This window comes from Serratia sp. NCCP-200 (genome assembly GCF_059697885.1).
Genome location: NZ_BAAKUJ010000002.1, coordinates 171916 through 287258, shown reverse-complemented (window position 1 = coordinate 287258; position 115343 = coordinate 171916). Strand labels below are relative to the sequence as shown.

The 115343-nt window shown below is 55.1% G+C and carries 102 protein-coding genes, 1 other RNA gene, 2 pseudogenes and 1 other annotated feature (1 of these 106 running past the window's edge); of the genes and pseudogenes, 62 read left to right on the top strand and 43 right to left on the bottom strand.

The window, feature by feature from the left end:
• From AC6HVW_RS06595 to ybaK, 4 genes are all read left to right on the top strand, one after another.
• Positions 1-355: the 3' portion of a YagU family protein gene (locus tag AC6HVW_RS06595; RefSeq protein ID WP_071682993.1), read on the top strand. The gene continues 209 nt to the left of window position 1, outside the view; only the last 355 of its 564 coding nucleotides appear in the window; the start codon falls outside the window, past its left edge; its stop codon occupies positions 353-355.
• A gap of 235 nt (positions 356-590) precedes the next feature.
• Positions 591-3302: a copper-exporting P-type ATPase CopA gene (gene copA, locus AC6HVW_RS06590; RefSeq protein WP_186486956.1), complete on the top strand. Its 2712-nt coding sequence runs from the start codon at positions 591-593 to the stop codon at positions 3300-3302.
• Between the two features lie 148 nt (positions 3303-3450).
• Positions 3451-4254 (top strand): TraB/GumN family protein, encoded by an 804-nt coding sequence (locus AC6HVW_RS06585; RefSeq protein WP_071682995.1) that lies wholly within the window; start codon positions 3451-3453, stop codon positions 4252-4254.
• Positions 4255-4475: 221 nt separating this feature from the next.
• Positions 4476-4955 carry a Cys-tRNA(Pro)/Cys-tRNA(Cys) deacylase YbaK gene (gene ybaK, locus AC6HVW_RS06580; RefSeq protein ID WP_021805445.1) on the top strand — a complete coding sequence of 160 codons (480 nt, stop codon included), beginning with the start codon at positions 4476-4478 and terminating at the stop codon, positions 4953-4955.
• A gap of 41 nt (positions 4956-4996) precedes the next feature.
• Here the strand turns inward: ybaK and ushA are convergent, their stop codons facing one another.
• Entirely contained in the window at positions 4997-6649 is a 1653-nt protein-coding gene (ushA, locus tag AC6HVW_RS06575) for a bifunctional UDP-sugar hydrolase/5'-nucleotidase UshA (protein ID WP_071682996.1), read from the bottom strand.
• Between the two features lie 252 nt (positions 6650-6901).
• Between ushA and AC6HVW_RS06570 the strand changes: the two genes are divergently transcribed.
• Together AC6HVW_RS06570 and ybaL are read left to right on the top strand one after the other, a co-directional pair.
• Entirely contained in the window at positions 6902-8122 is a 1221-nt protein-coding gene (locus tag AC6HVW_RS06570) for an MFS transporter (RefSeq protein ID WP_071682997.1), read from the top strand.
• Positions 8123-8347: 225 nt separating this feature from the next.
• The gene (ybaL, locus tag AC6HVW_RS06565; protein WP_024484415.1) at positions 8348-10039 is read left to right on the top strand and encodes a YbaL family putative K(+) efflux transporter; all 1692 of its coding nucleotides are present in this window, start codon (positions 8348-8350) and stop codon (positions 10037-10039) included.
• A gap of 50 nt (positions 10040-10089) precedes the next feature.
• Here ybaL and AC6HVW_RS06560 read toward each other — a convergent pair whose 3' ends face one another.
• From AC6HVW_RS06560 to AC6HVW_RS06505, 12 genes and pseudogenes are all read right to left on the bottom strand, one after another.
• Positions 10090-11394, bottom strand: a complete 1305-nt coding sequence (locus tag AC6HVW_RS06560; RefSeq protein ID WP_059200036.1) for an inosine/guanosine kinase — start codon at positions 11392-11394, stop codon at positions 10090-10092.
• A 111-nt stretch (positions 11395-11505) separates the two neighbouring features.
• On the bottom strand, positions 11506-12468 hold the full coding sequence (gene hemH / locus AC6HVW_RS06555) for a ferrochelatase (protein WP_021805449.1): 963 nt from the start codon (positions 12466-12468) through the stop codon (positions 11506-11508).
• A 127-nt stretch (positions 12469-12595) separates the two neighbouring features.
• A complete protein-coding gene (locus AC6HVW_RS06550) occupies positions 12596-13744 on the bottom strand; it encodes a glycerate kinase (RefSeq protein WP_071682998.1) in 1149 nt (382 codons plus the stop codon).
• A gap of 135 nt (positions 13745-13879) precedes the next feature.
• On the bottom strand, positions 13880-15013 hold the full coding sequence (locus tag AC6HVW_RS06545) for a sugar diacid recognition domain-containing protein (protein ID WP_024484411.1): 1134 nt from the start codon (positions 15011-15013) through the stop codon (positions 13880-13882).
• Between the two features lie 112 nt (positions 15014-15125).
• Positions 15126-15770, bottom strand: a complete 645-nt coding sequence (gene adk / locus AC6HVW_RS06540) for an adenylate kinase (RefSeq protein WP_021805452.1) — start codon at positions 15768-15770, stop codon at positions 15126-15128.
• Between the two features lie 247 nt (positions 15771-16017).
• Entirely contained in the window at positions 16018-17883 is a 1866-nt protein-coding gene (htpG, locus tag AC6HVW_RS06535; RefSeq protein WP_037375256.1) for a molecular chaperone HtpG, read from the bottom strand.
• A gap of 142 nt (positions 17884-18025) precedes the next feature.
• Positions 18026-18631 carry a recombination mediator RecR gene (gene recR, locus AC6HVW_RS06530; protein WP_024484410.1) on the bottom strand — a complete coding sequence of 202 codons (606 nt, stop codon included), beginning with the start codon at positions 18629-18631 and terminating at the stop codon, positions 18026-18028.
• On the bottom strand, positions 18631-18960 hold the full coding sequence (locus AC6HVW_RS06525; RefSeq protein WP_021180123.1) for a YbaB/EbfC family nucleoid-associated protein: 330 nt from the start codon (positions 18958-18960) through the stop codon (positions 18631-18633). The genes recR and AC6HVW_RS06525 overlap by 1 nt, the downstream gene beginning before the upstream one ends.
• A gap of 40 nt (positions 18961-19000) precedes the next feature.
• Positions 19001-20953 carry a DNA polymerase III subunit gamma/tau gene (dnaX, locus tag AC6HVW_RS06520; RefSeq protein ID WP_071682999.1) on the bottom strand — a complete coding sequence of 651 codons (1953 nt, stop codon included), beginning with the start codon at positions 20951-20953 and terminating at the stop codon, positions 19001-19003.
• Positions 19604-19668: a sequence feature (DnaX frameshifting element), on the bottom strand. (Overlaps the previous gene by 65 nt.)
• Before the next feature lie 325 nt (positions 20954-21278).
• Positions 21279-21623, bottom strand: a pseudogene (locus AC6HVW_RS06515) (Rpn family recombination-promoting nuclease/putative transposase); the annotation flags it as partial.
• Positions 21624-21665: 42 nt separating this feature from the next.
• The gene (gene apt / locus AC6HVW_RS06510; protein ID WP_021180126.1) at positions 21666-22217 is read right to left on the bottom strand and encodes an adenine phosphoribosyltransferase; all 552 of its coding nucleotides are present in this window, start codon (positions 22215-22217) and stop codon (positions 21666-21668) included.
• 147 nt (positions 22218-22364) lie between these two features.
• Positions 22365-22745 (bottom strand): DUF454 family protein, encoded by a 381-nt coding sequence (locus AC6HVW_RS06505; RefSeq protein ID WP_021805456.1) that lies wholly within the window; start codon positions 22743-22745, stop codon positions 22365-22367.
• Positions 22746-22891: 146 nt separating this feature from the next.
• Between AC6HVW_RS06505 and priC the strand changes: the two genes are divergently transcribed.
• Together priC and rsmS are read left to right on the top strand one after the other, a co-directional pair.
• Positions 22892-23428, top strand: coding sequence for a primosomal replication protein PriC (priC, locus tag AC6HVW_RS06500; protein ID WP_021805457.1), 537 nt, complete (start codon positions 22892-22894; stop codon positions 23426-23428).
• 132 nt (positions 23429-23560) lie between these two features.
• Positions 23561-23740, top strand: a complete 180-nt coding sequence (gene rsmS / locus AC6HVW_RS06495) for a pleiotropic regulatory protein RsmS (RefSeq protein ID WP_021180129.1) — start codon at positions 23561-23563, stop codon at positions 23738-23740.
• A gap of 30 nt (positions 23741-23770) precedes the next feature.
• Here rsmS and mscK read toward each other — a convergent pair whose 3' ends face one another.
• The 3 genes from mscK to acrR form a co-directional block, all read right to left on the bottom strand.
• The gene (mscK, locus tag AC6HVW_RS06490) at positions 23771-27163 is read right to left on the bottom strand and encodes a mechanosensitive channel MscK (protein WP_186486958.1); all 3393 of its coding nucleotides are present in this window, start codon (positions 27161-27163) and stop codon (positions 23771-23773) included.
• Positions 27164-27260: 97 nt separating this feature from the next.
• Positions 27261-27614, bottom strand: a complete 354-nt coding sequence (locus AC6HVW_RS06485) for a DsrE/DsrF/TusD sulfur relay family protein (RefSeq protein WP_071683001.1) — start codon at positions 27612-27614, stop codon at positions 27261-27263.
• 21 nt (positions 27615-27635) lie between these two features.
• A complete protein-coding gene (gene acrR, locus AC6HVW_RS06480; protein ID WP_021180132.1) occupies positions 27636-28283 on the bottom strand; it encodes a multidrug efflux transporter transcriptional repressor AcrR in 648 nt (215 codons plus the stop codon).
• Between the two features lie 142 nt (positions 28284-28425).
• Between acrR and sdeX the strand changes: the two genes are divergently transcribed.
• The 4 genes from sdeX to ykgO all read left to right on the top strand — a co-directional run bounded on the left by sdeX (position 28426) and on the right by ykgO (position 33341).
• Positions 28426-29607, top strand: a complete 1182-nt coding sequence (gene sdeX / locus AC6HVW_RS06475) for a multidrug efflux RND transporter periplasmic adaptor subunit SdeX (RefSeq protein ID WP_021180133.1) — start codon at positions 28426-28428, stop codon at positions 29605-29607.
• Between the two features lie 17 nt (positions 29608-29624).
• The gene (gene acrB, locus AC6HVW_RS06470; protein WP_071683002.1) at positions 29625-32771 is read left to right on the top strand and encodes a multidrug efflux RND transporter permease subunit AcrB; all 3147 of its coding nucleotides are present in this window, start codon (positions 29625-29627) and stop codon (positions 32769-32771) included.
• Between the two features lie 159 nt (positions 32772-32930).
• Complete coding sequence (locus tag AC6HVW_RS06465; RefSeq protein ID WP_071683003.1) at positions 32931-33188, top strand: type B 50S ribosomal protein L31; 258 nt, start codon at positions 32931-32933, stop codon at positions 33186-33188.
• 12 nt (positions 33189-33200) lie between these two features.
• Positions 33201-33341 (top strand): type B 50S ribosomal protein L36, encoded by a 141-nt coding sequence (gene ykgO / locus AC6HVW_RS06460; protein ID WP_021805462.1) that lies wholly within the window; start codon positions 33201-33203, stop codon positions 33339-33341.
• A 107-nt stretch (positions 33342-33448) separates the two neighbouring features.
• On the opposite strand, the gene AC6HVW_RS06455 is transcribed toward ykgO, so the two are convergent.
• From AC6HVW_RS06455 to AC6HVW_RS06445, 3 genes are read right to left on the bottom strand one after another with little or no spacing between them, the layout of a single operon-like run.
• A complete protein-coding gene (locus tag AC6HVW_RS06455) occupies positions 33449-34327 on the bottom strand; it encodes a metal ABC transporter solute-binding protein, Zn/Mn family (protein WP_071683004.1) in 879 nt (292 codons plus the stop codon).
• 25 nt (positions 34328-34352) lie between these two features.
• Positions 34353-35210 carry a metal ABC transporter permease gene (locus AC6HVW_RS06450; protein ID WP_497569306.1) on the bottom strand — a complete coding sequence of 286 codons (858 nt, stop codon included), beginning with the start codon at positions 35208-35210 and terminating at the stop codon, positions 34353-34355.
• A complete protein-coding gene (locus AC6HVW_RS06445) occupies positions 35210-35902 on the bottom strand; it encodes a metal ABC transporter ATP-binding protein (RefSeq protein ID WP_071683065.1) in 693 nt (230 codons plus the stop codon). The genes AC6HVW_RS06450 and AC6HVW_RS06445 overlap by 1 nt, the downstream gene beginning before the upstream one ends.
• Positions 35903-36281: 379 nt before the next feature.
• On the opposite strand from AC6HVW_RS06445, the gene AC6HVW_RS06440 reads away from it, so the two are divergent.
• The 3 genes from AC6HVW_RS06440 to AC6HVW_RS06430 all read left to right on the top strand — a co-directional run bounded on the left by AC6HVW_RS06440 (position 36282) and on the right by AC6HVW_RS06430 (position 37415).
• Positions 36282-36635, top strand: a complete 354-nt coding sequence (locus AC6HVW_RS06440) for a hypothetical protein (protein WP_071683066.1) — start codon at positions 36282-36284, stop codon at positions 36633-36635.
• 157 nt (positions 36636-36792) lie between these two features.
• Complete coding sequence (tomB, locus tag AC6HVW_RS06435) at positions 36793-37161, top strand: Hha toxicity modulator TomB (RefSeq protein ID WP_021180141.1); 369 nt, start codon at positions 36793-36795, stop codon at positions 37159-37161.
• A gap of 50 nt (positions 37162-37211) precedes the next feature.
• A complete protein-coding gene (locus tag AC6HVW_RS06430) occupies positions 37212-37415 on the top strand; it encodes an HHA domain-containing protein (protein WP_021180142.1) in 204 nt (67 codons plus the stop codon).
• An 81-nt stretch (positions 37416-37496) separates the two neighbouring features.
• Here the strand turns inward: AC6HVW_RS06430 and AC6HVW_RS06425 are convergent, their stop codons facing one another.
• Positions 37497-38423 carry a LysR family transcriptional regulator gene (locus tag AC6HVW_RS06425; RefSeq protein WP_024484393.1) on the bottom strand — a complete coding sequence of 309 codons (927 nt, stop codon included), beginning with the start codon at positions 38421-38423 and terminating at the stop codon, positions 37497-37499.
• A 136-nt stretch (positions 38424-38559) separates the two neighbouring features.
• On the opposite strand from AC6HVW_RS06425, the gene AC6HVW_RS06420 reads away from it, so the two are divergent.
• Positions 38560-40347 (top strand): adenine deaminase, encoded by a 1788-nt coding sequence (locus AC6HVW_RS06420; protein WP_071683005.1) that lies wholly within the window; start codon positions 38560-38562, stop codon positions 40345-40347.
• Between the two features lie 76 nt (positions 40348-40423).
• Here the strand turns inward: AC6HVW_RS06420 and ffs are convergent.
• Positions 40424-40520: signal recognition particle sRNA small type (ffs, locus tag AC6HVW_RS06415), an RNA gene on the bottom strand.
• 228 nt (positions 40521-40748) lie between these two features.
• On the opposite strand from ffs, the gene AC6HVW_RS06410 reads away from it, so the two are divergent.
• The gene (locus AC6HVW_RS06410; protein WP_021180150.1) at positions 40749-41063 is read left to right on the top strand and encodes an MGMT family protein; all 315 of its coding nucleotides are present in this window, start codon (positions 40749-40751) and stop codon (positions 41061-41063) included.
• A gap of 54 nt (positions 41064-41117) precedes the next feature.
• On the opposite strand, the gene AC6HVW_RS06405 is transcribed toward AC6HVW_RS06410, so the two are convergent.
• A complete protein-coding gene (locus AC6HVW_RS06405; protein WP_115158622.1) occupies positions 41118-41606 on the bottom strand; it encodes a YbaY family lipoprotein in 489 nt (162 codons plus the stop codon).
• A gap of 235 nt (positions 41607-41841) precedes the next feature.
• On the opposite strand from AC6HVW_RS06405, the gene tesB reads away from it, so the two are divergent.
• Complete coding sequence (gene tesB, locus AC6HVW_RS06400) at positions 41842-42705, top strand: acyl-CoA thioesterase II (protein ID WP_021805471.1); 864 nt, start codon at positions 41842-41844, stop codon at positions 42703-42705.
• 53 nt (positions 42706-42758) lie between these two features.
• Here the strand turns inward: tesB and amtB are convergent, their stop codons facing one another.
• The 5 genes from amtB to AC6HVW_RS06375 all read right to left on the bottom strand — a co-directional run bounded on the left by amtB (position 42759) and on the right by AC6HVW_RS06375 (position 48783).
• Positions 42759-44045 (bottom strand): ammonium transporter AmtB, encoded by a 1287-nt coding sequence (amtB, locus tag AC6HVW_RS06395; RefSeq protein ID WP_059200022.1) that lies wholly within the window; start codon positions 44043-44045, stop codon positions 42759-42761.
• A 37-nt stretch (positions 44046-44082) separates the two neighbouring features.
• Positions 44083-44421 (bottom strand): P-II family nitrogen regulator, encoded by a 339-nt coding sequence (gene glnK, locus AC6HVW_RS06390; protein WP_004949337.1) that lies wholly within the window; start codon positions 44419-44421, stop codon positions 44083-44085.
• A 273-nt stretch (positions 44422-44694) separates the two neighbouring features.
• Positions 44695-46473 carry a SmdB family multidrug efflux ABC transporter permease/ATP-binding protein gene (locus AC6HVW_RS06385; RefSeq protein WP_071683007.1) on the bottom strand — a complete coding sequence of 593 codons (1779 nt, stop codon included), beginning with the start codon at positions 46471-46473 and terminating at the stop codon, positions 44695-44697.
• On the bottom strand, positions 46466-48241 hold the full coding sequence (locus tag AC6HVW_RS06380) for a SmdA family multidrug ABC transporter permease/ATP-binding protein (RefSeq protein WP_071683008.1): 1776 nt from the start codon (positions 48239-48241) through the stop codon (positions 46466-46468). The genes AC6HVW_RS06385 and AC6HVW_RS06380 overlap by 8 nt, the downstream gene beginning before the upstream one ends.
• 80 nt (positions 48242-48321) lie before the next feature.
• A complete protein-coding gene (locus AC6HVW_RS06375) occupies positions 48322-48783 on the bottom strand; it encodes an Lrp/AsnC family transcriptional regulator (protein ID WP_021180156.1) in 462 nt (153 codons plus the stop codon).
• A gap of 122 nt (positions 48784-48905) precedes the next feature.
• Here AC6HVW_RS06375 and AC6HVW_RS06370 point away from each other — a divergent pair, with 122 nt between their 5' ends.
• The gene (locus AC6HVW_RS06370; RefSeq protein ID WP_024528386.1) at positions 48906-49955 is read left to right on the top strand and encodes a PLP-dependent cysteine synthase family protein; all 1050 of its coding nucleotides are present in this window, start codon (positions 48906-48908) and stop codon (positions 49953-49955) included.
• An 86-nt stretch (positions 49956-50041) separates the two neighbouring features.
• On the opposite strand, the gene cof is transcribed toward AC6HVW_RS06370, so the two are convergent.
• On the bottom strand, positions 50042-50863 hold the full coding sequence (gene cof, locus AC6HVW_RS06365) for an HMP-PP phosphatase (protein WP_021805476.1): 822 nt from the start codon (positions 50861-50863) through the stop codon (positions 50042-50044).
• Positions 50864-50994: 131 nt separating this feature from the next.
• Here cof and AC6HVW_RS06360 point away from each other — a divergent pair, with 131 nt between their 5' ends.
• The 4 genes from AC6HVW_RS06360 (at position 50995) to AC6HVW_RS06345 (ending at position 56467) form a co-directional block, all read left to right on the top strand.
• Positions 50995-52701, top strand: a complete 1707-nt coding sequence (locus tag AC6HVW_RS06360; RefSeq protein WP_071683010.1) for an SgrR family transcriptional regulator — start codon at positions 50995-50997, stop codon at positions 52699-52701.
• 163 nt (positions 52702-52864) lie between these two features.
• Positions 52865-53563: a 7-cyano-7-deazaguanine synthase QueC gene (gene queC / locus AC6HVW_RS06355; protein WP_024528383.1), complete on the top strand. Its 699-nt coding sequence runs from the start codon at positions 52865-52867 to the stop codon at positions 53561-53563.
• 169 nt (positions 53564-53732) lie between these two features.
• Positions 53733-54875, top strand: coding sequence for an IS481 family transposase (locus AC6HVW_RS06350; protein ID WP_137751106.1), 1143 nt, complete (start codon positions 53733-53735; stop codon positions 54873-54875).
• A gap of 299 nt (positions 54876-55174) precedes the next feature.
• Complete coding sequence (locus AC6HVW_RS06345) at positions 55175-56467, top strand: polysaccharide deacetylase family protein (RefSeq protein WP_071681990.1); 1293 nt, start codon at positions 55175-55177, stop codon at positions 56465-56467.
• Positions 56468-56499: 32 nt separating this feature from the next.
• On the opposite strand, the gene panD is transcribed toward AC6HVW_RS06345, so the two are convergent.
• The 3 genes from panD to panB form a co-directional block, all read right to left on the bottom strand.
• The gene (gene panD / locus AC6HVW_RS06340; RefSeq protein ID WP_024484346.1) at positions 56500-56880 is read right to left on the bottom strand and encodes an aspartate 1-decarboxylase; all 381 of its coding nucleotides are present in this window, start codon (positions 56878-56880) and stop codon (positions 56500-56502) included.
• Between the two features lie 136 nt (positions 56881-57016).
• Positions 57017-57871: a pantoate--beta-alanine ligase gene (gene panC / locus AC6HVW_RS06335; protein ID WP_024484347.1), complete on the bottom strand. Its 855-nt coding sequence runs from the start codon at positions 57869-57871 to the stop codon at positions 57017-57019.
• Positions 57872-57947: 76 nt separating this feature from the next.
• The gene (gene panB / locus AC6HVW_RS06330) at positions 57948-58742 is read right to left on the bottom strand and encodes a 3-methyl-2-oxobutanoate hydroxymethyltransferase (protein WP_497569305.1); all 795 of its coding nucleotides are present in this window, start codon (positions 58740-58742) and stop codon (positions 57948-57950) included.
• Positions 58743-58904: 162 nt separating this feature from the next.
• On the opposite strand from panB, the gene qseB reads away from it, so the two are divergent.
• On the top strand, positions 58905-59567 hold the full coding sequence (gene qseB / locus AC6HVW_RS06325; protein WP_021806251.1) for a quorum sensing response regulator transcription factor QseB: 663 nt from the start codon (positions 58905-58907) through the stop codon (positions 59565-59567).
• Positions 59564-60949 carry a quorum sensing histidine kinase QseC gene (gene qseC, locus AC6HVW_RS06320; protein ID WP_071681987.1) on the top strand — a complete coding sequence of 462 codons (1386 nt, stop codon included), beginning with the start codon at positions 59564-59566 and terminating at the stop codon, positions 60947-60949. Before qseB ends, qseC begins: the two co-directional genes overlap by 4 nt.
• On the opposite strand, the gene folK is transcribed toward qseC, so the two are convergent.
• From folK to thpR, 6 genes are all read right to left on the bottom strand, one after another.
• A complete protein-coding gene (gene folK / locus AC6HVW_RS06315) occupies positions 60934-61428 on the bottom strand; it encodes a 2-amino-4-hydroxy-6-hydroxymethyldihydropteridine diphosphokinase (protein WP_021179739.1) in 495 nt (164 codons plus the stop codon). The two genes, qseC and folK, sit on opposite strands and share 16 nt — an antisense overlap.
• Positions 61428-62744: a polynucleotide adenylyltransferase PcnB gene (pcnB, locus tag AC6HVW_RS06310; RefSeq protein ID WP_024484352.1), complete on the bottom strand. Its 1317-nt coding sequence runs from the start codon at positions 62742-62744 to the stop codon at positions 61428-61430. The genes folK and pcnB overlap by 1 nt, the downstream gene beginning before the upstream one ends.
• Before the next feature lie 293 nt (positions 62745-63037).
• Positions 63038-63949: a tRNA glutamyl-Q(34) synthetase GluQRS gene (gluQRS, locus tag AC6HVW_RS06305; RefSeq protein WP_071681983.1), complete on the bottom strand. Its 912-nt coding sequence runs from the start codon at positions 63947-63949 to the stop codon at positions 63038-63040.
• A 73-nt stretch (positions 63950-64022) separates the two neighbouring features.
• Positions 64023-64478, bottom strand: coding sequence for an RNA polymerase-binding protein DksA (gene dksA, locus AC6HVW_RS06300; RefSeq protein ID WP_021179742.1), 456 nt, complete (start codon positions 64476-64478; stop codon positions 64023-64025).
• Positions 64479-64685: 207 nt separating this feature from the next.
• Positions 64686-65393 carry a DNA/RNA nuclease SfsA gene (sfsA, locus tag AC6HVW_RS06295; RefSeq protein WP_021806247.1) on the bottom strand — a complete coding sequence of 236 codons (708 nt, stop codon included), beginning with the start codon at positions 65391-65393 and terminating at the stop codon, positions 64686-64688.
• Positions 65383-65931: an RNA 2',3'-cyclic phosphodiesterase gene (gene thpR, locus AC6HVW_RS06290; protein ID WP_186485936.1), complete on the bottom strand. Its 549-nt coding sequence runs from the start codon at positions 65929-65931 to the stop codon at positions 65383-65385. Before thpR ends, sfsA begins: the two co-directional genes overlap by 11 nt.
• 67 nt (positions 65932-65998) lie before the next feature.
• On the opposite strand from thpR, the gene hrpB reads away from it, so the two are divergent.
• The 7 genes from hrpB (at position 65999) to AC6HVW_RS06255 (ending at position 77823) form a co-directional block, all read left to right on the top strand.
• Positions 65999-68449, top strand: coding sequence for an ATP-dependent helicase HrpB (hrpB, locus tag AC6HVW_RS06285; protein ID WP_222436255.1), 2451 nt, complete (start codon positions 65999-66001; stop codon positions 68447-68449).
• A 220-nt stretch (positions 68450-68669) separates the two neighbouring features.
• Complete coding sequence (mrcB, locus tag AC6HVW_RS06280) at positions 68670-71171, top strand: bifunctional glycosyl transferase/transpeptidase (protein ID WP_071681979.1); 2502 nt, start codon at positions 68670-68672, stop codon at positions 71169-71171.
• A gap of 256 nt (positions 71172-71427) precedes the next feature.
• On the top strand, positions 71428-73629 hold the full coding sequence (gene fhuA, locus AC6HVW_RS06275) for a ferrichrome porin FhuA (protein WP_071681977.1): 2202 nt from the start codon (positions 71428-71430) through the stop codon (positions 73627-73629).
• A gap of 47 nt (positions 73630-73676) precedes the next feature.
• Positions 73677-74474 (top strand): Fe3+-hydroxamate ABC transporter ATP-binding protein FhuC, encoded by a 798-nt coding sequence (gene fhuC / locus AC6HVW_RS06270; RefSeq protein ID WP_071681975.1) that lies wholly within the window; start codon positions 73677-73679, stop codon positions 74472-74474.
• On the top strand, positions 74474-75379 hold the full coding sequence (fhuD, locus tag AC6HVW_RS06265; RefSeq protein ID WP_186485934.1) for a Fe(3+)-hydroxamate ABC transporter substrate-binding protein FhuD: 906 nt from the start codon (positions 74474-74476) through the stop codon (positions 75377-75379). Before fhuC ends, fhuD begins: the two co-directional genes overlap by 1 nt.
• Positions 75376-77364, top strand: coding sequence for a Fe(3+)-hydroxamate ABC transporter permease FhuB (fhuB, locus tag AC6HVW_RS06260; RefSeq protein WP_186485933.1), 1989 nt, complete (start codon positions 75376-75378; stop codon positions 77362-77364). Before fhuD ends, fhuB begins: the two co-directional genes overlap by 4 nt.
• Before the next feature lie 306 nt (positions 77365-77670).
• Positions 77671-77823, top strand: coding sequence for a Hok/Gef family protein (locus AC6HVW_RS06255; RefSeq protein WP_024484362.1), 153 nt, complete (start codon positions 77671-77673; stop codon positions 77821-77823).
• A gap of 302 nt (positions 77824-78125) precedes the next feature.
• On the opposite strand, the gene metK is transcribed toward AC6HVW_RS06255, so the two are convergent.
• Complete coding sequence (gene metK, locus AC6HVW_RS06250) at positions 78126-79280, bottom strand: methionine adenosyltransferase (protein WP_021806239.1); 1155 nt, start codon at positions 79278-79280, stop codon at positions 78126-78128.
• On the opposite strand from metK, the gene AC6HVW_RS06245 reads away from it, so the two are divergent.
• The 23 genes from AC6HVW_RS06245 to AC6HVW_RS06135 all read left to right on the top strand — a co-directional run bounded on the left by AC6HVW_RS06245 (position 79279) and on the right by AC6HVW_RS06135 (position 102933).
• Positions 79279-79425 (top strand): hypothetical protein, encoded by a 147-nt coding sequence (locus AC6HVW_RS06245; protein WP_021179752.1) that lies wholly within the window; start codon positions 79279-79281, stop codon positions 79423-79425. The genes metK and AC6HVW_RS06245 overlap by 2 nt on opposite strands.
• A gap of 368 nt (positions 79426-79793) precedes the next feature.
• The gene (yqgG, locus tag AC6HVW_RS06240) at positions 79794-79937 is read left to right on the top strand and encodes a small protein YqgG (RefSeq protein WP_418337646.1); all 144 of its coding nucleotides are present in this window, start codon (positions 79794-79796) and stop codon (positions 79935-79937) included.
• A 236-nt stretch (positions 79938-80173) separates the two neighbouring features.
• Entirely contained in the window at positions 80174-82150 is a 1977-nt protein-coding gene (gene speA / locus AC6HVW_RS06235; protein WP_021806238.1) for a biosynthetic arginine decarboxylase, read from the top strand.
• A 227-nt stretch (positions 82151-82377) separates the two neighbouring features.
• Positions 82378-82878 carry a peptide-methionine (R)-S-oxide reductase MsrB gene (gene msrB, locus AC6HVW_RS06230; RefSeq protein ID WP_226906451.1) on the top strand — a complete coding sequence of 167 codons (501 nt, stop codon included), beginning with the start codon at positions 82378-82380 and terminating at the stop codon, positions 82876-82878.
• A gap of 20 nt (positions 82879-82898) precedes the next feature.
• Positions 82899-83621 (top strand): peptide-methionine (S)-S-oxide reductase MsrA, encoded by a 723-nt coding sequence (gene msrA, locus AC6HVW_RS06225; RefSeq protein ID WP_071681970.1) that lies wholly within the window; start codon positions 82899-82901, stop codon positions 83619-83621.
• 357 nt (positions 83622-83978) lie between these two features.
• Positions 83979-85235 carry an HlyD family secretion protein gene (locus AC6HVW_RS06220; RefSeq protein ID WP_071681968.1) on the top strand — a complete coding sequence of 419 codons (1257 nt, stop codon included), beginning with the start codon at positions 83979-83981 and terminating at the stop codon, positions 85233-85235.
• A gap of 2 nt (positions 85236-85237) precedes the next feature.
• Positions 85238-87400, top strand: a complete 2163-nt coding sequence (locus AC6HVW_RS06215) for a peptidase domain-containing ABC transporter (protein ID WP_071681966.1) — start codon at positions 85238-85240, stop codon at positions 87398-87400.
• A 142-nt stretch (positions 87401-87542) separates the two neighbouring features.
• Positions 87543-88463: an agmatinase gene (gene speB, locus AC6HVW_RS06210; RefSeq protein WP_021179757.1), complete on the top strand. Its 921-nt coding sequence runs from the start codon at positions 87543-87545 to the stop codon at positions 88461-88463.
• Between the two features lie 111 nt (positions 88464-88574).
• Entirely contained in the window at positions 88575-89447 is an 873-nt protein-coding gene (gene rluF, locus AC6HVW_RS06205) for a 23S rRNA pseudouridine(2604) synthase RluF (RefSeq protein WP_071681964.1), read from the top strand.
• A 246-nt stretch (positions 89448-89693) separates the two neighbouring features.
• Positions 89694-90011 (top strand): Rieske (2Fe-2S) protein, encoded by a 318-nt coding sequence (locus AC6HVW_RS06200; RefSeq protein ID WP_021179759.1) that lies wholly within the window; start codon positions 89694-89696, stop codon positions 90009-90011.
• 2 nt (positions 90012-90013) lie between these two features.
• Positions 90014-90322, top strand: coding sequence for a recombinase-like helix-turn-helix domain-containing protein (locus AC6HVW_RS06195; protein ID WP_024484370.1), 309 nt, complete (start codon positions 90014-90016; stop codon positions 90320-90322).
• Positions 90323-90342: 20 nt separating this feature from the next.
• Complete coding sequence (locus AC6HVW_RS06190) at positions 90343-91386, top strand: Rieske 2Fe-2S domain-containing protein (protein WP_071681962.1); 1044 nt, start codon at positions 90343-90345, stop codon at positions 91384-91386.
• On the top strand, positions 91383-92138 hold the full coding sequence (locus AC6HVW_RS06185) for an SDR family oxidoreductase (RefSeq protein WP_059201723.1): 756 nt from the start codon (positions 91383-91385) through the stop codon (positions 92136-92138). The genes AC6HVW_RS06190 and AC6HVW_RS06185 overlap by 4 nt, the downstream gene beginning before the upstream one ends.
• 36 nt (positions 92139-92174) lie before the next feature.
• Positions 92175-92969 (top strand): IclR family transcriptional regulator, encoded by a 795-nt coding sequence (locus AC6HVW_RS06180; protein WP_021806232.1) that lies wholly within the window; start codon positions 92175-92177, stop codon positions 92967-92969.
• Positions 92970-93374: 405 nt separating this feature from the next.
• Positions 93375-94316, top strand: a complete 942-nt coding sequence (locus AC6HVW_RS06175) for a VOC family protein (protein WP_071681961.1) — start codon at positions 93375-93377, stop codon at positions 94314-94316.
• Positions 94313-95524 carry an NAD(P)/FAD-dependent oxidoreductase gene (locus tag AC6HVW_RS06170; protein ID WP_071681959.1) on the top strand — a complete coding sequence of 404 codons (1212 nt, stop codon included), beginning with the start codon at positions 94313-94315 and terminating at the stop codon, positions 95522-95524. The genes AC6HVW_RS06175 and AC6HVW_RS06170 overlap by 4 nt, the downstream gene beginning before the upstream one ends.
• Positions 95525-95548: 24 nt before the next feature.
• A complete protein-coding gene (locus tag AC6HVW_RS06165; protein WP_021806229.1) occupies positions 95549-96811 on the top strand; it encodes an MFS transporter in 1263 nt (420 codons plus the stop codon).
• A gap of 20 nt (positions 96812-96831) precedes the next feature.
• A complete protein-coding gene (locus AC6HVW_RS06160) occupies positions 96832-97356 on the top strand; it encodes a cupin domain-containing protein (RefSeq protein WP_021806228.1) in 525 nt (174 codons plus the stop codon).
• Entirely contained in the window at positions 97356-98174 is an 819-nt protein-coding gene (locus tag AC6HVW_RS06155) for an alpha/beta fold hydrolase (RefSeq protein WP_071681957.1), read from the top strand. Before AC6HVW_RS06160 ends, AC6HVW_RS06155 begins: the two co-directional genes overlap by 1 nt.
• A complete protein-coding gene (locus AC6HVW_RS06150) occupies positions 98171-98965 on the top strand; it encodes an SDR family oxidoreductase (protein WP_021806226.1) in 795 nt (264 codons plus the stop codon). Before AC6HVW_RS06155 ends, AC6HVW_RS06150 begins: the two co-directional genes overlap by 4 nt.
• 13 nt (positions 98966-98978) lie before the next feature.
• Complete coding sequence (locus AC6HVW_RS06145) at positions 98979-99773, top strand: aspartate dehydrogenase (RefSeq protein WP_071681955.1); 795 nt, start codon at positions 98979-98981, stop codon at positions 99771-99773.
• A 16-nt stretch (positions 99774-99789) separates the two neighbouring features.
• Entirely contained in the window at positions 99790-101259 is a 1470-nt protein-coding gene (locus tag AC6HVW_RS06140) for an aldehyde dehydrogenase (RefSeq protein WP_071681954.1), read from the top strand.
• 36 nt (positions 101260-101295) lie between these two features.
• A complete protein-coding gene (locus AC6HVW_RS06135) occupies positions 101296-102933 on the top strand; it encodes a thiamine pyrophosphate-binding protein (protein WP_021806223.1) in 1638 nt (545 codons plus the stop codon).
• A gap of 56 nt (positions 102934-102989) precedes the next feature.
• Here the strand turns inward: AC6HVW_RS06135 and loiP are convergent, their stop codons facing one another.
• Positions 102990-103742, bottom strand: coding sequence for a metalloprotease LoiP (gene loiP, locus AC6HVW_RS06130; RefSeq protein WP_021179773.1), 753 nt, complete (start codon positions 103740-103742; stop codon positions 102990-102992).
• 225 nt (positions 103743-103967) lie between these two features.
• Here loiP and tkt point away from each other — a divergent pair, with 225 nt between their 5' ends.
• Together tkt and AC6HVW_RS06120 are read left to right on the top strand one after the other, a co-directional pair.
• Positions 103968-105962 (top strand): transketolase, encoded by a 1995-nt coding sequence (tkt, locus tag AC6HVW_RS06125; RefSeq protein ID WP_037375718.1) that lies wholly within the window; start codon positions 103968-103970, stop codon positions 105960-105962.
• A 96-nt stretch (positions 105963-106058) separates the two neighbouring features.
• Positions 106059-106360 (top strand): annotated as a pseudogene (locus AC6HVW_RS06120) (ABC transporter substrate-binding protein); the annotation flags it as partial.
• 114 nt (positions 106361-106474) lie between these two features.
• On the opposite strand, the gene AC6HVW_RS06115 reads toward AC6HVW_RS06120, so the two are convergent.
• The 3 genes from AC6HVW_RS06115 to AC6HVW_RS06105 all read right to left on the bottom strand — a co-directional run bounded on the left by AC6HVW_RS06115 (position 106475) and on the right by AC6HVW_RS06105 (position 108672).
• On the bottom strand, positions 106475-107080 hold the full coding sequence (locus AC6HVW_RS06115) for a helix-turn-helix transcriptional regulator (RefSeq protein ID WP_071681953.1): 606 nt from the start codon (positions 107078-107080) through the stop codon (positions 106475-106477).
• A 305-nt stretch (positions 107081-107385) separates the two neighbouring features.
• Positions 107386-107865 (bottom strand): FidL-like protein, encoded by a 480-nt coding sequence (locus AC6HVW_RS06110; RefSeq protein WP_071681952.1) that lies wholly within the window; start codon positions 107863-107865, stop codon positions 107386-107388.
• A gap of 6 nt (positions 107866-107871) precedes the next feature.
• Positions 107872-108672 carry a winged helix-turn-helix domain-containing protein gene (locus AC6HVW_RS06105; protein ID WP_071681951.1) on the bottom strand — a complete coding sequence of 267 codons (801 nt, stop codon included), beginning with the start codon at positions 108670-108672 and terminating at the stop codon, positions 107872-107874.
• A gap of 419 nt (positions 108673-109091) precedes the next feature.
• Between AC6HVW_RS06105 and AC6HVW_RS06100 the strand changes: the two genes are divergently transcribed.
• The 5 genes from AC6HVW_RS06100 to AC6HVW_RS06080 all read left to right on the top strand — a co-directional run bounded on the left by AC6HVW_RS06100 (position 109092) and on the right by AC6HVW_RS06080 (position 114836).
• Positions 109092-109649, top strand: a complete 558-nt coding sequence (locus AC6HVW_RS06100) for a fimbrial protein (protein ID WP_059201705.1) — start codon at positions 109092-109094, stop codon at positions 109647-109649.
• A 134-nt stretch (positions 109650-109783) separates the two neighbouring features.
• Positions 109784-112315 carry a fimbria/pilus outer membrane usher protein gene (locus AC6HVW_RS06095; RefSeq protein WP_071681950.1) on the top strand — a complete coding sequence of 844 codons (2532 nt, stop codon included), beginning with the start codon at positions 109784-109786 and terminating at the stop codon, positions 112313-112315.
• Entirely contained in the window at positions 112312-113037 is a 726-nt protein-coding gene (locus AC6HVW_RS06090) for a fimbrial biogenesis chaperone (protein ID WP_071681948.1), read from the top strand. The genes AC6HVW_RS06095 and AC6HVW_RS06090 overlap by 4 nt, the downstream gene beginning before the upstream one ends.
• Positions 113034-114287, top strand: a complete 1254-nt coding sequence (locus AC6HVW_RS06085) for a fimbrial protein (RefSeq protein WP_137751190.1) — start codon at positions 113034-113036, stop codon at positions 114285-114287. Before AC6HVW_RS06090 ends, AC6HVW_RS06085 begins: the two co-directional genes overlap by 4 nt.
• Before the next feature lie 45 nt (positions 114288-114332).
• The gene (locus tag AC6HVW_RS06080) at positions 114333-114836 is read left to right on the top strand and encodes a fimbrial protein (protein WP_059201701.1); all 504 of its coding nucleotides are present in this window, start codon (positions 114333-114335) and stop codon (positions 114834-114836) included.
• Positions 114837-114890: 54 nt separating this feature from the next.
• Here the strand turns inward: AC6HVW_RS06080 and AC6HVW_RS06075 are convergent, their stop codons facing one another.
• Positions 114891-115178 carry a putative quinol monooxygenase gene (locus AC6HVW_RS06075; protein ID WP_021806219.1) on the bottom strand — a complete coding sequence of 96 codons (288 nt, stop codon included), beginning with the start codon at positions 115176-115178 and terminating at the stop codon, positions 114891-114893.
• Positions 115179-115343: the final 165 nt, after the last annotated feature.

The following is a 115343-nucleotide window of genomic DNA, read 5'->3' as shown; positions in this document are numbered from 1 at the left end:
AACGATCCCCGGCGCAGTGATGCTTTATCACTGGATGTTCAGCTTCATCTTTGCGGGCCTTTACATTCTGGTTTCGGCTTATACGCCCAAAATCAGGCTCTGGTATGGTGCGGCTTACGGTATTGTGATCACGCTGGTCATGCACGGTTTCCTTATCCCGGCGCTAGGATTCAGGCATCCGGCCTATCTCTCAGGTGAAACTGGCTGGCTCTGGAACCTGAATGGGTATGAGTTCTGGAGTGAACTGATCGGTCACATTTGCTGGTCAATCTCCATTGAAGTGAGCCTTATCGCTGTGCTGGCGTTGTTTGCCCGACCAATCACGGGGATGTGGTCAGCGAACAACATGAAGTAAAATATTGCTAAAACGCTTAAACCAGCCTTCGGGCTGGTTTTTTTATACCCAAAGAAAACCCCGTAAAATTCGGGGCTTATGTCGAAGCGTCGCTTCGTTGTGGACAGCGTTAATAAAAATCCTTTTCTATCAATGTAATATTCTATTGACCTTACCCTTGCTGGAAGGTTTAAGATCATTCTTAATCAAAAGAACCTAGGCGGTCAACCGCCATTATTTTGCGAGGAAAACCATCATGTCACAAACTACCGTGCTGGCGTTGCAGGGGCTCTCCTGCATGAACTGCGCGCAAAAGGTGAAAAAAGCCTTGGAAAGTCGCGCGGATGTCGAACAGGCCAACGTCAACGTTCACTACGCTAAAATCACCGGTGCAGCCCCGGCTGCCGAGCTGATTGACAGCGTCGTTGCCGCTGGCTACCAGGCAGAAATCGCCCATCAGGCAGACACCGAGTTACAACTTTCCGGCCTCTCCTGCATGCATTGCGTGGGCAGCACCCGTAAAGCACTGGAAGCGGTGCCGGGCGTGATCGCCGCCGACGTGACTATTGAGGGAGCCAAAGTCTATGGCGATGCCACACCAGAGCAGCTCATCGCTGCGGTCGAGGATGCGGGCTATCACGCCAGCCAGGCGGGAGCCAATAGCCACCCAAAAACTGAGCCGCTGACTGAATCTGCCCCAACCTTGCCGGAAACCCAGGCAGCGGCCCCCTCTTCACTTCCGGCAAACGAGACTGACGATAGCATCCAACTGTTGCTCAACGGCATGACCTGTGCCAGCTGCGTCAATAAAGTCCAGACTGCGTTACAGAACGTCCCGGGCGTTGAGTTGGCCCGGGTAAACCTGGCGGAACGCAGCGCACTGATCACCGGTAAAGCCACACCACAGGCGTTGGTCGCGGCGGTAGAAAAAGCCGGTTATGGCGCCGAGATGATCCAGGACGAAACCAAGCGCCGTGAACGCCAACAGCAAACCGCACAGGCTAATATGAAACGCTTTCGCTGGCAGGCCGCATTAGGCTTGGCGGTGGGCGTGCCGTTGATGGCCTGGGGCGTGTTTGGCGGCAGTATGTCGCTGACGCCAGAAACCCAGCGGCCGTGGCTGATGGTTGGTATCATTACCCTGGCGGTGATGGTGTTTGCCGGTGGCCACTTCTACCGCAATGCCTGGCGATCGTTGATGAACGGCAGCGCCACTATGGATACGCTGGTCGCCTTGGGGACCGGTGCCGCATGGCTGTACTCCATCAGCGTCAACCTGTGGCCAGACTTCTTCCCGATGGAGGCACGGCATCTGTATTACGAAGCCAGTGCGATGATCATCGGCCTGATCAACCTTGGTCATGCCATGGAGCAGCGCGCGCGGCAGCGTTCTTCCCAGGCACTGGAGCGGCTACTGGATCTCACTCCGCCAACCGCCAGGCTGGTCACAGAACAGGGGGAGCAAAGTATCCCGCTGGCAGAGGTGCAATTGGGCATGACCTTGCGTTTGACGACTGGCGATCGCATCCCGGTTGACGGCGAGATCGTGCAGGGCGAAGTATGGATCGATGAAGCCATGCTGACCGGCGAAGCGTTGCCGCAGCAAAAAGGCGTCGGCGATACGGTGCATGCTGGTACGGTGGTAGACGACGGCAGCGTGCTGTTTCGCGCAGCGGCCATTGGCACCCAAACCACGCTGGCACGTATTATCAAGCTGGTGCGTCAGGCGCAAAGCAGCAAACCGGAAATCGGTAAGCTGGCAGACCGCATCTCGGCGGTATTTGTGCCCACCGTGGTCGCCATCGCCCTGTTCAGCGCCGCCATCTGGTATTTCTTTGGCCCACAACCGCAGTTGGTCTACACCCTGGTGATCGCTACCACGGTGCTAATCATCGCCTGCCCTTGCGCCTTGGGGCTGGCAACGCCGATGTCAATTATCTCTGGCGTTGGCCGAGCCGCGGAGTTTGGCGTGCTGGTGCGTGACGCCGATGCGCTGCAGCAGGCCAGCAATCTCGATACGCTGGTGTTCGATAAAACCGGTACGCTGACGGAAGGCCAGCCGCGCGTGGTGGAAATCATCACCTTTAACCAAGTGGATGAACAGCAGGCCTTACGTTGGGCCGCAGCGCTGGAACAAGGGGCTAACCACCCGCTGGCCCGTGCCATCGTCGAACAGGCTAAAGGGCAGACACTGCCTACGGTAGAGCAGTTCCGTACTTTACGCGGCTCCGGCGTCAGCGGTGAGGTTGAGGGCGTACAGCTGTTGCTGGGTAACGCCAAGCTGTTGCAAGAGAATCAGATCGCGACCGATGAGCTCACTCAGCAGATACAGCAACAGGCTGAACGCGGTATCACGCCGGTGCTGCTGGCCGCCAACGGCAAACCTGCCGCGCTGATCGCCATCCGCGATCCGTTACGCAGTGACAGCGTGAGCGCACTACAGCGCCTGCATCAGCAAGGTTATCAACTGGTGATGTTAACAGGCGATAACCCGGTGACCGCTAACGCGATTGCCAAAGAGGCCGGTATTGACCGTGTGATCGCTGGCGTATTACCCGATGGTAAGGCCGAGGCGATCAAGCAGTTGCAGGTTCAGGGCCACCGGGTAGCGATGGTCGGTGACGGCATCAATGACGCCCCTGCTCTGGCTCAGGCCGATGTCGGGATCGCCATGGGCGGCGGCAGTGATATCGCCATTGAAACTGCGGCGATCACTCTGATGCGTCATAGCCTGAACGGCGTGGCGGACGCGCTGGCCTTGTCGAAGGCGACGCTGCGTAATATGAAGCAGAACCTGCTCGGGGCATTTATCTACAACGCACTTGGCATTCCGATTGCTGCCGGTGTGCTGTACCCGCTGACGGGCACTCTGCTCAGCCCAGTGGTCGCTGGCGCGGCAATGGCACTCTCCTCCATTACCGTGGTCAGCAACGCCAACCGATTGCTGCGTTTTAAACCCAAGCAGTAACCCTTAACCGGGGCGCAACCCATCGCGCTCCGGCCTTTTGAGATAATTCCTCTGCTCTCGGGCTTTATTGTCAGCCACTTAGCGTTTAGCATGGGGAAAAGCCAGCAGCCATCCTGCACGCTGGTGGAAAGGATCAGGAGCCAGCTGTATGGGTCAACTGTTACGCCGCATTGCTACCTTTCTCGGTATTATTTCCCCGCAGAGCTACACCTACCCAGCCTTGGACATCAAGCTAACGGGAAATCGCCAACTACATTTGGTCGGCAGCATTCATATGGGCACCGTCGATATGTCGCCCCTGCCTGCTCGGCTGTCAGCACGCCTGCGCCAGGCCGATGCGTTGATCGTTGAGGCCGATATAACCGGCTCCTCCTCGCCATTTGGCCACGCTGAACCCCAACTCGAACTTGAAGAGCGTCTTGGCGATGAAGAATTCCAACGGTTGCAGGTGCTATGCCAGGAGCTGGGGGCGGATGTAGAGAGCTTCTCTGCTCTTCCCGGCTGGCAGGTAGCGCTGATGATGCAAGCACGGCAGGCACAGCGGCTGGGTTTACGCGCCGAATACGGAATTGATTATCAGCTATTGCAAGCCGCTAAAGTACAGCAGATGCCAGTGATCGAACTGGAAGGGGCCGAAGAACAGCTAAGCATGCTGGAACAACTGCCAGAAGGCGGTATGGCCCTGCTGCACGATACGTTAGAGCACTGGCACACCAACGCCCGTTTGCTGCAAACCATGGTGAGCTGGTGGCTGGACGCCAAACCGAACGCCACGTTGGAAACGCTACCCTCCACCTTCAGTGCCGAGTTGTACGACGTCTTGATGCACCGCCGCAATCGCCACTGGCAGCAAAAGCTGGAAGCGTTACCGCCGGGCAACTATGTGGTGGCAGTCGGCGCTTTGCATCTGTATGGCGAAGACAATTTACCGGCCATGCTGCAGGCACGATAAAAAAGTGGCCAATATCGCTATTGGCCAGTCAAAGAGGAATTTTTCATATTTTAGTTATACGCATTGTAACCGTGTTAACGATTACAATAGACAGGGTAGCAACCTGACGAACCTATTGGCAACTGCCTTTCATCCTCCTTGGCACAGGTTGCTCATTCGGCTCCATTTTTATCGTTTCGTTGCCACCGATGACAACTTCCCACAGTTTTGGAAAAGAAATTATGACACCCGCAGTGGTTCTGCTTGAAAAACAAAAGGTGGCCTTCACCCTCCACGCCTATCACCACGATAGCGAAGAAACCAACTTTGGCGACGAGGTGGTAAAAAAGCTGGGGTTGAACGCCGAACAGGTCTACAAAACGCTGTTGGTGGCCCTCAATGGTGACGCGAAAAACCTGGCCGTCGCGGTAACGCCGGTAGCGACCCAGTTGGATTTGAAGAAGGTGGCGAAAGCGCTAGGTGCCAAGAAAGCCGAAATGGCCGATCCGACAGTCGCTCAACGGGTGACGGGTTATCTTGTCGGCGGGATCAGCCCACTCGGGCAAAAGAAACGCTTGCCCACGGTGATCGACAGCCCAGCGCAACAGTTTGCCACCATTTTCGTTTCCGGCGGCAAACGCGGGTTGGATATTGAATTGGCGGCTAGCGATCTCTGCCGCTTACTGTCCGGCACCTTCGCCGAAATCGCCAAACGGGACTGAACACAGTAGGCCGTTACCTAACTCAGCAACGGCCTAGTACCTTACTTGTAAACGATCTCGCCTTTAGGCTCGTACGCCGCAGCATCCAGCGGTGAGTGCTTTTCGATATACTGCTTGAGCACTTCCGCATCAATAAAGCCGGTGTTGACGTAGCTTGGCAGGGTATCAATCTTTGGATAACCATCGCCGCCAAGTGCGTTGAAGTTCAGCGTCGCCATACGATAGGTCTTGTCTGCCTGTAAAGGTTCGCCCTTGATCTTGACGTCGCTAACGCCTTTGCCGTCTGCCACCAGGCTGACGTTGGCGAATTGCGCATAGGCCCCAGAATCCACCTTCATATTGGCCACCGCTGCCAGATACGGCTCAACCTCGCTGCCTTTCATATCGACATACACCAGCGTGTTGCCAAACGGCTGCACCTTGAGCACGTGTTTATAGGTGATATCACCGGCCTCGATCGAGTCACGCACGCCACCACCGCTCATCACGGCGAAGTCTGCGTTGGCGCGCTCCATCTGCGCAGCTAACAGCACGCGCGAAAGGTTGGTCTGCACGAAGCGGACTTTACTGCGATCCCCTTCCAGTTTGCCGTTGACGCTGCCCACCTTCACTTCCAACTGAGCCTTGCCCTTGTCCTGGAACGGCGTCAGTAACTTCATCATCGACGGATCTTCCTGGATCTGCTGGGTGTAATACACCCGCTCGCTGGTGCCGTCGGCTTTCTCTACCTTTTTCTTCAGGTTGATCGGGATCAGCTGATAATGCATCAGTTTCAGTTCGCCGTTGCGGAACTGGAAGTCGGCACGGCCGACGTATTTACCCCATTCGTGAGCCTGGACGATCCAGGTACCGTTTTGGCGATCTGGCGCGCAAGGCGTGCCCGGTACGTAATCCACCTGTTTGTGGTTTTCACTCGCCATACAGACCGGATCTTGCGAATGCCCACCGACAATCATATCCAGGTAGCCCGCAGGCAGGCTACGTGCCATCTCCACGTCCCCCGGCGCGTTGGAGCCATGATTACCATCGTCGTAGTGGCCCATGTGGGTAGCGGCGATAATCACGTCCGGCTTTTCATCTTTGCGCAGCTGTTCCACCACCTGCTTGGCTTCTTGCGCCGGAACACGGAATTCGATATCGGTAAAGTATTCCGGGTTGCCGATTTTTGCAGTGTCATCGGTGGTCAGGCCGATCACCGCAATCTTCACCCCTTGCTTTTCAAACAGGGCATAAGGCTTGAACAGACGTTGCTGAGTGCTTTTTTGATAAATGTTGGCGGACAACAGCGGGAAAGAAGCCCACTTCTCCTGCTGGCGCAACACGCTGAGCGGGTTGTCGAATTCGTGGTTGCCGATCGCCATCGCGTCGTAGCCGATCAGCGTCATGCCACGGAAATCGGGTTCTGCATCCTGTAAATCCGATTCTGGCACGCCGGTATTGATGTCACCACCGGACAGCAGCAGCACGCTACCGCCTTTCGCCGCCACTTCCTGACGGATGCTGTCCACCAGCGTCTTTTGCGCCCCCAGGCCGTACTCACCATGATCGTTCTGCCAGAAATGGCCGTGGTGATCGTTGGTGTGCAGGATGGTGATATCGTAGGTTTTATCCTTTTCCCAGGCACTGACCGTTCCTGAAAACAACGTCAGGGAAACAGCCAACGCACATGCGGTGGTGTGAAGCGAAAAGCGCATGGCAGATCTCCATTGTTAATAATGGGTATTTTTTGATGAGGACGAAATTGTAACGCGAATCGGCTGCAACTAATTTCAAATTTTTGCGACATACGTCAAATTATGTCGGAAAGACACGGCCGGTCCGAATTTTATCGGCGCCACCAATAGCACATAATGATCGAGAGAGAATCAGCTACCCCGTTGTCGGACGAAAGATGAACGTTATAAGATGTCGGCTCTCCCTCTCTCACTTACCAGGCTAATAATAATATGACTGACCGTAGTGAAACGGACATTCCACCGGTAACCCGCAGCGCGGCCAAAGGCACTGCGTTCTCTATTCTCGGTGCTATCAGCGTTTCCCACCTGCTCAACGATATGATGCAATCGCTGATCGTGGCGATTTACCCGATTTTGCAAGCCGATTTTAGCCTCAGCTTTGTGCAGATCGGGATGATCACCCTGACCTATCAGCTCACCGCATCGCTGCTACAACCGCTGATTGGTTATTACACCGATAAATACCCGCAGCCTTATTCGCTACCCATCGGCATGGGATTCACCCTGTCGGGATTGCTGCTGCTTTCGGTGGCCAACACTTTCCCTCTGGTGCTGCTGGCGGCCGCTTTGGTGGGCACCGGTTCCTCCGTATTCCATCCTGAGTCATCCCGCGTCGCGCGCATGGCATCCGGTGGACGGCACGGTTTGGCCCAGTCGCTGTTCCAGGTGGGCGGCAACTTCGGCAGTTCCCTCGGCCCGCTGTTGGCCGCGCTGATTATCGCCCCCTACGGCAAGGGCAATATCGCCTGGTTCTCACTGGCTGCGCTGCTGGCCATTGTGGTCTTGTTGCAGGTCAGTAAATGGTATAAGCAGCAACATCGGGCAGCTCAAGGCAAGCCAAAAGCCGCTTCTCTGGTCAAACCGCTGCCAAAACGTACCGTGGTGTTCTCCTTAAGCATCCTGCTGGTGCTGATCTTCTCCAAATACTTCTACTTGGCGAGCATTAGCAGCTATTACACCTTTTATCTCATACATAAGTTCGGCGTTTCGGTACAGAATGCCCAATTCCATCTGTTTGCCTTCCTGTTTGCCGTAGCGGCAGGAACCATCATTGGCGGGCCTTTGGGTGATAAGTTTGGACGTAAATATGTCATTTGGGGCTCCATCCTGGGTGCTGCTCCCTTTACCTTGGCTTTACCTCATGCTTCTCTCTACTGGACCGGGGTTTTGACGGTGATCATCGGGGTTATTCTGGCCTCGGCCTTCTCGGCCATTCTGGTGTATGCGCAGGAGCTGATCCCCGGCAAAGTGGGGATGGTTTCCGGGCTATTCTTCGGTTTTGCTTTCGGTATGGGCGGGTTAGGTGCGGCAGTTCTTGGTTATGTCGCCGATTTGACCAGCATCGAGCTGGTTTATCAAATCTGTGCATTCCTGCCGCTTATCGGCATTATCACCGCATTGCTACCAAATATGGAGCATAACCAGCAATAACCCTGATACAACCCCGGTTTAGCGCAGAAGTTAAACCGGGTTATCCACTCCGAAACCCCATTTAATCCGGTCAATTACGCCATAATTCCCCTTCCTTCTGCCAAAATAGACGAATAGTCTGGTTTTTTACACAAAACCCTAAATTAGCTAAGCAATGAAAGCGCAAATGCAATAAACTAAATGTATCCTTTCGTAACACCCGTGAGCACAACCAGAGGAGTATGGATGCATAATTCAACACCCTTGATCACCACTATTGTTGGAGGGTTAGTACTCGCCTTCCTCTTCGGAATGCTGGCAAACCGCCTGCGCATCTCCCCGTTGGTAGGGTATCTGGCCGCAGGCGTTCTTGCCGGCCCGTTTACCCCCGGTTTCGTCGCTGATACCTCGTTAGCGCCGGAACTCGCGGAGATTGGGGTGATCCTGCTGATGTTCGGTGTTGGTCTCCATTTCTCGCTTAAAGATCTCCTCGCTGTAAAAAATATCGCTATCCCTGGGGCCATTGCCCAAATCGCCGTCGCGACGGTGTTGGGGATGGGGTTGTCCAAACTGATGGGCTGGGATTTGGTTTCCGGCCTGGTGTTCGGCCTGTGTCTGTCCACCGCCAGTACCGTGGTACTGCTGCGCGCCCTGGAAGAACGGCAACTGATCGACAGCCAACGCGGGCAGATCGCCATCGGCTGGCTGATTGTCGAAGATTTGGCCATGGTGTTGGCCCTGGTGCTGCTGCCTGCATTTGCCAATATGCTCAACAGCGATACCGCCAGCACCACACAGCTGCTCACCGAGTTGGCCATCACCATTGGCAAGGTTATCGCCTTTATCGCGCTGATGATTATCGTCGGCCGCCGTGTGGTGCCATGGATCCTGGCAAAAACCGCCAGTACCGGCTCGCGCGAGCTGTTTACGCTGGCGGTGTTGGCACTGGCGCTGGGTATTGCCTACGGCGCTGTCGGCCTGTTTGACGTCTCATTTGCCCTGGGTGCCTTCTTTGCCGGTATGGTGCTGAACGAATCGGAACTGAGCCACCGCGCAGCGCACGATACGCTGCCGCTGCGTGACGCCTTTGCGGTGCTGTTCTTTGTCTCGGTCGGTATGCTGTTCGATCCGATGATCCTGATCAACCAACCGCTGGCGGTGTTGGCAACGCTGGCGATTATCCTGTTTGGTAAATCGGTGGCGGCCTTCGCGCTGGTCAAAATGTTCGGTCACTCCAAGCGTACCGCGCTGACCATTTCCGCCAGCCTGGCACAGATTGGTGAATTCGCCTTTATCCTGGCCGGATTGGGGGTCACGCTAGGCATGATGGATCAGCATGGCCGCAATCTGGTGCTGGCCGGGGCGATCCTGTCAATCATGCTCAACCCGCTGCTGTTTACCTTGCTGGAGCGCTATCTGGCCAAGACGGAAACCATCGAGGATCAGATCCTGGAAGAAGCGGTGGAGGAAGAGAAGCAGATCCCGGTCGATATCTGCAATCATGCCGTCGTAGTCGGTTATGGTCGTGTTGGCAGCCTGTTAGGGGCCAAGCTGACCGAAGAGGGCGTGTCGATGGTGGTGATAGAAAACTCTCGCCCACGGGTTGAAGCGCTGCGCGCTCAAGGGATCAAAGCGGTGTTAGGCAACGCGGCAAATCCTGAGATCATGGAACTGGCAAGGCTAGACTGCGCACGCTGGTTGCTGCTGACCATTCCCAACGGCTATGAAGCCGGTGAGATCGTGGCCTCGGCCCGCACCAAGCGCCCTACTCTGGAGATTATCGCCCGCGCTCATTACGACGACGAGGTTTCGTATATTTCCGACCGGGGTGCCGATCAGGTGGTGATGGGTGAACGCGAGATCGCCAACAGCATGTTGAATATCCTCAAGCTGGATTCGCTGTCGGACGAAGAGAAACTGGCCGCCTGCCCAATCTGACGCCATTAAGCCGGTAAGAGCGCTAAAACAGCGCTCTTACCGGTTGTTGGTTACCGTTCCCAGTAAGACTCTTCCAGGCTGTCTTCCCGCTCCGGCAACCCACGGGTCAAACGTGGAGAGTGCTGGTTAAGGACCTGATAGCTAACGCGGTTAGCATATTTGCAGACCTGCGCCAATGAAGAATAGGTCAGGTAGCTACGCACATGCTTGCTGGAGTTTGGCACGTTGTTACGGTGATAGCCGTTAGCGGCGATATCATGCAGCAGCGCAGACAGCGCACCGTCGCCCGCACCGTTGGTATTCATGATCTTTTCCGGGCCGCCCATATACGGGGCGATATGCGAATAGACCTTGAGCGCGTTTTCGCAGCTTGCACGGCGCATCGCACGGCTGAATTCAAAGCGGTTAAACTCGGCGATATGGCCCGGCAACAGCGGATGCTGGGTTTCACGCTTGTTGGCCTCTTCGGTGTAACCTGCCATATACAGACCGTTTGGCCCAGCGGTACACAGCACCAAATCTACCCAGTCCAATGCCATCTCTGAGGCCATCAGCGGATCGCTCAACCCAGTGAGTTCCAACGCCTCATCTTCGTTCATCGCCAGAATGGAGACATGCTCTCTGAGAAAATCACGCCACCACACCGGATTATCCGCAATGACGTACTTGGTGCCCAGCGTCAGCACCACCGGTACATCATGCTTTTTGGCAAACTTTATCGCCTGCATGGTGGCTTCCGGCATGGGTTCACCGGGTTTGCAACGCACCAGATAGGAGGTCAGTACCAACGCGGCAGCCCCTGCGATCACCTCTTCAGGAATGCTTTCCGGGCGTAGCTGGTTCATCTGGCCTGGGCTGATGGCAAAGGTGCGCTCGCCGCTCTCGCTAATCAGCGTAAAGCAGCGGCCAATGGCTCCATCCACCGCTTGCAGGTAGTTGAGATCGGTACGGCTGGAGGTGTTGCACAGATAGCGATAGGCATAGCTGCCAATTTTGACGTTGCTGCACATCACGCCGAGCAGCACGGAACGATCGTCCGCCAGTACCGAGTAGTTGTGCAGGGTGTTACCGATGGTGCCACCGGCAAATTGATGGGTGATCAGGTTATTGTCGCTCAGTTCCTGATACAGCGCCTCGGCAACGTCGTCTTCAATGACCAGCGAATGGCCCAGGCTAAGTCCGTAGCGTTCGACAAACGCGTCATCCACTTTGGCTTCGATATCCACCAGCGTCTGATCGATACCGACGACATAAGAGGTACTGACTTCATTTTCAGGCTGTGTCTGCTGCAATAACGGATCGCGAGCGTTGACCGGAAAATAATGTTTGGATTTACGTTTACCAGGAAATTTCATGTGATTGGCGGTGAGTTGCGGTGAACAGGCAGGAATGTTAGCACATTCCTGCCTGATTGCTGCGTTTTCACGTGAGCATTTTGCCAACCGAGCGGTGAAAAACCGGCTTGATTACAGCCGTTGCCCCACCAGCTGTTGCATCATATCAATATGGGCGGCGTCATCATTGAGTGCCGGAATGTATTCAAACTTCTCGCCACCCGCCTCCAGGAAAATTTCGCGGTTCTGCTCTTTGATCTCCTCCAGCGTTTCCAGGCAATCCGCAGAAAAGCCGGGGCAGATCAGTTGGATATGCTTCACGCCTTGCGCTGGCAGACTCTTCAGGGTTTCGTCGGTGTACGGCGTCAGCCAGGGCTCCCGACCGAAGCGCGATTGGTAGGTCATCATCACCCGATCTGGGGCCAGCGGTATGGCTGCCGCCAACGCGCGGTAGGTATCTTCGCAGCGTTGCGGGTAATCATCACCCAGCGTGGCGTAGCGTTTGGGAATACCGTGGAACGACATCACCAGGCGGTCAGGCTTACCGTGTTCGGCGAACGCCCGCTCAACGCTTTGCTGCAAGGCCAGGATATACGCTGGGTGCTCGGCATAGTCACGGATAAAGCCAATCGATGGCAGGCGGCGATAGCCTTTCAGCACCCGCGCAACACCATCCCAGACTGCGGCGCTGGTCGAGCACGAGTATTGCGGATACAGCGGCAACACCACCAAATTGGTCACGCCCTGTGCCAATAGGTTATCGATCGCCTGTGCCAGACTGGGTGATCCGTAGCTCATGCCAAGTTCCACCGGGGTATTCGGCATACGCGCCGCCAGCTCCCGCTGTTGGCGGCGGCTGTAGACCAGTAACGGTGAACCTTCGTCCATCCAGACAGATTGATAAAGCTTTGCCACACGCGGTGAACGGATCGGCAGAATGATGCCGTTAAGAATTGGCCACCAGATCAGCGGCGCAGTGTCGACCACCCGGTTGTCACTGAGAAATTCTTTCAGATAGCGTTTTACCGCCTGCGGGGTAGGTGCCTCTGGCGTCCCCAGATTCACCAGCAATACCCCGTGTTTCTCTTGCTTCATTCCGATCCCCTTGTCCTTCCCGGCAAATACCCTGTTATTTCTCAGCGTATTAACAGCCACTCATGCGGTCTATTGTAACGGAAAAGCGCCGGACCGGAACCTATATCAGCAACAGGTAAAACGGGGGTTATTTTTGCGCCAGCTGCCAGACGGCAGCTACGTTGCGCGCCGTGACTTCCAGGTTATGTGCCGCGTCCACCAGCGCTTCTGGCAGCGTCACGATGCGATCGATCACCGAGAAAGCGGCGTCGATGCCGTGTTGATGCACCACCTGATAGTCTTTTGACAGGCTACCGGCAATGGCAATCACCGGTAATTGGTGGCGCTTGGCTACCCGCGCAACGCCGATCGGGGTTTTGCCGTGGATCGACTGGCTGTCGAGCCGCCCTTCACCAGTGATCACCAGGTCTGCATCACGTACCGCATCTTCCAGATGCAGCGTTTCGATCACGATTTCGATGCCTGGTCGCAGTTCTGCCGCCAGAAAACCGATCAATGCCGCTCCCATGCCCCCGGCAGCACCTGAGCCTGGCACCTGCATGACCTTGCGCCCGGTGGTCTGCTCCAGGAGCGTACCGTAATGATGCAATGCCTTGTCCAGTTGCTGCACCTTCTCCGGCGTGGCCCCTTTTTGTGGGCCGAAGATCGCTGAAGCCCCGTGATCGCCACACAGCGGGTTATCCACGTCACAGGCTACCGTGATCTTCACCTGCTGCAAGCGGGGATCCAACTGACTGAGGTCGATATGCGCCAGTTGCGCCAACGCCGCGCCACCGGGCCGTAATTCTTGATTGTGCTGGTCGAGTAGCTTAGCGCCCAGCGCCTGCATCATGCCCGCCCCGCCATCGTTGGTTGCGCTGCCGCCGATCCCCAAAATGATCGAGTCTACACCGCGTTGCAGTGCCGCCAGGATCAGCTCGCCGGTACCAAAGCTGCTGGTCACTAACGGATCGCGTTCGTCCCCCGCCACCAGATGCAGCCCGGATGCGGCTGCCATTTCGATCACTGCGGTTTTCCCTTCCCCCAGCAGACCATAAAATGCTGCAGTAGGTTTGCCCTGCGGCCCGCTTACCTGCACATTGATGATTTCCCCACCGGTAGCGGCCACCATCGCATCAACGGTGCCTTCGCCTCCGTCCGCCATAGGCAGCAAAACGTAGTGAGCTTGCGGGTAGATTTGCCGGAAACCACGCTCGATCGCTTCTGCGACACCCTGAGCACTCAGGCTCTCTTTAAAGGAGTCGGGGGCAATTACCACTTTCTGTAGGGTGTTCATCGACAGTGCCTTAATCTTCAGAGGATGCCACTGCATCGGTTAGTGAATACCATACCCTGCCGACAACGGAAATTCTTTAGAGATAGACACAAACAAAAGAGTAAAAAACAACGCTATTTTGTGCATTCACACAATTCAATCCTGCATCAACATCCCGATATACAGTTGCAAGACGTCCGCCAATTGATTGATCTTCAGGCCAGTCGTTTTTTCTACGCGCTGCAGGCGGTAACGCAGGGTGTTAACGTGAATATGCAACTGTGCCGCAGTCTTGGTTTGGTCACAATTCTGATTGAAATAGTGGCGCAGCGTGTTTCTCAGCATCCCTTTTTCATCCTGAGCGCTCAATTGCCGCCAGGGCCGTGAAAGCTCCTGGGCTCGCCAATCTTCCCCCAAATCGCACAGCAGCGAGGGCAGCGGATAGTCATCATAAAATAGCGTGTGCTGGACCAGTTTGAGACGGTGCGCCATGGTTTGCACTGCTCTTGCGGTCTGGATGGAGCGATAGACGCCCTCCTCACCACTGTAAAAGCCCCCGACGATCAACCGCAGGCCAAAGCGTTGCTGGATCTCATGCTGGAGCTGCTGGGCCAGCTTACGCTCCTGCTGCACGTCCCACACACCCTGTTTCATACAGGCCGGGCGCAAGAGCACCAGTTCATTAAAGCTGGTCATGGTGATCAGCGCCTCACGCTGGGTGATCTCCAGCTCTGCCAGCAAGCCTCTCAGTACCTGCGGCTGCGGTTCATACAGCTCTAGCAGCCAGACAATGCGTGGCTGTTGCAGATCCAGCTCTAAATAGGCCGCCATCGCCTCGCGCGAACCGGGTTCACTGTGCCCTTGCAGCAGTTGGTTGGCCAGTTCTTCCCGGTAACGCTTTTCCCACTGATGTTGATCGAGCATCGCAGCCTGTTCCACCATCAGCTCCGCCGCCATTTTTACCAGTTCGCCATAAGCTCGCACCTGGGCCGGATCGCCGGAAACCCCAATCGCGCCCACCAGTTGATTACGAAAGCTGAACGGCAGATTGATGCCGGGTTGCACGCCCTTCAGATGTTGTGCCGTGGCCTCATCTATCTCCACCACTCGGTTTTCGGTCAGGGCCAATACCGCCCCTTCGTGGCGCTGATACAGGCGCGAGGCGTTGCCGGAAGCAATGATGACACCGTTGCTGTCCATCACGTTGACCGAATGGTGAATGATGCTCATCGCACGTTGCACGATCTGGCGCGCGGTCGCTTCTTGCAAAAAATTTGTCTGCCTGGGCATGCGGCTCTTCCTGTCGAACGAAACGGTGGCACCTTTAAGCTATCATGAAGCGGCAAAAAAAAACGCCGGGCAGCAACAGCAAGCCCAGCGTTTTCTACAGCCTTGACACCGATTAGCCCAGAATGGCCGCCAGCTCAGCGCTCACTTCCGTCACCTTACGGGTGCCATCGATCTTGTGGTAAGACGTATTACCCGCCTCGGCTTCTTTATGATAGTAAGACACCAGCGGCGCGGTCATCTGATGGTATTCCACCAGGCGCTTACGCACGGTCTCTTCCTGATCGTCTTTACGGGTGGTCAGCTCTTCGCCGGTGGCGTCGTCTTTCCCTTCTACCTTCGGCGGATTGAATTTGATGTGGTACACGCGGCCAGATGGCGCATGCACGCGGCGGCCAACGATACGATCGACGATCAGTTCGTCCGGCACGTCGAACTCCAGCACGTAATCCACTTTAATGCCAGCTTCTTTCATCGCATCGGCCTGTGGAATGGTGCGTGGGAAACCGTCCAGCAGGAAACCGTTACGGCAGTCTTCCTGGGTAATACGCTCTTTGACCAGCGCAATAACCAGCTCATCGGTCACCAGCTTGCCGGCGTCCATGATTTCTTTCGCCTTTTTGCCCAGCTCAGAACCGGCCTTAACGGCTGCGCGCAACATATCGCCCGTGGAGATTTGCGGAATGCCGTATTTCTCCATGATGAATTGAGCCTGAGTGCCTTTACCAGCGCCTGGAGCGCCCAGCAGAATGATACGCATTGCGTAAATCCCCTTGCTATGTATTTCCCTTCATTCTTCGGGCCGCGGCCGGAAGTCTATCGGGTTTGAGTTTTTATTAAATTTCGAAAACACTCAACCTTACCATTTCTGAGGGGGGTGGCTCAAGGTAGCGAGAGGAAATCGGTTGCGGAAAGATCGGGCTGAAACGAGGCAAGCAGGAGAAAAATTTGACGGGAATAGAAGATATTACGCCCCAAACCCTAAGGTCTGGGGCGTATTTTGCTGATTAAGCGGACAACAGCTTATTCATGCGGCGGATAAACTGGTTTGGATCTTCCAGCGTACCACGCTCTGCCAGCAGGGCCTGATCCAACAGCAGATCGATCCATTCAGCAAATTGTTCGTTATCGCCCACATCGGATGCGCGTTTGACCAACGCATGCTCAGGGTTCAGCTCGAAGATATACTTCACTTCCGGCGCAGCCTGCCCCGCAGCGGCAAACAGTTTGGCCATCTGGGTGCTCATCTCGTCGGCATCGGTGGTGACGATGGCCGGGGTATCCGTCAGGCGGTGCGTCAGACGCACGTCCTTCACGCGCTCACCCAGCAGCGTCTTGACCCGCTCGATAAACGGCTCCAGCTGCTTTTCGGCTTCTTTTTGCTCTTCGGTTTCATCCGCCAGTTTATCCAGCGCTTCATCCGCTTTGCTGACCGACTGGAACACCTTACCGTCAAACTCGGTCAGGTAGCTCATCATCCACTCATCGATGCGGTCAGACAGCAGCAGGACTTCGATGCCTTTCTTGCGGAACAGCTCCAAGTGCGGGCTGCTCTTGGCAGCGGCATAACTGTCGGCGGTGATGTAGTAAATCTTGTCCTGACCTTCGGTCATGCGGCCAACGTACTCTTCCAGCGAGACGGTTTGCGCCGAGCTGTCATTGTGCGTAGAAGCAAAGCGCAGCAGTTTGGCGATGGCCTCTTTGTTGCCGCCGTCCTCCGCTGGCCCTTCTTTCAGTACCATACCGAACTGCTGCCAGAACTTCTGGTAGGCTTCCGCGTCGTCTTTGGCCAGCTTGTCCAACATCTGCAACACGCGTTTGGTCAGCGCGCCACGCAGGTTTTGGGTAACACGACTGTCCTGCAGGATTTCACGCGAAACGTTCAACGGCAGATCGTTGGAATCGATCAGGCCACGCACAAAGCGCAGGTAGTTCGGCATGAACTGCTCGGCGTCATCCATGATAAACACGCGCTGAACGTACAGCTTCAGGCCGTGTTTATGATCGCGATTCCACATATCCCACGGCGCCTGGGCCGGGATGTACAGCAGGCTGGTGTACTCCTGCTTACCTTCCACCCGGTTGTGGCTCCAGCTCAGCGGATCGGTAAAGTCATGGGCAATGTGCTTGTAGAACTCTTTGTACTCTTCTTCGGTCACGTCGGCTTTGCTGCGAGTCCACAACGCTTGCGCCTTGTTGATTTTCTCCCAGGTGACGGTGCCGTCTTCTTCATTCTTGGTTTCGATCTCTACCGGCAGTGCAATGTGATCGGAATATTTGCCAATCACCGAGCGCAGACGCCAGCCGTCGAGGTATTCGTCTTCGCCTTCACGCAGGTGCAGGGTAATTTCGCTGCCGCGATCGGCCTTGCTGATATCGGCGATGGTGTAATCACCTTCACCGGCAGACTCCCAGTACACCCCTTGATCTTCCGCAGCACCGGCCGCGCGGGTACGTACGGTGACTTTGTCCGCCACGATGAACGCCGAGTAGAAGCCCACGCCGAACTGACCGATCAGTTGGCTGTCTTTCGCCTGGTCGGAGCCGATAGACTCCAGGAAGGCCTTGGTACCCGATTTGGCAATCGTCCCCAGGTTTTCGATCACTTCTTCGCGGCTCATGCCGATGCCGTTATCGGCAATCGTCAGGGTGCGCTTCTCTTTGTCGAAGGACAGACGCACACGCAGCTCGCCATCACCTTCATACAGTTCCGGCTTGGAAAGCGCGCGGAAACGCAGTTTGTCCGCCGCATCGGAGGCGTTGGAGATCAGCTCACGCAGGAAGATTTCTTTATTGGAGTACAGCGAATGGATCATCAAATGAAGCAGTTGTTTGACTTCAGACTGGAACCCACGGGTTTCTTGACCTTTCATACTCATTGATTACCTCAAAGACAGTAATGACCAAATCATGCAATGAGGATCAAATGGGGTTAACTCTGTGGTTTTTCAAGCGACTGGCGGGGAATTTTTTGTCAACGGATTACGGGACAGAGGACTGCCCCGTACAGAATCATCAGAATTTGATCGCGTGGCGTCCGGCCAGGGAGTGCGACAGCGTGGTGCCATCCACCATTTCCAGTTCACCACCCACCGGAACCCCGTGGGCAATGCGGCTGGCAAGTACGCCATATTGGCCACACATCTCGGCGATGTAGTTAGCCGTGGCGTCTCCTTCCACCGTTGGGTTGGTGGCCAGGATCACTTCAGTGATGGTTTCCTTCTCCAGCCGTTGCTCCAGCCGATCCAGGCCGATATCGCCTGGGCCAATGCCGTCTAACGGTGACAGATGGCCCATCAGCACAAAGTAGCGCCCGGCAAACTGGCCGGTCTGCTCGATGGCGTGAATATCCGCCGGGCTCTCCACTACGCAAATCTGGCCGTTTTGCTGGCGGCGTACATTATTGCAGATGGTGCAGGTATCCTGCTCGGTGAAGGTACGGCAATCGGCACAGTGTCCGATCTCCGACATGGCACGGGTCAGCGCCTGTGCCAGCCGCATACCACCGCTGCGATCGCGCTGCAGCAGTTGGAACGCCATACGCTGCGCCGACTTCGGGCCAACGCCCGGCAGGCAGCGCAGTGCCTCCATCAATGATTCAAGGAGCGGGCTGGTTTGCATCAGAACGGCATCTTAAAGCCTGGCGGCAACTGCATCCCGCTGGAAACCGACGCCATCTTCTCTTTCTGGGTTTCTTCGATGCGACGTGCTGCGTCATTGAAAGCGGCAGCGATCAGATCTTCCAGCATCTCTTTGTCGTCTTCCATCAGGCTTGGGTCGATTTCTACTCGGCGGCAGTTATGTGCCCCGTTGATGGTCACTTTCACCAAGCCTGCCCCGGATTCACCCGTCACTTCCAATTTGGCAATTTCTTCCTGCATCTGCTGCATCTTTTCCTGCATTTGCTGGGCTTGCTTCATCAGGTTACCCATACCGCCTTTACCAAACATAGTCGTCTCTCATAGCATTGGCCGCGCACCGTGCGCCGCGTTAAATAGGGCGAATACTCTCTTCATCCAGATCTGCATCGAAGAACCGACGCAGGGTCTGGATATTGGTATCCGCAACGATGGACTGGCGAGCCTGCGCCAGTTTTTCTTCATAAATGGCTTGCCGCCACTCCAGCGGAGTCCGCTCCGCCGAATTATCGTCTTCCACCACGCTGAGTTCAACCGTGCGGCCATGTAACTCACTGAGTGCCTGCGCCAGCGTCTTCTGCGCCGAAGGCGAATTCAGATGACGCTGCGAAGACCGCAGGTGGAGACAAATGCTGTCCGGAGCCAGTTGCTGCTTAAAGGCGTTTAACGCCAGTTGCTGCACCAGTTTCGGTATTTTTAGCTGGTCGATCTCTGCCGCCCAAGGATCGCGCTCGATGGACTCAACCACCAGTTTAGCCGACAGCTCAGGCGTTTTTTCATGTTCGAGCGCAGTGCGCAACGCTTTTGGCGTGGCCAGCGGTTCCGGCGCGGCTTCAGGTTCGGTAAGCGCGCGCCAGCGATAGGCCTCCGGCTTGGCCGACTTCTCCGTCACGATCTTTTCGGCCTGACGCTTCTGGCTGCGTTCGGTTACCGAGGCTAAACGCTCTAGTGCCGAGTTAGCCGGCCGCGCTATTCCTGGCGCCGCCGGCTCATTCTTTTTTGCGGTAGATGCCCCCTGTTGCCGCAGCAACTGGGTTCGCGCTTTAAGTAATTGCGCGGTAGCATCCGGTAAATTGGTTGGTTGAGTATTCTGCGGCGACGCAGCCTGCCCTAAGGGAGGCGGGGCATCCGGATAGGGTGAAGGTGGCGCAACGGCCATATTCCCCTGTGGCTGTGCGGGCGCGATCTGCACCATGGCCACCGGCTCTGGGATCACCGCTTTGGGGTGAAACGCCAGCGCGCGAAGCAGGGTCATCTCAACGCCCATACGGCGATCCGGCGCATAGGCCAGCTCTTTGCGGCCAACCAGCAAGGTTTGATAATAAAGCTGTACGTCCGTTGGCGGCAGGGTACGCGCCAGCTCACGTAACCGCTGCTCAATCGCAGCGTAATGGTTGTCCAGCACCGAGGGCAGCAGTTGCACCATCGCAATGCGGTGCAGCAGCGCCAGCGTCTCCACCAGCAGGTTTTCCCAATCCAGGCCGCGTGACGCTGCCTGGGCGACCTGCGCCATCACTTTTTCACCGTCGGCACTCACCAGGGCTTCCAGGATGGCCAGCGGCTGCTCATCATCCAACGTCCCCAGCATCTGGCTGACGGTGTCGGTCGTCACCTGCCCCTGCCCCATGGCAATCGCCTGGTCGGTCAGGCTGAGGGCATCACGCATACTGCCATCGGCGGCGCGTGCCAACAGCTGCAACGCGCGGGCATCGCTGGTGATGTGCTCTGCCAGCAAGACGGTTTCCAACTGGGTGCGGATTTGTTCCACGTCCATCGCTTTAAGATGGAATTGCAGGCAGCGGGAAAGAATAGTGACCGGCAGCTTCTGCGGATCGGTGGTTGCCAATAGGAACTTGACGTGCGCAGGCGGCTCTTCCAGCGTTTTCAATAACGCATTGAAGCTGTGGCGCGAGAGCATGTGAACTTCATCGATCAGGTAAACCTTGAAACGGCCACGCGCCGGGGCGTATTGCACGTTATCGAGCAGATCGCGAGTATCTTCCACTTTGGTTCTGGAGGCGGCATCGATCTCGATCAGATCGACAAAGCGCCCCTGCTCAATTTCACGGCAGTTATCACATTGGCCACAGGGCGTCGCGGTGATGCCTGTTTCGCAGTTCAAACCTTTGGCCAGCAGCCGCGCAATGGTGGTTTTACCCACGCCGCGCGTGCCGGAGAACAGATAGGCGTGATGGATCCGCCCCAGAGAGAGGCCATTAGCCAGCGCCGTCAGGACATGCTCTTGTCCGACAACCTCTGCAAACGTTTGGGGGCGCCACTTACGGGCAAGAACCTGATAGCTCATTAAGACTTCATCACTGATTTATGGAGTAATTTCAACCCAAGTAGTACATCACAACGTCGAGGACATTGCCATGTGGGCGGCCTGCTGGGTACCGAGGTTGAACCGATACCCTTTATCGTCCGATGGCCACTCACACTTTAGTGTAACAGTACGCCCGCCGTCATTCCTATAACTTTGCATCATGCCTGCCAGACGCGAGCTTGGTGGCCAGTCAATGACAGGAAAACACCTTGGCGAAGGTTAACCACCTGAAAGAATTTATACTGTGTTTGACAGGGAAGAGCTATCGAGTTGAAACGGCCAACGAACGCCAGCCGTTAAAGTTTTAGTGACGAATCTGGGCCAGCTCGTCTTCGGTCAAACCCGTTGCCTCAAGCACGGCCTCACGAGCCATGCCCATTTTGAGTAGGCTACGAGCGACGTCCAGCTTACCTAGCAGAACACCTTCTTCGCGGCCTTCTTCACGTCCTTCTTCAAGCCCAGCTATTCGGCCCTCTTCTCGACCTGCAATTCTGCCTTTCTGCTCCAGCTGTTGTGCGATCGTCATTAGTTCGTCTCCGTGTTCGGGCACTCGTTGTGCCAGCTCGCGTACAAAGGCTTCGGCGTCAGCGGTTTCGCCAGCCTGTACTAAATAGAAGGCAGTAGAGCGCGCGGGGATGTGGCTGTTATACGTCAACCCCGCAGCGAACCACGGGGTTGTCTATCGAAGGTATCAATGCCCGGCGAAGTCGAGCAGGCAGTAGCAATTAATACCCAGATTATTCAGGCGCGTTTCGCCCCCGAGGTCCGGCAGGTTGATGATAAATGCCGCGTCTGTCACTTCGCCACCCAAACGGCGGATCAGCGTGGCGGTGGCTTCGATCGTGCCACCGGTGGCCAGCAAATCGTCAACGACCAGTACTTTGTCGCCAGCAACGATGGCATCGGTGTGAATTTCCAGCTTGTCGGTGCCGTATTCCAGCTCATAGCTTTCGCTCAGCGTCGCACGCGGCAATTTACCCGGTTTGCGTACCGGCACAAAGCCAACGCCCAGCGCCAACGCCACTGGTGCCCCGAACAGGAAACCACGCGCTTCAGTACCCACCACCTTGGTGACGCCCGTATCGCGGTAACGTTCGACCAGCAGTTCAATACTGGAAGCATACGCCAGCGGGTTTTCCAACAGGCTGGTCACATCACGGAACAGAATACCCGGCTTCGGGTAGTCGGGAATGGTTTTGATACTGTCTCTAATATACTGAAGCTGTTGCGCAGTCGCGGTCATAGTTATTGCCTGATAAAACTACCTGATAACTTCCACACAGGCCTGCAACCACCACGCTTTGAACAAAAAAACGTCGGGAGGAAACCTGCGCACGAAAACGCCCAAATCTATGCAAAAAGGCGGATAAATGCAACTGACGCCGCACGATCAGCGTTGTTTTTGTTGCGGCAGGTCAATAACTGGCAGCCGGAGCATAAAGGTCAGCAAAATAACCAGGATCGCCAGCAGTACACCTCGCACCCACCAAAGGTTCACCAACCAGAGGGAAGCGGCAAACGTCACTACAATAACCAGCACCGCTTTCCACTTGGCTCCGGGCGGTAACGCCTTATGCTGTTGCCAATGGCGCAAATAAGAACCGAACCAGGACCGATACAGCAACCAATGATGAAACCGCGGTGAAGAACGTGCAAAGCACCAGGCAGCCAACAACAGAAACGGGGTCGTTGGCAGCAGTGGCAGCACCACGCCCAACGTTGCCAGCACCACGGCTAACCAACCCAGTATAATCAACAACCAACGAGTCATGCCTGTCCTTACCTATCATGATGGCCCGTTTACTGTAGCATCCTTGGCCATAATGCTGCCAGTTGGCGGCTTTATCCATCCGAAGCTTGTCTGATCTCTCTTTCACGGGCAAGCTTAGGTACTTACTGCCTATCGAAGGATCTCACGTGACTACGCACCGCTTATTACAGGCGCTTGAACAACAGATCGCCACCCTGGCCAGCGAAATCCAACCGCGAGGTGATACTCCGATCTCGCAGGCGCGGTTTGACGTTGCCCTGTTCTCCAACCACGGCACGCGGTTACGAGATTATCTGGCCGAGATACAAAAGAACTTTGCCCAGCTACAAACGGCGGTCAAAGACAACCGTACCGCTCACGTCGCCTTTCTGGCAGAAAAGCTGGTGGCACAGCTCACCGCGTTACAACGCGAAATGGCGACCCAAACGATACGGCGTAAAAATCAGCCGAAGGAAGTGGCGGTGGTCGATTTGTACCATAAACTCGCCGAACATCAGGATTATGAACGCCGCCTGATCGCCATGATCCAGGACCGCGAAAGTCTGTTAGGGCAACAAACCACCTTCGCCGCGCAGAAGAAATTACAACAGGAACTGGCCGCATTCGAGGGCAGATTAGTGCGTTGTCGGCAAGCGTTGGCGCGCATAGAGCGCAGTATTGAGCGAAAAGAAAACGGTTTTTGAATATTTGTCACAATATTTTAATGATTATTCCCCTCCCCGCGCCAGGTTCACTATACTCAGCCAAAGCACAATCTCGTCTCTCCTGCGTTTAAAACACGGGAAGATCCCTTTACTCACACCAACGTTGGACTTATGTCGCTAGAGAATGCCTCCCCAGAATTACAACTGGCGGTAGACTTGATTTACCTGCTGGAATGCAACGAGATCGATCCGGCAACGGCGCTGGCCGCGCTGGACATTGTCAGAAAAGACTATCAGGAAAAGATGCAGCGTGCAGGCATCACCTCACCGTATTTGCCCGCGGGCCAATGATCATGGCCCGCTAGCGTTATCATCAGGTTCCTACACCGCAGGTTGATCACCGATGCCTGGAACCTGCGCCCGCTTGACCTCCTGCACTTCGTTGCCCTGCTGGTTATGCAGGTACACTTCCAACTGGTTGAAGGCGATATTAATGTCGTTCTCACGGCATAGGCGGTCAATCGCCCGGTTCAGTTCATCCACGGTATAGCTGCGATCGCGCAGCTCACGCACGTACAACCGTAGCTCATGATCCAGCGTGCTGGCACCAAAGTTGAGGAAAAAGACCATCGGCTCAGGATCCGTCATCACGCGCGGGTTTTCATGCGCCGCTTGCAACAGCACCGCCTTGACCTTGTCCAGATCGGAGCCATAGGCCACTCCCACTTTAATCAGCACGCGAGTAATGGTGTCTGACAGTGACCAGTTAATCAGCCGCTCGGTGACAAACGCTTTGTTGGGAATGATCACTTCTTTGCGGTCAAAGTCCGTAATGGTGGTCGCACGAATACGGATCTTGCTGACCGTCCCGGAGTACGTGCCGATGGTGATGGTATCGCCGATCCGCACCGGGCGTTCAAACAGGATGATCAAGCCGGAAACGAAGTTGGCAAAAATTTCCTGCAAACCGAAGCCCAAACCTACCGACAGCGCCGCCACCAGCCACTGGAGTTTGTCCCAAGAGACGCCCAGCGATCCTAACGCGGTGATGGTCCCCACCGCCGTGATCAGATAGGTCAGAATAGTGGTAATGGCGTAAGACGCCCCCTGTCGCAACTGCAGGCGGGATAACACCAGCACTTCCAGCAACCCCGGCAGGTTGCGCGTCATGACGTAAGCGACGATCACCGCCAGGACGGCCACCATCATATTGCCCAACGTTACCGCCTGCGGTATCACACTGCCCGCCACGTTGCTGGAGTAATGCCATAGGGTAACGCTGTCGAGGTAGGAGATCACCGTGACCAGATCCGACCATATCGCATAAAACGCACTGGCGAAGATCAGAAACAGCACCATGGTGGTCAAACGCAGCGACTGCTGGTTGATTTGATCCAGCGCCAGTGGGGGTTCCTCTACCGGCTCGTTACCTTCGGCTCCCTCTTTCTCTTTGGCCTGGTTTTGGCGGCGCGCAAGGGCACGGCGATAGGCCAACCGACGCGCGGCTACACTCAGGCCACGGATCGCTGCCAGATAAACGATAATCCACAGGAAGTACAGATACAGGCTATCGATCCAACGGCCAGCCAAACGTAACGTGGTATAGAAGTAACCGGCAAACATCAGCCCTAGCAGGATCACCGGTGTGGCAGCCAGCGCGGTGACCATCAGCAACCGCACTTTATGGGAGTCTTTTTCACGCCAATGGTCGCGGCAGATGGGGAACACCAGTACCGCTAATAGCGCCAATGTCAGGATCACTACCACCTGGCCAATAACATCTTCTACCAATCTCAGCGGGGCTTTTTCGCCCAGCACTGACCAGAAGATCAGTGGTAACAGGGCAAGTCCCAACCTGAAGGTCTGTCGGCGATAGTGCGCACAGCGATCGGCCGGGATATTAAAATGTCGCTGCGAGATACCTCCGGGGGCCAGCATGCGGAAGGTGAAGCCAAATACCAGCCAGAACAGCGCCAGCTGTTGTGATAGGGCCCAGATAAAGCCGCTGATGCTGAAATCGGCCCGATAGAACCAGAACCCGGCACCGAGCAGCAGTAAAGAACCCGGTAACACCTTTAATAAGGTGAGCAGAATGGCTTTCGGCGTATGCAGTTGGCTATCGCGCTTTAGCTGGCCGACATCGTTGGCCAACTTTTGCAGATGCCTGTCAATCAGGCGGTAGCGCCAGCGCAGTAGGCCAATCACTACCAGCAATGGGATCAGGAACACCAGAGCATGCAGCCCGCCCAACAGCAGTTGTCCGGGTTCGAATTTAAAATCCAGCCCGGCCAGTTGTTCTTTCACCGCACCAGGCAGCCCCTTGAGCCAAGCGAAATCGATAGGCTTGTTGCTGTTAACCCAGAAAATCTGCTGGGTCAGCGTGTCCTGTACCGAGTTATAAACGCTGGTCAGTTGCTGCTGATTAATCTGCAGGTTGATGGCCAGCGACAGTTGGTTATTGAGCTGTTTATTCAGTTGATCGAGCAGCTCACGACGCATGTCGACAATCTCATTCAACGCGTCAAGCACGTCGCCGTTGGCCTTTTCCTTACTGTCCGCCACCAGCTTATTGATGAAGTCATCGCCCTTGAACAGCTCATCGCGCTGCTGGTTGATCTCAAACTGCTCCAACCGTAAATCCGCGATCTGGGTGCTCATGTCCGCCACCAATGTGCCCGGCGGCAGGTTTTGCTGCTGCTGATAAAGAATGCGCGATAACACCAGGCTGCCCTTCAGCACCTGGATCTGCTCTTTCAGGTTTTGTTCCGATTGCAGGCCACGATCGAGCCAGTTTTTCACCTGAATATTTTGCTGGAACAGGGTATTACTTTCTTGCGTGGCGGTGATCAGCCGCTGGCTGATTTGCCGGTTGATGTTCAGCTCTTTGCTCACCAGTTTGTCGCTCTGGATATCGCTGGCATCCTCCGGATTCTGCGCCTCTTTCGCCGTTTTTTCCGACAGCGTCAGCCGTTTGCTGTTTACCACATCCTGCAACACCTGCACTCGGTGATCCAGGGCATCGATGTTCATGGTGGTGTAATCGCGCTGCTTCTGGAGCAGGTCTTGTAACGTAGTGTTGGCATCCAGGCTTCTGCGTTGCAGGTCTATCTCAGCATTGAGCAACACCTGCTCCGTATTGAGCATGACCTGCTGGGTGCTGCGTAATACCTGCTGCCCCGGTGCGCGATCGCTTAGCAGGTTACGGATTTCCTGCAGGCGCTGGGAAGCCGTGTACATACTGCTCTGTACGCGCTCTGGCTGGGTCTGCAGTGAGATAAGCTGGCTGTTGTAGGTGGAGAGGCTTTCCTGGGTGTCCTGCAGTTCGTCCAACGTCTGATACAGGCGGCTTTCCAACTGACGCAGTGAAAGCGGTAGCAGTTCGGCTCGCGTCACCGCTTCATCAGCCGGATTTTTCAGCGACTCCAGTTCCCGTGTGACCTGTTGTAACTTGGCCGGGGCCTGCTGAACCTGCTGTTTAAGCTGATTGACCTCTTGCTTGATACGATCGATGCCGTCAAGCAGTTCCAGCGTGCGATTTAAGTCCTGTAGAGAGAGCTTTTCGACCGGCGTCAGGTTTTTCTGTTTGTTCAGCGCCTCTATCTGGCTCTGAATGTCACTGCGCGCAGGGAGGTCGCCGCTCTGTGCCGCGAACGCGCCCAAAGGCAGAACCAGCGCCGCCAACAACAAAAACCATAGCGTAATAATGCGGAATTGGCCCGCAGCGTAAGACAGGGAAACAGTTTGTACTACGGGGAGAATACGCCTGCGACTCATGATTTAGCGTCGGTTTAACCATCAAGCGTCAAGGTTATCACGATCGCAGGTCGGCGATGAATAAGAAAAGCATTGCAGTTAATGAACCACAAGAGGATCAGAAAGTCAGCACCTTCTCCGCCGCCAGCGTCCACTGGGCCAATTCCACCAGCGTGCCAATTTCTACGCCATCGGCCAGCTTCAGTTGGCTGACGCCACGGGCATCGGCACAGGTTTTACACAGTTTGACCGGAACCTGCTGCGCCGTCAGAATCTCCAGCATCTGCTGCAGATGATAACCTTCACGCGGCTGCTGCCCGGCAATGCCCGCCACGACCGCATCGGACATCAGAAACAGTTTTAACTGCAGCGCGGGCTGCTGTTCTTTCAGGGTGATCGCCAGACGTAGCGCATTGAACAACGATTCATGGCCATAAGCCGCACCGTTGGCAATCAGTAACAGAGATGACATTTGGATTCTCCTTATCGAGGTCTACCGGGCTGGCGCGTTCACACGTAAAGAAGGGCTAAGCTGCGCCATTTCTAGGAAGCTATCGACCAAGATACTCGCCTCGGCTTTGAGATCAAAGCTTTCCGGCATAAACAGCCAGTTCTCCATCAGGCCGGTGATGTATGCACGCAGGATGATTGCGGCCCGGCGGGTATGCAGATCCGCAGGGAGTTGCCCGTGATCCATACTATTGCGTAAAACGCGTTCGATACGATCATAGCCTTCAAGGTAAAGCACCTTGCGAGCATCATGTAACGGCATCATTTCACCAATAAATTCGCATTTATGGAACACGATCTCCATCAATGCCCGGCGCCGACAGTCATCGACCGTAGCGGTCAGAATATAAATCAGAATCTCTCTTAAAATACGCAGTGGATTATCGGGATACTTTGCCTGATACTCTATCTCCAGGTCGCCTATTTTCGACTCTGAAAGCTCCCAAACTTCATTAAACAGGTCTACCTTGTTCTTGAAGTGCCAGTAAATTGCACCACGTGTCACCCCTGCAGCGGTGGCGATATCTGTCAGTGAGGTTGCTGATACGCCACGTTCAGAGAATTCCCTCACCGCAGCGTCAAGGATCTGCTGTCGTGTTTCTTGCGCCTGCTGTTTGGTTTTTCGTGCCATGCTGTTGTTTTTTACAGGGAGTGTGATTTACATACATTCGCGAATGTATGTACCATAGCACGCAGATAAAATTAACGCAGCAATGGGTTTTAAAGCTTGTGATCCATTGATCAATTTGAAATCGGACACTTGAGGTTTTTCTATGAACAAAAACAGAGGGTTAACGCCTCTGGCGGCAGTTCTGATGCTTTCAGGCAGCTTAGTGCTTACAGGATGTAATGATAAAGAAACCCAGCAACAGGCCCAACACCAGGCTCCTGCCGTGGGTGTGGTGACGTTGAAGGCTGAACCTCTCAATATTACTACCGATCTTCCTGGTCGTACCGCAGCATACCGCATCGCCGAAGTTCGCCCTCAGGTTAGTGGCATCATCCTGAAACGCAACTTTACTGAAGGCAGCGACATCAAGGCGGGTGTTTCACTGTATCAAATCGATCCAGCGACCTATCAAGCCGCTTATGACAGTGCCAAAGGCGACCTGGCCAAAGCCCAGGCCGCGGCAGAAATCGCGCGTCTGACGGTCAACCGTTACAAGCCTTTACTGGGTACTAGCTACATCAGTAAGCAAGACTTCGATAATGCCAACTCCACCCTGCTGCAGGCTAACGCTTCCGTGATCGCTGCCAAGGCCGCAGTGGAAACCGCGCGTATCAACCTGGCTTACACCAAAGTGACTTCCCCAATCTCTGGTCGTATCGGTCTTTCATCGGTAACCGAAGGGGCGCTGGTGACTTCCGGTCAGGCCAATGCGCTGGCTACCGTGCAACAACTGGATCCGATGTATGTCGACGTGACCCAGTCAAGCAACGACTATCTGCGCCTGAAACAGGAATTGGCTAACGGCACCCTGAAACAGGAAAACGGCAAGGCCAAAGTGAAACTGCTGCTGGAAAACGGCCAGGCATATGCGCAAGAAGGTACGCTTGAATTCTCCGACGTGACCGTTGATGAAACCACCGGTTCCATCACTATTCGTGCCATCTTCCCTAACCCGAACGATGCCTTGCTGCCAGGTATGTTCGTGCGCGCCCGTCTGGACGAAGGCGTGCGTACCGATGCCTTGCTGGTTCCGCAACAGGGTGTCACCCGTAACCCGCGTGGCGAAGCTACCGCGATGGTTGTAGGTGCGGACGATAAAGTGGAAGTGCGTACGCTGACCGCCGCGCAGGCGATTGGCGACAAGTGGTTGGTGACGGCTGGTTTGAAACCGGGCGATCGCGTCATTGTTTCTGGCCTGCAGAAAATCAGACCTGGCGTTCAGGTGAAAGCGCAAGAAGTTGATAGCAAGCCACAGACTGCGTCTGAACCCGAGAAGAAGTCATAAAAAGGAGCCGGTAATACATGGCTAAGTTCTTTATAGATCGCCCCATATTTGCATGGGTAATCGCCATCATCATTATGTTGGCGGGCATCTTGTCGATCATGAAGCTGCCTATCGCGCAATATCCGACCATTGCGCCACCAGCAGTCACGATCTCCGCCAACTACCCGGGCGCTGACGCCAAAACGGTGCAGGATACCGTGACGCAGGTTATCGAACAGAATATGAACGGTATCGATAACCTACTGTACATGTCCTCCAACAGTGACTCGTCCGGTAACGTCCAGATTACGTTGACCTTCAACTCTGGTACTGACCCTGATATCGCTCAGGTACAGGTACAGAACAAGCTGCAGCTGGCAATGCCGCTGCTGCCACAAGAAGTACAGCAACAGGGCGTTAGCGTTGAGAAGTCAAGCAGCAGCTTCCTGATGGTCGCGGGCTTTATTTCCGAAGATGGCAGCATGACGCAAGAGGATATCGCGGACTATGTAGGTTCCAACATCAAGGATCCTATCAGCCGTACCTCTGGTGTGGGTGACGTTCAACTGTTCGGTGCCCAGTACGCGATGCGTATCTGGCTTGATCCCAACAAACTGAACAACTACCAACTGACCCCGGGCGATGTTATCGCTGCGATCAAGGTTCAGAACAACCAGGTTGCTGCAGGCCAGCTCGGTGGGACTCCACCGGTGAAAGGCCAACAGCTGAACGCCTCGATCATCGCGCAAACCCGCCTGACCTCACCGGAAGAATTCAGCAAGATCCAGCTGAAAGTCAACCCGGACGGCTCGCAGGTACGCCTGAGTGATGTGGCCAAGGTTGAACTGGGCGGTGAGAGCTACAACGTCATTGCCCGTTATAACGGTAAGCCTGCTGCCGGTATCGGTATCAAGCTGGCAACCGGTGCCAACGCCCTGAACACGGCGGCAGAAGTCAAGGCAGAACTGGCCAAACTGGAACCGTTCTTCCCTGCAAGTCTGAAAGTTGTTTACCCTTATGACACCACCCCATTCGTTAAGATTTCCATTAACGAAGTGGTAAAAACCCTGATTGAAGCGATCATCCTGGTGTTCCTGGTGATGTATCTGTTCCTGCAGAACTTCCGCGCTACGCTGATCCCAACGATCGCCGTGCCGGTAGTATTGCTGGGGACGTTCGCCATCCTGGCAATGTTTGGCTTCTCGATAAACACCCTGACGATGTTCGGCATGGTGTTGGCGATAGGCCTGCTGGTGGATGACGCCATCGTGGTGGTAGAAAACGTCGAGCGTGTCATGGCTGAAGAAGGCCTGCCGCCAAAAGAAGCCACCAAGAAATCGATGGAACAGATCCAGGGCGCATTGGTGGGTATCGCCATGGTGCTGTCAGCGGTATTTATCCCGATGGCCTTCTTCGGTGGGTCAACCGGGGCAATCTATCGCCAGTTCTCGATTACCATCGTTTCCGCCATGGTGCTGTCGGTATTGGTGGCGTTGATCCTGACGCCAGCGCTGTGTGCCACCATGCTCAAACCGATCCCGAAAGGCGATCACGGCATCAAGACCGGCTTCTTCGGCTGGTTCAACCGCCTGTTTGAAAAGAGCACCCACCATTATACCGATAGCGTAGCGAACATTTTGCGTAGCACCGGGCGTTATCTGGTGATCTACCTGCTGATCGTGGTTGGTATGGCGGTGCTGTTCATGCGCTTGCCTTCCTCGTTCCTGCCGGACGAAGACCAGGGCATCCTGCTGACCATGGTGCAAATGCCAGCGGGTGCCACTCAGGAACGTACCCAGAAAGTCCTGGACGAAGTTAACCGTTACTACCACGAGAAAGAAGGCGACAACATTAACTCGGTGTTCACCGTTAATGGCTTCGGCTTCAGCGGCCAGGGTCAGAACACCGGTTTGGCGTTTGTCAGCCTGAAAGACTGGTCTGAGCGTAAAGGTGAAGAGAACAAGGTGCCGGCAATTGCTGCCCGTGCAATGGGAGCTTTCTCGCAGATTAAAGACGGCTTGGTATTTGCCTTTAACCTGCCAGCGATTGTGGAACTGGGGACGGCGACCGGCTTCGACTTCCAGTTGATCGATCAGGCTAACCTGGGTCACGAAAAACTGACAGCAGCACGTAACCAGCTGTTGGGCATGGCGGCAGAGCATCCTGATTTGCTGGTCGGCGTACGCCCGAACGGCTTGGAAGACACGCCTCAGTTCAAACTGATCGTCGATCAGGAGAAAGCACAGACGCTGGGTGTTTCCCTGAGCGATATTAATACCACTCTCGGCACCGCACTGGGCGGCTCGTATGTGAACGACTTTATCGACCGCGGTCGTGTGAAGAAAGTGTACGTACAGGCTGATGCTCCGTTCCGTATGCTGCCTGATGATATCAATAACTGGTATGTGCGAGGTAGCACCGGGCAGATGGTTCCGTTCTCCGCCTTCTCCACGGCGAAATGGGAGTACGGTTCACCGCGTCTGGAACGTTACAACGGTCTGCCATCAATGGAAATCCTTGGCCAGGCTGCCCCGGGTAAGAGTACCGGTGAAGCGATGGACATGATGGAAGAGTTAGCGGCGAAACTGCCAAACGGCGTCGGCTATGACTGGACCGGTATGTCCTATCAGGAACGTCTGTCCGGTAACCAGGCTCCGTCACTGTACGCCATCTCACTGATCGTGGTGTTCCTGTGTCTGGCTGCTCTGTATGAGAGCTGGTCGATTCCGTTCTCCGTTATGTTGGTTGTGCCACTGGGCGTCATCGGTGCCCTGTTGGCCGCGACCATGCGCGGGCTGGAAAATGACGTTTACTTCCAGGTAGGCCTGTTGACAACCATTGGGTTGTCGGCGAAGAACGCGATATTGATCGTGGAATTCGCCAAGGACCTGATGGATAAAGAAGGTAAAGGGCTGATCGAATCAACGTTGGAAGCGGTACGTATGCGTCTGCGTCCAATCCTGATGACGTCACTGGCCTTTATCCTCGGGGTTATGCCGCTGGTTATCAGCAGCGGCGCAGGCTCCGGCGCTCAGAACGCGGTAGGTACCGGCGTAATGGGTGGGATGGTGACAGCTACCGTCTTGGCTATCTTCTTCGTACCGGTGTTCTTCGTGGTGGTTCGCCGCCGCTTCAGTAAAAAGACTGAAGATCTGGAACATGCCCATCCGGTGAAGCATCACTGATGTTTTCCTACTGACAACCAAGGCCGCGCAAGCGGCCTTTTTTATGCCTGCCAGTTAGCCAATAGGCTCAGCGCTGATTAACGTTATTTTGGGGGTTGATCCCGATCCCAGAGAGGTGCATAATAAATGTTATAGTATAACATAACAATTGAGGTCATCATGAAGGCAGGCATCCATCCAGACTACCGCACCGTGGTATTTCACGATCTCAGCGCCGATACCTTCTTCAAGGTGGGGTCGACCATCAAAACCGATCGCACTATCGAGCTTGAGGGTAAAAGCTGGCCCTACGTCACCATAGATGTCTCTTCCGCTTCGCATCCGTACTACACCGGCAAGCAGAAAGAGTTCTCAAAAGAAGGCAGCACCGCGCGCTTCCAGCAGCGGTTTGGCCATTTGGTTAACAGCAGAAAATAATCGGGGTTGATGATGCAAGTATTGAGTTCACTGCGTTCGGCGAAGGGTCGCCATCCGGATTGCAAAGTTGTGCGCCGTCATGGCCGCGTCTTTGTGATTTGTAAGTCCAACCCGCGTTATAAAGCGGTACAGGGACGTAAGAAGAAGCGTTAAGCCAAAGTGTCACTGGTAGCCAAAGCCCCGTTGCTGCTCAACGGGGCTTTTTTATTGCCAAATGCCACTGCAAAGGGAAACCCCACCGCATGCGGTGGGGATAAAACTTACTTCATGCTGCCAACAATGGCCTCGACGTTGTGTTTGAATGCCTGCACATAGCTGGCTGCCGGGCCTTGCGGTTTGGATAGTGCTTCAGGATACAGTTCACCTCCCGCTTTTGCCCCCGTTGCTGCCGCGATCTGCTGCACCAAGCGCGGATCCGTTTGGTTCTCAATAAAGTAGGCATGAACCTTTTCCTGCCTGATCTGCTTGATCAACTCGGCGACATCGCTGGCGCTGGCTTCAGCCTCGGTAGAAAAACCGACCGGGGCAAGGAAGGTGACGCCGTATTCTTGGCCAAAATAACCGAAAGCATCATGGCTGGTCAGCACCTTGCGTTTTTGCTGTGGCACCGCCGCGAACTGTGCTTTGGTCCAACTATCGAGCTGCTGAAGCTGTTGAATATATTCACCACCACGTTGGCGGAAATAGGCGGCATCGTCAGGATCCGCAGCGATCAGCGCATTCATCACGTTGGTCGCATACTGCACGCCATTGTTCATACTGTTCCAGGCGTGTGGATCGGTGACCTGTTTGCCCTCTTCTTCCATGCTGCGCGACTCGATCCCTTTGGATGCGGTGATCACCGACCCCTGATAACCGGAAGCCTTCACCAACCGATCGATCCAACCTTCAAGCCCCAATCCGCTGACAAACACCACATCGGCCTGCGCCAGCTGCTTGCTGTCTTGCGGCGATGGCTCAAAACTGTGCGGATCGCCATCAGGGCCAACCAGCGTGCTGACCTTCACATGTTCACCCCCCACCTGTTTGACGATATCGCCAAGAATAGAAAAGCTGGCCACGGCCTCAACGGTTTTCGCCTGCGCTAACGGGCTGGCGAGCAGAGCAGCTGCCACCAGCGTTATGGGTAAAGATTTCATGTTTTCTCCTTGCAGATAGCACTTCTCAATGACGCGCACGGCGCAACATCCCGCCACGCATCCCAAACAAAATCGACATTAAAAACATCACGCTGGCACTGAGGACAATCGCCGGGCCTGCGGGCAATGAAGCGTAGTAGGACCACTCCAGACCAACCAGGCTGGCGAGCAACCCAATCCCCATAGCCACGGCTAATGTCTGCGGTAAATCTCGCGCCCAGAACCGGGCGCAGGTCGCCGGTAGCATCATCAGCCCCACCGACATCAGGGTGCCAAGGATTTGAAAACCGGCCACTAGGTTGATCACCACCAAAGCAAGAAAAAGCCCGTGGATCCACGCCAGCGAGCCTGGTGCACTGACGCGTAAAAAAGTGCTGTCAAAGGATTCAATCACCAGAGCCCGATACAGCACTGCCAGCATCATCAGCGAAATACTGGCGATAATGCCTACCATAACCAGCGCCTGCGCATCCACCGCCAGGATCGAGCCAAACAGTACGTGCAGCAGATCAACGCTCGATCCGCGTAAAGAGACCAGCGTGACGCCCAACGCCAGCGACCCCAGATAGAAACCCGCAAAGCTGGCGTCCTCTTTTAACGGGGTTTTGCGGCTCACCAGCCCGGACAGCATGGCTACGGCCAACCCGGCAATAAATCCCCCTACGCCCATGGCTACCAGTGACATGCCAGAAATCAGATAGCCGATTGCTGCACCGGGTAATACCGCATGGGAAAGCGCATCACCCACCAGGCTCATCCGGCGCAGCAATAAAAACACGCCTAGTGGTGCAGCGCTCAGCGATATTGCCAGGCAGGCAACCAATGCTCGGCGCATAAAACCAAAAGAGACAAAAGGATCGAGCAGCAGATGGAGTAGCGTCATTACGCGGCCCCCCTCTGATTAGCCGCCGTCGAATAATGCGCTAACACGCGCTCGGCGTTATCCCAATGGCAGAGTTCAGGGGTGAGCAACAACGCTTCGGGGAAATGGTTGGCTACGGTAGACATATCGTGCAATACGGCAATCACCGTCCTTCCCTGCCGGTGTAACTGCGCAATGACCTGCAGCAAAAGTTGAGTGGTTGCCGCATCGATGCCGGTGAAGGGCTCATCCAATAAAATTAGTGACGCTTGCTGGACCAGTAAACGGGCAAATAGTACGCGTTGCAGCTGCCCACCGGATAACTCCCCTACCGCCTCACGCGCCATGGAACTCATGCCCACGGTGTCCAACGCACCTGCAATTTGCTGCATGGAGCGTTTATTCACACCGCCAAACAGGCCGCTTTGCGGCCAGCAGCCCATAGCGACCAAATCCTGAACCAGAATAGGAAATTGACGATCCAACTCCGCCAGTTGTGGCAAATAGGCCATCGCCGGAGCCTTCCCGCCCGCAAAATGTAGCTTGCCGCCCAGCAGTGGGTGCAACCCGGCCAACGACTTCATCAACGTAGATTTGCCGGCGCCGTTAACGCCAATCACCGCCGTTAATGAACCGGCGGCAAAACGACCGCATAACGGCGGAAACAGAGGGGTGTGGTCATAACCCACGATGGCATTTTGCAGCGTTATCATGGCAGCGCAACCGCCCACGCAATGGCTAGCCATAGTAAGGTCAGCAATACGCTAACAGCTCCGCAGCGCAAGATTGCGGCTGAGGTAAACAGGGTAACGGGAAGGAAAGGCAGCATGGTTATCGCCAAAAAGATTATACAAATGTAATAATATAACATCACACAATCTAGAGATCCTCAAGTCGTTCAAGTGCCAATAATGCAACGGAACGTAACATTTCCAGGCTATCGAGCCGATGCTGCTGGGTGAGCGGCAGAACTATCGAGCGGTAAAAATCTCAAAGCTGGGTAAAAAAGCGTTAATCAGTGAAAAGTTTGCCCATCAAGGCTGGAAAAGGAGTAAGATAAAGGCATAGAATGTGATACAACCAGATATCCAAATGCTAGTAACGCTAAGCCGTTGTTCCGAAGTAGACACACTTTCTGTGAAACAATTAAGGAAAGTGGTCGATAATCAATTATCTGACTTGGTACCGGTGCTCACCAGTGGGCTAAGCTTTTACTCCGAGAATGCACGCTATGTGGAAGGCTCATTAGAAATTATTGAGATTAACTGCATCGGTAATAGCGAGTATTCAATGAGTTACCGCTATCAGTGGTCGATTTTTAACGCATGCCTGGATATCAGTGGTGACGAATACATAAATGATTCTGTCACTTTTAGCGTGACGGAAAAGGGTTTGGTGTTTGAGGTTATCGACAACTCACGGCCATCAACCTCTGACGAATTGTAAGTTTCGGTAATAGTAACAAGCTAGATGGCAAAAAATGATTTATATTTAATATGCTGAAAGTTTATTAAGCCTGAGCTAAGCTTTACAGCATATGATGTTAAGTCAATGTACTCACAGAGTGTTATCAACACCGAAATTAAGACTGACGGGGGATGATATGGATGAGTATTCGCCTAAAAGGCACGATATTGCTCAACTCAAATTCTTATGTGAAAATTTGTACGACGAAGGCATCGCCACCCTGGGTGACAGCCACCACGGCTGGGTTAACGATCCAACGTCCGCCGTCAATCTGCAGCTTAATGAGCTGATCGAACATATTGCTTCGTTTGTAATGAGTTTTAAAATTAAATACATGGACGAAGGTGATTTATCGGAACTGGTCGAAGAGTACCTCGACGATACCTACACGCTGTTTAGCAGCTATGGTATTAATGACTCCGATTTGCGTCGCTGGCAAAAAACCAAGGCACGCACATTCAGATTGTTCTCAGGAGAGGGCGTCTGTACCACGATGAAAACTTAGGGGATAATTATCCTCAAATAATTTTATGGTTAATAAGACTAAAGGTTATCATGACAAAAATTGACTATCTGATGCGTTTGCGTAAATGCACCACGATTGAAACCCTTGAGCGAGTGATCGAGAAAAATAAGTACGAACTCTCTGACGATGAGCTAGAGCTGTTCTACTCTGCCGCCGATCACCGCCTGGCCGAACTGACCATGAACAAGCTGTACGATAAAATTCCGGTCGCCGTTTGGAAATTTGTAAGATAATCATAGTAGCCTTGCGTTGAGCCGATAATATTATCGGCTTCAATGGTCGCTCAGATTAAGCATTATCTTAAAAATTCAAGTTTACTTGCCTCTGAGCTGAAAATCGTGCAGTAGCAACTGGAAACAGTTTTCAATTAAAGGCGAGTGATTTTGTTTTGCGCTGCGCATAAGTGCCACAGTGCGGCTAAGTAATGGCTGTTGTAATTGAATAACGGTTAATTCTTCATCGTTTAAATGCGTCGTATAAAGCTGAGGCAAAATAGCCACCGCTAATTGTGACCGCACCAAACCATACAAGGTTTCCAGAAAATCCACCTGATAACGCGCCGTTAAGTTAAGACGATGGCTTTCCGCCAGTGCCGATACCAATCGACTGCTATTCCCTTTCGAAAATACCGCAATATCTCTGTTAGCCAATTGCCGCCAGGGCAGATGATGTGGATCCGCCAAGGGATCGTCCCGGCGCATCACTGCCACAAACGGATCTTCCTGCAACGGATAAATCTCAAGCCGATCTGGCACCGAGCTGTCCAAAGCCCCTATGCCGAAATCTATCTGCCCATTTTCCAACTGTAGCAGCAGGGAATCATTGGTTTGATCGTGGAATTCTACGCGTAAACGCGGGAAATGTTGCGCCAGCAATCGCGGTACCGCAGGAAACAGCAGATTGCTCACCGAAGGCACCAGACCGATACGTAACGTGCCATCCCCTCCGGCCAACATAACGCGCTGCATATCATCAAAGGTAGCGTGAGCCACATTCAGCAGCCGTTGCGCATGCGGCAGGATCGCCGTGCCTAGTTCCGTCAGGGTCACCGCAGAGGCCGTTCGATTGACTAATTTCCCGCCAAGCACGGTTTCGACTTGCCGCAGCGCACTGCTTAACGCGGGCTGGCTGATCGCCAGACGGCTGGCGGTATCGGTGAAATGTCGTAGCTGCGCCAGGGTCACAAAATACTGAATTTGCTTGAGGGAAAGCGCGGGTAACCGTCGCCATGGCTCGGACATAACCTAACCTGCCAGAAAAAGAGGTAAACGTTTGCCACAGCATAAACGTTTCTTATCACGCAATAAATTAAATCATCTGTGCAAAGCTTACGCCCCCGCCTACAGTAACTCCCTTACTCTTATTCCGGGGATTATCATGACCACCTTTTCTGTCAGTAACGGTGAACGCCAACGTGCCGTACAGGCTGCGCTGGGGAATACGCCGTTTGATCTCTTGCTGAGCAATGCCAACCTGATCGACATGGTCACCGGGGAAATTCGCCTGGTTGATATTGGCATTGTCGGCCCACTGATCGCCAGCGTTCATCCTTGTGGCTCCTTGCCAACGGCACATCGGACACAAGACCTGGCGGGAGCCTACCTCAGCCCTGGTCTGATCGATACCCATGTGCACGTTGAGAGTTCCCACCTGCTGCCAGAACGCTATGCCGAGATCGTCGTCGCACAGGGAACCACCACCATCTTCTGGGATCCGCATGAATTGGCGAACGTGCTTGGCGTTGCGGGAGTGCGCTACGCGGTAGATGCCAGCCGCAACCTGCCTCTGCGGGTGATCTGCGCGGCGCCCTCCAGCGTGCCTTCGACGCCTGGGCTGGAAATGTCAGGTGCCGACTTTGGCGGCAACGAGATGGATACCATGTTAGCCTGGCCCGAAGTGGGCGGCGTGGCGGAAGTGATGGATATGCACGGCGTGCTGCACGGCAGCGAACGAATGCAGGAGATCCTCAACGCCGGGCTCAACAGCGGCAAATTGATTGAAGGCCACGCGCGCGGTTTGAGTGGCCCGCAGTTGCAAGCCTATCTGGCCGCAGGCGTGACCTCCGATCATGAGCTGACCTCTGCTGCCGATGCCTTGGAGAAATTACGCTCCGGGCTGACGCTGGAGATCCGGGGCTCTCACCCTTATCTGCTGCCTGAAATCGTTGCGGCATTAAAATCGCTGCCGCACTTCTCCTCCCAAATCACTCTCTGCACTGATGATGTACCACCCGATATGCTGCTGGAGAAAGGCGGCGTTATCGCCCTGCTCAATCTGCTGATTGAACACGGATTACCGGCCACCGATGCGCTACGGATGGCTACGCTCAATGCCGCCATACGCTTGCAACGTAACGATCTGGGCCTGATTGCCGCAGGAAGGATCGCCGATCTGGTCGTCTTTGACTCCCTGGAATACCTTCAGGCCAGCCGGGTTTACGTTGCTGGTCAGTGTCTGGCAGAGCAGGGAAAAATGCTGGCTCCAGTACAAGCTACTCCAGGCGTATCCGCACCACGTGACACGCTCCATCTGCCACCATTGACCGCAGATGATTTCATCATGCGGGTAGCTGCCATTCGTCACGGACAGGCCACGTTGCGCCATATCAAAGGGGCACGTTTTACCCAATGGAATGAAACCACGGTAGAAGTCCGCGACGGTAAGGTCCAGCTCCCGCCGGGGTTCAGTCTGATCTGGGTACAGCATCGCCACGCCCGGCACCCAGCCAAGCCTCAGTTGGCATTGCTGGAAGGTTGGGGCGAATTACGCGGGGCGATTGCCACCAGCTACTCTCATGATTCGCATAACCTGGTGGTGCTGGGCCGCGATCCTCATGACATGGCGCTGGCCGCCAACGCGCTGATCGCTACCGGCGGCGGCATGGCTCTCAGTCAGAACGGTGAAATATTGGCGCAGGTGGCCATGCCGATCGCCGGTATGCTTTCCGATCTCCCTGCCGCCCAGCTGGCTCAGCAGTTTAAAAACCTGCGCGATCTGAGTGCCAAGGTTGCAGACTGGGAACCACCCTACCGGGTGTTCAAAGCGATTGAGGGCACCTGCCTGGCATGCAATGCCGGACCGCACCTGACGGATTTGGGCCTGACCGACGGCACAACACGCCAGATAGTTGATCCGCTGGTTGCCTGCTGGGAAACCCCGGCATAAACATCATATAGGTAAGGCATCGGCGGCTTGTCGGTGCTTTTTTTGGGGGGGGGAGAAAGCTAGAAATTGGTGGAGGCCCTGCCAGCTACATCCCGGCACACACGTCACTCGCTACGGCTGCTTCCTTCCGGATCTGACCGAGTTCACCAGTTAGTGTTGCGGGAGAACCAACAGGGCCCCCATTGACGGCTTCTTGAATTGCGAAGCGGTGGGCATTATCGGTGATGGCCAGGCAAATAGCAAGCCAACCGGGAGCAACCGCTGTTTTCTTACCCATCTCGCCTGTGGCACACTAGTTAATATTGATGACCCAGTGGAGATATTGCTCAATGGGTAGGGGCGCCGCATGTGCCCGTTTTGCTGTAGGCAGCGTTTCCACACATCACACAGGATAAACAGCCATGCAACCAGAAGACGCAACCTTCAGCCAGCGCGTATTTCATATCCTGGCCGCCATTCCTCCTGGCAAGGTCACCACCTACGGCGAAGTTGCGCGGCTGGCAGGCTCACCCCGGGCAGCACGCCAGGTTGGCGGCGTATTACGGCGTTTACCAGAGGGCAGCACCCTACCCTGGCACCGGGTCATTAACCGCCACGGGCAGATCTCACAGCAGGGTGAAGATTTTCAGCGCCAACGGCAGGCGTTACTGGCAGAGGGAATTATTTTCGGCCCGCAGAGCACGGTTGATTTTGAACTGTATGGCTGGCACGGGTAAAAAAAACAGCCTCTGGCCAGAGGCGCAAAGGCTGTCAGATGCAGACACTGCTGCTTACGGAGCTGGGGTCGGAGTGACCTGAACCGGAACGTTTTGTACCGGTACCAGCAGCAGATCGGCCTGGGTCCCGTTGCGGTTAATCACTTCTTGGATCGTGTCGGTGATAAACATCAACTGGCCATTCACCGTAATCGCCGCGCTCAGGATGATACGCGCATTAGGCTGAATGTCCGCAGGGTTATACGGTAGCGTAAAGCGGAACGGACTCTGCATACCCTCGGTACGTATCGCCTGCTGCGAAATCACTCGTGAAGGGGCATCAGCAAGTGATGCATCGGACAGGGTCACGGTCAGTACCGCATCCGGTGGCAGCGCGATACGCTGGCGAATATTAACTGAGCCCTGCACCACCGGGCCTTGGATCTGCGTTTGCGAGGCCGCAGCGTTAGCCGTCTGCGTTGGCACATCCGCATTCTTGTGGGCACAGCCTGCCAGTGTGATCGTCAATGCAGCTGCTCCCCCTACCATTTGCCAGAGTTTCATGGGTCGGTCTCCTTTATTATTAGTCACATGTTGGTGGCTTAAACCACTACACTGATTAAACCTAGCACAAAATACTAACAACTACCTATCGGACTAGACCTAAATAGCCCGAAGGGCTCATGACGCATGCCTCTGGCTGCAACAGCTTCCTTCGCCGAAATAACGCAATATATTGACGTCCTGCCATCATATTCAGCACACTGCGCAACATGATGACTAAAAGGATCGCCACTTTATGAGCCAGGCACTGCACAACCTCCTCGAACTGCTGGATTTGGAAAAAATTGAAGAAGGTTTATTTCGTGGCCAAAGCGAAGATCTGGGGTTACGCCAGGTCTTTGGCGGTCAGGTGGTCGGCCAGGCGCTGTATGCTGCCAAGCAAACCGTTCCTGCGGAGCGTATCGTTCACTCCTTCCACAGCTATTTCCTGCGCCCTGGGGATAGCAGTAAACCGATTGTTTATGACGTAGAAACCCTGCGTGACGGCAATAGCTTCAGCGCGCGCCGCGTTAGCGCTATTCAAAATGGCAAACCCATTTTCTACATGACGGCCTCTTTCCAAAGCCCCGAGCAAGGTTTTGAACATCAAAACACCATGCCGGATGTCCCACCGCCGGAAGGATTGATGTCGGAGTCAGAAATTGCACAAAAGCTGTCGCATATGCTGCCGGAAAAGGTGCGCGACAAATTCATTGGCCCGAAGCCGATCGAAATGCGCCCGGTGAAATTCCACAACCCGTTGAAGGGCAGCGTGGAAGAGCCTTATCGCCATGTCTGGTTCCGCGCCAATGGCACCATGCCGGACGACCTGCGGATCCATCAGTATCTGCTTGGCTACGCCTCTGACTTCCACTTCCTGCTGACGGCGCTACAGCCGCATGGTGTCGGTTTCCTCGAGCCGGGAATGCAGGTGGCGACCATTGACCATTCAATGTGGTTCCACCGTCCGTTCCGGATGGACGATTGGCTGCTGTATGCGGTAGAAAGCACCTCAGCCTCCGGTGCCCGTGGCTTTGTGCGCGGCCAGTTCTACACCCGCGACGGTGTGCTGGTAGCGACGACGGTGCAAGAAGGCGTGATCCGCAAGCGCGATATTTAAATGAAAAAGGGGCGATGTTTCCATCGCCCCCTCAGGGTTTAATTCAACATATTTTACTGGTTGTAAGCATTCTCGCCGTGGCTGTTCACATCCAGACCTTCGCGTTCCTGCTCTTCCGGTACGCGCAGCCCCACCACGGCCCCGGCGACCTTAAAGGCGATAAACGCGGCCACGCTTGACCACACCAGCGTCACAACAACGCTCATCAACTGGACCCACACCTGATGCCCCATGGTAACGCCATCGGCGTAGCCCGTTCCGCCCAGTGATGAGGCGGTAAAGACACCGGTCAACAGACAGCCAACGATACCGCAAACCCCGTGCACACCAAACACATCGCAGGTGTCGTCTACTTTCAGCCATTTCTTCAGCGTAACCACGCCCCACAGGCCAGCAATACCACCTACCAGGCCGATAATCAGCGCACCGCCTACACCCACGGTACCCGCCGCTGGCGTAATCGCAACCAGACCAGCGATACAGCCCGAGCAGGCTCCCAGCAGAGAAGGTTTACCCCGTACGACCCACTCGGCAAAGGTCCAGGAGAGGATTGCACCGGCAGTGGCTATCACCGTATTGAGGAATGCCAGCGCCGCAATACCGTTGGCCGCACTGGCTGAACCGGCGTTGAAGCCAAACCAGCCGATATACAGGATCGAAGCTCCGGTAAATACCATCGGCAGGTTGTGTGGCTTAAAGGCCTCTTTGCCATAGCCGGCACGTTTACCCAACAGATAGGCCCCTACCAGACCAGCGCTCGCGGCGTTGATATGCACCACGGTACCGCCCGCAAAGTCCAACGCGCCGTCGGCTGCCAGGAAACCACCGCCCCAAACCATATGCGCAATCGGCAGGTAGGAAATCGTGAACCAGATGGCGGCAAAAATAACCACCGCAGAGAAGCGGATGCGTTCGGCAAAGCCGCCCACCACCAATGCCACGGTAATACAGGCGAAGGAGCACTGGAACGCCACGTGGATCATCTGGCTAAAGGTGCCGGTCAGGCTGTCTATCCCGATCCCTTTGAGCATCACCGTCTGGAAGCCACCGAAGAAGGCGTTACCTTCGCTGAACGCCAAGCTGTAGCCATAAATGACCCACAGCACACACACCAGGGCAAAGGTGACGGTCACCTGAGTCAACATTGAGAGGACGTTCTTCGAGCGCAGCAGGCCGCCGTAAAACAGCGCCACTCCCGGTAAAGTCATAAACAGCACCAGCGCGGTGCAAATCATCATAAAGGCGTTGTCCGCCTTGTCTGCCACCGCCGGAGCGGCCAGAGCCAAAGAAGGAACCAGGGTTACCAAACTCAGGCCCAACGTGGATAACAGTCTTTTCATTATCAATCCATCCCCATTCAGTTGACTGAGCCTGCGATCACAGAGCCGCTTCGTCGGTTTCGCCGGTACGAATTCGAATCACACGTTGCAATTCGGCAACGAAAATTTTGCCGTCACCGATCTTGCCGGTGTAGGCCGCCTTGCTAATCACATCAACCACTTCATCCAGTTGGTCATCGGCAATAGCGATATCAATTTTGACCTTAGGTAAGAAATTGACGCTGTACTCTGCTCCACGATAGAGCTCGGCATGACCCTTCTGGCGGCCAAAGCCTTTGACTTCGGTTACGGTCAGCCCCTGAATACCTACAGAGGATAAGGCTTCACGCACGTCCTCTAACTTGAATGGTTTGATCACCACGGTAACCAGCTTCATATTGCCTCTCCACGATTAAGCCCAAAAACTTACCCCCGGTACGACTCATATAAAGCAAAGGCTGTGCCACAAATTATTTTTTATTTAAATTCAATTGATTATATAGAAATACCCACAACCAGAGGCCAGCACTGGACGAAAGCAGAGATCGCAGCCGGAAGATTGCGCACTTTTTTGGTGCATTACGCGTTGGGAAAGTGCAGTAGGAGGGAGTTGAAAAGCGCTATTGCCTGTTGGTGGTGCGGGCTCCTGGAGCGGAGCCCTTGCTTAAGATTATGCGGGCTGAGTTTCGTCGCGAGTCGTAGCAGCCAACTCTTCACCCACCAGCTGTAGCTGATACATCTGGTAGTAGCGGCCCTGCTGTGCCAACAACTGCTGATGGTTCCCCTGCTCCACGGCATGACCGCGATGCAGTACCAGAATAGAGTCGGCATCCACAATGGTTGAAAGGCGGTGGGCGATCACCACCAGCGTCGTCTGCTCGCGGATCAGCCGTAAGGCGCGTTGGATCGCCTGCTCGGTGCCGGAATCTATATTGGCGGTCGCTTCATCCAGGATCAGGATCTGCGGTGCCTGGACCAACACGCGCGCCAAGGCCAACAACTGCTTCTGTCCTACGGACAGATTATTCCCCTGCTCCCCCAGGCGCGTATGGATGCCCTGTGGGAAGCTACGCACCAGTTCACCCAGTTGCACCGTTTCCAGCGCCTGCCAGACCGCCTCTTCACCGATAGAGCGACCAAGCGTGACGTTCGCCAGCACCGATTCCGCCATTACCACCGGATCTTGCTGCACCATGGCAATGCCTTGGCGCAGGGTACGATGTGAAAGGCTGGACAACGGGCGGCCATCCAGACGAATTTCCCCTTCGCTCAGCGGGTAATAGCCCATCAACAGGTTAGCCAAGGTGCTCTTTCCGCTGCCGGTATGACCCACCAGGGCAACAAAACCCCGTGACGGCACCTGCAACGAGATATGTTGCAGCACTTTTTTGTCGCTGCGGTAGGCAAAGCTCAGGTCGCTGATATCAATACGGCCGCTCGCCAACGGGCGATCGTCACTGCCATAGCTCTGCTGGCTGCGATCCATCAGCTCGAAAATACGCTCACCGGCCACCACGGCCTGCTGCAATATCGATTGCTGGGCGGTCAGCTCAATCAACGGTTCGTTCAAACGGCCAAGATAGTTGATGAAGGCATACAGCACCCCCACGCCAATCGCGCCTTCACCGCTGAAGCCAAACAGCATCAACAGGCCACATAGCACCAAGGCAGAGAACAGGCTAAGCAGTGGCCGTAACAGAAAACCATCCAGGCGCAGCGTCTGCATCCGGGCGGTGTAATGCGAGCGGCTGGCCGCACTCATGCGCTCACCAAAACGGATCTGCTGACGGAACTGCTGGATCACCCCCATGCCGCTGATCACTTCGTTGAAGCCATCGTTGATATCCGCCAGGTAGCTACGCATCCGCCGCACGATCGGCGTGCTGTAATATTGATAGATCCCCATCACCACCATCACCGCCGGGAAAATGCAGATCGCCACCAGCGCCATACGCCAGTCCAGGCTGAACATCGCCACCAGCATCGCCCCGATCAGCGCCGCACTTTTCAGTACCGTGGACACCACCATCACATACAGATCTTTGATCACTTCGGTATCGTTGGTCACCCGCGAGATCAATTGCCCAACAGGCTGGGTATCAAAGGCGCTCAGCGGTTGGCGCAGGGCTGCATCCATCACATCGATGCGTAACCGTTGTACCACCCCGACCGCCACCCGATTAAACAGGATGGCCTGGAAATAGTGCAACGCCGCAGCAAGCAGTTCCAGCAGGATATAAGCCACCGCCAGGGAGCTGACGATCATCAGCGGCAGCTGCCCTTTGGCAACGTAGTTATCAATAAAGTAGCCGATCAGAATTGGCCCGGCGACTTCCGCCGCCGCCGCTACCCACAACATCAATACCGCCAATCCCAGGGGTTTACGATAAGGCGAGCCATAAGCCAGCAAACGTTTCAGCGTTGGCCACATAGTTTGTATCTTACTCATCGGCCAAAACCTCCTCGGAGCCATCAGGAGCCTCATCCAACGCCGCTTCCAATTGCTGATAACGATGCATGTCGCGATACCAGCCAGGCTCACTAGCCAATTTCCCATGCTGCCCGCGCTGTATCACCGAGCCGTGTTGCATCACCAGGATTTCGCTGGCTTCCGTCAGGGCCGAAAGGCGGTGCGCGCTGATGATCACCGTGCGGTTTTGCCCCCAACTGCGCAGGTTATGCAGGATCTGGTGTTCGGTGCGCCCATCCACCGCTGAGAGAGCATCGTCGAGGATCAGAATTTCCGCTTCCAGCAGTAGCGCCCGCGCGATGGAAATACGCTGTTTCTGGCCACCAGAAAGCATCACGCCGCGCTCACCCACCTCGGTCTCGTAACCCTGAGGCAAACGCAGAATATCTTCATGCACGCTGGCCAGGCGCGCGGCCTGTTCAATCTGTTCCTGAGTGGCCGCCGGGTTGCCCAAGGCAATATTATTGGCCACGCTATCGGAGAACAGGAACGGCGTCTGGCTAACAACCGACAGGCGTGAACGCCACTCGTCGAGCTTGATCTGGGTGAGTGGCAAGCCGTGATAGCTGATATGACCGTCATCAATATCGAATTGGCGCTGGATTAACGAAAGCAGCGTCGATTTGCCCGAACCGGTAGGCCCACACAATCCCAACATTTGCCCAGGCTGCAGCTGTAACGCCACGTCATGCAGCGCGGGTTTGTTGGTTTGCGGATAATGGAAAGCGTTGATTTCCACACTCAGGTTGCCGCGCCCGGCGGGCAGATCGAGTTGGCCATCCTTCACGGCCGGCGCCTCTTCCAGCAGGCTGCGGATACGGCTATAGGCGGCACTGCCGCGCTCGACGATGTTGAACATCCAGGCCAGTGCCAGCATTGGCCAAATCATCAGGCCGAGGTACATGACAAAGCTGGTCAGTTGGCCCAGCGTAAGGGAACCGTTAACCACCATCCAGCTACCGCCGCCGATCGCCAGAAGGTTGGCCGCACCGATAGCGATGTAAATCGTCGGATCAAAGCGCGCGTCAATTCGCGCCACGTGCATATTCTTCGCGCCGGTTTGCGCGGCCACTTCGGCAAACTGGTTGGACTGATGATCCTCCAGGCCAAAAGCCTTGATCATACGGATGCTGGTCATGCTCTCCTGTGCCTGATCGTTAAGGCTGGAGAACGCGGCCTGCGCCGACTTGAAACGCTGGTGCAGCTGATCGCCATAGTATTTGATGACGATCGCCATGATCGGCATCGGGATCAGCGAAAGCAGGGTCAATTGCCAACTGATCTGGGTGCTCATCACAATCAGCACCGCCAGCCCCATCACCAGAGAGTCCACCAGCGTCAGCACGCCTTCACCGGCGGCAAACACCACACGGTCGACGTCATTGGTCGCTCTGGCCATCAGATCGCCAGTTCGGTGACGCAGATAGAAGGCCGGGTTCTGACGACTGAGTTGGCGATAAAAGTTTTCCCGCAGTTCGACGGCTAGTTGGTAGGAAGCCCCAAACAGCAGCACTCGCCACACGTAGCGCAGCAGATAAACCACAATGGCGGTACCAATCATCAACCCAAGCCAGGCCATCAGTACCTTGTTGGACATCTGATCCTTGGTGACACCATCAACAATGATGCCAACCAGCTTAGGCGGCAGCAGTTGCAGGATGGCAATGGCAATCAGTAGCACCACGGCCCCGAGGTAGCGGCGCCACTCGCGGCGGAAATACCAGCCGATTTGAGCAAAGAGTCTCACGCAGTTTTATTCCAGACAGTATCCGACAAATTACCGGCTGCAGCCCTGCAACCTTAACATTCAACAGTTGAGTGACGATTTCACTCTGGCACGGGTAGCGCCGTGGTGTATTTGATTTTTTCCATCGCGAAGCTGGAAGTGACATCAATCAGCCCCGGCACGCCGGTGACCAGGCGTTTATAGAAATTGTCATAGCTTTTCATGTCCGCCACCTCGACCTGCATCAGGTAATCATACTCCCCCGCCATACGGTAAAACGCCAACACTTCCGGCATCTGCGCGGTGAGATCGACAAATTTCTGATACCACTCGCTGCTGTGTTGCTGGGTTTTTATCAGCACAAACGCCGTCAGGCCAAGCCCGAGCTTTTCATTATCCAGCAGCGCGACACGTGCGCGAATGTAACCTTCATCTTCCAGCCTTTTTAGCCGTTTCCAGCAGGGCGTTGAGGTCAGATTCACGGCTTCGGCCAGCACTTGCAGCGATTGCGTACAGTCCTGTTGCAGCATGCACAGCAGTTTTCGGTCAGTTTTATCCAACATAAGGTGATTTCATAGAAAATATTTCTCCCATTAGGCGATTAAACAGGAAAAATGGCAATCCTTTTTTCTCGCTGAACCGCTATGCTACTGCATAAATTAAGACCCTATTTTGAGGCCAGATCATGACAAACGCTTGGGTAAAATATGCTATTGGTGAAATAGAAGCGGATTTCCAACGCTCCGCCGATACGCACTTGATCCGCTTGAACCTGCCGGAATTTCCCGGCATCTATCTTTACCTGAAAGATGAAAGCACCCATCCCACCGGCAGCTTGAAACACCGCCTGGCGCGTTCGCTGTTTCTGTATGGCCTCTGTAACGGTTGGATCAACCAGAACACGCCGATTATTGAAGCCTCATCGGGCAGCACGGCGGTATCTGAAGCCTATTTTGCCCGCCTGCTCGGCCTGCCGTTTATCGCGGTAATGCCTTCCTGCACGGCTAAACGCAAGGTCGAGCAAATCGCCTTTTACGGTGGCCGCAGCCATTTTGTCGATCATGCTGCCCAGATTTATGCGGTGTCAGAGGAGTTGGCCAAAGAGCTGAACGGCCATTATATGGATCAGTTCACCTTTGCCGAACGCGCCACCGACTGGCGTGGTAACAACAACATCGCCGACAGTATTTTCCGCCAGATGGAGCGCGAACCGCACCCGGTTCCGAAACACATCGTGATGAGTGCAGGCACTGGCGGCACTTCGGCAACGCTGGGGCGCTACATTCGCTATCAAGGGCATGATACCCAGCTCACCGTGGTCGATCCGGAAAACTCGGTGTTCTACGACTGCTTCCATCATGGCGATCGTACCATCATCGGCAGCTGTGGCAGCCGCATCGAAGGGATTGGTCGCCCACGCGCCGAACCGTCGTTTATCCCTTCGGTGATCGACAACATGTTGCGAGTGCCAGATGCCGCCAGTATCGCCACCATTTATTGGCTGGAAAATATTCTTGGTCGCAAGGTTGGTGCTTCAACCGGGACCAACGTCTGGGGAGCACTGCAACTGGCCAAGCAGATGCGGGATAAAGGCGAGCAAGGTGCCATCGTCACCCTGCTATGCGACAGCGGTGAACGCTATCTGGATACCTATTACAACAGCGACTGGGTCAGCAACCATATTGGCGATCTGACGCCTTACAGCGCCCAACTGGCTAACTTGTCAGGCAAATAACTTGTTAAGCTACCAGCTTATCAAGTTAATTTCAGGAAATAAAAAAAGCCGGGTAGTCATACCCGGCCGGCTGTAATGCTAATACCTCAGAATTCGGGGGAATAGGTGAGGTGTGGTGAACGCAGCCAATGTTGTAAATAGTGAGCCACCGCCTGCTGTTCGCAGTGGCCGATAACCTGTAGTTGGGGTAGTAACGATTTCAACTGTGGCAGGGCATTGCCCATCACCACGCCGTGCCCGACTCCCGCCAGCATTTCCTTATCATTCATCGCATCGCCAAAGGCCATGCAATCAGCCAACGTGAGCCCCAGATGGCGACTCAGCCTGTCCAATGCAGCGCCCTTATTACAGCCCTTTGGCAATACTTCGAGGCAATCATAGGCCGAGAAGCACAGGTCGGCACGGGTGCCGAAATGTTCACTCAACTGTGCCTGCAGTTTGACCAGTTCTTCATGAGGGGCACAGAAACAGACTTTGCTGTTGCCAAACGCGGACAGACGGCGCAAATCGGTGAGTTGGAAATGAAAGCCACTGAGATGATGTGCAGCCAGCATTTCCGGCACAGCGGTTTCGGTCAACCATCCCTCATCACGAAACACGTGCATGCTGGCAGAGGTGCGCCAGTGGGTATGCAACACCTCTTCGGCAATCTCCGCCGGTAAGTCGGTAGCATGCAGTTGCTGCCCTTGCTGATCATAGACGCGAGTACCGTTACCGGTGATCAGGTAACCTTGTAAACCCAGTTGCGCCATGATCGGCTGGGCATCGAGGTAATGCCGCCCGGTGGCAAAGGTCACCACCATCTCCCTGTCGATAAGCTGCTTTAACGCGCTCAGCGTTTCCGGCCCGACACGGTGATCGGGGGTCAGCAGGGTGCCGTCCATATCGAAAGCGGCCAGGCGATACATAGGAACCTCGTAAATGTGAGCACAATGGCAATCAACGCAGTATGGGGTGGTATTTGCGGAAGTAATAGTGAACAATTTGCCTAAACGCTTCCTGATTTATCTTTCATCACTTGTCCCCTTAGGATAACGCTATGCGCCTGGTTCATCGCCTCGGTCAGTATCAACGTTTGTACCACCAGCTAGGCAGCGCGCCGGTGGCGATCACGATCGGTGAATTAGCTGCGATCTTCTATTGTAGCGAGCGACATGCGCGCACTCTGGTGCAGCAGTTGCAGCAACAAGGCTGGCTAAGTTGGCAATCACAGGCCGGCAGGGGGAAACGCGCGCAGTTGCAGTGCCTGAAAACCCCCGATGAACTGCGGACTGCGCATCTCCAACGTTTACTGCAACTGGGCGATCATCAGGGAGCCTTGGAAATGGCGCAGCTGGCGCCACAGCATCTGCAAGAGTTGCTAAGCCCCCACCTCGGCGGCCAATGGCAGGAGGGCAGCCCTACGCTGCGTATCCCTTATTACCGCACATTGGAAAAACTCGATCCGTTGACGCTAAGCGGCCGTGCGGAACAGCATCTGGTCGCGACCGTTTATGCCGGTTTGACGCGCTTCAATACCGGTTGCCCCGAGCCACAGCCCGATCTGGCCCATCATTGGCAGATTAGCGAAGACGGCCTGCGTTGGCAGTTCTTTCTGCGCAGCCAGCTGCGATGGCATAACGGCGAGGCCTTGACGGGCCAACAGCTATTGCAAACCCTCAACACCCTGCAACACCATCCGCGCAGTCAGCCATTATTGAGCAGCGTGGCGGCAATCAGCCTGCCGCATGCGCTATGCGTCCAGTTCGATCTGCAAATGCCCGATTATTGGCTGGCGCACCGGCTGGCAGAACTGCCCTGCCTGATGACACATCCAGAGTTACCGAGCCTCGGCGCAGGTCCGTTTAAGCTGGCACTAAACGAGCCGCATATGGTACGGCTGGAACTGCATCCTTACTACCATCTGCAACATCCTTATCTTGAAAGCATCGAATACTGGATCACGCCAGAGCTGCCAACCCGCAGTACCGACACCAGTTGCCAGCACCCGGTACGCATCACCATCGGCCAGCAGGAAGAACTGGCACAGGCGCGGCCGGTACAACGCAGTATGAGCCAAGGGTGGTGCTACCTGGCAATTAACCAGCGCCGTGGCGTACTGAGTGAGGCACAAGGGCAAAAGCTGCTGATGCTGATCCAGCGCTCAGGGCTGCTGGCCAGTTTGCCCATCCAGCAGGGCGTGATTATGCCAAGCCATGAAATGCTGCCGGGCTGGGCGATCCCTGAGCATGATGTCAGACAGGATGTTGAGCTGCCCCCTCGATTGACGCTGCTGTACCATCCACCGATCGAACTAGAGAGCGTGACTCAGGCTTTGCAACAGTTGCTGGCGGAACATGGCTGCCAATTAGAGGTCCGCTATTATTCCGGCAAACGTTGGCAAAGTACCGAGCAGGTAGCCCAAGCCGATCTATTGCTGGCCGATAACCTGATTGGTGAAGCCCCGGAAGCGACGTTAGAAAGCTGGCTACGTCGCGATTTGCTGTGGCAAGGGATTTTGCGAGAAAAGGATTGGCAATACCAACAGCGAACCCTGCAACAGATCCAGCAATGCCCAGCACCACTGCAACGCTACAGCCAGCTAAAAGCGTATTATCAACAGTTGATGGGGGCGGCAATCCTCACGCCCCTATTCAATTATCAGTATCAGGTCAGTGCCCCTCCGCGCATACAGGGCGTGATGCTCACCGCCTACGGCTGGTTTGATTTTTGCCAGGCTTGGCTGCCACCACCGCTGGATGATTAGGTTACCCTACGCTGTGGCGAGCATTTCTGATAGCATCCCGCATGTGTGTTATGAAGCCCAATAGCGCCAGGTTCAGGCCAGTAACGCTGTAGCCTGGGAGTAAAGGGCATAAACCGGCCGCCCGAATGTGCATCGGGAATGGCCCTAGCAAGAAGGTAGATTTATGAAACGCGCAGTCGTCGTTTTTAGCGGTGGACAAGACTCCACGACCTGCTTGATCCAGGCATTGCAACAGTATGATGAAGTTCACTGCATCACGTTCGATTACGGCCAGCGTCACCGCGCCGAAATCGAGGTGGCCCAGGCCCTATGCCAAACCCTGGGAGCCAAGGCGCACAAGGTTTTGGACGTTGGGTTGCTCAATGAGCTGGCCATCAGCAGCCTGACTCGCGATAACATTCCGGTCCCCACCTACGACAGCTCACAGACCGATGCCTTGCCAAGCACCTTTGTGCCGGGACGCAACATCCTGTTCCTCACCCTGGCGGCGATTTATGCCTACCAGGTGGAAGCCGAAGCCGTGATCACCGGCGTGTGCGAGACGGATTTCTCGGGCTATCCGGATTGCCGCGACGAGTTTGTTAAGGCTCTGAATCAGGCCATCGTGCTGGGGATCGCCCGTGATATTCGCTTTGAAACTCCACTGATGTGGCTCAACAAGGCTGAGACCTGGGCGCTGGCGGACTATTATCAGCAGTTGGAACGTATCCGCCATGAGACACTCACCTGTTATAACGGCGTTCAAGGCGACGGTTGTGGGGAATGTGCGGCCTGCCACCTGCGCGCCAACGGGTTGCAGCAGTATCAACAGGACAAGGTCGGCGTGATGGCCAGCCTGAAGCGGAAAACCGGGTTGGTTTAAGCCAGTTCATGGGCGGCTGCAATGCCGCTCAATAAGTCAGATTAAGCCATCGTTGGATCCCCTCACCCCAACCCTCTCCCTGTACAGACCGGGGACATCATGAACACTTGTTCGGGGACATGGTAGACACTTACAACATAGGTATGAGTACTTCTGAGTGGAGCTGCTTATGCCGTGGGATGAGAGATCTGCCATGTCATTACGTACCGAGTTTGTGCTTTTCGCCTCTCAAGAAGGCGCTAATATCCGTGCGCTATGCCGCCAGTTCGGCATAGCGCCTGCTACCGCATACAAGTGGTTACATCGCTGGCAGTCTGATGGGCGGGCCGGTCTGAACGAACGTTCTCGAGTGCCACACCATTCCCCTTCCAGAACACCCGATATCGTTGTCGAACACCTCCGCGCTGCGCATCTGGCCCATCCGATGTGGGGGGCGCGCAAGCTCAAGCGGTGGCTCGAGATGCAGGGGCATGCGTTACCTGCCGCCAGCACCGTGCATAACCTGATGCGCCGCCATGACCTGCTACCGGGGGGGCCGTCACCGGCTCCCACCATCGGACGCTTTGAACATGACGCACCGAATCAGCTCTGGCAGATGGACTTTAAAGGTCACTTCCCCTTCGCCGAAGGGCGTTGTCATCCGCTGACCTTGCTGGATGACCATTCGCGCTTCTCGCTCTGTCTGGCGCACTGCCCGGACGAACGACGAGTCACCGTGCAGTCTCAGTTGATAGAGGTGTTCGAACGTTATGGCTTGCCGGAGAGAATTACCATGGATAACGGGGCACCCTGGGGCGACACGACGGGCAGTTGGACCGCGCTGGAACTGTGGCTGATGCGTCAGGGTATCCAGGTGGGTCACTCGCGGCCTTATCATCCTCAGACTCAGGGTAAGCTGGAGCGCTTCCACCGCAGCCTGAAGGCAGAACTCCTGCAGGGACGGTGGTTTACCGATGCCGCGCAGTTGCAGGAGGTGTTCGACGCCTGGCGAGATACCTACAACCTGGAACGCCCACACGAAGCCCTGTCAATGGCGGTGCCAGCGTCCCGTTATCAGCCTTCATCGCGACAGTACAATGGCAATCCGGCGGCAGCCGAGTATGACGAGGGGGTCCTGGTCAGGAAAGTGGATGTCAGTGGAAAACTGAGCCTGAAAGGGATGGGGCTGAAAGTGGGCAAGGCCTTTATCGGTGAATATGTCGGGCTGAAGGAAAGTGAGAGAGAGGGCTACTACGAGGTATGGTGGTACAGCACGAAAGTAGGGACGATCGACCTGAGAAATAGGTCGATCATCATGGGTAAAGGATGTTAAAAAGTGTTCACCATGTCTTTGAACACCTGTCTACCATGTCCCCGGTCTGTACACCCAAAAGGAGAGGGGACCGATCGAGTTGGGCTGAAAGTGTAGTGATTCTTCATGGGCCCCGATTTATTCACCTTGGATGAGGGAGTGATCGAGTTTACTGCTATGACCCCCTTTATTTCAAAAAAAGTAGGGGCTAACAGCTCCCTCTCCCTGTGGGAGAGGGTTGGGGTGAGGGCGATTCGTGCTATGCTGGCGCTCCACATTTTTTTCATTTTTTCACAACGCACTCGTAAGCAGAACAAACCATGCAGCCTCAACATAAGATAGCAGCAGGGCTACTCGGCATTGTTATGTCGTTGTTGGCACCGGCGGCGTTGGCGGATTTGTTGTCAGAAGACAGCGCTATTCAAGCCCAATACATGGAAGTGCAGCGTAACAGCGAGGTTTATTCGTTGATCGGTGAACATGTGATCCCGGTCGGTGAAGTGAAAAAAGGGCAATTGATCCAGATGTTCCCGGCGGATGCGGAATATTACGAGCTTAAGTTTGGCTACGGCACCGGCTTTATTGATAAAAACGACGTTCGCGCCATCAGCAAAACCCGTAAGGTGAAGGACGATCTGGGGGATCTGAACAAACCGCTGACCAATCAGAATCTGATCACCCAGCGCGCAATTAACGTCTATACGGCGGCGGATAACAAAAGTGAAATTTTTGGTGTACTGGAAGAGAACCTGCGCTATCCGATTATCGGCAAGCTGAAAGACCGGCTGAATAATACCTGGTACGAGGTCAATATCGGCGATCGTCTGGGATTTGTCAGTGAGTTGGACTGCGAAGTCGACAACGGCATTCCTGTGCTGACCTATCACCACCTGCTGAAAAATGAAGAGAACAAACGTTTCCGTAATACCTCAACCACCACCTCGGACGTGGCTTTCAGCAACCAGATGACCTATTTGAAGCAGACGGGTTATGACACCATCTCGATGTATCAGCTGGAAGCCTACCTGAATAATCAAATCAACCTGCCGGGCAAAGTGGTGCTGCTGACCTTTGATGACGGGTTGAAGTCGGTTTATCGCTATGCGTATCCGGTACTGAAGGATTACGGTTTCCGCGCTACGGCGTTTATCATTTCTTCACGTATTAAACGTCATCCGCAGAAATGGAATCCGGATTCGCTGCAGTTTATGAGCATTTCAGAGCTGAAAGAGATCCAGGATGTGTTTGATATCCAGTCACACACACATTTCCTACATCGTACCGATGGCAACCGTCGGCCGATCCTGCTCAGCCGTTCACTGCATAATATCGAATTCGATTTTGAGCGCTCAAGACGGGCGTTAGAGCAGTTTAATCCGCATGTGCTGTACCTTTCCTATCCCTTTGGTGGTTATAACCAAAAGGCGATCCAGGCGGCAAAAGATGCCGGGTTGCATTTAGCCGTGACCACGGTGCAGGGGAAAGTGAAACCGGGTGATAATCCTTATACTTTAAAACGGCTGTATATCCTGCGTACCGACTCCATCCCCACCATGGCGGAGCGGATAGCCAACAAGTCAGGTGCGTTACCGGGCGTGACGGTAACAGAATAGAGAGAAGACGGGCGCTGAAAGCGCCCGATTTTTTAGGCAACCTGAACGGGGACGGCTTTCGCCTTGCGTTGCAAGTGGTTGTCACCTTCGAAGTAGGCGACTTTGGGGTGGTGCTGGCGGGCATCGGCATCGCTCATCTGCACGTAAGAACAGATAATCAGTTTGTCACCCACGCAGGCACAGCGGGCGGCCGCACCGTTGACCGAAATAATGCGCGAACCGCGTTCGGCGGCGATGGCATAGGTGGAGAAACGTTGGCCGTTATCCACGTTGTAAATATCGATCGCTTCATATTCCAGGATCCCGGCGGCTTCCAGAAAATCCTGGTCAATGGCGCAGGAGCCTTCGTAGTGCAAGTCAGCCTGAGTCACTTTCACCCGATGCAGCTTGCCTTGCAACATAGTACGTATCATAGCGTTACCTAACTGAATATCGGCCTTTTCAGGCGGCTGAAGAAGAACTGCTTCCTTGCACTATTTTTCGTCACCGAAAACCCGGCCAGTCTACCGCCAACCGGGTAAAAACGGCAACGACTGTACAATAAAGGGCTTACTGCGTCAGATCGACCTGCTGATTATCGATCAGGCGGGCTTTGCCCAACCAGGCGGCCATCAGCACCACGGCGCGGCGGCTTTCTACGCCCAGCGGTTGCAGCGTGTCTGCATCGCGAATAAACAGCTCGTCTGGGGTGAAACCTGCTGCGCGCAGCTTTTCGGCCGTCTGCGCCAGCAACTCTTCGATGTGGCGTTCGCCGTTGCCGAGCTGCTCTGCCAGGGCGTTCATGATTTTGCTCAACTGTGGCGCGATCTTGCGTTCTTCTGCGGTGAGATAGCCGTTGCGGGAGCTTAGCGCCAGCCCGTCTTTGGCGCGCACCGTTGGCACGCCAACGATATCAATGTCATAGCCCATATCCGCCACCATCTTGCGGATCAACGCCAACTGCTGATAATCCTTCTCGCCAAAGCAGGCCAGATCCGGTTGGATCAGATTGAACAGTTTGCTGACGATGGTGGAGACACCGCGGAAGTGGCCCGGACGGCTAGCGCCTTCCAACATGGTGGAGATCACCGGTACGTCAACGCTGGTATGTTCTTCCAGCCCTTTGGGGTAAATTTCGGCCGGGGCAGGGGCGAAGATCAACTCGACATTACGGCGATTGAGCTTTTCACAGTCTTCCTGCAAGGTGCGCGGATAGCGCTCCAGATCGTCTGCACGTTCGAACTGCAGCGGGTTAACGAAAATGCTCACTACTACCACGTCGGCACGGGCGCGGGCTTCTTCCACCAGCGTCATATGGCCTTCATGCAGATTGCCCATGGTGGGCACCAGCGCAACGCGTTTGCCCTCTTGCCGCCAGCGGCGGATCTGTTGGCGCAGCAGTGGCAGGGTTTCGATAATTACCATTCCATAACTCCTCGGTGCCCCCTCGGTGTGAAGTACCGAGGGATAAGCTAGTTAGCTATCAATCGTGGCCGGTCACTCAGTTGAACGAGTGCGCTTCGTCGGGATAAATACCTTGCTCGACTTCCCGAATATACAGCTGCACGGCGCCGCGAATATCGCCGCCCTGCGCCAGAAAGTTTTTGGCAAATTTAGGGGTATGGCCGCCGGTGATCCCCAAGGCGTCATGCATCACCAGGATCTGGCCATCGGTAGCATTGCTGGCACCAATACCGATCACCGGGATCGACAAGGCTTCAGTAACCTGGCGGGCCAGTTCGGTCGGTACGCACTCCAGCACCAGCAACTGCATACCGGCCAGCTCCAGATTCTGGGCGTCGATCAGCAGTTGCTTGGCCGCCAACTCGTCGCGCCCCTGTACCTTGTAGCCGCCAAATACATTGACGGATTGCGGCGTGAGGCCAAGATGGCCGCAGACGGGGACGGCGCGCTCCGTGAGCATTTTCACCGTTTCGCAGAGCCAACTGCCGCCTTCTATTTTGACCATGTTGGCCCCAGCGCGCATCACCTCGGCCGCGCTTTGGCAGGCAAGCTCAGGCGTGGCGTAACTCATGAAAGGCAGGTCGGCCAACAGCAGGCTGGCTGGTGCCCCACGGCGTACCGCGCGGGTATGGTAAGCCACGTCGGCCACGGTTACCGGCAGCGTTGAGTCATGCCCTTGCAGCGTCATCCCCAGCGAGTCGCCGACCAGCAATACTTTAATACCTTGTTCTTCAAACAGCTGGGCAAAGCTGGCATCGTAGGCGGTAATAGTCGCAAACTTGCGCTGCTCCTGCTTCCACTGGCGTAAATGGCTCAGGGTGGTAGGTTTCATCACAACGTCTCCTGCAGTAACCGCGCGGCCTGGATTTGTAGCACGGTGGTAAAAAGTGTTGTCATTCTACTGTAACCCTTCAGGGGTGGGTAGCTCCGATGCTGATGGTTAAGATGTTCTTAAGAAGCTTATGATGTAATGGTCTGGCCAAAGGGAGAGCGCATGAGAATTCTGTTGATTGAAGACGATAAACTGATCGGTGATGGCATCAAGGCGGGCTTGACCAAGCTGGGATTTACCCTCGACTGGTTCACCGATGGCATCGTCGGTAAGAACGCCCTGGACAGTGCACCTTATGATGCGGTGATCCTCGATCTCAGCTTGCCGGGATTGGACGGGTTGGATTTGCTGCGCCAGTGGCGTCAGGCCGGGCAGGATGTGCCGGTGCTGATCCTGACCGCGCGTGACGCGTTGGAACAGCGTGTCAACGGGTTGCAGAGCGGAGCCGATGACTATCTGTGCAAGCCGTTTGCCCTGACGGAGGTTGCCGCGCGTTTACAGGCGTTGATCCGCCGCCGCCATGGGCAACTGACGCCTCAACTGGTCCACGGCAAGCTGGTGTTTGATGCCGCATCCCGCAGCGTGAGCTGCAACGGTGAGCCCGTGACGTTGACCCCGCGCGAACTGGCGGTGCTGGAACTGTTTCTGCACAACAAGGGGCGCGTGCTGGCACGGCCGCTGATCCAGGAAAAACTGTATAACTGGGATGATGATGTGAGCAGTAACGCGGTGGAGGTTCACATCCATCATCTGCGGCGCAAGCTGGGTAACGGTTTTATCCGCACCGTACATGGCGTGGGTTACACGCTGGGGGATGAGCCGTGAAATCATTGAGTTTGCGGTTGCGGTTGATCCTGATCTTCAGCCTGCTGGCATTGCTGACCTGGTGTTCCGCCAGCGTGGTGGCGTGGATGATGACGCGCCACAATATCAACGAAGTGTTCGACACCCAACAGATGCTGTTTGCCAAACGGCTGGCGACCGCCGATCTGGGGGATTTGCTGGCTAATCAGCAAGTGCGCAGCCTGCCAAAAACCAAGAAGATGCTGAACCACGGCAAACGTGGTGAGCAGGACGATGATGCGTTGGCGTTCGCTATCTTTTCACACGATGGGCGCATGCTGCTCAACGACGGTGAGAACGGTGAGGATTTTCAGTTTGACGGTGAGCGGCAAGGGTTTGTCGATGGCCAACGCAAAGGAGATAGCGACAGCTGGCGCTTGCTATGGCTCACCAGCCCGGATGGACGCTATCGCATTGTGGTCGGCCAGGAATGGGATTATCGGCAGGATATGGCGTTGGGGTTGGTGATGGGGCAGTTGCTACCTTGGCTGGTGACGTTGCCGATCCTGATGTTATTGATCGCCCTGATGGTTGGCCGCGAGCTAAGACCGTTACGTGAGGTGGCCGCCAGCCTGCGTAAACGAGCCCCAGACGACGCTACGCCGCTGAATGCACACCAGGTACCCAGTGAGGTGCGCCCGCTGGTGGAAGCGCTGAATACGCTGTTTACGCGCATTAATAGCCTGCTGGTGCGTGAGCGGCGGTTTACTTCGGATGCAGCCCATGAGTTGCGTAGCCCATTGGCGGCATTGCGGGTGCAGACCGAGGTGGTGCAACTGGCGGGCGACGATGTGCCCATGCGTGAACATGCGGTGAATAACCTGACGGTGGGTATCGATCGAGCCACGCGCCTGGTGGATCAACTGCTCACCTTATCCCGGCTGGACTCACTCGCCGATTTGCACGGTCTGGCCTTGGTCGACTGGAGCCAACTGGTGCCGATGACCTTGGCGGAACTGGATCGACAGGCGCATACCTCCGGGATCACGCTGCGTTACCAGCAGCAGGGCGAACCTCCCGCATTATCCGGCCAGCCGCTGCTGTTATCGCTGTTGGTGCGCAATCTGGTAGACAATGCGGTACGTTATACTCCGGACGGTGGCACGGTAACGGTCACGCTCAGCCAGCGGCAACTGACGGTAGAGGACGACGGTCCTGGCGTCACGGCTGAGCATCTGGAAAGACTGGGTGAGCGCTTTTATCGCCCACCGGGGCAGGAACAGGTGGGAAGCGGACTGGGCTTGTCTATTGTGCAGCGGATTGCCAGCCTGCATGGATTACGTATCAGCTTTGCCAATCGGCAGGAGGGTGGGTTTATCGCGACGTTAACCTTGTCTGGGGGCGGTATTCAAGCCTTGGGCTGATGCCACAGCGTCATGCCGTTTTTTGGCACACGTTGCAGGCACTCCGCCAGGGTTTCACCGTCTGGGAAAACCAGGTCCGGAGCGATATCCGCCAACGGGTAGAGCATAAATTCACGTTGTTTCAGGCCGTAATGGGGAACGGTGAGACGCTCGGTGTCGATCACCAGATCGCCGTACAGCATCATATCCAGATCCAGCGTACGAGGGCCCCAGCGCTCATCTTTACGCACTCGGCCCTGATTACGTTCTATCGCCTGGGTGTGATCGAGTAGCTGTTCCGGTGGCAACTGGGTATCCAGTGCCACCACCGCGTTGAGATAATCCGGCTGGTTCTGTGGCCCCAGCGGTTTGGTGCGGTACAGCGGTGAGCAAACGATCAGGCGGGTGCGTGGAATATGCTCCAACGCCTCCAGCGCGGTATTCACCTGTTGCAAAGGTTGCGCCAGATTGCTACCCAGCGCGATATAAACGCGGATCATTATGCTCCTTCGTTATTTGGAGACCTGCGGCGTGGGCGGCGCTGACGAGCCCGACGCGGTGCCGGATCTTCGCCTAGCGTGCTCAACATGTTTTTCTGGCGGGCCGCGGTGGCCACCTGGAACTCATCCCACCATTCGGCAAGACGCAGCATCTCCGGGTTGTTTTCCACTTCGGCACGCAGTGCCAGCAAATCATACGCCGCACGGAATTTAGGGTGTTCCATCAGCTTGTGCGCACGCTTGCCCTGGCGACGGGACAGGCGTAACTGCAGTTGCCAGATGTCACGTACCAGTGTAGTGATTCGTTTGGGGATTGCCAGTGAACGGCACTCTTCGTCCAGCACATCGTTCATGGCCAAGGCAAAGGCGTCGTAATAGGCCAGACCGCTTTCCTGCGCCAGTTTCTGTGCGTGCTCCAGCAGCGGGTACCACAGCATGGCGGCAAACAGGAACGCCGGGTTGACGCGCTTGTCGTTTTGCAGACGGTGATCGGTATTTTTCAATACCTGCTCCAGAATGCGCTCCATCGGCGTGTCGTGATTTGGTGTGAAGTTGCGCGCAATCAACGGGAACAGCGGCTGGAACAGCTGATATTCACACAGTTTCAGGTAGGTCTGGTAGCCGTAACCCGTTTGCAGCAGCTTCAGCGCCTCTTCAAACAGGCGAGCCGGTGGGATTTCGTGCAGCAGGGAGGCCAGGCGTGGGATAGGCTCGGCGGTTTCTTCGCTGATGGTCATATCCAGCTTGGCGGCAAAGCGCACCGCGCGTAGCATGCGCACCGGATCTTCGCGGTAGCGGGTTTCCGGATCGCCGATCAGGCGTATCACGCCCTGTTGCAGATCGCGCAGGCCCCCAACGTAATCACGCAGGGCAAAGTCGGCTACGCCGTAATACAGGCTGTTGATGGTAAAATCGCGGCGCTGGGCATCGTCTTCGATGGTGCCGAAGATGTTATCGCGCAGCAGCATGCCGTTCTGGGCCTGCTGGGAAGAGTTCTTGTCAGATTCCTGACTCTGCTCGTGGTGGCCACGGAAGGTGGCGACTTCGATGATTTCCGGCCCGAACATCACGTGCGCCAGCCTGAAACGGCGGCCTACCAGGCGGCAGTTGCGGAACAACTTGCGTACCTGCTCTGGGGTGGCGTTGGTGGTAATGTCGAAATCTTTCGGCTTTTTGCCGAGCAACAGATCGCGTACACCGCCGCCGACCAGATAGGCTTCATAGCCGGATTTATTCAGGCGATACAGCACCTTCAGCGCATTTTCGCTGATATCTTTGCGCGAGATCGCATGTTGATCGCGGGGGATAACGGTCATTGAGCGCGTTCCCTCTGCGGCTACAAATGGCGGGCGTTTACGCGGCGCTGGACGGCGGGCAGGTGTCTCCCTGCCGCTCTCGGTAGAGCGCGGTGGCGTTGTGGCTAACGGTTCTGCAGGCGCGCTTTCTTCGCGGACTTGGTTTTTATCGCTGGCCGGCGCATCTTCGCGGGTCAACTTGTCATCGCGGATTAGTACCTTACGGCAGAAATTGGCTACTCGGGTAAAAATGGTACACCTCGATAGTGACGGATAAAAATGGCGCTAACAAAAAAATAGCGGCTAATCATAGCTTACCCCAGCTGTTTTGAGAATGCCGTTGTGTTTTCACTCGGCGGGATCGCTGGCTGACGTGGCACATTTGCCAACTGCCAATGCTCAACCGCCCAGCTCAATAATAATGGCAGATCAAGATCTTGCCAGTTTTCCGGCAGCGGTTGACGCAGAAATTTCAGGGCAGCAACCAGGACCGGCCGCGGATCGCCAGTGGGCAGGGCGGGGGCATGATTTTGCTTCGACAGTTTAATGCCGTTGTTCCCCAGCGCCAGCGGCAAATGCACATAGGCAGGAACCGGTGCCTGCAATTGCTGATACAGCGCAATCTGGCGCACCGTGGGTTCGATCAGATCGGCACCGCGGACGATTTCGGTCACGCCTTGAAAATGATCGTCGATCACCACCGCCAGATTGTAGGCAAACAGGCCATCGCGGCGGCGGATGATGAAATCTTCCTGTGCCAGCGCCGGATCGGCCCGAAGCTCGCCATGCAACCGATCGTGGAAGGCATACACCGGGTTTGATTGACGTAAGCGGATCGCGGCACCCTGCGGGCCAAGCCGTAACTGGCTGCAATGGCCATCGTACAAACCGCCGATCTGCTGGATGCGGCTGCGGGTACAGGTGCAGTAATAGCTGAGATCCTGGCGTTGTAGCCAATCAAGGGTTGCGCGGTAAGCTTCAGAGCGTTGGGATTGATAGATGACCTGGCCGTCCCAGTGGAGACCATAGTGTTCAAGTGCGGATAAGATACGCCCGGCAGCTCCGGCGACTTCGCGCGGAGGGTCGATATCTTCAATACGTACCAGCCATTGCCCGCGTTGAGCACGAGCCTGGAGGTAGCTTCCCAGAGCGGCAATCAGCGAACCGAAATGCAGATCCCCGGAAGGCGATGGGGCAAAGCGCCCCACATAGTGACTTGCTAGCATATCTGAAGGGATTACTTCCCTTAACTCTGTGCGGCGCGCGCTATAGGCACGCGCCGCAGGAGGTAACAACTGCTTAGCCGGCCATCTGCTTTTCGCGGATTTCGGCCAACGTCTTGCAGTCGATGCACAAATCGGCAGTCGGACGCGCTTCAAGGCGACGAATGCCAATCTCCACGCCGCAAGACTCGCAGAAGCCGAAATCATCGTCTTCTACTTTCTTCAGCGTTTTCTCGATCTTTTTGATCAGTTTGCGCTCGCGGTCACGGTTACGCAGTTCAAGGCTGAACTCTTCTTCCTGAGTGGCACGGTCTGCCGGATCGGGGAAGTTGGCTGCCTCTTCTTGCATATGCGACACGGTTCGGTCGACTTCGTCCCTGAGTTGGTTGCGCCATGCTTCAAGGATGCGCCTGAAATGCGTCAACTGGGCGTCGTTCATGTACTCTTCGCCCGGTTTCTCTTGATACGGCTCCACCCCAGCGATGGCGAGAATGCTCAAGGACGAGGTTTTACGGGTTTGCCCTTCTTGCATATTGCTTCTCCTACATACACACGCACTATACCCTTTAATGCTAGTAGGGTATGTCGAATCCCCAATACGGGGGAAAAACAGGCCGCTATAAATAACAGAAGGGAAGATGGATGGCAATTATTCCTGTCGCCTGCTTGACAATGGTGTGAAGGAAGGCGTATTTGGCGAAGCAATATCCGGTTGTCGATTTATTTGTGCCCGGCACCGCTAGCCAATAAAAAACGGTAACTTAGCGCTTAGCGAGATACCGTCAGGTGATAATTTTGCCCCGTAACAAACAACTTCCACTCCCAACTGCTGAACCTGCGCTAGTAGCACCGCATAATGCTCATCTATATGATTTGCTGGGGTGACCCGATCGATGCCGCTGTGTAACACGGCAAAGAACAGCACCGCCCGCTGCCCTTGTTCAACCACGTTTTGCAACTCACGCAGATGCTTCTGTCCTCTCAGCGTTACGGCATCGGGGAAGTAGCCCTGTTGATGTTGCAATAGTGTGACTGACTTAACTTCAATATAGCAGTCAACTCGATTTTCTGCCTGTAATAACAAATCGATACGGCTGTTTTCGCCGCCATATTTCACTTCGCCGGTGATTTTACTGTAACCGGATAATTCACTGATTATATTCTGCTCAATGGCTTCACGAACCAGAGTGTTGGCCCGCAGGGTGTTGACGCAGATCCAGTCGCCAGCCTGGGTATGCGTCAGCTCCCAACTGTGGGCATATTTGCGTTTGGCATTGTCCGAAGTGGAGTACCAAACGGTGTCCCCTGGCGTCGCACAGCCGGTCATGGCGCCGGTGTTGGCGCAGTGCAGGGTAAAGGTTTCACCTTCGGGGGTGATCACATCGGCCAGAAAACGCTTGTAGCGCTTGATGAGCGTGGCCGGTTTTAGCGGTGGGTCAAAAATCATGATTTATCCTGTCGGCGAGTGGCCACTGCGCTAATTCGTGATAGCGGGTGCGGCCTTGTTCAAACGACGATTGGTAGAGTGAGAAATGGCTGGCGTTGAACGGCCAACCCGGCGTGCCAGGAGGAATAGCGACCGGCTGGGTCGCGGCGCGTAATAACGTGATATGGGGATGAAACGGCATCGGGCTTTGATAACAGCCGCTGCGAGCCGCTTGCGAACGCAGCAATTCCGCCAACTGTAACAGCGCGCGTGGGGGGCGTTTGCTGCCCAACCATACCACTCCGGGGCGCGGCCAGTGGCCAAGATCGTCCAGATTGAGGCTAAAACCCGCCTGTGTGATACGCCCGGCCTGCGTTTTTAGTGCCTGTTCTTTCTGTGCGCTGACCTCGCCGAGAAAGGCCAGCGTCAGATGCAGATTGGCGGCGGCCACCGGGCGGCCATCTTCGGGTTTGAATGCTTCGGCCCGCCAGCGGATCACCTGCTGCTGCAAGGTATCGGGTAGCGACAACGCAAAGAACAGGCGGCGCGAACTGGACATAGTACCCCGGTAAATGAATGAAACACGGGGCGTAATGCTACAATGTGCGCCGTCCATTAACTACCCCATGGAGAGTTTTGTGTCCTCATTGCCCGTCAGCGCGGTTCTTGATGAGCTGCTCGCCGCACTGCAATCTGCCCCTCAGGTGTTGTTGCATGCCCCCACCGGTGCCGGGAAATCCACCTGGCTGCCGTTGCAGATCCTGGCAAAAGCCGGGCTGCCGGGGCGTATCATCATGCTGGAGCCACGGCGGCTGGCGGCAAAAAACGTCGCTTATCGCTTGGCGCAACAGTTGGGTGAAGAACCGGGCCAAACCGTGGGCTATCGCATGCGTGCCGAAAGCAAAAGCGGGCCACAGACACGGCTGGAGGTGGTGACCGAGGGCATTCTCACCCGCATGTTGCAACAGGACGCCGAACTGCAGGGCGTCTCGCTGATTATTCTTGATGAATTCCACGAGCGTAGTTTACAGGCCGATCTGGCCTTGGCACTGTTGCTGGATGTGCAACAGGGCCTGCGTGACGATCTGAAACTGCTGATCATGTCGGCGACGCTGGATAATGCACGGCTGTCGCAACTGCTGCCGCAAGCGCCGGTGGTGGTGTCGGAAGGGCGCAGCTACCCGGTTGAACGGCAGTACCAGCCATTACCTAGTCACCAACGGCTGGAGGATGGCGTTGCCTCGGCGGTGAAACGCCTGTTGGCTGAGCAATCAGGTTCGCTGTTGTTATTCCTGCCCGGCGTGGCGGAGATTAACCGCGTGCAGGAACGGCTCATTGGCGAAGTGCCAGCGGATACCGATCTCTGCCCGCTGTATGGCGCATTGCCGTTGGCACAGCAGCAAAAGGCGATCCAACCGGCGCAGCACGGGCGGCGTAAAGTGGTGTTGGCGACCAATATTGCGGAAACCAGTTTGACCATTGAAGGCATCCGCCTGGTCGTCGACAGCGGGCTGGAGCGCGTAGCGCGTTATGACGTCCGTAATGGCCTGACGCGATTGGTCACCCAGCGTATCAGCCAGGCTTCGATGATCCAACGCGCCGGGCGTGCCGGGCGTTTGGAGCCTGGAATTTGCTGGCATCTGTTTGCCAAAGAGCAGGCGGAGCGCGCTGCAGAACATGCTGAACCGGAGATCCTGCAAAGCGATCTGGCCAGCTTCTGGCTGGAACTGCTGCAATGGGGCTGTGTGGATGTGGATCAACTCACTTGGCTCGATCGGCCGCCGTTGGCTGCATTAGCTGCCGCTCGCCGTTTATTGCATACCCTGGCAGCTATCGATGACGGCGAGAAGCTCACAACCATTGGTCGCCAAATGGCCGGGTTGGGGTGTGAACCCAGACTGGCGGCTATGCTGTGCGCCGGTGCCAAGATGGGACCCGATGGATTAGCCACGGCGGCGATGTTGGCCGCTTTGCTGGAGGAACCGCCACGCAGCGGGCAGATGGATATCGGCTATTGGCTAAGCCGTCCACAGCCGCATTGGCAACGTCGGGCGGCGCAACTGAGTAAGCGCTTACCGCAGAAAAGTGGGCAGATTGATGCCGATCTGGCCGCTCCTCTGTTAGCGCAGGCTTTTGCCGATCGTATCGCCCAACGGCGCGGGCAGGATGGGCGCTATCTGTTGGCCAATGGTTTGGGCGCAGCGATGGATCAGGACGAAGCGCTCTCCAGGGCTCCCTGGTTGATTATTCCCAGCCTGTTGCAAGGCCATAACAGCCCGGATGCCCGTATCCTGCTGGCGTTACCGATTGAAATTGATGCGTTGGTCGCTCGGTTGCCCGAGATTGTCAGCAGCCAGACCGCCGTCGAGTGGGATGAAGAAAAGGGCACCCTGCGGGCCTGGAAGCGCCAACAGATTGGCCGCTTGACGCTGCGGGCTCAGCCGCTGGCCAAGCCGGCGGAAGAGGAACTGCAACAGGCACTGATTAATTGGGTCCGCGCCCAGGGATTGGCAGTGCTTAACTGGGACACCGCTGCCGAACAGTTGCGCCTGCGTTTACACTGTGCCCAGCGTTGGTTGCCAGAGGCTGACTGGCCGCCGGTGGATGACGAGACGATGCTCGACACCCTGGAGAGCTGGTTGCTACCGTCATTGAGCGGCGTTCGCGATCTGCGCGGATTAAAGCAGGTCAATATCGCTGAAGCCTTGGCCCGCCGGTTAAACTGGCAGCAAAAGCAACGGCTGGATAATGCTCTGCCAACTCATTATGCTGTGCCGACTGGTAGCCGCTTGCCGATCCGCTACGATGCCGATAAACCGCCGGTATTGGCAGTGCGTTTACAGGAGATGTTTGGTGAACAGCGTAGCCCAACGTTGGCTGAGGGTCGCATCCCGGTGGTGCTTGAGTTACTCTCTCCGGCGCACCGGCCATTGCAGATCACCGGCGATCTGGCCGCCTTCTGGCAAGGGGCGTACCGCGAGGTGCAAAAGGAGATGAAGGGGCGTTATCCCAAGCACGTATGGCCAGACGATCCGGCCAATACCGCCCCCACCAGGCGCACCAAGAAATACCAGTAACGAATTCAGATGTTTCTTCTGTTCAGCCAGATGGCTTAGGGACAGATTAAGCGACAAAATAACGGACCCGTCGTCTTTCAAGCTGCAGCGTTGTTACCTGCACTATCTCACCCCAGTCACTTACCCAAAAGTAAGCTCCTGGGGATGAGATAGTTTGTCGCCTAGCCGCAGCTTGAAATCCATAGGGTATAAATTGCAGCAAGCGTGGAGAAGAACCGCAATGGCTGGGGATGACCGCGAGCCCATCGGGCGCAAAGGCAAACAACCAAAACGTAATCAGCCGCGTAAAGCGGCGCGTCGTCACCGTGACGACGATTATGAAGAAGACGAGTATCAGGATGAGTATGACGATGATGAGTACGATGACGACGAAGAGGAACAACGCATGCCGCCCAAGGTAAAAGCGAAGTCGCCGCGTAAAAAGCGCCGTTGGCTCGGCTTGCTGATAAAACTGTTCCTGGTGATTGCGGTGCTGCTGGCGATCTACGGGGTTTATCTGGATTCCCAGATCCGTAGCCGCATCGATGGCAAAGTCTGGCAGTTACCGGCGGCGGTGTATGGCCGCATGGTTAACCTCGAGCCGGGCATGCCGTATAGCAAAAAGGAAATGGTCGCCCTGCTGGAAGGGATGCAATATCGCCAGGTCAGCCGTATGACCCGGCCAGGGGAGTTTACCGTGCAGGCCAACAGCATCGAGATGCTGCGCCGCCCGTTTGATTTCCCGGATGGCAAAGAAGGCCAGATCCACGCCCGCCTCGATTTCCAAAACAATAGTCTGGCGAAAATCGTCAACATGGAAAATCAGCGTAACTTTGGCTTCTTCCGCCTCGATCCGCGCCTGATCACCATGCTGCAATCGCCGAATGGCGAGCAACGCCTGTTTGTGCCGCGCTCTGGTTTCCCAGATCTGCTGGTCGACACGCTGATCGCTACCGAAGACCGTCATTTCTACGAGCATGATGGTATCAGCTTCTACTCCATTGGCCGTGCCGTGGTGGCCAACCTGACCGCCGGGCGTGCGGTGCAGGGCGGCAGTACCTTGACTCAGCAACTGGTAAAAAACCTGTTCCTGACCAACGAGCGTTCGCTGTGGCGTAAGCTTAACGAAGCCTACATGGCCTTGCTGGTGGATTACCGTTATAGCAAAGACCGTATTCTGGAACTGTATCTGAACGAGGTGTATCTCGGCCAGAGCGGCAGCGATCAGATCCGTGGCTTTCCGTTGGCCAGCCTGTACTACTTTGGTCGCCCGGTCGATGAACTGAGTCTGGATCAACAGGCGCTGCTGGTGGGCATGGTAAAAGGGGCCTCGCTGTATAATCCTTGGCGTAACCCAAAGTTGGCGCTGGAGCGCCGTAACCTGGTGCTCAAGCTGTTACAGAACCAGGGAGTGATCGATGCTGAGCTGTATAACATGCTGAGCGCTCGCCCGCTGGGCGTACAGCCGAAAGGTGGGGTGATTTCACCGCAGCCTGCGTTTATGCAGTTGGTGCGCCAGGAGTTGCAGGCCAAGCTGGGTGACAAGGTTAACGATCTTTCCGGCGTGAAGATCTTCACTACGCTGGATCCGGTTTCACAGGATGCGGCCGAGAAAGCGGTGGAAGACGGTATCCCGGCGCTGCGTGCGGCGCGTCATCTGAACGATCTGGAAGCGGCGATGGTGATTGTCGATCGCTTTACCGGAGAGGTCCGTGCCATGGTGGGCGGTGCCGATCCTCAGTTTGCCGGCTTTAACCGTGCGCTGCAGGCGCGCCGTTTGGTAGGGTCACTGGCCAAGCCGCCAACCTATCTGACCGCGCTGTCGGAACCGGATAAGTATCGGCTCAATACCTGGCTGGCGGATCAGCCGTTGTCGATCAAACTGCCGAACGGCAGCTCGTGGCAGCCGAATAACTACGATCGCCAGTTCCGTGGTCGGGTGATGCTGGTGGATGCGTTGGCCAACTCGCTCAACGTGCCAACGGTCAATCTGGGCATGTCGGTGGGGTTGGATCAAATTAGCGCTACCCTGCAAAAGTTGGGTATTCCTAAATCGGCGATCACTCCGGTGCCTTCCATGTTGCTGGGGGCCATCGGCCTGACGCCGATGGAAGTGGCACAGGAATACCAGACCATCGCCAGCGGGGGTAACCGTGCGCCGCTGTCTGCCGTGCGTTCGGTGATTGCGGAAGACGGTACAGCGTTGTATCAGAGCTTCCCGCAGGCGGAACGTATGGTGCCAGCGCAGGCGGCTTACCTGACGCTGTATGCTATGCAGCAGGGTGTGGCGCGCGGGACTTCCCGTTCGCTGTCGGTCAAGTTCCCTAATTACAACCTGGCCGCTAAAACCGGTACCACTAACGATCTGCGTGACAGTTGGTTTGCCGGTATCGACGGTAAGGAAGTGGCGATTGCCTGGGTAGGGCGTGACAATAACGGCCCGGCCAAACTGACGGGTGCAAATGGTGCTTTGACGCTGTATCGCCGCTATCTGGAAAACCAGACGCCGCTGGTGCTGAAGCTGCAACAACCGGAAGGCATTAGCCAGATGGGTATTGATTCTGCCGGTAACTTTATCTGTGGTGGCGGCAGTTGGCGCACCATCCCGGTTTGGACTGAAAACCCGCAAGGGCTATGTCAGGCAAGCCAGGCCGAGCAGCAACAAACTCAACAGCAGCAAGCCGGCGAACAGAAAGATGCCGACGGCGTTGCTGGCTGGATAAAAGATATGTTTGGCAAATAAACCCCAGCCGTCATGTTAAGCATATTTATTATTTGATTTTACCGTGTTATCAAGCCCGTAGCGTTCTGTTACGGGCTTTCCTTTCTTTGTTGTCGGTTTTATTTCCACGCTGTTAATGCGGTTACCACGCCAATCCCATAGCTTTTTTACGGCCGAAATACGCTTGCAGTTCCGCTAGCCTTCTGCATAAAATGCCGCGCTTATAATAATTATTATCGTTCACATTCGTTATCAAACCACATCAGAGAAACCAGACATGCCGACCAAGCGTCATTCCTCATCACCGGCCAAATCAGGCTTGTTCCCCGTCAGCGTTTTGGCTGCCACGATCGCGGCTACGCTAACCTTGCCTGCGGTTGCAGCTCAGACGACGGCTGCCGAGGATGCCGATACTATTACGGTGGTAGGGGGCGGCAGCGGTGGTGCTTCACAGGAAAGCGCCTGGGGCCCAGTTGGCACCATCGTGGCGAAACGCAGCGCGACCGGTACCAAAACGGATACGCCGCTGGTGAAGACCCCTCAATCGGTGTCTGTGGTCACGCGTGAACAAATGGACGTTATGCAGCCTTCCTCGGTGAAAGAAGCGTTAGGCTTCACCCCTGGTGTAATGGTGGGCAGCCGTGGTAGTTCGAACGTCTATGATGCGGTTTATATTCGTGGTTTTGGCTCGGTCAACCAGAATATCTATCTGGACGGTTTGAAGCTGCAAGGCGACTATTTTAACGAAGCGGTAATCGATCCTTATTTCCTGGAGCGGGCCGAAGTGCTGCGCGGGCCTTCTTCCGTGCTTTACGGTAAAAGCAGCCCTGGTGGGATTATTTCGCTGATCAGCAAGCGCCCAACCACGGAACCGCTGAAAGAAATCCAATTTAAAATGGGGACAGATAACCTGTTCCAGACTGGCTTTGATTTCAGCAATGCGTTGGATGATGACGGCAAGTATTCCTTCCGCCTGACCGGTTTGGCCAAAGACGCAGACGCTCAGCAGGAGATGGCCAAGGAAAAACGCTATACCATTGCGCCTTCATTCAGTTGGCAGCCCGATGAGCATACCAACCTGACGCTGTACTCTTACCTGCAAAACGATCCTAACCTCGGCTACTACGGCTGGTTGCCGATGCAGGGAACGGTGGTCAACGCGCCTTACGGCAAGCTGCCAACCAGCTTCAACGAAGGCGAAAAGAGTAACTTCTATTCGCGCCAGACGCGGATGTTTGGTTACAGCTTCTCTCATGATTTCGATGATACCTGGGCCGTACGCCAGAACCTGCGTTATATGCAGCTGCATACCAACCAGAACAATATTTATGGCACTGGCGTAAACGCCGACAACACGACTCTGAACCGTAACTATATCGCTTCGGATGAGCGCCTGAATAACTTCAGCGTCGATACCCAGGGCCAGGCCAAGTTTGCTACTGGCCGCGTGGATCATACGCTGCTGGCCGGCGTAGACTTTATGCGCATGAGCAACGATATTCAGGGCGGCTGGGGCGTGGCCAGTCCACTGGATCTGGCCAACCCGCAGTTTGGGAATTATACCAAGGGGGCGTTAAATCCAACCAGTAAGGTCAATGGCCAACGGCAGGTGGGCATTTACCTGCAGGAACAGGCCGAGTGGAACCAATGGATCCTGACTGCCGGTACACGTTACGACTGGGCTAAGAGCACCGTTGAAGATCGCACCGACATGGCAACGGTTCCTTATAGCGAGCAGAAAGACCACCAGTCTACCAATCGCATCGGCCTGAACTATCTGTTCGACAACGGCATCTCGCCGTATGTCAGCTACGCGCAATCCTTCGAGCCGAACGTGGGCGCAGGTTATGACGGCAAAGCCTTCGTTCCTTCCAAAGGCGAACAGTATGAAGCTGGCGTGAAATACATGCCAAAAGATCGCCCTGTCTCTGCCACCATTGCCATCTACCAACTGACCAAGTCAAATAACCTGGTCACGGATGTTGAGCATGCCGATAAAGGTTGGTTCCAGCAGCAAACTGGGGAGATCCGCTCTCGCGGCGTAGAGTTGGAAGGCAAAGCGGCGCTGACGGCTAACGTCAACCTGCTGGCGTCCTATACCTATACCGATGCTGAATACACCGAAGACACCACCAACCAGGGCAATACGCCGGCGATCATTCCTAAGCATATGGCCTCGCTGTGGGGAGATTATACCTTCCATGAAACCGCATTGAGTGGTCTGACGCTGGGCGCGGGTGTGCGTTATACCGGCTCAACCTATGGTGACGAAGCCAACACCTTCAAAGTGCCGGACTACACCGTGTGGAATACCGTGATCAAGTATGATTTGGCGCGCTTCAACCTGCCTGGTTCTTCCGTTGCGCTTAACGTTAACAACCTGTTTGATAAAGAGTATGTCTCTAGCTGTTTCGCCACCTATGGCTGTTTCTGGGGTGCAGAACGTCAAGTGGTCGCCACGGCAACCTTCAGTTTCTAATCGGCTAACGGGAGCGGCCTTTGGTCGCTCCCTGCCAAGCAGGGCCTATGCAGGATAAACACCTTAATCGCGATGCTACGTTCCAGCTCGACCGTGTTAGCTTTGCCGTGCCAGGGCGGGTGTTGTTACAGCCGCTGTCATTGGTCTTTCCTCAAGGCAAAGTGTGTGGATTGATTGGCCATAATGGCTCCGGCAAATCCACGCTGCTGAAAATCCTCGGTCGCCACCAAAATCCTACCTCCGGCCTGGCGCTGCTTAACGGGCAACCGCTGGGCCAATGGGACAGCAAAGCCTTTGCTCGCCAAGTAGCCTATCTGCCGCAGCAATTGCCCGCAGCAGAAGGGATGACGGTGCGCGAACTGGTCGCCATCGGGCGCTACCCGTGGCACGGCGCGTTAGGCCGTTTCAAGGCTGGCGATCGCGAGCTGGTAGAAGAGGCAATCGGGCTGGTGGGGCTCAAACCCTTTGCCAACCGCCTGGTAGACAGCCTCTCCGGCGGTGAACGTCAACGGGCCTGGCTGGCGATGATGGTCGCGCAGGATAGCCGTTGTTTGTTGCTGGATGAGCCGACCTCGGCGTTGGATATTGCCCATCAGGTTGAAGTGCTGGCGTTGATCCAACGCCTGAGCCATGAGCGCGGCCTGACGGTGATTGCAGTGCTGCATGACATCAACATGGCAGCTCGTTATTGCGACCATCTGGTGGCGTTACGCGGCGGTGAAATGATTGCCCAGGGGTCATCGCTCGAACTGATGCAAGGGCCGGTGCTGGAACAGATCTATGGCATCCCGATGGGCATATTGCCGCATCCAAGTGGCGGTGCACCAGTGAGCTTCGTGTATTAATGCCTACCTCTGCCGATTTTCATCATGACCCGCTGCGCAGGCGTTTATTAACGGCGATGGCATTATCGCCTCTGTTGTTCTCTTTACCGTCGCGAGCGACAGGTTTGCCCGATATCACCCGTATCGCGGCATTGGAGTGGCTACCGGTCGAGCTGTTGATCGCACTGGGCGTGATGCCGCAGGCGGTGGCCGATATCCACAACTACAACCTGTGGGTACAAGATCCTCGGTTGCCGGACTCGGTGATCGACGTCGGTCAACGTACCGAACCTAATCTGGAGCTGTTACAACAGCTGAAACCTTCTCTGATCCTGCTTTCCAAAGGCTATGGCCCTACGCCACAAAAACTGCAGCCTATCGGCCCGACCATGGAGTTTGGTTTTAACGACGGCAGCGGTAGACCGCTCACCGTGGGCAAAAACTCGTTGCTGCAATTGGCACAGCGGATAGGTCTGGAAGCGCGGGCTACCCAGCATCTGCAACAGTTTGATGCGTTTATGCGGGAGGCGCGTAACCGCCTGGCGGGGTATCGGCAACAGCCGCTGCTGCTGTTTTCTTTGCTCGATCCTCGGCACGTGTTGGTGATCGGCCAGAAGAGCCTGTTTCAGGAAGTGATGGATCAGCTAGGCATCGAGAATGCCTGGCAGGGGGAAACCAACTTCTGGGGGACCTCGGTGGTGGGGATCGAACGTCTGGCGGCAATAAAAAATGCGCGAGCGATTTATCTCGATCACGGTAATCAAGCCATGATGGATAAGGTCAGCAAGACGCCGTTGTGGCAGGCCTTACCGTTTATCCGCCAGGGCCAACTGCGGCAGGTGCCAGCGGTGTGGTTCTACGGCGCCACGCTGTCGGCCATGCGTTTTTGCCGCTTGCTGGAGCAGGCGCAGGAGACCCGCTCATGAGTGCACGCCTGCGTATCTTGCCGATAGCGCTGATTCTGTTATTGCTGGCCGCAGCGGGTAGCCTGACGCTCTTCAACCTGCTGCATCAACTGCCGTGGAGCCAGTGGTCGCAGGCGTTGGTTCAGCCAGATATCGACAATGTCGATCAGATGCTGTTCCACTACAGCCTGTTGCCACGCCTGTCAGTGTCGTTGCTGGTGGGGGCCGGACTGGGATTGGTCGGCGTACTGTTTCAGCAGGTATTACGCAATCCTTTGGCGGAACCTGCCACGCTCGGCGTGGCTGCCGGAGCTCAGCTAGGCTTGACGATTGCTACGCTTTGGATGCTGCCAGGGGGCGAATTGACCCGACAGCTGGCGGCGATGGTTGGTGCCATTGTGGTCGGCGGGCTGGTGTTCGGCGTTGCCTGGGGCAAACGGATGTCGCCCGTGACGTTGATTCTGGCCGGTCTGGTACTTGGGCTGTACTGCGGGGCGGTCAATAGCCTGCTGGCGTTGTTCAATTACGATCGGTTGCAAGGCCTGTTCCTGTGGAGCACCGGTGCGCTAAATCAGCAGGATTGGGGGACGGTGCAGTTTATCCTGCCGCGCTTGCTGTTGGTTGCAGTGCTAGCCGCGTTATTGATCCGCCCATTAACGCTGTTAGGGTTGGACGACGGAGTGGCACGTAATCTGGGCCTGGGCCTGGCAATGTCGCGCTTTGCCGCGTTGGCGGTGGCGATTGTGTTCAGCGCCATGTTGGTCAATGCGGTTGGCGTGATCGGTTTTATCGGCCTATTTGCCCCGTTGATGGCCAAGATGCTGGGAGCTCGCCGTTTGGCCCACCGCATGATGTTGGCTCCACTATTGGGGGCATTGCTGCTGTGGTTGACCGATCAGGTGATGATCTGGCTGACGTTGGTATGGCGTGAAATCCCGACCGGTGCGGCGACAGCACTGATTGGTGCGCCGTTGCTGCTTTGGTTGTTACCACGCTTACGCAGCAGCGCAACCCCTCCGCCGATGGATTTGGGCGACAAAGTGCCTGTCGAACGTGGCAACTTGCCGATATGGATCCTGCTAGGGAGCGTTTTACTATTGGCCGGGATTGCGGTGGCGCTGATGTTTGGGCAAAACCCCCACGGCTGGCACTGGAGCGTAGGCGGTGAATTACAGGCGCTGATGCCTTGGCGCTGGCCACGAGTGGTTTCTGCCCTGGCGGCAGGGATGATGCTGGCGGTAGCCGGAACGCTGATCCAGAAACTGACCGGTAACCCGATGTCCAGCCCGGAAGTGCTGGGGATCAGTTCCGGCGCGGCTTTCGGCGTGGTGATGATGCTGTTTATCGTCCCTGGTGATGCTTTTATGTGGCTGTTACCCGCCGGGAGTCTGGGTGCGGCGGCTACGCTGTTGATCATCATGATTGCGGCTGGGCGCGGCGGATTCTCTACCGAACGCATGCTGTTGGCGGGGATCGCCCTCAGCACCGCCTTTAGCACGACCATTTTCCTGCTGTTGGCCAGTGGTGATCCCCGTATGGGGGGGCTGTTGGTGTGGCTCTCCGGCTCTACCTACTCGGTAGATGCCCCGCAGGCAATACGTACGGCGGCGATTGCTGGCGTGTTGATAGTGTTGGCCCCACTGTGCAGACGTTGGCTGACAATTCTGCCGTTGGGCGGCGCTACAGCACGTTCCGTAGGGATTGCTCTGACGCCGACCAGGCTGAGCATTTTGCTGCTGGCGGCAACGCTGACGGCGATGGCGACGCTAACCGTCGGGCCGCTGAGTTTTATTGGCCTGATGGCACCGCATATGGCCCGCATGTTGGGATTCCGCCGGGCGCAGCCCCAGATGGTGATTGCTGCGCTGCTAGGCGGCCTGCTGATGGTGTTTGCGGACTGGTGTGGCCGGATGGTGATGTTCCCTTACCAAATCCCCGCAGGGCTGCTGGCGACCTTTATTGGCGCGCCGTACTTTGTCTATCTGCTGCGTAAGCAAACTTCGTAGACTATCTCGGGTTCCCACCTTTGCCACCAAGGGCTCAGCATTGCTGGGCCCTTGGTTTTTTCAGGCCGTTACAATGCATTGCGTGGCACTGCGCAAAGTTGGTATTTAGCCGTGAAACAGCCGCCAGTCGGGCCGGAGAGGTGAATATACTGCGGGTGGGTGCTCTGGATCTTTGTATCTGGAGCCTGAGCGAAAGGTACAAAGAGAAAAGCCCCAGGTCGATAATATCAACCCGAGGCCAACTCTAACGCCCAACAACGTTAGGTTAGCTTCTTACTCGCCGCGAGGCAAGGATAAGGAGGCATAATGCCAAACAGAGGAGATATCGTAAAACTGGTCGTTATCTGTACCACCGTAATCTTGTTGGTATGGATAACGCGCAGCAAGCTTTGTGAGCTGCGCATTCGATCGGGCAACACGGAGGTTGCGGCCATTTTGGCCTACGAATCCGAACGGTAAGGCAACCCAACGGCGGGGGCCTGCTCCCGCCCGTTGGTTGTAAGCGTATACCCGTCGTCTTTCAAGTCGCAGCGTTGTTACCTGCACTATCTCACCCCAGTCACTTACAAAAACGTAAGCTCCTGGGGATGAGATAGCTTGGTGCCTAGCTGTGCCGTACAGGGATGTACAAATGCCGTGAGCGCAGGGATGCGCAAGAGCGGCCAACTTGAAATCCATAGGGTATAGAGATCTACGAGCACCCATCTACAAACGAAAACGGCGAGCCTCAGGCTCGCCGTTGTTACGTCTAACGCTCAGGCTTACTTCAAACCAGCCGCTTCACGCAGTTGGGCTGCCTTATCGGTCGCTTCCCATGGGAAGTGTTCGCGGCCAAAGTGGCCGTAAGCTGCGGTTTCACGGTAAATCGGTTGCAGCAGGTCCATCATTTGGATCAGGCCATATGGGCGCAGATCGAAGAACTCACGCACCAGCAGGGTCAGTTGCTCGGTCGAGATCTTCTCGGTGCCGAAGGTTTCCACCATGATGGAGGTTGGTTCTGCCACGCCGATAGCGTAGGACACCTGGATCTCACAGCGATCTGCCAGACCCGCGGCCACGATGTTTTTTGCCACGTAGCGTGCAGCATAGGCCGCAGAACGGTCAACTTTGGAAGGATCCTTGCCGGAGAATGCGCCGCCACCGTGACGGGCCATGCCGCCGTAGGTATCAACGATGATTTTACGGCCGGTCAGACCACAGTCACCCATTGGGCCACCGATAACAAAACGGCCGGTTGGGTTGATGTGGTATTTGGTGCCTGCGGTCAGCCACTCGGCTGGCAGTACCGGCTTGATGATCTCTTCCATCACCGCTTCTTGCAGATCTTTCAGCGCGATATCATCGGAATGCTGGGTTGACAGCACCACGGCATCGATGCCGACGATTTTGCCATCGTCATACTGGAACGTGACCTGGCTTTTGGCGTCTGGGCGCAGCCAAGGCAGGGTGCCATTTTTACGCACTTCGGCCTGGCGTTGAACCAGACGGTGGGCGTAAGTGATTGGCGCAGGCATCAACACGTCGGTTTCATTCGAGGCATAACCGAACATCAGGCCCTGATCGCCAGCACCTTGCTCCAGCGGATCGCTACGGTCGACACCCTGGTTGATATCCGGTGACTGTTTACCGATGGCGCTCAATACGGCACAGGAGTTGGCATCAAAGCCCATATCGGAGTGGACATAGCCAATTTCACGCACGGTTTTACGGGTGATCTCTTCGATATCGACCCAGGCGCTGGTGGTGATCTCGCCGCCAACCAGCACCATGCCGGTTTTCACGTAGGTTTCGCAGGCTACGCGGGCTTTTGGATCCTGTTCCAGGATGGCATCAAGAACGGCATCCGAGATTTGATCGGCAATTTTATCCGGATGTCCTTCGGAAACAGATTCGGACGTGAAGAGGTGTTTAGCCATGGTGTTCTTTACCTTGCAAAAGACGGGTTGGAAATTACTGCACAGCGCTGGAGATCCGGGCATCAAAGCGAAGGGTCTTCCGCTGATGGCGAGATGCATCCTGCAACGCCCCTCAGGCAAAGCCGTTAAGCAGTTTATCGGTTAATCAGTATAGATGGATTAACATCTGGACGTCTATTTTAGGTCAGCCTTTAGCCGGATTGCCAGCAATTTTTTGCTCTAACGCTCTTTTGGGCAAACCGCTTGCCGCCATTTTCATCGCTTGAAACAGTTTCTGGCGAATTTTCATTTTGCATTTTGCCCGGGGGTCCGGTATAAACTGCGCGCGCGGTTCATTTGGTGCACAGCGTGTTGCAGAAAATTGAAACTTTCTGTAAACCCGGCAACGCCGCGCCATGATCTACCGTAGGTACCCAATGATGGGGCCGCCGCTTCATTGAACGTTCACGTTCTTATACTATATAGAGGCTTTGTCGTTCATCGCGAGCGGCATGCGTGGAGGTGGTTGGATTAATGATCCGTTGTCTACTGGTTGTTGGTTCTCAACAGCAGTGCCGTTCTGGCGCGCATTCTTGTGCTATTTCCCGTCTTGTCTCTACACCATCTACCCGATGTTACACACATCTGGGCGCCACTCAGGATTCTCGGGCCGGTTAACGGCTGTCTGAAGCACTGAACAAGGGTAGCCTGCAGCCAACTGTGGGATGATTCTTTACCCGATTCACGAGGTTTGAACAGGGTGTCTTACAATAAATCTATTGGGTATAAACCGATCGCTGACCACGAACGGCAGGTGAATTCACTGCTAAAATGGGGTGTTTCCGGGTTGTTCTCGCGGGTTGTAGCTGCGATAGTGGCTGACTATATCGTCAGTATGCAAGGTGAGGCGAGTAATGTCTGAAGATATGCCGATCCAACGCCCGTCAGTAGCGGGTGATAATTTATCTTTACGCTCCATGCAGGAGGTTGCCATGAATGATCGTAATGCCAGCAAGATGCTGCGCACTTATAACGTCGCCTACTGGGGCAACAATTACTTTGACGTCAATGAGCTGGGCCACATCAGCGTGTGCCCGGACCCAGACGTCCCGCATGCGCGCGTCGATCTCGCCGAGTTGGTGAAAGAGCGCCAAAAAGATGGCCAGCGCCTGCCAGCCTTGTTCTGCTTCCCGCAGATCTTGCAGCATCGCCTGCGTTCCATTAACGCCGCGTTCAAACGTGCGCGTGAATCCTTCGGCTATGAAGGTGGCTACTTCCTGGTTTACCCGATCAAGGTTAACCAGCACCGTCGCGTCATTGAATCACTGGTCAACTCCGGTGAACCACTGGGGCTGGAAGCCGGTTCCAAGGCGGAACTGATGGCGGTACTGGCCCATGCCGGTATGACCCGCTCGGTGATCGTCTGTAACGGCTACAAAGACCGTGAATATGTTCGTCTGGCGCTGATTGGTGAAAAGCTGGGGCACAAAGTGTACCTGGTGATCGAGAAAATGTCGGAAATCCAGATGGTGCTGGAAGAAGCTGAGCGCCTGAATGTCGTACCACGCCTGGGCGTACGTGCCCGCCTGGCGTCACAAGGGGCAGGTAAATGGCAGTCGAGCGGTGGCGAGAAATCCAAGTTCGGTCTGGCCGCCATTCAGGTATTGAAGCTGGTGGAGACCCTGCGTGAAGCGGGCCGCCTGGATAGCCTGCAACTGCTGCATTTCCACCTGGGTTCTCAGTTGGCCAATATTCGCGATATCGCCACTGGCGTACGTGAGTCTGCGCGTTTCTATGTCGAGCTGCATAAGCTGGGCGTAAACATTCAATGTTTCGACGTAGGTGGCGGCCTGGGTGTGGATTATGAAGGCACCCGTTCGCAGTCCGACTGTTCGGTCAACTACGGCCTGAATGAATATGCCAACAACGTGATTTGGGGGATCGGTGATGCCTGTAATGAGCATGGCCTGCCGCATCCAACGGTGATCACCGAGTCTGGCCGTGCCGTAACTGCCCACCATACGGTGCTGGTTTCCAACGTTATTGGCGTTGAGCGCAACGAATTCTGTGAGCCGGTTCCTCCGGTCGAAGATGCGCCGCGCGCGCTGGAAAGCATGTGGGAAACCTGGCAGGAAATGAACGAGCCGGAAAACCGTCGTTCGCTGCGTGAATGGCTGCACGATAGCCAGATGGATCTGCACGATGTGCATACCCAGTATGCCCATGGCATGTTGGATCTGACCAAGCGTGCCTATGCCGAGCAGCTGTATCTGAATATCTGCAACAAGATCCAGCAGCAGCTCGATCCGAGCAATCGCGCGCACCGGCCAATCATTGATGAATTGCAGGAGCGGATGGCGGACAAGTTCTACGTCAACTTCTCACTGTTCCAGTCGATGCCGGATGCCTGGGGTATCGATCAGCTGTTCCCGGTCTTGCCGTTGGAAGGCTTGGACAAGCCGCCGGAAGGCCGTGCGGTATTGCTGGATATCACCTGTGACTCCGATGGCACCATCGATCACTATATTGATGGTGACGGCGTAGCCACCACCATGCCGATGCCACCGTACGATCCGGAAAACCCGCCTCTGCTGGGGTTCTTCATGGTTGGTGCCTATCAGGAAATCCTGGGCAATATGCACAACCTGTTTGGTGATACGGCGTCGGTGGATGTGTTTGTGTTCCCTGATGGCAGCGTAGAAACCGAGCTGTCTGATGAAGGCGATAGCGTAGCCGACATGCTGGAATACGTGCAGCTCGATCCGATCGCGCTGCTGGCTAAATTCCGCGATCAGGTGAAAGAAACCGATCTCGACGCGGAGTTGCAGGCGCAATTTGTCGAAGAGTTCGAGGCTGGTCTGTATGGCTATACTTATCTTGAAGATGAGTAAGTTATGCCGATAGGCTGACATACTTCCTATCCAGGGGCGCGGCAGAGGCTGCGCTCCTTCATTTTTCCCTCTTAGCCCGTACTCCGCCAAATTAGAAATTCCATTTAAACTTTCAACGTACTAATGCAGCGTTCCCAGTTATCACAAATTTGTGAACTCTCCGTGAGGATTTGGTCACGACTTTCTCTGTAGTTTGTCATTGTCGGTGAATAGCACCAGAGGTAACGATGATGATCAACAGACGGTATTTTATTCTGGGTGGCGGGGCACTCTCTGTGGCCTATGCCGTGGGCCTGCTGCCTGCCCTTTTTTCTCGTTCGGCGATGGCGGAGTCGTTTGCCGTCAACTATACCGCAGAACAATGGCGGCAACGGCTCTCTGCCAGCCAATATGCGGTTTTGCGCGAGGAAGGCACAGAGCCCCCTTACAGCAGCCCGCTTAACGATGAGCACCGCGATGGTCAGTTTGCCTGTGCGGGTTGCCAGCAGGCGCTGTTTTCTTCCCACACCAAGTTTGACAGCCATACCGGCTGGCCCAGTTTCTGGCAACCCCTCGAACAGGCGGTGGCGACGCGTAAGGATCGAACGCTGGGCATGGTTCGCGAAGAGGTGCATTGCAGCCGCTGCGGCGGGCATTTGGGGCACGTATTTGACGATGGTCCGCAACCCACCGGTTTGCGCTACTGCATGAATGGCATCGCCATGCTGTTCACGCCAAGCTCTGCCTAACCAGAATAGTGAGGAATAACATGAGAAACGTAGACAAAACGCTGCCATCGCTTGGTAAATACGGCATATGGGGTGCGATATTGGTTGCCGCCGGATTCTGTTTGCAGAGCGTGGCCTGGCCACTGGGTGATGCCGAGGCGGCGGTAGCGATCCCTGCGCCGGTAAAAGACGAAGCGCCGACGACATCGCGCTCGGAAACCGCGATCTTTGCCGGCGGTTGTTTCTGGGGCGTACAAGGGGTGTTCCAACATGTTAAAGGTGTGACCAATGCCATATCCGGTTATACCGGAGGTGCGGCACAAACGGCTAATTATGAGGCCGTCAGTGGAGGGGATACCGGCCATGCAGAGTCGGTGCAGGTCACCTTTGATCCACAGCAGATTACCTATGGCCAACTGCTGCAAATCTATTTTTCGGTAGCACACAACCCAACCGAACTCGATCGCCAGGGGCCGGACAGTGGCACGCAATACCGCTCAGCCGTTTTCCCACTGACGGCGTCACAACAGCAGGTTGCCAAGGCTTATATTGCACAGTTGGATGCCAGTAAACGCTTTGCCAAACCGCTGGTGACCCGCATTGAGGAGAATGGCCATTTTTATCCTGCCGAGGCTTACCACCAAAACTATCTCACCCTTAACCCGGATCAGCCCTATATCGTGGTGAATGATTTGCCGAAGGTAAAACAGTTACAGCAGTTGTTCCCAACGCAATATCGTACAGATCCGGTGTTGGTGAAATAACAACAGTCTCTGTTGTAATATATTAGCCAGGGGAGTTCTCCCAGTAGCCTCAAGCTATCTCCCCGGAGATGGTTTTTACTTATTTATTTTACTTTATTAATCAACTAATAATACTTGATGGTGTTGTTGAGTTGTTCTGTTTATTTTGGTAATTTCATTGTTAAAGAAAACCTCTGTTCAAAAATCAAGTAAATAACAATCTGTCACCTTTAATTAAATCACTAATGCTCAAGTGTCGATTGATAATAATCGCTATTAATTTCATTTACAGGGAACGGTAATATTTATGGTTAATAATAGATTGCCAGAACAACGTTATATCGTCGTCAAGACGATTAAATTGGCTGATCCAATCACGTGACGCGTCTCTACCGCCAGGCCTATTTTGCCGCCCAGGCCACGCGAGCCGAAGGGGGGATTTTGATTTCCCCCAGCCCGGATATGACGCTTTATGCCTGTGCCAGCGTGCTGTTGGTGGCTGCATTAATCGCTTTTTTAATTGGCGGCGAATATACCCGTAAAGCCCGTCTGGAAGGTGTTGTGATGCCTTCAACCGGTGTCGTCAAAGTGGTTGCGCGTACGCAAGGGCGGGTTGAGGCCTTGCTGATTAAAGAAGGCGATGAGGTTGCAGCAGGCCAATTACTTTATCGGCTAAGTGGTGAACGCTATGACGGCCAGGGTTTGGCCACCTTGGCGACGCTGAAGAACTCCCTGGCGCAGCAGTATCAGATGCTGGTACAGCAACAGCATCAGGAGGTTGCCGCCAATACCCTGCAGATACAGGGATTACGGCAGCGTGCAGGGCAATTGAAGGATGAACTGCGCAGCGCCGATGGGGCTCTGAAACAGACGCTGCGCCAGGCGGCACTAACCCGCTCGATGATGGAGCGTTATCAACGTTTGGTTCGCCAGAAGTATGTCTCCGAGCTTGAGTATCAGCAAAAGCAGATTGAACTGGCGGTCGCGGAAGGTTATGTCGAAAACCAGCGGCAGGTGCAACAGCGTCTAAAGCGTGAGTTGACCTCGGTTGAAACGGAGCAGGGAAGTTTGTTGCAACAGGGGCAAAGCCGCCGGGCGGAGCTGGACCGGTTACTACAAGGGATCAGGCAGCAACAGATAGAGCTGCAATCGCAGGAGGAGAGCACGCTGGCCGCTCCGGTGGCTGGGCGTGTTGCTGCAGTGTTGGTCAAGGCGGGGCAAACGGTCAACCAAAATGAGCCGCTGTTAACGTTGGTGCCACAGGCGGCCCAAATGCAGATTGAGCTGTATGCGCCGAGCAAGTCCGTTGGGTTTATCAAACCTCATCAGCGCGTTGGGCTGCGTTTCGCGGCCTATCCCTATGAAAAATTTGGCGTGCAGTATGGCACCACGCGGGAAGTGACCCGCATCAGCCTCAGCCCGACAGATGTCATGCCACATAACCCGGTGGTATGGAAAGAAAACGAGGGGCATTACCGGGTGATTGTCGTGCCAGATAAACCCAGCGTGACCGTGTATGGCCGTCAGGAATTACTGCGCACCGGCATGGTAGTGGCCGCAGATATCGAGCTGGACAAGCGGCGGCTGTACGAATGGCTGCTGGAACCGTTATGGAGCCTGCAAGGTAAAATATAGCCATGGAATGGACCGAGCATTTGCACCTGAATTTGCATTGGCACCGCCGCTTGCCGTTGATCCGTCAAACCGAGTCGGCGGAATGTGGAGTAGCCTGCCTGGCGATGGTCGCCGGTTGGCACGGTTACCGTATTGATCTGCCCAGCCTGCGTGCAAGATTCAGTGTTTCGATGCAGGGCATGACTTTCGCGCATTTGATGGAGTGCGCTCAGATCCTGAAATTGACAGGGCGTGCGGTACGTTTAGAGCTGGAGGAGCTCAGCCAACTGGCCGTACCCTGCATTTTGCACTGGGATCTCAACCACTTTGTGGTGCTTAAACGGGTCCGTGGCAACGAGCTCGAACTGCACGATCCGGCACGCGGGGCGGTTAACATGTCGTTGGTACAGGCTAACCGTCATTTTACCGGCGTCGCGCTGGAACTGACGCCAACCCATGACTTTGAGCAGCGTGACGAACGCAAGAAAGTGCGCCTGACCGAATTGGTTGGTAAGACCGTAGGGTTGAAGCCTGCGCTGGCGCGCATTTTCTGCTTTGCCCTGGCGTTGGAAGTCTTGGCCTTGCTTAGCCCGCTGATCAATCAGATCGTGATCGATGAAGTCCTGGTGGCGCTGGATGATAGCCTGCTGGTGCTGATCGTCATTGCCATGTTGCTGATGAGTGCGACCCAGACGTTGATTGGCCTGGCCCGGCAATGGGCCACCATCACCATGGCGGTCAATTTCAATATGCAGTGGACGGCCAACGTGTTCCACCACCTGTTACGTCTGCCGATCGACTGGTTTGAGAAGCGTGACATTGGTAACGTCAGCGCCAAGTTTGATGCGGTCGATACCATTCAGGATACGCTCACCACCAGCATCCTTGAGGCGCTGCTGGACGTATTGCTGGTGGTCGGTACCTTGGGCATGATGTTGCTCTACAGCGTGTCATTATCCATGCTGGCGCTAGTTGCAGCGCTGATTTATGGCTTATTACGCGTGCTATGGTTTCGCACCCTGCGCCGGGCGGCGGAGGACAGTTGGACGGCGGGTACCCTGGAATCAAGCCACTTTCTGGAAACGCTGCATGGCATGCTTAGCCTGCGGGTTAACGGGGCGCTGGCCCAGCGGGAATCGGCCTGGCGTAACCTGAATATCGCCAGACGCAATAGCCAACTGCGTGAGCATAAGCTGGCCATCGGCTACGACATCATTAACCAGGTCATCGGTAGCCTGGTGGGCGCGGCGGTGCTGTGGTTTGGTGCCAATTCGGTGCTGTCGGGCTCGTTTTCGATCGGCATGCTGGTGGCATATATGTCATTTCAAGGGCGTTTTTCCGCCAGCATCAATGGCCTGATCGATAAGGCATTTGCCTGGCGCATGCTGGATGTCTATAACGAACGGCTGGCAGATATTGTGCTGACCCAGAAGGAGGGCGGCGCTCAGGCGGCAGAATCTCTTAGCGTAGCTTTCCCCGCGCAGAGAGAGGATCACCCGGTGGTGGAACTGGAAAATATCACCTTCAGCTACGGCCAGGGAGGTAACGCTATCCTGGCGGGAGCGGCGTTGCGAATCATGCCTGGGGAGGTGGTGGCGTTGGTAGGCCGCTCCGGCTGCGGGAAAACCACCCTGGCGAAGATCCTGCTGGGGCTTTACCCGCCAACGGCCGGGCGGTTGCAGGTGTTTGGCATCGATCATCATCATGCGGGCTATCGGCAGGTTCGCCAAATGATCGGCGCGGTGATGCAAGAGGATCGGCTATTCCGTGGGGCAATACTCGATAACATCACCTTTTTCTCTCAACACAGCGATCTGGATTGGGCGCAACACTGTGCTCAACTGGCACAGCTGCATGAGGATATCATCGCGTTACCGATGGGCTACCAGACGTTGATTGGGGAAATGGGGAATTCGTTATCGGGGGGCCAAAAGCAGCGCCTGCTGTTGGCCCGGGCATTATATAAACGCCCAAGGTTACTGATCCTGGACGAGGCAACCAGCCATCTTGATGTCACCAACGAAGTCCTGATCGGCAGCACTTTGCGCAATCTGGGTCTAACCATCATACTGATCGCTCACCGGCCAGAGATGATAGCCTCTGCCGATCGAGTGGTCGAACTCGTCGCCGGAAGGCTGGTTGCCCCTTCTTCTGCATCTGCTGACAACGGGCACCTTGAAGAGTGAACCAATTGCGGCGATAATCTACCCATTGAAACAGACATCGAATAAATCCCTTTCTCGTCGGGCTAACGACGCGGGAGGGATTTTTTTTTGCTACCGCCCAAGCGTCCGGCTACGGGCGAACCGTTGAAAAATGAGGGTAAATATGAGTACCTTAGGCCATCAGCCCGATAATTCCTTAGTGTCCAACGCCTTTGGTTTCCTGCGCTTTCCGCTGAATTTTATGCCTTACGATAGCGATGCAGAGTGGGTGATCACCGGTGTTCCTTTTGATATGGCTACCTCCGGCCGCGCCGGTGGGCGTCATGGCCCTGCGGCGATCCGTCAGGTTTCTACCAATCTGGCATGGGAAGGGGCGCGCTGGCCGTGGAACTTTGATCTGCGCGATCGTCTGAACGTGGTCGATTGTGGTGACGTGGTATTCAACTTTGGTGATGCCCAGGATATGAGCGACAAACTGCAGGCGCACGCAGAAAAACTGCTGGCAGCCGGCAAACGCATGCTCTCTTTCGGCGGTGACCACTTCGTTACGCTGCCGCTGCTGCGCGCGCATGCCAAGCATTTTGGCAAAATGGCGCTGGTGCATTTCGATGCCCATACCGATACCTATGCCAACGGCAGCAAGTTTGACCACGGCACCATGTTCTTCCATGCGCCGAACGAAGGCCTGATCGATCCAAATCACTCCGTGCAGATCGGTATCCGTACCGAGTTCGATCGTGACAACGGTTTCACCGTACTGGATGCTGCACAGGTTAACGATCGCGGCGTGGACGATCTGCTGGCGCAGATCAAACAGATCGTTGGCGATATGCCGGTTTATCTGACCTTCGATATCGACTGCCTGGATCCGGCTTTCGCACCTGGCACCGGCACCCCGGTGATCGGCGGCCTGACCTCCGATCGCGCCCTGAAACTGGTGCGTGGTATGCAGTCGCTGAACATTGTCGGCATGGATGTGGTAGAAGTGGCTCCGGCTTACGACCAGTCTGAGATCACCGCACTGGCTGCGGCGACGTTGGGTCTGGAAATGTTGTATCTGCAAGCGTCCAAAAAGCAGGCATAGTCAGATTGCTGGATGGGGAGGGGCGCTGTATGCTGCGCCCCGAATCTCCCGCACCCCATCATGAAAATATTGCCGTGAAGATAAAGTGTATTTCGCGTTTACGGAGGAACCGTGCTGACTAAACAATCTATACGCCTCAACAAATATATTAGCGAGAGCGGCATCTGCTCGCGTCGCGATGCCGATCGTTACATCGAACAGGGCAATGTTTTTATCAACGGTAAGCGCGTAGCGCTCGGCGATCGGGTATTCGCTGGCGATGTGGTCAAGGTTAACGGGCAGCTGATTGAACCCCGTAACGAAGACAACCTGATTTTTATTGCGCTGAACAAGCCGGTGGGTATCGTCAGCACCACCGAAGACGGTGAGAAAGACAATATTGTCGATTTCGTCAACCACAGTACCCGTGTCTTCCCGATTGGACGCTTGGATAAAGACTCGCAGGGGCTGATCTTCCTTACCAACCACGGCGATCTGGTGAACAAGATCCTGCGTGCCGGTAACGATCACGAGAAGGAATATCTGGTCACGGTTAACAAACCGGTGACCGACGATTTTATCCGTGGTTTGGGTGCCGGAGTGCCGATGCTGGGCACGGTGACCAAGAAATGCAAGGTGAAGAAAGAAGCCCCCTTTGTGTTCCGTATCGTGCTGGTGCAGGGGCTTAACCGCCAGATCCGCCGCATGTGTGAACATTTTGGATATGAGGTGACCAAGCTGGAGCGCACCCGCATCATGAACGTGGGCCTGTCTGGGCTGCCGTTAGGGGAATGGCGCGATCTGACGGACGACGAACTGGTTGAGTTGTTTAAGTTGATCGAGGACTCGTCCTCAGAGGCCAAACCGACCAAGAAAGCGGCCAAACCCAAGCCTGCGGTGAAAAAACCGTCGAGCGGCGGGCAGAAAGCCGCAGATAAAGCGGGCAGCCAAGCACCAGCGCGTAAGCGTTTTGCTCAGCCAGGGCGCAAAAAGAAAGGGCGCTAAGTCGGCGTTTTCTGCCAATCACTGCTGATTAAACGGCCTCAGTCTTGATGACTGGGGCCGTTTTGCTTTGTTTTCACCCCCAGTGCATTTTTTCGTGATCCACTCCGCAGTTGTAACTTTAAAATAACCAATCATTAACATTCTTCCCTTTGCTGGCTTGACGAAAGATTCGCCATATCTATAGTGACTGTATTAAATAAGAAACTGAGTTTCATATATGAAACAATCAGATAGAGGACAGAAGCAATGAGCTGGAAGAACGTGTGCGAAGTGTCTCAAGTTAAAGAAGATTTTCCTTTCTCCGCCAATATTGAGGGAAAAGAGGTCGGCGTCTATTTGATCGACGGTCAATATTACGCGCTGGAAGACGTCTGCCCACATGCCTATGCCTTGCTCAGCCAAGGGTTTGTTGATGACGGAAAAGTGGAGTGTCCACTGCACGAAGCGGTGTTCGATGTGCGTAGCGGCCAATGCCTGCGCGAACCCGGTGGCCGTGATCTGCAAACCTACCCTACCCGGGTGATCGACAATCAAATCCAAATCACCTTTATCGCGGAGGAATAAGCATGCAGCACATTACCGATTTCAACCCTTGGCTGCCGGATACCCAACAGGTGATCCCGGCGCGTGAGGGCGGCAACGGCCAAATCCACCAACCCGGCCAGTTTCAGAATGTGATCTGGCAAACCCGGGCACGCGTGCCTGATGGGTTTGAAACCTCGTTGGTGGCCGCGCTGGAAGAGATCTTCGAGCAAGGGGCTGAGGAGCTGGAGCAGATCGTCAGCGCGCTCAATCAGCGTCGCCTGTTCGATCGCAGTGGTCAGCCATGGAATGAAGCCACGTTCCGCGAATTCCTACACGTCAACGGTTTCTGAGCCGCACAGGGAGAAGGACAATGACAGCAAACACAACATCCTCCGCGCAGACGGTACAAGACTATCTGGATCAGGGCCTGCGCGGTATGTGGTACCCGGTATTGGCCAGTTGGGAAGTGGGTAACAACCCGGTGGGCATCACCCGTCTTGAACAACAGATCGTGGTGTGGCGCGATAAACAAGGGGCGATCCACGCACTGGAAGATCGTTGCCCGCATCGTGGCGCGCGCCTGTCGATGGGCTGGAACCTTGGCGATCGTATTGCCTGCTGGTATCACGGCGTTGAAGTGGGTGGCGATGGCGAAGTTAAAGATGTGCCAGCGGTGGACCGTTGCCCGCTGGTGGGGCAGAAATGCCTGAAATCCTACCCGGCGAAAGAGGCTTACGGTGCGGTGTTCCTGTATTTCGGCGTCACCGCCGACGAACAGCCTGCCGAACTGAGCTTCCCGCAGGAACTGGCGGATGAGGCCAATTACAGTAGCTTCCTGTGTACCGCCAGCTGGGACTGTAACTATCAATACGCATTGGAAAACGTGATGGATCCGATGCATGGCACCTACCTGCACTCTTCATCACATTCGATGGCGGAAGGGGATCGCAAGGCCGATATGGCGCTGGAACCTACCGACAGCGGTTTCATCTTTAAAAAGAACGGCCAGATTGGCGTGAACTTCGACTGGGTCGAATTTGGCAGCAGCGGTGCCTATTGGATGCGCCTGTCGATCCCTTACAAAAAGCGTTTTGGGCCGGGCGGCCACTTCTGGATCATCGGTATGGTGGTGCCGGAAGATAAAGATCACTGCCGGGTATTCTTCTGGCGTATCCGCAAAGTGAAAGACTGGCAGCGTGACGCATGGCGTTTTATGTACCGCAACCGTCTGGAAGAACTGCACTGGGACGTACTGGAGCAGGATCGCATCGTGCTGGAGAACATGGCACCGAACGCGCGCGGTCGTGAATACCTGTATCAGCATGACGTGGGCCTCTCCCGCCTGCGCCGTATGATGCAGAAAGAGGCACAAAAGCAGCTGGCAACGCTCAGCGAGCTGGAGGCGGCACAGTGAGCGGCTTGCTGGCAGGAAAGCGTATCGTAGTCACCGGAGCGGCGCGTGGGCTGGGGCGCAGCTTTGCCGCTGCGGTGGCTCAGGCCGGGGCCAGCGTAGTGATGTGCGATATCCTGGCGGAGGAGTTGCAGGACAGCGCCGCCAGCCTGCGTGAGCAGGGGGCACAGGTTGAAGCTCAGGTTATCGATCTGGCTTCACCACAATCCATCACTGCGGCGTTCAGTGCGATTGCCAAGGGCGGCGCGATCGACGGGCTGGTGAACAACGCCGCGATGGCAACCGGTGTCGGTGGCAAAACCATGATGGAATACGACATTGAGCTGTGGGACAAGGTCATGCAGGTCAACGTGCGGGGGACCTGGTTGGTGAGTCAGGCGGCGGTGCCATTATTAGCCCAAACGCCGCACGCCAAAATCGTCAATGTTGCCTCGGATACCGCCTTGTGGGGCGCGCCGAAACTGATGGCCTATGTGGCGAGCAAAGGGGCGATCATCTCGATGACCCGCTCCATGGCGCGCGAGCTGGGGCCGCAGGGCATCTGCGTCAACGCCATTGCACCGGGCCTGACGCGCGTTGAAGCCACCGAATACGTCCCTGCCGAACGGCATCAGCTTTACGAGCAAGGCCGGGCACTGGCAGGCGCACAGCATCCGGACGATGTAACCGGTAGCGTGCTCTATCTACTGTCGCCGCTGGCGGATTTTGTCACCGGCCAACTGATACCGGTCAACGGTGGTTTTGTGTTTAACTGACCGCCTGACGGACAGGCAAACATTTAGGAGCAGCACATGGCAGACGACCAAGCGTGTAAATATCTGATCCCGGGGCTGGATCGCGGGTTACAACTGCTGCTGGCCTTCGGCGAGCAGCATAAGGAAATGACCTTTGCAGAATTACATCGCCTGGTCGATATGCCAAAGGCAACCGCCTACCGCGTGGTGCAAACGCTGGAGCATCTGGGTTTTTTGGAGCGCAATCCGCGCACCAATACCTTTGCGTTGGGGATCAAAGTGCTGCGTCTGGGCTTTGAATATATCGCCTCGCTGGACGTGGCCCAGGCTGGTCAACCGGTGATCGAGCAATTGCGCGATCGCAGTCAATGCAGCAGCCATCTGGCGATCCGCGATGGGCATGATGTGATCTATATCGCCCGCGTCAGCGCGGCTGGCTCGCAGATCAACCAGGTCAGCGTGGGTACCCGTTTACCGGTGCACCGTACCTCGCTTGGCCGGATGCTGCTGACCAGCACCAGCCGGGAAGAGTTTGAACGCCTGTTCCCGCATGAAGCCTTGCCCGATGCGGCTCCAGGGACACCGGCCAATCGCGAAGCGCTGTGGCAGATGGTGCAGCAGGATAAGGCCCGTGGCTATGTGATTGGCGAATCCTTCTACCGCCACGGCATTTCCTCGATCGTCTATCCGATCTTTAACCGCGAGCAGCGGGTGGAAGCGGTGGTCAGCATTATGGTGCCGTCCGATGAGATCCCAAAGGCCGATCGCGAGCGGTTGCGCATGGAAGTCCGGGACGCTGCGGTGAAAATTTCCGGCCTGTTGGGCGCGCCACCGCAGGCTAACGTCGGCTAACTAGCCAAACGCTTTGTTGTCTGGGCGAAGCTATTCGCCCATTACGAGGCTGTGTCCCTCAATTGCACGTGAGCGCCGCTGGAGGTCATTTGGACGCGTAGCAAGGCACGAGCCGTGCAGTTTGGTGGGCCCAAATAAGCGGGGAGAAACGCAGATACGCGTTCAAATGGCCCCAGCCCGAAGGGTCGCGCCCCAAAAGCCCGTACTCAGCGTTGTCGGGCTTGAACTTGGTCCACCAGGCCCTGCACCCTCCGCCTTGATTACGGGCTTTTGGGACTGCGACGGCACCACGTTCAATTGAGGGACACAGCCTTATAACTCAGGCAGGGATAAGACTCATGAGCTTCATGGGCCGGGGTCGATCATGCCTGAAAAACGCATTCAGCGAGAACGTGAGGCACAATAATGAGCATAACCGGAATCGAAAAGCTGGAATTTGGCGTTGAAGATCTGCCAACGTGCGAAAAGTTTATGCAGGACTTCGGTCTGCAACCGACGCTACAGCATTGGGGCGAACCGCGCCGTGAATTTACCACGTTGAGCGGGGCTAGCGTGGTGCTGTATCCGCAAGACAGCGAGGTCTTACCGGCCGCGTTTGAGGCAGGTTCGACCTTGCGCCGTATGACCTGGGCAGTTGAAAGCCCTGCGGCACTGGCTGCGTTGCAACCCCTGTTGGCGCAGATGCCTGGCTTTCGCCACGTCGGCGAAGAGTTGGAATGCCGCGATCCCAACGGTATGACGCTGCGTTTTGCCGTTACTGCGCAGCAACCGGTGGAGCTGCCCGTTTCGCCGATCAACCAATGGGGCGATGTACGCCGCATCGACCAGCCTAGCCCGGTTTATGCCAAAGCCGAGCCGGTCAATATTGGCCACGTAGTGTTCTTCGTTGAGGATTTGGCTGCTACCGAACGCTTCTACTGCGATCTGCTTGGTTTCCAGGTTTCCGACCGCTATATCGATCGCGCCGTCTTCCTGCGCACCCAGGCACGCGGTGGCCATCACAACCTGTTCCTGCTGAAACTGCCTAACCGCCCACGGGGCCTGAACCATGTCGCCTTCACCGTACGCGATATCCATGAAGTGATCGGCGGCGGCATCGCGATGAATAAAGGGCAGTGGAGCACCTTTATAGGCCCAGGCCGCCACCCGATCTCCTCGGCTTATTTTTGGTACGTCAACAGCCCGACCGGCGGAGCCTTTGAGTATTACACCAATGATGACTACCTGACGGAAAACTGGCAGCCGCGTGAGCTGGAGCATTCGCTGGTGTCGTTTACCGAATGGGCGGTCGAAGGCGGTATCGATCACGATACCCGCCGCCAACATAAGAAGCCGGGGGCGGTATGAGTCAACCAACCCGTGCAGGCATTGTCATTATCGGCGGCGGCCAGGCCGGTGGTTGGGCAGCGAAAACGCTGCGCGATCGCGGTTATAGCGGCAAGCTGTCGGTGATCAGTGACGAGCCTTATGATTTTTACGAACGCCCACCGCTCTCCAAGGCGGCGCTGTTGGATGGCAATGCGCCACTCAGCCGCCTGTTCAGTGAAGAGGTGGTGGCCGGGATGAATATCGATTGGCACCGTCCGCTACGTGCCGAAGCCATCGACGGGCAGCAGCAAATCGTCACGCTCAGCGACGGCAGCCAGCTGCAGTTTGATCAACTGCTGATTGCGACCGGTGGCCGACCACGCCTGCCTGATGCGAACTGGGCCAAGCACCCGCGAGTGATGACACTGCGTTCCTGGGATGATGCGGCACGCCTGCGCCAGGGCCTACAGCAATGCCAAAAGCTGGCGATTGTGGGTGGTGGCTGGATCGGGCTGGAGATTGCCGCCTCTGCCCGCAAGCTGGGTGTTGACGTGACGGTGTTTGAGCGCCAAGCCGCGCTGTGTATGCGTAGCGTAGGGGCTAGCGTTTCCCAGGCATTGTTGGAACTGCATCAACAGCAAGGCGTCACCGTGCGTTGCGACTGCGGCGAAATCACGCTTGAAGATCGCGAGGGTGAAGCCTGGATTGGCAGCGCCAGCAGTGCTGCGCAGCCCTTCGACCTGGTGGTCGTTGGCATTGGCGTTGAACTGAATCTGGAACTGGCCCACAGCGCCGGGCTGAAGCTTGAGGGCGGGATCGTCGTAGATGGGCAAGGGCGTACCAGCCACCCGGCCATTTTTGCTGCAGGCGATGTTGCGCGCCATCCCACCCTCGGCCTGTGTCTGCAATCCTGGGCCTACGCACAGAATCAGGCGATCAGCACCGCTTGCGCGATGTTGGATGCGTTTGCCGCACCTTACGATGATGTTGCCTGGCTGTGGTCGGATCAATACGACGCCAATATCCAAATCCTGGGCGTCCCTACCGGCGGCGTTCACCAGATAGTGCGCCGTACGCCGCAGTCAAAACTGTTCTTCACCCTGAATGCCGATCGGCAACTGGTGCAACTGGTGGCGTTTAACGACGCGCGCACCATCAAGCTGGGTAAACGCTGGCTGGCCAGCGGCCGGGTACTGGATCCGCAGCAACTGGCGGATGTGGAATTTTCTCTGATGGCGTTGAAATAACGCCCGACCCAAAGGGAGCGTTTTATGACTACGCAAGATATTGACGCCCGCAGCGGTCGGGTGGGGGATGCTGTTGCCGAAAATTCGCCAACCAGCGTGCGTTGGTCGGTGCCGGCAGCCCTGTTTGCCTGCGTGTTGCTGGCGTTTTTCGACAAGATCAGCATTGCCGCGCTGTTTTCTGACCACGAGTTTCAGCAGGCGATGGGCATCGGCTTTGATCCCACCCGGCTCGGGCTGCTGATGAGCGCCTTTTTGTTCTCCTACGGCTTCTCTTCGATGCTGTTGAGCGGCATTGGCGATCGGCTCAATCCGGTCAAGGTGCTGATTGGCATGATGGTGACCTGGGGCGTACTGATGGTGCTGATGGGGATGACGCGCTCTTATCACACCATGATGACGCTGCGTATCCTGCTGGGCATCGCCGAAGGGCCGCTGTTGCCAATGGCCTATGCCATCGTGCGCCAGGCTTTTCCGCAACGTCTCCAGGCGCGAGCCACCATGCTGTGGCTGCTGGGAACCCCGATTGGCGCAGCACTGGGCTTCCCGGTCACGCTGTTCATTCTCAGCCGCTTTAACTGGGAAACCACCTTCTTCTTTATGGCGTTTCTGACCGTGCCGGTGATGTTGTTGGTGCTGTTTGGTATGCGTCACCTTAACGTGGCACGTCCGGCGGCCAGCACCACCAGTAAACCGGCCGTTGCCGAGCGTAAACAGCTGCGCCGCGAACTGTTCAGTACCCCGCATTTCTGGATGATTTGCCTGTTTAACATCGCTTTTCTCACCTACCTATGGGGCATGAACGGCTGGCTGCCGAGCTATCTGATCGAAGGGAAAGGCATTCATCTGGAGCACGCCGGATACCTGTCGTCACTGCCGTTTATTGCCATGTTGCTTGGCGAGGTGGTGGGGGCCTGGCTGTCGGACAAGATGGATCGCCGCGCATTGGCCTGTTTCATCTCGCTATGCGGTGCCGGGATCGGTTTGGGTGTCGTTCTGTATATGCAGGGCACCTACAGCGTGATCGCCGCCATGTCCTTCAGCACCTTTATGTGGGGAGCCGGCGCGCCAAACATCTTCGCGCTGTTGGCCAAGGCCACCAGTAGCCGGGTGAGCGCTACCGCTGGTGGGGTGTTTAACGGGTTGGGTAATTTTGCCGGCGCATTGGCACCGGTGCTGATGGGGGCTCTGATCGCCGCCACCGGCAATATGGATAACGGTTTGCTGTTCCTGGTGGTGATGGCCTTTGTTGGCTGCGCCATTCTGCTGCCGTTACTGAATAAGTATTGATGCAACGAAGGAGAGACAACATGTCCCAGGTTGAGAATAAAGCCGGCATCAAGCCGCAGGATCTGACGATGGAAAACTGGGTGGAATCGCGTATCGCCCGTTTTGAAGGCCGTAAATATGACTGGAACGCGCTGAAGTTCCAGGCCGATTACGATCCGAAGTACCGCCGTGCGCAGATGCGCTATATCGGCACCGGTGCCACCGGCGTCGTCAGCGACACCAACACCATTCCTGCGGGGAACTTTACCTTCTCCACCATGGTGCTGCCGTCGAAATGTGAAGGGCCATTGCACCTGCATGACGACGTTGAAGAAGTGTTCTTTATGCTCAAGGGCAAAATCACGCTGATGATCCAGGACGGTGAAGAGTATTACGAAACCATCCTGAAAGAGCGCGATCTGATTTCTGTCCCGGCGGGGGTTTATCGCGGTCTGTTCAATCACGGCGAAGAGGAAGCGCTGATGTGCGTGATGCTCGGTACTGCCAAGCCGGAAACCCCGACTTACCCGGCCGATCATCCGTTGTCAAAAGTGAAGCGTAACTGATGAACAGCTTACCGGAACGCCAGCAGGCGGATTGTGGAGGCCAGCGGCTGAGTTGGCGTGAAGCCGGGCATGGCCGGGCAGTAGTGCTGCTGCATGGCATCAGTTCCGGTTCTGCTTCGTGGGTGAAGCAGTTCAGCGATCGCGCCCTGACCGACGGCCACCGCCTGATTGCCTGGGATGCTCCGGGTTATGGCGGTAGCGCAGCGCTGGCACAGGCACAGCCAGATGCTGCCGCTTATGCCAACGCGCTGGTGGAGCTGATTGCCGAGTTGCAGTTGCAACAGCCGCTGATCGTGGGGCATTCGCTCGGTGCGTTGATCGGCAGTGCCTTTGCCGCTGCCAACCCGGATGGGTTGAGTGGACTGGTACTGGCCGACCCGGCTCAGGGTTATGCCACTGCGCCGCTGGAAAAACGCCAGCAGGTGTTTGGCCAACGCAAACAGATGATCGAAACGCTTGGCCCACAGGGCTACGGTGAACAGCGTGCGGCAGCATTGCTGCGTGACGATGCGGAACCACAGGATATTGCCTGGGTACGCAGCGGTATGCAGCAACTTGATCCGGCCGGTTTTCTCAGCGCCGCCTGGATGTTGGCCAATGACGATATCAACCGCTACCTGGTGCGCTATCGCGGCCCGTTACAGGTGTGGTGTGGCAGTGTCGATCGCATCACGCCACCGCAGGGGGCCGCAACGTTGGCGCAACAGCATGATGCGACAATGCGTCTGATTGATGCAGCGGGGCATGCCAGCTATCTCGATGCGCCAGCGCGGTTTAACCGCTATTTGCAGGACTTTACGGGGGCAATCCAACCATGAATTTTCAGATTGAACGGCGAGTGGCGGTGGTCACCGGAGGATCCTCGGGGATCGGTTTTGAAACGCTGCGTCTGTTGCTGGCTGAAGGGGCGAAAGTCGCTTTCTGTGGCCGCAATCAGGACAAACTGGCCAGCGCCGAGGCTAGCCTGCGTGAAGAGTTCCCGCAGGCGGAGATCCTGGCGTTACGTTGCGACGTGCTCGACGCCGAGCAGGTTGCCAAGTTTGCCGAGCAGGTCAGCACGCATTTTGGCGCAGTGGATATGTTGATCAACAACGCCGGGCAGGGGTTTGTGGCGCATTTTGATCAAACACCGCGCGAAGCCTGGTTGCATGAGGCAGAGCTGAAACTGTTCGGGGTGATCAATCCGGTGCAGGCCTTTTTACCGGCGTTGGAGCGCTCGGATATCGCCTCCATTACCTGCGTTAACTCACTGCTGGCTCTACAGCCGGAAGAGCACATGATTGCCACCTCGGCAGCCCGTGCCGCGTTGCTCAACATGACGCTGACCTTATCGAAAGAGCTGGTGAGCAAAGGGGTCCGCGTCAATTCCATCCTGCTGGGCATGGTGGAGTCGGGCCAATGGCGGCGGCGCTTTGCCGAACGCCAGGATCAACAACAAAGCTGGGAACAGTGGACGGCGGCGATTGCCGAGCGGCGTGGCATCCCGATGGGGCGTTTGGGTAAACCGCAGGAACCGGCGCGGGCGCTGCTGTTTTTAGCCTCCCCCCTGGCCTCATTTACCACCGGTGCGGCGCTGGACGTTTCCGGCGGTTTCAATCGCCATCTCTGACGGGACTGAAAAGATGAAGAAGATCATGATGATTGGCTATGGCGCGATGGCAAAAGAGGTGCTGGCGCGCCTGCCGGAGGGCGTGGCAGTCGGTTGGATCGTGGCTCGGGAAACACATCATGCCGAGATCGACGCAGCGTTTGCCGGACAGGTGCAGGCGCTGACCCATCCTGACCAGTGTACCGAGCAACCAGATTTGGTGCTGGAGTGTGCTAGCCAGCAGGCGGTCGCCGAGTTTGGTGAGGCTATCGTTAAGCGTGGCTGGCGGCTGGCGGTGATCTCTACTGGCGCCCTGGCCGATGCCGCATTGCAACTGCGTTTGCAGCAGGCCTGCTCACGCTACCACGGGCGGCTGATCGTGCTGTCTGGGGCGGTGGCAGGTATGGATGGTCTGGCTTCGGCGCGGGAAGGCGGGTTGGACAGCGTGACCTACCAGTCCAGCAAAAGCCCGGCCAGTTGGCGCGGCAGCCCGGCGGAAAAGCTGATTAATCTGGATGCCGTCAGCGAAGCGCAGGTGTTCTTTGAAGGATCGGCACGTGAAGCCGCAAGCCTGTTCCCGGCCAACGCCAACGTAGCGGCCACCATTGCGCTGCATGGCTTGGGGATGGATGCCACGCGGGTACGCTTGCAGGTAGATCCTCATACTCAACGTAATACTCACCGCCTACAGGTGTGTGGTCAGTTTGGCGAGTTCCAGATTGAGCTGTGCGGCACCCCGTTGGCCAGCAACCCGAAAACGTCAACGCTGGCGGCGCTGAGTGCGGTACAAGCCTGCCGCAGTTTGGTGGACGGCGGTTTTATTGCCTGAATGGCAGGAGCAAAGCATGGAAACATTAAAGATTTTTCTTGCCGGCCGCTGGTGCGAAGGGCGCGGCGAAGAGATGAGTTCAGTTTTCCCGGCGGATGGCAGCGTGAATGCTCGCCTGCGAGCGGCCAACGTCGAGGATGTGAATGAGGCGGTTGCGGCGGCAGAAAAAGCCTGGCGCGAGCCGAGCTGGCGTGGATTGGTGCCGCATCAGCGCGCGGCGATCCTGCATCGCGTCAGCGATTTGATTACTGAACAAGTGGAAGCCCTGGCGCAGCTGCAAACCCGTGACAATGGCAAACCGCTGGCGGAAACCCGTGGTCTGGTCATGAGTGCGGCGGCCACGGCTCGCTATTTTGCTGCCGCCTGCGAGGTGTTGGAGGGTGAGCTTCCCACCCAGCGTAACCGTGATGCGATGACGCTAAGCCAGTATCAGCCGCTGGGTGTGATAGCGGCGATCACGCCGTGGAACTCACCGATTGCCAGTGAAATGCAGAAGGTGGCTCCGGCGCTGGCGGCAGGGAATGCGGTGGTACTGAAACCGGCAGAAGCCACGCCGTTAATGGCGCTGAAACTGGCCGAACTGTTTGAGCAGGCAGGTTTGCCTGCCGGATTGCTCAGCGTATTGCCGGGCAAGGGCTCGGTGATTGGTGAAGCCTTGGCTCGCCATCCGTTGGTGAAAAAGATCTCCTTCACCGGCGGGACCTCCACTGGCCGTCATTTGGCACATATTGCCGCAGAAAAACTGATCCCTACATCGTTAGAGTTGGGGGGCAAGTCGCCCACCATCGTGCTGGAAGATGCGGATCTGGAACAGGCGGCGCGTGGCATCTGTTACGGCATTTTCAGCTCGGCCGGGCAGGCATGTATCGCCGGTTCACGGTTGTTTGTGCACCGCTCGCTGTATCAGCCGCTGTTGGCCCGTTTATGCGAGCTGACCGCCGGGCTACGTATTGGTAACCCGCTGCAAGCCGGTGTCCACCTCGGCCCGCTGATCAGCGACAAGCATCGCCAGAGCGTGGCGGACTACGTGGCCTTGGCCCAGCAGGAAGGGGGCCGGGTGCTCATTGGCGGTGAAGCTCCTGCCGATCCGCAGTTGGCTCAGGGCAGCTATTACCTGCCAACCATTATTGAAGGGCTGAGCAACAGTGCTCGCACCTGCCAGGAAGAGATCTTTGGCCCGGTGCTGGTGGTGATGCCGTTTGATGATGAACAGCAGTTGATCGAACAGGCCAACGACTCGATCTATGGCCTGGCTGCCGGGATCTGGAGCCGTGATTTTGCCCGCTCGATGGCGCTGGCGGAACAGCTGGAAACCGGCACCGTCTGGATCAATACCTACAAGACATTCTCGATTTCCACACCGTTTGGTGGCTTTAAACAAAGCGGCCTGGGGCGCGAAAAGGGCCTGCATGGCATCCAGGCCTATATGCAGCAAAAGAGTTTGTATCTCTCCCTCAGCAATCAGCCTAACCGCTGGAGCGACTGACGTACCCTACGATCAAAGACAATAAGAAGGCAGACGATGAGCGAAAAAATTACGGTTGGTGAGGCGATAGCCCGAACGTTGGAACAGTACGAGGTGGCGGCAATGTACGGCATCATCTCGATCCACAATCTGCCGATTGCCGATGCCGTTGGGCAGCGTGGCGCGATCCGTTTTGTACCGGCGCGCGGTGAGGCAGGTGCTGTAACCATGGCCGATGCCCACGGGCGCTTTTCTGGCTTGGGGGTGGCGCTGACAAGTACCGGTGCCGGAGCGGGTAACGCCGTCGGTGCGATGATTGAAGCGCTGAATGCCAATACGCCGCTGTTGCATATCACCGGGCAGGTAGAGAAAGCCTACCTGGATGCGGATGCCGGGTTTATCCATGAAACCAAGGATCAACTGGGCTTCCTGCGCGCCTGTTCTAAACAGGCTTACCGGGTGAACTCGCCGGAGCAGGCGGTCGCGGTGATCCAGCGTGCCATTCTGGATGCGCAGACCGTGCCTTGTGGCCCGGTGGCGGTAGAGATCCCGATCGATATTCAGAACAGCCTGGTCCCCGCCAGCCTGGTAGGGAAGGTGGTACTGCCTCCTGCGTTGCCTGCTGCGGATGAAGCAGCGGTTGAACGTCTTTATCAGCTAGTAAAACGCGCCAGACGTCCATTGCTGTGGGTTGGTGGTGGTGCGCTGGCCTGTCGTGAGGCGGTGAAACAGTTGGCGGATGCCGGTGTGGTAGTGATCTCCAGCACCCATGGGCGTGGGATTTTACCGGATAGCCATCCGCGCAGCCTGCGGGCCTTCCACAACTCACCAAGCGTTGAGGCGATCCTGACGCAGTGTGATTTGACGCTGGTGGCCGGTTCCCGCCTGCGGAGTAACGAAACTCGTACCTGGTCACTCCCTCTGCCGCGTCCGCTGGTACAGATTGATATCGATCCGGCAGCAGCCAACCGCAATTATCTGGCGGATGAACAGGTTTATGGCGACTGTTCCGCCTTACTGAGTGCGCTGGCAGCACGCCTGGCCCCCGGCGAGAAAGTGAATGCCGAGTGGGATGCCGAGATTGGCCGCGCGGTTGAGTTGGCCGAAACGGCGCTGCGCCAGCAGTCTGGTGAATATGCCAAACTGAACGATGCCATCGCCGCCGCGCTGCCGCAGGATGGCCTGCTGGTACGTGATATCACCGTTTCTGGCAGTGTATGGGGTAGCCGCCTGTTCCGGGCCATCTCGCCTTTATGCAATATTCACTCGCTGGCAGGAGCGATCGGCATGGGGTTACCGATGGCGATCGGCACAGCCATTGCCAACCCGCAGCGTAAGGTAGTTGGCTTGGTCGGGGACGGCGGTTTGGCGCTGGGCCTGGGGGAACTGGCAACCATGGCGCAGGAACAGGCCAATATCACCTTGCTGATCATGAACGACGGCGGTTATGGCGTGATGCGTGGCATTCAGGACAAGTATTTCTCTGGACGCCAGTATTATAACGAACTGCATACCCCGGCGTTCTGCCAGGTAGCAGAGGCGATGGGGCTGAAAGCTTGGAAAGTAAGCGATGCTGCGCAGTTTGGCGGCGTGCTGGCGGAGGCGATTAATTACCCTGGGCCATCGGTGGTAGAGGTTGATATGAAAAGCGTTGGGCCGTTGACCTTCGCTGGCCCACCGCAGAAGCTGTACTGATTGCTTACTCGGTTCCCTCTCTCCAGAGGCGTACTCCCAAGAGAGGGAACATAGCGTTACTTACCAGCGGCGATGCGATCGCGAATGTGCTTGGCACGGGCTTCGGAAGTTGGGTGGCTGTCAAACATGCTGCTTTCATGACCACCGTCTAATTTCGCCAGTTTATCGAAACTGGTAGCCAGACCTTCTGGATTGATGCCGCGTTTCTTCAGCAGATCGAACGAGTAATCATCCGCTTCACTTTCCTGTTTTTGTGAGAACTGGGCATTGACCAGTTTTTCGCCCAGATCGGCCAACTGCGACTGAGACAGTGAGGCTGCTACGCCGCCAGCTGAAGATGCTGCGGTACGTAATGCCACTGTCCCATAAGCGACCTGCATGGCTTTACGAGTGTGGCCCAGCGCAACGTGGCCCATTTCATGGCCCAGTACGCCTTCGACTTCGTTATCATCCATCATGTCCATCAGACCGCTGTAGACGCGGATACAGCCGTTGGCCATCGCCCAGGCATTGACGTCTTTGGTCACGTAAACCTTGTAGTTTGCAGGGGTACCGTTGATGTTATCCCCCAACGCGGCGGCAATCTTGTTCAGGCGCTTGGTATAGTCGCTGCTTGCTGGCGCGATTTGCTCCTTGCTATCCATCTCTGCACAGGATTTATCACTGAGTGCCTTGACGTCGCTATCGCTCAGCGTCGCTGCCTGGTAGGCCTGGGCGCCGGATTGTAGTAGGGTATCGGTATTAAGGTTTTGACAGCCGCTCAATAAAGCAGTAATGCTCAGTGCAATCAAAGAAGTACGGATTTTCATCGTTCTATCGTCCTGTGATAGTTAAGGGGGGATCTGCTGCCATTATTCTGCGCATAGCCTAGTGTACGGCAGGCTTGGCCGAAATAGCTATATTCCGAAATGTGTCCCGAACGTGCGCATTAGTGATGAACTCGCTCTCATTCGGTATTAGGGATTGCTGTTTCAATGCCGAGTCTGAGAAAATAGAAATCTTGATCGCTTTTTTAATCCGACCTGGAGTAAAACATGTCCTCTCGTAAAGAGCTTGCCAACGCCATCCGCGCACTCAGTATGGACGCCGTTCAAAAAGCAAATTCCGGCCACCCGGGCGCCCCTATGGGCATGGCTGATATCGCCGAAGTCCTGTGGCGTGACTACCTGAACCACAACCCTACCAACCCGCACTGGGCTGACCGTGACCGCTTCGTGCTGTCTAACGGCCATGGCTCAATGCTGATTTATAGCCTGTTGCACCTCACCGGTTACGATCTGCCGATGAGCGAGCTGGAAAACTTCCGCCAGCTGCATTCCAAAACTCCGGGTCACCCAGAATATGGTTATACCCCAGGCGTAGAAACCACCACCGGCCCACTGGGCCAGGGGATCGCCAACGCGATCGGTTTTGCCATTGCCGAACGTACGCTGGCCGCGCAGTTCAACCGCCCGGGCCACGAGATTGTTGACCACCACACCTATGCCTTTATGGGCGATGGTTGCATGATGGAAGGCATCTCTCACGAAGTCTGCTCCCTGGCTGGTACCATGAAGCTGGGTAAACTGACGGCGTTCTATGATGACAACGGTATCTCCATCGACGGCCACGTTGAAGGCTGGTTCACCGACGATACCGCCAAGCGTTTCGAAGCCTATGGCTGGCACGTGGTGCGTGGTGTTGACGGCCACAACAGCGACTCTATCAAAGCCGCGATCGAAGAAGCCCATAAGGTCACCGACAAACCTTCCCTGCTGATGTGCAAAACCGTGATTGGCTTCGGTTCACCACACAAAGCGGGCACCCATGATTCCCACGGTGCACCACTGGGTGCAGCCGAAGTTGCGGCTACCCGTGAAGCTCTGGGCTGGAAATACGCCGCCTTCGAAATCCCGCAGGACATTTATGCCCAGTGGGATGCCAAAGAAGCTGGTAAGGCTAAAGAAGCCGCCTGGAACGAGAAACTGGCCGCTTATACCAAAGCCTTCCCGGAACTGGCCGCAGAGTTCAAACGCCGCACCAGCGGTGAACTGCCAGCCAACTGGAAAGCGGAAGCGAAGAAATTCGTTGAGCAGTTGCAGGCTAACCCAGCCAACATCGCCAGCCGTAAGGCATCACAGAACTCACTGGAAGCCTTCGGCAAACTGCTGCCTGAATTCCTCGGTGGTTCTGCGGACCTGGCACCAAGCAACCTGACCATGTGGTCCGGCTCCAAGTCTCTGGGTGACGATCTGGCAGGTAACTACATCCATTATGGGGTGCGCGAATTCGGCATGACCGCCATCACCAATGGTATCGCGCTGCACGGTGGTTTCCTGCCGTACTCTGCAACCTTCCTGATGTTCGTGGAATACGCCCGTAACGCGGTGCGTATGGCTGCGCTGATGAAAATCCGCAACGTGTTCGTCTACACCCACGACTCTATCGGTCTGGGCGAAGATGGCCCGACGCACCAGCCGGTTGAGCAGTTGGCCAGCCTGCGCGTGACGCCGAACATGAGCACCTGGCGTCCTTGTGATCAGGTTGAATCGGCTATCGCCTGGCAGTACGGCATCGAGCGCAATGACGGCCCGACCACGCTGGTGTTCTCCCGTCAGAACCTGACCCAGCAGCCACGTACCGCCGAGCAGTTGGCGAACGTGTATCGCGGTGGTTATGTGCTGAAAGACTGTGCAGGTACTCCGGACGTGATCCTGATTGCCACCGGTTCTGAAGTGGGCATCACCGTTGAAGCTGCCGACAAACTGACCGCCGAAGGGCGTAAAGTGCGTGTGGTCTCCATGCCGTCTACCGACGCCTTCGACAAGCAGGACGCGGCCTACCGTGAATCTGTGCTACCAGCGGCAGTTTCTGCTCGCGTAGCGGTGGAAGCGGGTATCGCGGATTACTGGTACAAGTATGTTGGCTTGAACGGCGCTATCGTGGGCATGACCACCTTTGGTGAGTCTGCTCCGGCAGAGCAATTGTTCAAAGAGTTCGGTTTCACCGTTGACAATGTGGTAGCCAAGGCTAACGCGCTGTTGAAATAACGACTGAGCTTTAACTGTACGAGGGGCGAATATTCGCCCCTTATTTTTTGACTGCCCGCCAACCAACCTCTCTCCGTCCACATCCCAGGCAACACTACCAAAGCCGCAGGGCCACTGATCCAGAGTGTGAAGCGCTGTATCCTGACATCAAAATATAATACAACGATAGTACCTAGCTGTATGACGGTTTTATCAGCGAGCAGGCGGTTGGGGAGAGTACCTGTGATGTGGGGGAACATGATACTGAGCACTAGACTATGCCAGAGCTGGGGCTACTGCCTAAATGAGTCATGTGGAAAGATAAGGCCTATGGCACGACTTATGAGCCGGTGGTGTTTATCTATAATAAGCGCTTGATCCCGCAGGGTGAGGTAGCAAACTCCCATGCTGCGCTGTCTCTTCCCGCCGAACATCAGTGGATTTTCCCCAAGTTATAGCGAGGGGGTGATAACGCAGGGGGCAGAGATCGCCCTGCGGACAATGAGATGCACTTAGCTGTGCAGTTACGCAAATTACCGGCTCAGGTTTAAAGTTAAACCGCTATGCAGCAGCCAGTGAAACAATTCACTGTTGCGGGTGAAGTTCAGTTTCTGCATTGCTGAGCGTTTATGGGAGTGCACGGTTTTCACTTTCAGTTGCAAAATACACGCCGCCTGAGACTGGCTCATTCCTTGCCGCAGATAATACAAAACCTGGCGTTCCCGTTCGCTCAGACTTTGGCGATGGCAGGCTGGGCAATGCTGCGCCCTTTCTTGTGGTAGAGAGTTGAACTGCATGGCCAGTTTTACCATCCCCAGTATGTCGTCGATGCTTTGGTTACGGTATAGCGTGCTACTCTTGGCGATGCAGCGAATAGGCGGCGTAAACTGTCTTTCAGCTTTATCACGTATCACAAAATAGAGCGGTTGAGGTGCGTCAGCAGGAAAGTGCCGACAGATGTCGGTTCTTTCGCCCTGATACAGCGCCTGAAAAATGATGTCTGGCTTATCGCTGGAGTAACCGCTCAAAAAATCAACCTGAGTGCGTATATCGGTAAAGTATTCAATCAGTGCGTACTGCAGACCTGCCAAGAAGTAACTATTGTGATCGTTTAATGAGATGGATACCTTGTTCTTCATGGTCAAATTCCATTTAGTGTTGTTTCTATTTCAGCAACTACCGCGAAGATCGTTTGGGGTGCTATAAATGCAATGCGTTAGCTATGGGGGATGAACTTTCAGCATAACATGTTATACAAAGATCTTTAATATACCAAATTAACTATCTTAACCTCACTATATTGGTTTTTAATTTTGAGGATTTAATCTTTACTGGGCTGTTGTATGGTTGATGGGGTTTTTCATGGCATAGCATTAGGCTTTTATACTATGCCATTTGCCACTAAAGCATGATAACAGCTCAATAGCGGGATTAATATGCAGTGCTAGTCCTGCTTTATACAGACCAGGAACGGATTGCTAAATCCACGAATTAATAATGCGTTGTGGAATAAAGGGACAACTTCCGTGTAAATATCAACGAGTTCAACTTCCGGCATGATATATTTTTTCCAGATATTGTCCGGCGTGTTGTCGGCGGGATGGACTTGTTCATGAGTGAATTGGACATTGTTACTTCCTTTTATTTCTGATGGCGTGATGGAGAAGGCGATGTTGCGATCCAGTAGATAGCGGGTGTCATTTTCTTTGATCGAGCCGGTGATGTAAAACATGCCGGATTTTGATGAGGAAAATATGATGGTAGCACTTGCCTTAAGCACAATATTACTTTCTGCTTTCACCTGCAGCGACACTTGCTGAGTGTCGCAGCGGAAAGGTTTTCTACCCTGATGATGAACGTTGAAGTACCACAGGCAAACCAGTAGGACGGTAAGGAGTAACGCTGCACCAATAAATTTTTTCATTTCAGTTTACTCAATGGTTTTAAATACATTGCAATGCTGATAATCGCCTTCAGTCGGGTCTTTTTGACAGGCAGCCAGAAAAGTTATCTTCAATAGTTCGTTATCGGGGCGCTCTTCAGTATAAAAAATGTCTTGCCTGACCAAGTCGCAATCCAGTTTTTCTGACTCCAGTATCTTTTTTGCCCTGAGATCTGAGCCAGGGACGGGGTCTTTTCTGATGGAATAAATGTCACATTGTTTATAATAGCCAATCAACTTGAACGGAGTTGCTGGTGGCCAAAGGAGTAAGACCAGGCCGACGATACCCAATACGGCCATCAGAGCCAGAATTGGCATCACCATGTTTTTTTTTATCAATTTTTCTGGTATGACCAGTGGGAGGGGGCTAGGGGGTTCTGCCTGTTTAAGCGCCACCACTTTCTCTGGTTTCGTCGTCACCGGCTCCATTTTTTTTATCTTGGCATCGGCTTCTTGTTTTGGCGAGGGGTGAATATCTGCCTCCATTCTAAACCCTACTCTAGGTAGGGTTATAATGATGGGTTTCTCTATCCCCAGGCTAACAAAAGATTTTCTCAAGTCACTGATGCAGTTGTTCAAGCTGGCGTTCGAAGGAGGGAAACCATAATCCTCCCACGCATTTTTCAGTAATGAGTCACGGGATAAGTTATCCCCACTGTTTTTGATAAATTCATTAAGTACGCGACAAGAGGGTTTTGAGAGTTCAATCGCCGTCTGATTATTATTATTTAACGCGAGTGTTCGATGCTCTGGATCAAACACAACAATTAAGTTAATGGTGTATTTCATTTGGTAATCAACGCCCTGGCTGCTGTTTGTGAGATGATTTTTCTGATTAGGAATAATCTCGATTTTTAAATTTAGGAGAAATCTAAGTTAAGTGTACATAGCGAGTCAAGTGTGAATTAAGAATTAATTTTTCACTGATGATTCTGTTGATTTTGAGCAAGTTATAAATGTTGTCCGTCGACTTTTATTTGGCTTTGGTTGGTGCTTAATGTTAATGAATTTTATTTTTTAGATTTAAAATCTAACATTTTGCTTATCTTTAGATTAATTTGCTGATTGTGGGGTTTGTCCATAGTATTTATCGGGTCGCCGACAGAGGGATATCAGCCGCTAGGTTATGCCCTCAACGTATAAGGTAATGCGATATTCAAGAGCGGCGGCAACCATAGTATAGGAAAACTTCTCAAGGAATTTATGCAATGAAAATGAAACTTCGCACACTCGCTCTGACCACACTGGCATCTGCATTGTTATCAGGTTACGCCTTCGCTGATGTTCCTCCGGGTTCTCAGGGGAACGGTGAAATCATGTTTAAAGGCTCTGTTATCAAAGCGCCTTGCGGCTTGGCTCCTGGTCAGGATGGCGACAATCAGAACATCAATCTGGGCCAAATTGCCGATGCACAGTTAAAGACCGTGGGTTACAGCGCACCGAAAGAGTTCAAAATCAAATTGATTGGCTGCAGCTTTGATCCTGCTGCAACGGCAGAATCCAAGGTTAACGTGCGCTTTGACGGTATGTCTGTCGGCGCTGCCAACGGCTTTCTGGGCGTAAGCGGCGATGCCAAAGGTGTGGCAATTCGCCTGCTGGATGCGGCCAACAAGCACGTTAAAATCGGTGCGACCTCAGACAACTACAGCCTGCGCTCTGGGGATAACACCCTGCAATTCTCCGCTCAGGTTGTGGCGTTGGATGGGCAGGATATTGTGGCTGGTACCTACGATGCGATGACCAATTTCTCTCTGACCTATCTCTAAGCTTTAATATTTTAGAGTAATACCCAGTGCCAAATTACCGCAGAGAAAGGTAATTTGGCACTGTCTCCTATTTAGAGAGGGCATTCACTGACAGGCCCCGTTCCTCGTTGTTGCCTTAATGGGTTAATTTAATTATGGATGATAAGAAGAAATACTCATTTATTTCTACCATTATTCTTTGCCTCATCGCTGTGGACTCGGCCAGAGCCGATGGTGATAATATTGAGTTTGAAACCAGAGCGCTTGAGTTGCGTGATAATAATAATATTAATCTGAGTAACTTTTCTCGCCCTGATTATATCCCTGAAGGGATTTATCCCCTGTCTTTGAAAGTCAACGATCGGGTTATCACCAGTGATAACTTTAGCGTTATCACTCTGGAGGGTAAGAGTCAGATTTGTTTTACCTCTCAGGCTATAGAACAATTCGGCTTTAAAGAAACGCCATTGGCAGAGCTGATAAAACGTGCTGTGCCTGGCAAAGCGAATTGTCTATTAATTGCTGGTTATAAAGGGATCACTGCCCGTATCGATCGCGGCAAGAGTGAGCTATTGGTGAGCATTCCCCAAGCGTTGCTCAAGTATAACGATCCGGACTGGACTCCTCCGGCACAGTGGGACGATGGTATTCCCGGCGTGTTGTTTGACTACACGTTGAGCGGCAATAAGTATCAGGGCAGTAATACCAGCAATAGTGCGTTTTCCAGTTACGGCACCCTTGGCGCGAATTATCATGGCTGGCGTTTACGTAGTAACTACCAGGCGTCACTGTACAGCAGTGGTTATGGCAACGATCAACGCCAGCTCACCACCACCACGGCTTATGTAGCTCGTGCGCTTAAAGAGGCAGGGGCGAATCTGACGATCGGTAAAAGTTACCTCCAATCCGACGTTTTTGATTCGATCAATTACACGGGGGTGGCGATCGTCAGCGATGACCGTATGTTGCCCCCGGCGTTACGTGGCTATGCTCCACAATTGACAGGCGTTGCCAATAGTAATGCCCGTGTCACCGTAACGCGCGGTGACAGTATTATTTATGAAAAGATGGTTCCACCAGGTGAATTCGTTATCCAGGATCTCACTGATGCTACCTCTGGCCAGTTAAAAATGACCATCCGTGAGGAAAACGGCGAAGAACGGATCTCTACCATAGAAACGTCGAACGTCCCTTTCCTTACCCGCTCAGGCCATATTCGTTATAAGGGCATGGTGGGGCAAATGAACCAGACCAATGGTTCGATCAAACCGTTATTGGCGACCGGTGAGGCTTCCGTTGGTGTCTTCTCCGGCGGATCGGCGTTTGGTGGCGTATTGCTAACGGATGAGAATTATTATGCCCTGAATGGCGGAGTAGGCTATGACATGAATGCCCTAGGGGCGATATCCGTCGATATGACGCACGCCAGTTCTCAGTTGGATCATCAAACCTTGAAGGGCGAGAGCTTCCGTTTTAATTACTCCAAAGTGTTCGACAGTATCGATAGCCAGATCACCTTTGCTGGTTACCGCTTCTCAGAGAAAAACTATCTCTCGCTAGATAACTTTGTGGCGATGAAGGTGTCACCTGATTTCACCTCTACCAATAAGGAAAGTTATAACCTGGTTGCCAGCAAGAACTTCCGTGATTTAGGAATATCGGTCAACGCCATCTATAACCGTCAAACGTATTGGCAGGACGTCTCTGATAGCAACAGCTATGGCCTGAGCGTCGCCAAATCTTTTGATATTGGTAGCCTGAAAAACGTCAATGCCTACGTCTCGCTTAACCGTACCGAGTATAAAACCAGCTTTGTGTCGCAAGAGCAGAAAAATAACAACACCGTGTATTTCAGCTTGAGCATACCGCTAAGCTCTCAATCCTATCTCAGTACTGCGATGCGGGTCAGCAATGGCAACGTTTCTCCAAGTGCCACTTACACCAACAACTCAGACCCTGGAAATACCTGGTCAATCGGTAGTAACTCGTCGGGTTCGCTCAGCAACAGTAATCTGAATGGTAACCTGAATATGAACCGTGATGCCTATACTGCGACGCTAAACACCTCCATGAGCAGCGATGATTACTATCTGGGCGGTAGTATTAAATCCGGTATTACTGCTACCGAGTACGGTATTGCCGCACACCGTGATGGTTATGCTGGCAATACCCGCCTGATGGTTGATACCGGGGGGATTGAGGGCGTTTATGTAGGTAGCCGGGGGAATAATAACGCGATGCCAACCAATACCAGCGGCATTGCGGTGATCAACAACGTGCCTGACTATTATCGCACCAACTACAGTATCGACACCAACCTGTTACCTGATGATGTTGAGAGCACTAATCCCAATATTCAGATGGTATTGACTGAGGGAGCTATTGGTTACCGCAAGCTCAATGTTTATCGTGGTATCAAGGCATTGATTAAATTGACCGACCCGCAAGGCCGAGCCATTCCTTTTGGCAGCTCAGTGGAAGAAATCCAGGAGAGACGTCAGGTCGGTGTGGTCGGTGAAAATGGTGAAACCTATATTTCGGGCGTTGGGAGGCAGGCCCATCTCAGCGTGCTGACCAACGATGGCCTGCGTTGCCAGTTCCAACTTCCAAGCCAGGGGCTCTCCTTATCTTCTGCTCTACCGGTTGTTTGCCGTATTGATTCATCCTCTCAAGGAATTTCACAATGATGCGTAAATCACTTTCCGTTGGCTTGGCCAGCGGGCTACTTATTTTGTTTGTTGCTTCTGCACAGGCGGCGATTTCTATCGACCGGACCCGGGTTATTTTGTTGGGCGATGAAAAGTCGTCTCCAGTGAACGTGATCAATCACAGTAAAACCTTGCCCTATCTGGCTCAGGCCTGGATGGAAAATGAAGCCGGCGAGAAAATCAGTTCGCCGCTGACCTCGCTGCCACCATTACAACGGGTAGAAAAAGACAGTACCGTGCAGATACGCGTAACGCCATTGGCGGACGCCGCACGTCTGCCACAGGATCGGGAATCGCTGTTTTACTTTGTATTGCAAGAGATCCCGCCCAAGTCGGATAAGGCCAATGCCATTCAACTGGCGCTGCGCATCAAGGTGAAAACTTTTTATCGTCCCGCCTCCCTGAAGAAATTGACCGAGAAAATCTGGCAGGAACAGGTCCGCCTTGAGCCAGGTAGTCAGGGGCTTAAACTGGTGAATCCAACGCCGTTTTTTGTCATTTTGCCAGAGGTGATGGTGGGGAAAAAGACCTTGTTGGCAGAGGATGAAGCGGTAACGCTGCGGCCAAAAGGTGAAGTCACTCTGCCTGGCGTCAAGCCACAAGCGCAGAAAATCGTACTCAAATATATCAATGACTATGGTGCCTATCAGCCACTGAATTACAGCTGTACGGCAACAGCCTGTGTGCGGGATCAATCATGATGGAAGCGGTAAAGAGATCTGGCTCTTCAATCTTGCAACGTAAGAGAAAATATCTGTCGGTAGTCATCGCGTTGGCGCTTTGCTCCTTTGCCAAAACGGCATTGGCTGATGATTTGATTGGGGATATGATGATCTGCGACTGGGGAGAACTCAGTGGCAGGTTTATCAAGCCTGGTAGTACCCTCAATGATGTTATAGAGCCAGCAATACAGGAAAAATCTGAAAAGTACGACTGTGACAAAAATGGGGAAAACTGTAGTTATCGCTACTATTGGAATATACCTAACCGTACTTATACGGTAACGGCCTCCGCCACCGTAACCTGTCTTAATGTGGGAGATAAATCCGGACCAATCAGGTTTTCATTTTGGAAAAACTACAACTATAAACCGACATTTTTCCGCAATTTTACAATGCGTATTACAGGTGCGGGTTCGCTATCCTTATCCGGTCTGGAGAGTCCGTCTGATTTAACCAGAAGTTGGACGGATGGAACTTTGGCACCTTGTAAGACTGATTGCTATAGCCTGACTGAGGGGCGGCCACGGTATAGCAAGAAGATGACGTTCACGTTTAGCGTTCAACCGATCAAGAGCAGAGTTGAGGGAGATATCGTACCTCACTTTGATAGTATTAATAACTTAGGTGATGTTTGGGTACATACAAGCTCTAGCGATCCAAGCGCAAGTTTTACCGTTTTTAGCACCTCTATTCCGACTATCTGTGGGCTTGAGTTTTCGAATCTGGGTGGTTGCAATCCGTCTAGCGGTAACGGTGGGTCGGGACCGATTAAGCCGCCTGTCCCGACGTGTACCTTAACCGTTATTACTCCGGGCGTGGTTGAATTTCAGCCGATATCGTCTGACGACTTGAGCCGCAACAGGGTGAGGATGGAAGACTTTACCCTCACCGTCACCAAAGGGCCGGTGCAGTCGCAGACCTGTCTCGGCAGCACCTATAATCTGCCTGGCACCATTAAGACTGAGGGAGGGTATTCCATTAACAGTACCTTCTGGGGGATTAATCATTCCAGCGGCTCGCCTCAAGGGATTGGTTTGAAACTTTTTGATCTGGGTAAAGGAAGTTATCTGCAATTTAATCATACCTATCCGGCTTTTATCGCCAATATCTCCAGTATTAGCGAAACTAAAAGGATACGTGCTGAGATAGCGGCTACCACCAACGATCTGAAAAAAATCATGGGTGGCGATTACAGCCAGATATTGACCTTTGAGGTCAAGATGCCTTGATTGCTAACGGGGAGCCGTCTGGCTCCTCGTTATTTGGAGTGAATGATGAAAAAACTGATTTATTTATTATTGCTCTCTGCATCGTTGGCTAATATGGCGCAAGCTGAATTGGTAGCCAGCAGCAGGACGATATTCAAAGGCCGTATCACTATTGCCACCTGCAATATTGTGGTGGGTGATGACAATCAGACGGTTTACCTGGGGGAGATATCTACAGCCGAGCTGGATACCAAAGGGCAATCTACCCCGGTTCCTTTTACTATCCGTCTGTATGGCTGCAATACCGCAGATAAGGTCGCCAAAACCCTGTTTGATAAAACCGGCAAAGGGGCGGCTGGGCCGGTGATCCCGGTTGATGGCGTTAGCGGGGTGGGGCTAAGCCTGCTCGATGGTGCAGGTAATCGGCTGAATTTTGGTCAAAATTCTGGCGGGCAGAAGATCCAGAGCGGAGATAACGTGCTGCTCTATTCCGCCTATATGGTAAAAACCGGTACGGTTCAGCCAGGGAATTTTGCGCGTTTGCTGCATTACACGCTGTCTTATGAATAGGCGATGAGCCATAACATAAAGGGGCGCATCAGGCAGCGCCCCTCATCGATACGATTACAGCTGAGTCAGTTTTTTCACTTCAAGACTGACCAGTTTCCCTTCCAATTCGGCCAGGAAGGCATCGTGGTAAGACATTGCCATGTGCTCTTTCAGCGCTTGCTCAGAAGTCCAGCGTTCGATAAATACGAAAGCGCCCGGATGGCCCTGCTCTTCATGCAAATCATATTGGATACAGCCCGGCTCGGAACGGCTCGGGGCGACCATGGCACGTACCGCTTTGTCTACCGCAGCACGGTGTTCCGGCATGGCTTTGATCAGGGCGACTACTTTGATTTCACTCATTTTGGTTCCTTGTAAATAACATTAACCACAAAAGAAAGAGAGTTAGACCCATCAGCATTTGCTTCACCTAACAAACGCAGGGTCTATTATGGTGGTCTTGGCGTTAGCGGCAAGTCATTTGCGCATTCGGACTCAATTCGGCTAGCGGGGGCTGAGGGTAAAAAT

Bases quoted from the DNA above. Each gene is read 5' to 3' on its own strand.
- copA (WP_186486956.1), top strand. From the start codon at position 591: ATGTCACAAACTACCGTGCTGGCGTTGCAGGGGCTCTCCTGCATGAAC.
- AC6HVW_RS06585 (WP_071682995.1), top strand. From the start codon at position 3,451: ATGGGTCAACTGTTACGCCGCATTGCTACCTTTCTCGGTATTATTTCC.
- ybaK (WP_021805445.1), top strand. From the start codon at position 4,476: ATGACACCCGCAGTGGTTCTGCTTGAAAAACAAAAGGTGGCCTTCACC.
- ushA (WP_071682996.1), bottom strand. From the start codon at position 6,649: ATGCGCTTTTCGCTTCACACCACCGCATGTGCGTTGGCTGTTTCCCTG.
- AC6HVW_RS06570 (WP_071682997.1), top strand. From the start codon at position 6,902: ATGACTGACCGTAGTGAAACGGACATTCCACCGGTAACCCGCAGCGCG.
- ybaL (WP_024484415.1), top strand. From the start codon at position 8,348: ATGCATAATTCAACACCCTTGATCACCACTATTGTTGGAGGGTTAGTA.
- AC6HVW_RS06560 (WP_059200036.1), bottom strand. From the start codon at position 11,394: ATGAAATTTCCTGGTAAACGTAAATCCAAACATTATTTTCCGGTCAAC.
- hemH (WP_021805449.1), bottom strand. From the start codon at position 12,468: ATGAAGCAAGAGAAACACGGGGTATTGCTGGTGAATCTGGGGACGCCA.
- AC6HVW_RS06550 (WP_071682998.1), bottom strand. From the start codon at position 13,744: ATGAACACCCTACAGAAAGTGGTAATTGCCCCCGACTCCTTTAAAGAG.
- AC6HVW_RS06545 (WP_024484411.1), bottom strand. From the start codon at position 15,013: ATGCCCAGGCAGACAAATTTTTTGCAAGAAGCGACCGCGCGCCAGATC.
- adk (WP_021805452.1), bottom strand. From the start codon at position 15,770: ATGCGTATCATTCTGCTGGGCGCTCCAGGCGCTGGTAAAGGCACTCAG.
- htpG (WP_037375256.1), bottom strand. From the start codon at position 17,883: ATGAAAGGTCAAGAAACCCGTGGGTTCCAGTCTGAAGTCAAACAACTG.
- recR (WP_024484410.1), bottom strand. From the start codon at position 18,631: ATGCAAACCAGCCCGCTCCTTGAATCATTGATGGAGGCACTGCGCTGC.
- AC6HVW_RS06525 (WP_021180123.1), bottom strand. From the start codon at position 18,960: ATGTTTGGTAAAGGCGGTATGGGTAACCTGATGAAGCAAGCCCAGCAA.
- dnaX (WP_071682999.1), bottom strand. From the start codon at position 20,953: ATGAGCTATCAGGTTCTTGCCCGTAAGTGGCGCCCCCAAACGTTTGCA.
- apt (WP_021180126.1), bottom strand. From the start codon at position 22,217: ATGACCGCGACTGCGCAACAGCTTCAGTATATTAGAGACAGTATCAAA.
- AC6HVW_RS06505 (WP_021805456.1), bottom strand. From the start codon at position 22,745: ATGACTCGTTGGTTGTTGATTATACTGGGTTGGTTAGCCGTGGTGCTG.
- rsmS (WP_021180129.1), top strand. From the start codon at position 23,561: ATGTCGCTAGAGAATGCCTCCCCAGAATTACAACTGGCGGTAGACTTG.
- mscK (WP_186486958.1), bottom strand. From the start codon at position 27,163: ATGAGTCGCAGGCGTATTCTCCCCGTAGTACAAACTGTTTCCCTGTCT.
- AC6HVW_RS06485 (WP_071683001.1), bottom strand. From the start codon at position 27,614: ATGTCATCTCTGTTACTGATTGCCAACGGTGCGGCTTATGGCCATGAA.
- acrR (WP_021180132.1), bottom strand. From the start codon at position 28,283: ATGGCACGAAAAACCAAACAGCAGGCGCAAGAAACACGACAGCAGATC.
- sdeX (WP_021180133.1), top strand. From the start codon at position 28,426: ATGAACAAAAACAGAGGGTTAACGCCTCTGGCGGCAGTTCTGATGCTT.
- acrB (WP_071683002.1), top strand. From the start codon at position 29,625: ATGGCTAAGTTCTTTATAGATCGCCCCATATTTGCATGGGTAATCGCC.
- AC6HVW_RS06465 (WP_071683003.1), top strand. From the start codon at position 32,931: ATGAAGGCAGGCATCCATCCAGACTACCGCACCGTGGTATTTCACGAT.
- ykgO (WP_021805462.1), top strand. From the start codon at position 33,201: ATGCAAGTATTGAGTTCACTGCGTTCGGCGAAGGGTCGCCATCCGGAT.
- AC6HVW_RS06455 (WP_071683004.1), bottom strand. From the start codon at position 34,327: ATGAAATCTTTACCCATAACGCTGGTGGCAGCTGCTCTGCTCGCCAGC.
- AC6HVW_RS06450 (WP_497569306.1), bottom strand. From the start codon at position 35,210: ATGACGCTACTCCATCTGCTGCTCGATCCTTTTGTCTCTTTTGGTTTT.
- AC6HVW_RS06445 (WP_071683065.1), bottom strand. From the start codon at position 35,902: ATGATAACGCTGCAAAATGCCATCGTGGGTTATGACCACACCCCTCTG.
- AC6HVW_RS06440 (WP_071683066.1), top strand. From the start codon at position 36,282: ATGCTAGTAACGCTAAGCCGTTGTTCCGAAGTAGACACACTTTCTGTG.
- tomB (WP_021180141.1), top strand. From the start codon at position 36,793: ATGGATGAGTATTCGCCTAAAAGGCACGATATTGCTCAACTCAAATTC.
- AC6HVW_RS06430 (WP_021180142.1), top strand. From the start codon at position 37,212: ATGACAAAAATTGACTATCTGATGCGTTTGCGTAAATGCACCACGATT.
- AC6HVW_RS06425 (WP_024484393.1), bottom strand. From the start codon at position 38,423: ATGTCCGAGCCATGGCGACGGTTACCCGCGCTTTCCCTCAAGCAAATT.
- AC6HVW_RS06420 (WP_071683005.1), top strand. From the start codon at position 38,560: ATGACCACCTTTTCTGTCAGTAACGGTGAACGCCAACGTGCCGTACAG.
- AC6HVW_RS06410 (WP_021180150.1), top strand. From the start codon at position 40,749: ATGCAACCAGAAGACGCAACCTTCAGCCAGCGCGTATTTCATATCCTG.
- AC6HVW_RS06405 (WP_115158622.1), bottom strand. From the start codon at position 41,606: ATGAAACTCTGGCAAATGGTAGGGGGAGCAGCTGCATTGACGATCACA.
- tesB (WP_021805471.1), top strand. From the start codon at position 41,842: ATGAGCCAGGCACTGCACAACCTCCTCGAACTGCTGGATTTGGAAAAA.
- amtB (WP_059200022.1), bottom strand. From the start codon at position 44,045: ATGAAAAGACTGTTATCCACGTTGGGCCTGAGTTTGGTAACCCTGGTT.
- glnK (WP_004949337.1), bottom strand. From the start codon at position 44,421: ATGAAGCTGGTTACCGTGGTGATCAAACCATTCAAGTTAGAGGACGTG.
- AC6HVW_RS06385 (WP_071683007.1), bottom strand. From the start codon at position 46,473: ATGAGTAAGATACAAACTATGTGGCCAACGCTGAAACGTTTGCTGGCT.
- AC6HVW_RS06375 (WP_021180156.1), bottom strand. From the start codon at position 48,783: ATGTTGGATAAAACTGACCGAAAACTGCTGTGCATGCTGCAACAGGAC.
- AC6HVW_RS06370 (WP_024528386.1), top strand. From the start codon at position 48,906: ATGACAAACGCTTGGGTAAAATATGCTATTGGTGAAATAGAAGCGGAT.
- cof (WP_021805476.1), bottom strand. From the start codon at position 50,863: ATGTATCGCCTGGCCGCTTTCGATATGGACGGCACCCTGCTGACCCCC.
- AC6HVW_RS06360 (WP_071683010.1), top strand. From the start codon at position 50,995: ATGCGCCTGGTTCATCGCCTCGGTCAGTATCAACGTTTGTACCACCAG.
- queC (WP_024528383.1), top strand. From the start codon at position 52,865: ATGAAACGCGCAGTCGTCGTTTTTAGCGGTGGACAAGACTCCACGACC.
- AC6HVW_RS06350 (WP_137751106.1), top strand. From the start codon at position 53,733: ATGCCGTGGGATGAGAGATCTGCCATGTCATTACGTACCGAGTTTGTG.
- AC6HVW_RS06345 (WP_071681990.1), top strand. From the start codon at position 55,175: ATGCAGCCTCAACATAAGATAGCAGCAGGGCTACTCGGCATTGTTATG.
- panD (WP_024484346.1), bottom strand. From the start codon at position 56,880: ATGATACGTACTATGTTGCAAGGCAAGCTGCATCGGGTGAAAGTGACT.
- panC (WP_024484347.1), bottom strand. From the start codon at position 57,871: ATGGTAATTATCGAAACCCTGCCACTGCTGCGCCAACAGATCCGCCGC.
- panB (WP_497569305.1), bottom strand. From the start codon at position 58,742: ATGAAACCTACCACCCTGAGCCATTTACGCCAGTGGAAGCAGGAGCAG.
- qseB (WP_021806251.1), top strand. From the start codon at position 58,905: ATGAGAATTCTGTTGATTGAAGACGATAAACTGATCGGTGATGGCATC.
- folK (WP_021179739.1), bottom strand. From the start codon at position 61,428: ATGATCCGCGTTTATATCGCGCTGGGTAGCAATCTGGCGCAACCTTTG.
- pcnB (WP_024484352.1), bottom strand. From the start codon at position 62,744: ATGACCGTTATCCCCCGCGATCAACATGCGATCTCGCGCAAAGATATC.
- gluQRS (WP_071681983.1), bottom strand. From the start codon at position 63,949: ATGCTAGCAAGTCACTATGTGGGGCGCTTTGCCCCATCGCCTTCCGGG.
- dksA (WP_021179742.1), bottom strand. From the start codon at position 64,478: ATGCAAGAAGGGCAAACCCGTAAAACCTCGTCCTTGAGCATTCTCGCC.
- sfsA (WP_021806247.1), bottom strand. From the start codon at position 65,393: ATGATTTTTGACCCACCGCTAAAACCGGCCACGCTCATCAAGCGCTAC.
- thpR (WP_186485936.1), bottom strand. From the start codon at position 65,931: ATGTCCAGTTCGCGCCGCCTGTTCTTTGCGTTGTCGCTACCCGATACC.
- hrpB (WP_222436255.1), top strand. From the start codon at position 65,999: ATGGAGAGTTTTGTGTCCTCATTGCCCGTCAGCGCGGTTCTTGATGAG.
- mrcB (WP_071681979.1), top strand. From the start codon at position 68,670: ATGGCTGGGGATGACCGCGAGCCCATCGGGCGCAAAGGCAAACAACCA.
- fhuA (WP_071681977.1), top strand. From the start codon at position 71,428: ATGCCGACCAAGCGTCATTCCTCATCACCGGCCAAATCAGGCTTGTTC.
- fhuC (WP_071681975.1), top strand. From the start codon at position 73,677: ATGCAGGATAAACACCTTAATCGCGATGCTACGTTCCAGCTCGACCGT.
- fhuD (WP_186485934.1), top strand. From the start codon at position 74,474: ATGCCTACCTCTGCCGATTTTCATCATGACCCGCTGCGCAGGCGTTTA.
- fhuB (WP_186485933.1), top strand. From the start codon at position 75,376: ATGAGTGCACGCCTGCGTATCTTGCCGATAGCGCTGATTCTGTTATTG.
- AC6HVW_RS06255 (WP_024484362.1), top strand. From the start codon at position 77,671: ATGCCAAACAGAGGAGATATCGTAAAACTGGTCGTTATCTGTACCACC.
- AC6HVW_RS06245 (WP_021179752.1), top strand. From the start codon at position 79,279: ATGGTGTTCTTTACCTTGCAAAAGACGGGTTGGAAATTACTGCACAGC.
- metK (WP_021806239.1), bottom strand. From the start codon at position 79,280: ATGGCTAAACACCTCTTCACGTCCGAATCTGTTTCCGAAGGACATCCG.
- yqgG (WP_418337646.1), top strand. From the start codon at position 79,794: ATGATCCGTTGTCTACTGGTTGTTGGTTCTCAACAGCAGTGCCGTTCT.
- speA (WP_021806238.1), top strand. From the start codon at position 80,174: ATGTCTGAAGATATGCCGATCCAACGCCCGTCAGTAGCGGGTGATAAT.
- msrB (WP_226906451.1), top strand. From the start codon at position 82,378: ATGATGATCAACAGACGGTATTTTATTCTGGGTGGCGGGGCACTCTCT.
- msrA (WP_071681970.1), top strand. From the start codon at position 82,899: ATGAGAAACGTAGACAAAACGCTGCCATCGCTTGGTAAATACGGCATA.
- AC6HVW_RS06215 (WP_071681966.1), top strand. From the start codon at position 85,238: ATGGAATGGACCGAGCATTTGCACCTGAATTTGCATTGGCACCGCCGC.
- speB (WP_021179757.1), top strand. From the start codon at position 87,543: ATGAGTACCTTAGGCCATCAGCCCGATAATTCCTTAGTGTCCAACGCC.
- AC6HVW_RS06200 (WP_021179759.1), top strand. From the start codon at position 89,694: ATGAGCTGGAAGAACGTGTGCGAAGTGTCTCAAGTTAAAGAAGATTTT.
- AC6HVW_RS06195 (WP_024484370.1), top strand. From the start codon at position 90,014: ATGCAGCACATTACCGATTTCAACCCTTGGCTGCCGGATACCCAACAG.
- AC6HVW_RS06190 (WP_071681962.1), top strand. From the start codon at position 90,343: ATGACAGCAAACACAACATCCTCCGCGCAGACGGTACAAGACTATCTG.
- AC6HVW_RS06180 (WP_021806232.1), top strand. From the start codon at position 92,175: ATGGCAGACGACCAAGCGTGTAAATATCTGATCCCGGGGCTGGATCGC.
- AC6HVW_RS06175 (WP_071681961.1), top strand. From the start codon at position 93,375: ATGAGCATAACCGGAATCGAAAAGCTGGAATTTGGCGTTGAAGATCTG.
- AC6HVW_RS06170 (WP_071681959.1), top strand. From the start codon at position 94,313: ATGAGTCAACCAACCCGTGCAGGCATTGTCATTATCGGCGGCGGCCAG.
- AC6HVW_RS06165 (WP_021806229.1), top strand. From the start codon at position 95,549: ATGACTACGCAAGATATTGACGCCCGCAGCGGTCGGGTGGGGGATGCT.
- AC6HVW_RS06160 (WP_021806228.1), top strand. From the start codon at position 96,832: ATGTCCCAGGTTGAGAATAAAGCCGGCATCAAGCCGCAGGATCTGACG.
- AC6HVW_RS06155 (WP_071681957.1), top strand. From the start codon at position 97,356: ATGAACAGCTTACCGGAACGCCAGCAGGCGGATTGTGGAGGCCAGCGG.
- AC6HVW_RS06150 (WP_021806226.1), top strand. From the start codon at position 98,171: ATGAATTTTCAGATTGAACGGCGAGTGGCGGTGGTCACCGGAGGATCC.
- AC6HVW_RS06145 (WP_071681955.1), top strand. From the start codon at position 98,979: ATGAAGAAGATCATGATGATTGGCTATGGCGCGATGGCAAAAGAGGTG.
- AC6HVW_RS06140 (WP_071681954.1), top strand. From the start codon at position 99,790: ATGGAAACATTAAAGATTTTTCTTGCCGGCCGCTGGTGCGAAGGGCGC.
- AC6HVW_RS06135 (WP_021806223.1), top strand. From the start codon at position 101,296: ATGAGCGAAAAAATTACGGTTGGTGAGGCGATAGCCCGAACGTTGGAA.
- loiP (WP_021179773.1), bottom strand. From the start codon at position 103,742: ATGAAAATCCGTACTTCTTTGATTGCACTGAGCATTACTGCTTTATTG.
- tkt (WP_037375718.1), top strand. From the start codon at position 103,968: ATGTCCTCTCGTAAAGAGCTTGCCAACGCCATCCGCGCACTCAGTATG.
- AC6HVW_RS06115 (WP_071681953.1), bottom strand. From the start codon at position 107,080: ATGAAGAACAAGGTATCCATCTCATTAAACGATCACAATAGTTACTTC.
- AC6HVW_RS06110 (WP_071681952.1), bottom strand. From the start codon at position 107,865: ATGAAAAAATTTATTGGTGCAGCGTTACTCCTTACCGTCCTACTGGTT.
- AC6HVW_RS06105 (WP_071681951.1), bottom strand. From the start codon at position 108,672: ATGAAATACACCATTAACTTAATTGTTGTGTTTGATCCAGAGCATCGA.
- AC6HVW_RS06100 (WP_059201705.1), top strand. From the start codon at position 109,092: ATGAAAATGAAACTTCGCACACTCGCTCTGACCACACTGGCATCTGCA.
- AC6HVW_RS06095 (WP_071681950.1), top strand. From the start codon at position 109,784: ATGGATGATAAGAAGAAATACTCATTTATTTCTACCATTATTCTTTGC.
- AC6HVW_RS06090 (WP_071681948.1), top strand. From the start codon at position 112,312: ATGATGCGTAAATCACTTTCCGTTGGCTTGGCCAGCGGGCTACTTATT.
- AC6HVW_RS06085 (WP_137751190.1), top strand. From the start codon at position 113,034: ATGATGGAAGCGGTAAAGAGATCTGGCTCTTCAATCTTGCAACGTAAG.
- AC6HVW_RS06080 (WP_059201701.1), top strand. From the start codon at position 114,333: ATGAAAAAACTGATTTATTTATTATTGCTCTCTGCATCGTTGGCTAAT.
- AC6HVW_RS06075 (WP_021806219.1), bottom strand. From the start codon at position 115,178: ATGAGTGAAATCAAAGTAGTCGCCCTGATCAAAGCCATGCCGGAACAC.